Genomic DNA, 115343 nt, shown 5'->3' on the forward strand with positions numbered 1-115343 from the left:
TTCCCGGCGCAAAAAGCCGATTTTTCCCATACTTCTATCGTTAATTTTATTACTTTTCGCTCCATGCCTTTATTGAGCTTGGATGTGAGCTCAACTCCTTTAACCAGTTTAGAAAGTTTTTCCAACAACTCAATCCGAGAACTATATATAGCTAACACCAAGATACGTGATCTAAGCTCGCTAAGAAGCAGTACATTACAGGTCTTAGATATACGTGGTTTAAAGCTTTTGAATTCTCGGGATTTATTGCACATGAGCTATCTAAAAACTCTCATCACCTCACCGGGTCAATTAGATCCCGATGTAAAAAAGCTCTTATCTACACGCCTTAAACTGATAGAGAAAAACTAGTGACAATCGAGTTCTTTATTTAGACGTGTTATCTCTTTAATTAATGCATTGCGAGCACGCTTCTTGTAAACACGAACTGAACTGGAGGCAATGCCAATGCGCTGCTCTATTTCTTGGTCGGGAATATCTTGCATCGAAAGCTCAAAAACCGACCGTACTTTTTCAGATAAATCAGCTTTAATATTTTCATAGGCTTTTTCAGCGATAAAAACCTTCCATTCTTTTTCAGCTAACTTTTCAATCTCTGGTTCACTAACACGGCTCATACTCTCCAGAGCTTCTTCATATTGGACTTCTTTCTTAGCGTTATTACTCGCTTTAGATCTAAGATAGTCCTTAACTATGTTACAAGTCACCAAGCTCAACCAGGTACGAAAACGGCATTGATTGGGTCTATATTCAAATTTGGGTAAATCTTTCCAAAGCTTTAATAAGACATTCTGAAGTAAATCTTCATTTAATTCTTGTTTTAAATTAAAATTACGAATGATTACGAAAATATAATTTTTATATGTTTCAACGAAATCTTCCCAAGTCTGCTCATCGTCACGATCAACTTGGAGGCGTTGAATCAATGTTAATCTTGTTGAGTAGTCTTTCTTCAATTCTAATCACTCCTTATAAAAATCTAAAAGTTCTATACTATAGGAAAATGCGCCTGCTAATACAATTCGCCTGAGACAGCTTTCACTCATTAAAAGTAATGATAAATATTTATTTCATCAGTCTTGCTACTTTTATCACTTGCGACAATCCCTGTAAATAAGCACATCATAAGAATGTACTGAATCAAGAGCTTCGCGGAGATTTTGAGTTTTATCAAAAAATAAATCTTGCAAAACAATGAGTTTTCATTATTCTAATGATAACAATGGAGGACATATAATGAAAGACTTTTTTAAAATCTTTGCAATAATCACGACAATATTCTTTATCATGGCAGGAGCTTGCGCTTTTGGTATCTATAAATCACACAAAAACTTCCCTGAATACGCAAAAAAAGATGTTCTGTATACAAAATATAAGGATTATCTAAGCGAAATTGATCATGAATTACAGGAAAGCAGTTCCGCTCTAGATTTTGCAGCTCGACTTGAGAAATTAAACCACCCCGACGAAGTCATTTATTTATGTATTGAGAAGGAACGCGATATTCATGATCACAGTAATAAGAGTGATGAAATTGAAATTATAAAAAAATTCGAATCTGGTTCCAAGAGTACATACACGAGTAATGGAACTGGCTATGGAAGCATCAATGATCAGGACATTGTTATTATTCGCCACGACATTAGTTCGATCAAAGGATTAGATAAGTGTGTGATCTATTTTAATCATGAAGCTGACGCTAAGCCAGATAAATAAGTTCAGAATTCATGGGCAAAAAACTTAAGTGAATGTAAGCTAATTACATGAAAGTTAAGGTCCCAGTTCACGCGCATTGCTCCCAGTGTTTCAAAGAAGATTCACAAGAATTTACCTATGAACAAATGGGCCCCAACATTGCTGGCTTAGTGATTATTACTCTTGCCTTATTCATGTATGGCTTTTTTGGTTTATTCAGTATCCTACTTCTCTGCTTCGGAACCTTACTTTTTCGGAGAAGGCACTTAATTCTCATTTGCCATAGTTGCAAAAAAGCCCAGAGCTTAGACATTCACGACAAGACCTTACTCAATCAATTCATCATCCAAAACCAGCACCGCTTCCTCAGCCTCGACTTAGATCATGAACTCAAAAAACTGCGACTTCATTGCTTAGAGTTTGATGAAATTATTGCAGAGCAATGGAATTGTACTTATTGCGAAGAAGAGAACCCAGGACATTTCCATGTATGTTGGAATTGCAGTAATCGGCGCATCCCACCGGGAATAGAAATGAAAGAAGATCTCTATGGCCCCGTGCCACAAAATATGCTCTCTAATCCACTGAGCTCCAATGAAATCAGGTTTGATAAAAACCACATAGAATGAGGATTCATGATGAAAATTGCCCTTTTTAGTTCAAAACCCTATGATGAAAAATACTTTCAACGAGAAAATAAATTCAATCATGAAATCACCTACTTCAGTGCCCACCTAAATGAACAAACCCTAAGTCTTGCCAAGGGCTACTCGGCTATTTGTGTCTTTGTCAACGACCAAATCAATCGTGAAATGATTGCGACTCTCGCAAAAAACGGCACTCAGTTTATTGCTCTTCGCTGTGCAGGATTTAACAATGTCGATATCAAAGCTTGCGAAGAGTTCAAGGTTAAAGTCTGTCGAGTTCCTGCCTACTCCCCCTATGCAGTCGCGGAACATACTGTCGCCTTAATGCTGACGCTCAATAGAAGAATCTATCGCGCCTATAACCGCGTCAAGGAAGGGAACTTTGCTCTTGATGGCTTATTGGGCTTTGATGTACATGGAAAAACTGTTGGTATTATCGGCACAGGTAAAATTGGCGAGTGTTATGCCAATATTATGAATGGCTTTGGAGCTCGCCTGTTGTTTTTTGACCCTTTTGAAAACCCCAAATGTCAAAAAATGGGCGAGTACACTGATTTAGACACGCTATTTAAAAAGTCGGATATCATAAGTCTTCATTGCCCACTAAAAGCCGAGACTCATCATTTAATTAATGACGAAAGCATTGCTAAGATGAAGAATAAGGTGATGATTTTAAATACTAGCCGTGGAGCTTTAATAGATACCAAGGCATTAATCAAGGGACTCAAAAGCTCTAGCATTGGATCCGTAGGACTCGACGTCTACGAAGAAGAAGCTGACCTCTTCTTTGAGGACTGTTCCGACACCATCATTCAAGATGATGACTTCATGCGCCTTACCACCTTTCCAAACGTTATCATTACCGGTCATCAAGCTTTCTTTACTTCAACAGCCTTATCCAACATCGCCGAAACGACTTTGCAGAACCTCGATGACCTCCAACACGAGAGGCTCTGCCAAAACCTAGTTGAATAACTAAGCCAAAATTTGATCGATTGCCTTTAACTCTTTTTCTGTAAAGTCGAGTTTTGCTAAACTCGCTACGGCATCTTCAACATGAGAAATGCGACTCGCTCCTAAAATTACTGAAGTCATAGCCGGTTGACGTAATACCCAGGCAATTGCCATTTGTGAAAGCTTTTGCCCTCTCGCCTCAGCCAATTCATTCAAAGCCGTAATTTTTTGGATTGTGACTTCATCAATTTGATTGGCATCCAAAGCCCCTGTACTCTTGGCTGCACGCGAATCCTCTGGAATACCATTGAGGTATTTAGCTGTCAGCAGGCCTTGAGCTAATGAAGAAAAGCTAATACAACCCATACCTTCGTCTTGGACTGTTTCTAATAAATCATCTTCCACCCAACGATTGAGCATGCTGTAGGAAGGCTGATGAATAAGACAAGGCGTTCCCAAGTCTTTCAAAATAGCAGCAGCTTTCCTGGTATTTTCGGCATCATAAGATGAGATAGCTACGTAAAGTGCTTTGCCGGCTCGAACTATTGAATCAAGTGCTCCCATAGTTTCTTCTAAAGGAGTCTCTGGATCAAAGCGGTGCGAATAAAAAATATCCACGTAATCCAAACCCATGCGCTTTAGGCTTTGATCACAACTAGCTATGAGGTATTTACGTGAACCCCATTCACCATAAGGGCCTGGCCACATGTCGTAGCCCGCTTTTGATGAAATGATTAATTCATCTCGATAAAGACCTAAGCCTTCAATTAAAATCTTACCAAAATTACTTTCTGCGCTTCCAGCAGGAGGACCATAGTTATTAGCTAAATCAAAATGAGTGATTCCCAAATCAAAAGCTCGATGAGTCATTGCCTTGGCGTTCTCATAAGTATCCACCCCACCCCAGTTATGCCACAAGCCTAGTGACACCGCAGGCAACTTGAGCCCGCTCTTTCCACAGCGTTTATAAATCATATGATCATATCTATTTTCATCCGCTAAGTACATAAACTCTCCTAAACTCATTAATTGTAATAAGATCATGATGACATGAGAATTTCATTTGATCAAATCTTATGACGCTATACAAAAAAAGGCCCCTCGAAAAAATTCCGAGGGGCCCTTAAAAATCTAGCTAAAGATTTAGTCGTGAACAATACCGACTTCTTCTTCTTTATTGTGTGCAATGATACCATAGATTGCTACGAGAATGAAACTCGCGAATGGCATGAGGTAACAGAGGTTGATACCCATTTTATCACTTAATAAACCTTGAGTTGGAACGAGTACAGCTCCACCAACGATTGCCATGATGATACCAGAACCACCGAGTTTTCTATCATTGTCATCAAGTCCAGTAAGACCGAGACCGTAAATAGTTGGGAAACAAAGTGACATACAAGCAGAGATTGCTACGAGTGCATAACCGCCCGTTGCTCCACCACCCCAAATAACTACAGCACAAAGGATCGCTGCAATTGATGTGATGATTGTTAGTAGACGAGCTGGATCAATGAACTTCATTAGGAAAGTACAAATAAAACGCGAAGCAGTGAAGAGAAAGAGACCGATAATCATATAATTAGAGGCTTCTTTAGGCTCTGAAATTGTAGGGTTATTTGCAATTACATAGTCAATTGTGTAAGTCCACACACCAATTTGACAGCCAACATAGAAAAATTGAGCAATAACTGACATTACGTAGTTTTTGTTTTTAAAGAGACGACCAACTGTAGGGCCAAATGCGTGCTCTGGCTTGTGATCATCTTCCTCTTCTCCACCCTTAGGGAATTTCTTGATTAAGATAATGATACCGAGAATTAAACTCACCACACCAATAATAGCATATGCAACAACGACATTCGAAAGTTCTTTACCTTGAATTTCAGCGAGTTTTTCTGGAGCTTCTGTAGCCATAGCTACACGCTCGTCTTCAGTGATTTTTGCGAGTCCGCCAAGAATAAGTTCTTTACCTAAAAATAAACCCGCAAGTGAACCGATGGGGTTAAAAGACTGCGCAAGGTTAATACGACGGGTTGCTGACTCATCTGGTCCCATTGAAATAACATAAGGAGCCACACATGTTTCTAAAATCGCACAACCACCGGCGAAAACATAGAAAGCAATTAAAAAGAATGTAAAACTAGACACTTGACTCGCAGGGAAACATAAAAATGCTCCTATTGCGTAAACGAAAAGACCTGAAACTACACCCGTTTTGTAAGAGAATTTTTTAATAATAAAAGCTGCAGGTAAAGCCATACAGAAATATGCACCATAAAATGCCATTTGAATCATCGATGAATGTAATTGAGTCATACTCATTACACGCTTAAAAGCAGGCACCAACATGTCAGTCATGTTATTAGCTGCACCCCAAAGAGCAAATGGAATTGTGAGAAGGATAAAACAAATTCCCATTCCCTTAAATACTAAAGCGTTGCCGCCTGTATTACTTGTGTTTTCTGACATAAACCCGTCCTATATATATTTAAATCTACATTTTATTTTCATGTACTTTTCATCAAAAAATTTAACTCAAGCACATTTATGACAGCCTCAGCTTATCGTTGTCGTACTTAAAGTTCAATAGACAAAGCTGTGTTTTTTATATATTTTGAGGATTTTTATCATCAGATTTTATAAATTTAACACATATTGAATTTTTACTGTTAACTTACTATCACTTGATATGTAGGTGTAAACTCTATACAAAGCACTTAGATCATAAATCATTCACAATACCTTAGACTTTTAGGATGGTGAATAATCACTAAGACTCACAAAGGTAAAGCATGCAGAATACATACCGATTCAATTCACTTATAATTCGTCTTGATTAATCTTGTAAAAACAAGCTTGTCGCTTAAATTTTGCCCATAGTGTCAATTTGGGGATAAAAAATGTTTCTGCTACTATCTGTTGCCTTGATATTCATGGCTGCTTTTGCGACTCCCGCAATTGCAAGATTCATACCACATAAGCAACGATTTCTTTTTGCTCTCGTACCGGCTACATCTTTCGCCCTCATTTGCAGTAAAGCTTCTGATATTGCACAAGGACTCGCTATTAGCGAGGATTACACATGGATCCCTGCCTTTGACATCAACTTAAACTTTCGTTTAGATGGTTTAAGTTTCCTCATGGCCTTGCTCATAACTGGCATAGGCGCGCTCATCCTCACTTATGCTTCAGGCTACCTAAAGGGCTACGAAGCCAATACGCGCTTCTACACAATCATTCAAATTTTCATGGCTGCTATGCTGGGGCTTGTCTTGTCAGACAATCTTATTGCTATGTTTATTTTCTGGGAGCTTACTACTGTGAGTTCATTTTTACTCGTAGGCTTCAATCACGAAAACCCCGATGCAAGGAAGAAAGCATTGCAAGCCCTAATTGTGACGGCCGGCGGCGGCCTAGCGATGTTCGCAGGCATATTATTGCTAGGTAATGTCGCAGGTACGTATCAAGTCTCTGAATTGATCACTCATGCGGAGATGATCAAAAACCACAAACTTTACGAAGCCATTGTCATTCTAATCTGCTTGGGTGCTTTTACCAAATCGGCACAATTCCCTTTCCACTTTTGGTTACCCAACGCCATGGCTGCACCCACTCCAGTCAGTGCCTATCTGCACTCGGCTACAATGGTTAAAGCCGGGGTATTCCTTTTAGCTCGGCTCACTCCTGTTTTAGGCGGCACAAGCTTCTGGCTTCATTTACTTGTTTATGTGGGCGGATTTACTATGATTCTCGCAGCGAGCTTAGGTTTAATTTACCGCGACCTAAAAAAGATCCTCGCTTATTCAACTTTAAGTGTTTTAGGGATCATCACCCTGCTCATTGGCATGGGCACTGAATTTAGTTTCAAAGCAGCCATCATGATGCTCTTTGCTCATGCACTATACAAGGCCACTTTGTTTATGGTTGCTGGTTCCATTGATCATGAAACGGGAACACGGGATATCACCCGACTTCGCGGACTCCGCAAAGTTATGCCTTGGACTTTTGCAGCAGCAGGCTTAGCCGCCCTCTCCCAAGCGGGCTTCCCTCCCTTCACTGGTTTCTTGGCTAAAGAATACTTTTACGGTAGTGCATTAGATCACAATATGAAGATCTTGCTTATTAGTTCAGCTTTCATATCAAGCATGTTCCTCTTTGTCTTGGCCTTTAAAATTGGCTTTCACCCATTTCTAGGGAGAGAAAACAAGAAAATCCACGCTCATGAAGCACCTCCAACTATGCTGATTGGCCCGGTAACTTTAGGCTTATTAAGTTTATTATTCGGCTTATTTCCTGGCCCTATTGCTAAATACATTTTAAGTCCTGCCCTTGCAAGCTTCAACACCACTTTCCACCCTGTAAAACTCAAACTTTGGCATGGTGTCAACACCGCTTTAATCCTTAGTTTAATCACTCTTACTTGTGGCTTTGGCCTCTATAAACTACGTAAAAAAATCCGTCAAAATGCTACCGGCGTGGACGACAAACTCAATATTCAATTCGATCAATCTTTTGCCAATGGCCTAGAAAGTTTTATCAAATTTGCCAAATGGTCCACCAAGCTCATCCAAAGTGGCTCTCTACGTTCCTATATGATTATCACCATCTCGGCTTTTGCTGGATTACTCCTCTACATCCTCCTCTATGTAGGTGGGATGCCTGAATTCTATAAATTCTCTCACGTCAAACCCATCACATTGGCATTTCTTGTTGCTTTAGCTATCGTCACAATCGTGGCTTGTACAACACTTTCCCGAATGACGGCCTTGCTTTCCTTGGGCGTTATTGGTTTTGGTATCACTCTGATCTACATGATGTATGGAGCTCCTGACCTTGCCTTTACACAAATTTTAGTTGAAACCCTCACTGTTGTGATGTTTATGGTTGTGATCCACAAGCTCCCTCGATTTAAAGATTTTAGCACACGACGTAAAAAAGCCTTTGACGCCATCTTTGCCTCCATTGTTGGTATGACTGTCACTTTTTTAGTCATTAAAGCCCAGAATTTGAGTTCAAAAAACCCCGTCTCACAAATCTACGCAGAAACTAGTTACCTAGAGGCCCATGGACGCAATGTTGTGAATGTTATTCTTGTTGATTTCAGAGCCTTTGATACTTTTGGTGAAATTGTTGTCTTAAGTATTGCCGGCCTCGGTGTTTCACTTCTCATGCGCAACAACAAAAAGGAGGACACTGAATAATGCATTCTGTCATCATCATTCTCTCTGCTCGCCTTCTTTGCCCTATTCTCATGGCGATGGCTATTGCCTTTCTCTATCGTGGACACAACGACCCTGGGGGAGGCTTCATTGGCGGACTACTATTTACTGCCGCACTCATTTTAAAAATTCTCGCTATTGGAGCTGAAGAGTTCGAAAAACATCTATGGATGCAACCGAAGAATTTCCTAAGTTCAGGCTTAATCATGGCCGCTAGCGCTGGGATAATGCCGCTATTTGTCGGAAAAGCTTTCTTAGAGAGCCTTTGGTTCCCGACTTTTACACTGCCCATCCTCGGAAAAGTTCATATCGGAAGTCCTCTGCTCTTTGACCTCGGAGTTTTTATGGTGGTGATTGGCTTTGTACTTACTGTTGTTATTGATTTTGAGGAAGCCGCATAATGGAAACCCTTATTGCTATCCTCATTGGAATACTTTTTGCTGGCGGTGTGTATTGCCTTTTACAAAGAAGCCTCGTCCGTCTAGTTATTGGCATCATGCTAATAGGCCAAGGTGCGAACCTACTCACCTTTGCCGCTTCGGGTTTAACTCGAAAACACACTGCGATCATCAAGAGTGGTGAAACTATTTTACAGGCACCTCACGCTGACCCGCTTCCCCAAGCCCTTGTTCTCACTGCCATAGTCATTGGCTTTGGTTTCACTGCCTTCTGCCTTGCACTACTGCACAGAACCTACAAAACTTTGGGCCATGACGACTTGGAAAAATTTAACACCACGGACACTGATAAATGAGTCCTTTACTACTTCCACTTCTCGTCCCCTTTATCGCGGCCTTATGCTGCACACTCTTTTCTAAAAGTTTAAAAGTTCAGCGAAGCATAAGCCTTATTGCAGCAGTATTTCATTTAGCTGCATCCTTTAATCTCCTGCAAAACGTTCGCAGCGAAGGCATACAAGTTTATCTCAATGGTGGCTGGGCTGCAAATATTGGAATTGCTCTAGTAGCCGATTTATTTAGCTCAATCATGCTTGTTATCACCGGTTTAATCTCTTTAGTGGTGCTCATTTATTCTCTCAAAGAAATGAGCGATAAACTACAATCTCGAGCTTACTTCCCCTTATTCAACTTCTTGATGATGGGAGTCAATGGTTCTTTCGTTACTGGCGACATCTTCAACCTCTACGTCTGGTTTGAAGTCATGTTACTATCTTCATTCATCCTCTTGGCCATGGGCAAAAAACCTGATCAATTAGAGGGTGCCATAAAATATGTTACCATCAATCTTTTCTCATCGATCCTCTTCCTCTCAGGAGCCGCCATTATCTATGCGAAGACAGGTTCACTCAACATGGCCGACATTGCCATGAGAATTGCTGAGAGCAGTGATGAAAAGCTCCTCAACTCAACGGCCATCTTATTCCTTAGTTCCTTTGGTATTAAGTCAGCCCTCTTCCCCATGTTCCTATGGCTACCCGCCTCCTACCACACACCGCCAGTTTCAATCTCTTCACTTTTCGCAGGCTTACTCACTAAGGTGGGAATCTATGCCATGATCCGTACATTCACACTCATCTTCCCTTTAAATAATGGTTTGCTGCAAGAGTTCTTCTATGTCATTGCCATCCTCACCATGGTGGTGGGCGTCTTGTGTGCTGCTTCACAATTTGAGATTCGAAAAATCCTTTCCGTACATATCGTGAGTCAAATCGGGTACATGATACTCGGCCTAGCCCTGTTTACTCCACTGGGTATTGCTGGCGCCATTTTCTACCTGCTTCACAACATCATTGTCAAAACAAACCTCTTCCTCTTTAGTGGCGTTATATTACGCAAAAAAGGCAGCTGTGATTTAAAGAAAATTGGCGGATTATATAAAGTCAACCCAGGTTTTGCAACACTTTTTGCGCTCTCCGCATTTGCTTTAGCAGGCGTCCCTCCTCTCTCTGGTTTCTGGGCAAAATTTGTCGTCCTAAAAGCTGCTGCTGATGCTCACGAATACTTGCTGCTTGGTTCAGGCCTTGCGGTTGGTGTTGTGACTCTATTTTCAATGACAAAAATCTGGGCTGAGGCCTTCTGGAAAAAACAACCAGAAGAATACCCTGGCGTTGGCGAAGACACGGGCAATCAACCCTGGCAAATCATGCTCCCAATAGTTTTTCTAACAATCTGTACCTTTGCCTTAGGTATATGGGGCGAGCTCATCTTCAACATTTGTGTTGAAGCAGCGGAACAGCTCCTCAACCCCACTGAATACATCAATGCCGTCATGGGAGAAGCTAAATGAAAATCATAAAACTCATTGCTTTTGTTCTTTTTTATATCAAAGAAGTTGTGATCACAAATGTGCAAGTTGCTTATGATGTATTAACCAAAAAACATCACATGACCCCTGGTTTCGTCGCCATACCAGTAGAAGGCTTAAGTGATCGCCAGCTCTTAGTACTCTCCAACTTGCTTACGATGACACCCGGCTCAATAACTATTGATTTATCGCAGGATAAGCAAACGCTCTTTATTCACGCCATGTACATAGAAACTGTCGATGAAGTACGCGAAGAAATCATCAGTAAGTACGTCAACAGAGTTAGGGAGGTTTTTTAATGGGCGAACTACAAATTTTCCCCTGGGCGATAATGAGTGCCTACGCCTTGCTCATTTCCGCTCTTGGCATTGCCACTTGGCGACTCATTTACGGCCCCAGCCTTTTTGACCGCGTTGTGGCCATGGACCTCATTTCTGCAGTCGTCATGTGTATTGCGGCTGTATTCGCTTTGGAAACTCAGAACCCTGTTTTTCTTGAAATTTCTGTAGCCATTGCCGTCGTAACTTTCTTAGGCACCATTGCCTTTGCACGCTATCTTGAAGATGAGGAGGAAGAATGAACTTACTCGTCTCAATTATCCTAATAATTGGTGCGGCTTTCACAACTATAGCCGCCATTGGACTCATACGTTTCCCCGACTTTTTTACACGCATGCACGCTGCAACAAAAGCCGGTGCTTTTGGAGGCATCATCATTCTCTTGCTTTGTGCCTTCTGTTTTGCTAGCTTAAAGATCACCTTGATTGTCTTAGTTAATATTATTTTCTTCTACTTCACTGCACCCGTTGCTGCGCATATGATTGCGCGCTCCGCATACATTAATCGTGTCAAACAGTGGGAAGGAAGCAAAGCCGACGAGCTTAAAGGGAAGATTGCCCTCAAGCAGCATCACAAAGATTAAGCACTGATTCTTTACCCGTTAAAATCCCCCTTCATGATCAAAAAGCCTCTTTTTTTAAATCAAAAACAAAAAATACCAGTTTTTGACCTTACAAGATAAAGAAGTCGCATATAATTTAAGATCTTAAGAAAATAATTGGGAGATTATATGAAAAACTGGATTGTCGCGAGCCTAGGTTTAGCTCTATCGCTAAGTGCGAATGATAAATTCCAAGGCTGGAAAGAAATGAGGGTGGTAAAAAGTGAACGCAGTGAAATATACGTAGATGACTTTTTACATAATGGTCAAGACACACTTATGCTCATCAATCATACTCAAGGTCGATTAGATTTCTATCACTACCTGCAAAAAGACGAAAGAGAGCAAGCGCAAGTAGACGACTCTCCTAACGCACTTCCGACTGCAAGTGAATTCAAACTTACTGAGCTTCCCGTAACCCGCCCAATTGAGGCGGTAAAGAACATTAATTTTGGCGATAAAAAAGGTTTGCTAATTCAAACCCTATACCCCGACGAATTAACTTATTACCAAAAGACAAAAACTGGTTGGGAAGAAGGGCAAAAATGGAAACTCATTGCCGATGAGTTCCAAGGTCTCCCGATGATCATTGATGGCAACACGGTTTATTTATCTGCAAAGAAAGGGATTCAAAAAGTCACGCTTGAAAAAGACAGTCGCGTTTCTCATCTCGAGCCAAGAGATAATAATGTCAATCGCGTTTGGTGGTGGCACACTGATGTTGATGGAGATGGCAAAAAAGATATTGTCGAATGGGCTTCCAGTAAACTCAAGTACTTAAAGAAATCATCTGACAAAACCTTTCTCCCATCCATTGAACTTCACGATGAAAGTTTTTCTCATGCTGAAATTGGCCCTGCTAAAGGTGGCGCAAACTTCTTCTTGATCTCTAATCAACAAGACAATCTATTGGGACGTTATGTTTTAAAAGATGACAAAGAAGTTAAAGAATTTGGAAAAACAACTAGCCTACCAATGGATAAAGCAAGTTTAAAATTAAACACCAGCTTAATGATTGATGGTCAAAAAACTTTAGTACAAGCCGACAATAGTAATGCTCTTTTCAAGCTCTTTGTCAACGAAGACGAATCATGGCATGCCGCAAACACTTTCCCAGGCGTTCGCAATATTGAATCCATTGCAGCCCCCCTGGCCAAAGAAGGTAAAATATTGATTCATGTTAAAGATTCTCCCAAACTCTTTTGTTCGGAATGGAAAAACAATCGCTTAAGTTACCCCAGCCCTTGGCCCGCGAAAGAAAAAACACCTAAGGATCAAAGTGTTTTAAAACTCGCTCGTACAGCAGGCGTCACTTGGTGGGTCACTCGCCATGGCAAAGATTTAGAATTATACACTTGGCCAAAAGATCAAGATAAAGCAAGTTCATCAATCTTTAAAGGAATTGGCGACAAAGTAGAAGATGTCAATTGGCTCGGCGGAACCAAGATAATCTACCGCAAAAAATATAAACAAGAATTACTCTTCTCTCAACTCCACGAAGAACATGTGGTGACCGAAGAATTGAGCAAATTGAAAAAAGCTAGCTTAAATGAATTCAGTTTCATCATCAATTCAAAAGGAGAAAGCCAAGCACTGCGTTTAGTTGGTGGCATTATCACTTGGTTCAATGACAAACTTGATCCCGTCGACCAAATCAACCTCCCAAACAGTAGCAAGATCCGTTCCTATGTACAAATAGATGACGAGCGGGCTTACGCACTTGATCAAACAGGTCGCAATATTCATTTACTTAAAAAAGATAAGAGCGGTATTTACCGTAGTAAAAGCGAACATGAAGTCATTGGAAGTAACATCATTTTCAAGGATCCCATTTTCAATTTTGTTTCCTTAAGCAGTCGCGCGCTCACCATTCTAGAGAAAGGCACTTCAAAAAAGCTTATCTTGCAGTCTTCAATTGATAAACGCTTACTCGACATCCAAGGAGTCAAAAAAACACATATAAGCGACTACCGTCTAATGGATGTCACAGGCAACAAACGCAATGATCTCTTGGTAATGGATTACCCCAACCGTAGACTCAGCTTACTGGAAATTGACGACGAATACCAAGCCACAAAAACTTTATCTTGGACTGTATTTGACGACAAGAAGTACCCCTATGGTGGTGGCCGTAAATCAAAAGATGACAACTCTCAGCCTCAAGAAGTGATTAGTGCTGACTTTGACCAAGATGGCAAACAGGACTTGGTAATGATGTGTCACGATAGAATTATATTTTATCTCGGAGATAAGGAGGACTCGAAATGAAATTTTTTATAACACTACTTTTATGCTCATGCCTAGCATTGGCAGATTCTGCGAAAAAAGAACGTGTCACTTTAAAAAATGGCTCGGTAATTTCCACTAAAATCTTAAAGGAATACGATTCGAACATAATCATTGACGTCGGTAGTGACCTGGTGAAAATCGACAAAAAAGATATCCATAGCCGTGAACTTATTAAAGACAAAAACGAAGAAGTTGTCGAGGCTGACGAAATCAATGATATCTATACGATAGGTAGACGAGCAGTTGCTCCTGTTAAAGAGTTAGTTGATCGCGTTAACGAAAGTGTAGTCATGGTCAAAACACCCCGCGGCTTAGGTAGTGGCGTGATCATCTCTGATAGCGGCTACCTATTGACTAACTATCACGTCGTTGAACGTGAAACTCAAATCACAGTTACACTTTACAAAAAAACGCAGACTGCTTTTGAGAAAATAGAACTTAAAAAAGTCAAAATCATTGCCCTGCATCCCTATCGGGATATTGCCCTACTTAAACTGGACCTAGAAGAAGAAAAAGGACTTAGTTTAAAGGCCGCGTCTTTTTCCCCTGACTTTAAAATTGATCCAGGAAATATGATTTTTGCCATTGGTAGCCCCCTCGGCCTAGAGCGTACCGTCACACAAGGGATCGTGAGCTCAAACATGAGGAATTTAGGTCAATTGCGATTCATCCAAACTGACACAGCCATCAACCCCGGAAATAGCGGTGGTCCCATGTTTAACGCCAATGGAGAAGTTGTCGGTTTAGTCTGTGCGGGTTCCGCACAATTCCAAGGACTAGGCTTTGCCATCCCCATGACTGATATCATCAATTTTTTAACACATCGATCCGCTTATCTCTATGATGAGTCTCAGCCTCAAAACGGTATTCATTACCATCAACCTCCCTACATTGAAAAAAAGGAATCTAAATGAAATTTCTTAAACCAACCTCTTGTGCTGCAATTATTCTTAGTAGCCTATCTGTAAGTGCTGCACCAGACATTTTCCAATCTCTTCCAAACGACACCATCACTGCGGCCCGACTTAATCTCAGTAAAAATAATCTGAATGCGATTAAGCAAGAGACACAATTGGGCAAACTTTTTAGCGACCCCAAACGCATTGAGAAACTCAAAAGTATTTTTGAAGATATGCTCAAACAAGAAGGTGAGTACGAAGACTTTAAAAAGAACATGCATGAATTCGGCCTCGAAGATGGTGACCTTCATAATCTTCTCAATAGTCGTTTTGGTTTTTCTTTTGCTACAACAGATGAAATTAAAAACAAAAACATCGGCCTCATTTTTATTTGGGTAAAAAACGACGCTGATTTAATCAACAGATTCTATCAAGGTTTTGCCGATAATTATAAACTCGAGAAAACAGAAAAACGCTTAGATCAAGACTTATCTGACACTAAGGTCATCACCTTACTAGATCAGACCAACTCCGAAGCTAGCCACATGATTAACTTGGAAGATGGCCATTTGATTCTAGCCATCGCCACGGATTTAGGTGCTAAATCCATGACTAGTGATTTTGATAGCGATGATTTTGGCGACTCTGATATTAGCGATGATTTTGAACCACAAGCTTTCAATAAAGTCCTTAATCAAATTATATCTGAAATCAAATTCCAGGCACAGTTTTTCCAAGATGGCTTTGCAGATGACAGCTTTGAAGGCGATGACGCTCCCGAAAATCAAATGACTGATGAAGCTTTTGCTCAACTCAAAGAAATAAGTGAAAGTTATGCGAGCCAACTTATTGCTGCTCAAAAAGGTTCTGGAACTGATTTTTATGCTAAAACACTCCAAAAAGAAGGCATGCGTCAAAACACTCCTGAAGGTGATTTAATCATGGAGGTCGTAGCCGACTTAGAAAATATAAAAATGAATGCGAATACAAAAAATATTTTTGCGAAGTTTGGCCAGCTCTCAGCCATGGGAACTTGGTTGACTTACAAAAATAACTTAATGTTTTCCAATTTATTTGTGAGTCTTCCAGAGAATAAACGCGGATACCTAGAACTACTTAATCAACCTCACGTAGATGGTAAACCTGAAGCTTGGGTTCCAAAAGACTTACAAACTTATTCACAAGTGGCCATGAATCTGCCCTTTACTTGGAACAAAGTGAAAGAAATCATGGTCCAGGAAAACGTACCCAATGCTGCGCAAATTGAGAACCAAGTCAATACTCAATTACAGATGAGCTTCCAATCTGACCTCAATACTTTACTAAACAGCTTTGGTAAAAAAGTCGAAATCATTGAATTCAAGAGCAACAACCCATTCCAGTCAATGACTTATAATGGTAGTGCCGCCATTGTATTAGATTTCAATAATCCTGAGCTCATGAACAAAATTTTAATGACTCTAAAAGGCCTCGCAGGAATGTCCGCTCCTGGAACTCTAATTGACAGTCCATTACTAGGTTTCAATGGCTTTAAAGTTGACCCCAGCAAGAGTAACGGCGTCGCTTTTTCTGTACACTACGGAAAAAACAAACTCATTATTAGCCTTGGTGAAAAAACCGACGAAAGAGTCGTCAACCTAATCAGTACCCCACCTGCTTTTGCCGATAGCTTAGTGAATTCAGCTGAATACAACGACTTCCAAAGTAAATATTCCCCTGACAAAGTTTTACTAAGTAGCTTTAATGATGCGGGTAAAACAATGAGTCAGTTGGTTTCTGGGTTTAATTCTAGCGACATGCTCGATAAAATGTCCCTACTCGGTGGTGATGATGAAATGATTCAGTACTTCAACAAGTTCAAAGAGCTCATACCATCAGAAGGTGAAATAATCAATTTGTTCAAATTAGCTTGTTCAAGCGCTCATTTCTCAGAACATGGGCTCGTAATTAAAAGTACTTCTCAACTACCAAAAGCTAAATAACTTAGCTTAGATCAATACTAGTAGCCTCATATAGAAACATTTTATAAAAAGATGTTTTCATTTGAGGCTATTAGATTATATTGCGCAAATTAAATTACTCGAAGGTCGTGAATGTACGCTGAAATCGCTCAAGTTTTGAATTCTATTGGTCAACCAAAAATCCTCATAGTCGGGGACCTCATGCTCGACGAATTCCTCAGCGGTTCAGTCAACCGGATTTCCCCCGAAGCTCCTACTCCAGTCATTGCCTACCAAGATAGCAATTGTCAATTGGGTGGCGCTGGCTTCACTTCAAATGTTCTTGCTCAACTTAATGCTAACGTTGAAATCTGTGCAGTCACTGGCGAAGACGAAACTCGCCATAAAGTCATCGAACTATTAGATTCGCTAAATGTAGCCCACCGCTGCTTGATTAGCGATCCTAGCCGACCCACGACTCGAAAACAGCGAGTTATGGCTCAGGACAATGATATCTCATCAGGTCAACAGCAAATCCTCCGAATTGACTACGAGTCTAAGGAAGCGATATCCAGCCAAATTGAACAGTCTATTATCACTTTCCTTGACAAAACGAAAAATGAATTTGATGCCATTATTATTTCAGATTACCAAAAAGGTGTATTGACTGAGAAGGTACTAGCACGTCTCTGTGCTGCCGCTGAATACACCACAGTTATTGCGGACCCCGCAAAAGGTGCTCCCATCGAACGCTACAAAGGCATCACAGCAATGAAGCCTAATCGTCACGAATGTGAAGCGGCGGTTGGCTTCTCCATCAACAAGAAAGAAGATGTTATTCGAGCCGGAAAGCTCCTTTTAGAAAAAGCTGAGCTCGATTATGCCTTAATAAGCTTAGATACCGATGGGATTTTTTATATCAACTGCCAAGACGAATACCTTTTCGTCCCAACTCAGCCCTTACAGGTTTATGATGTTGCAGGAGCTGGCGACAGTGTAATTTCTATCATGGCACTCCTATCCAAAGCAGATATTGTTCCACGTTACCTACTAGAAACTGCTAATGCTGCCGCAGGCATCATGATTTCTCAACAAAGCCCAAAACATATCAGTCGCGAGGACCTCGTACACCGCATGGTTGTTGACAAAGATGACTTCAACAAAAAAATTAAAAGCATCGACGAATTAGAAATCATCTTAAAATCATCGAGCACCAAAAATAAAGAAGTCTTTTTTACGAACGGCTACTACGACAACGTATCTCGCGAACGCATCCTTTACCTCGAAAAACTCAATGAATTTGAGGGTATTCGCATCGTCGCAATTAATAGTGATATCTCAATAAAAAACCAAGGCCACGAACCTCAATTACGAGAAAATGATCGACTACGACTTTTACAAATGTTCGATTGTATCGACTATATTTTAATTTTCGATGACACCGATTGCCGACAAATTTTAGAACGCTTAAAACCCGATTATTTCCTTAAAGGCAAAAACTTTGAAGGCAAAAAAATTGAAGAAGCAGAGATTCTCGAAAAAATTAATTGTCAAATAAAATTTATCGACATCTATTCTTAGCTACTTTAAACTTAGCTTCTAGGGGCTAAGTTGCAGATCAAACTTAAAACAAGAGATTATGTACTGGTATTATAAATATATTTTAGTTGCTGTAGCACTTATCGGCATAGGCTTAGGAGTCTATAAACTCCTACCCGATGATATATTTGACTCTACTTCTTCTACTGAAGAGATCGATGAGCAAGGTAAGCAAACGACTCTGCCCGTAGAAAGCTCGCCTGAGTTATCAAAGCCACTAAATACAAACAAGCCTCAAACATCTGTAAAAAATCATACTCCAGCTACGGTTATGCCTAATGCCAAGCCAATTAGCTCACCACAATTCGAAGAAAAACTAAAACAGGGTGTTGAGCTAAAAAACAAGGGAATGCTTGACTCAGCATATAATATCCTTGTTGAAGCTCTCGAATATTGCGAAACTTATTCTGCTCAATGGATTCAAACCGCTACCCTAATTAGCGAAATCAACACTTACATCTACGAAAACGCCGTCCCCTCCAAACGCAAACAAAGCCACAAAGTCAAAAACGGCCAATCCCTCTGGGATTTTGCCGCAGAAAATACGACGATTCGGGCCATTCAGATTAGTAACAAGATCCCTATTGACTCTTCGGTCATTCACGTAAACCAAGTACTCACCTTTTTTGGTGGTGATTGGGAAATCAAAGCGTCAAAATCACATTTTGCACTACAATTACTTCTCGATGGAAAATTATTTCATTACTATAAAATTGGCATCGGCAAAGACAATCGTACTCCAGTTGGCGAATTCATTATCAAAGGGAAAAAGCGTGAACCCACTTGGAAAGGCTACCCATTCGGCCACCCAGAAAATGTTTTGGGCACACGCTGGATGCGACTCACTAAAATAAGCGATGGCTCAAATGAAGGCTACGGCATTCATGGCACCAGCGCACCAGAATCTATCGGAACCGCTTCAAGCCTTGGATGCATCCGCATGAAGAATGAAGACGTGGAAGAACTTTTTAATTTTATCCCTGACAACAAAATCAAAGTGACAATTGAGGACTAAACTATGGAAAACTTTGTACTAGAATTTGAGAAACCAATCCTTGAACTTAAAGAAAAATTAAGTGAAATCCAAGAATTTGGCGAAACTAATAATATCGACATGGCAAAGCAAGTTGCAGAACTTGAAGCTCAAATACAAAATAAAAGCTCTGAAATCTTTGGATCTTTAAGCCCTTGGCAACGCGTCCAAGTGGCTCGCCACCCTCAACGCCCCTACGCTCTTGATTACTTAAATATTTTTGCATCCGATTTTGTTGAGCTCAAAGGCGACCGTAGATTTGGAAATGACGAAGCCATCATTGGCGGTTTTGCAAAACTTCGCGATGGACGCAAAGTCATGGTGATTGCTCAACAAAAAGGACGTGACCTAAAAGAAAGAAGCTTACGAAACTTTGGCATGGCTCACCCAGAAGGCTACCGCAAAGCTTTGCGTTTAATGCAATTAGCTGATAAAGTCGGCTGCCCTATCATCACTATCATTGACACCCCTGGCGCTTATCCAGGTATTGCATCTGAAGAACGCCATGTAGGTGAAGCAATTGCCGTCAACCTCTTGGAAATGTTCAAATTGCGCGTGCCCATCATCTCAGTTGTGATTGGTGAAGGTGGTTCAGGTGGAGCACTTGGCATTGGTGTTGCAAACAAAGTCCTCATAATGGAAAATGCTTACTACTCAGTAATCAGCCCCGAAGGCTGCGCAGGTATCATCTGGAAAGATGGAGCCAAAGCACCCGAAGCTGCTGCCGCAATGAAAATCTCTGCAAATGAACTCTTAAAACTCGATGTAGTCGACAACATTGTAAAAGAACCCCTGGGTGGTGCGCACAAAGATCACGAAGCCGCTGCTAACTCTTTGTATGATACAATCACTGCCGAACTGAACGCCCTTTCTGAACTAAGTGAAAAAGAAATCCTCGATCAGCGTTATGATCGCTTTAGGAAAATCGGTTCTTTTCTTGAAGATTAGAAAATAAAAAATTTGGATTCATTATCTAAGTCCACATATTATTAAGCGATCATTTATGATCGCTTTTTTTATGTATCTATATAGGAATCAAAAAATGAAAAAACTTCTTTACTTATTAGCATTTGGTTTAACTACAACGCTTTTTGCGGCCCCCGCACCTTCATTTGAACTAATTGACACTGAAGGTAAAACTCACAAAAGCTCTGATTACAAAGATAAAATTATTGTTTTAGAATTCATTAACTACGCTTGCCCTTTCGTCAAAAAACACTATAACGCTTCTGATAACATACCTAACTTACAAAAGACCTACAAAGACAAAGGCGTTATATGGCTTTCCGTCTGCTCCTCAGCAAAAGGCAAGCAAGGTAGTTACCCTCTTAGCGAACTCAAGAAGATCCAAACTAAAAATGGTGCCAGTCCAAGCGCTTACCTCCTTGATGAAGATGGATCAGTTGGCAAAGCTTATGGCGCAAGAGTAACACCACATATTTTCATTATTGATAAATCTGGAAATCTGGTTTACCAAGGTGGTATTGACAGTAAAAAAAGCACCAAAGCAAGTGACATCGAAAGCGCTGAACCTTACGTCAAAAATGCCCTAGATGAATTAATCCAAGGAAAACCAGTAAGCAAGACAAAAACCAAAGCCTATGGTTGCGGAGTAAAATACGCGAAATAATATGCGACTCCTTATTCTTGTAACCTTACTTTTTTTATCTAGCTTTTCTGCAATAGCAGAAAAGCTAGTTGATGCGGAATTAATCCTACCCCGTAACTATGCACATCCGGGCCAAATCCGACAGATCATTATCAAGGTGAACGTCAAAAAGGATTGGCATATCTATTGGAAAAACCCTGGGGAAAGCGGACTTGCACCCGATTTTACTTGGCATGGGGACCAATATGAAATCAAAAAAATCCATTGGCCAACACCAAGTTATTATGAAAATGCAGGAATCATCAATAACATCTATAAAGGTGAAGTTTTATTCATTGCCGATTTATATATTAAGCCTGGCACTAAAGATGGCAAAATAGATATAAAGGCCGACATAGATTTCCTATCGTGTAGGGAGGCCTGTATCATGCAATCCGTAAAAATATCAGAATCTATTATGGTCGACTCTAATAATCGAATAGAAACAATGCAAATCCACCCATTGCTATCAAAAGCTATGGATTTGTTACCGCGCGACACCTCAAACATAAGTAAAAAGCAAGTAGAGAATAAATTTACTTTGGATTTACCGAAAAATTTATACAATAAAAGTCTTTACTTTGCGTTTGATGAAGATGGCATCGTGATGAAAAAAAGTTCTCAAAGCGTGACAAAGTTTATTTTTGAAAGCAATGAAAAGAGCGAATTCACAGGCCTAATCATTTCAGAGGGTCAATCGTGGCGAATTAGCGATTAAAGTATTTTTTCTAAATCAACTCTGATTTCGTCTACACTGCAGGATAACGGAGCCATAACCGCCTGCCCACTCTTTAAAGTTTTGTAGTTTTTTAAGCTAGCTGACAAATACTGCTTAGCTTTGATTGCTGCATCCAATTCATTAAGGTCATTGGCAAGCCCCGCAGCCAAGGCCGCACTAAGCCGACATCCCGTACCATGACTTGCCTTCACGAGAAGCTGTTCTGTAGTCAAAGTCCACAACCCATCTGAATTGATAAAATAATCTACCGAAGGGGCCTGTGGATTATGCCCCCCTTTCAAATAAACGGGAACACCTAACTCTTCAAAAAACTTTTGAATTATAACCTCCCCACTCTCGATACCTTGAGAATTGAGCAGGTAATGTAACTCAGGAAAATTAGGGGTCACAATGCTAGCCTGGGGAATTAAAACATCCTTCATTAAGGCCCAAGCATCTCGGTTTAATAAATCAGTTCCGGAAGTAGACACCATCAAAGGATCTACAACTAAATCGATTGTGCCTGGTTTTTTCTCTAAAAAACATTCAATAAATCTTTTCCCTACGAGCATCCCCGTCTTCATAGACTTGAATTCAAAATCACTAAAGATCACTTCCAACTGATCAGAAAAAGATTCTAAGCTCACTTCGTTCGTCGACAGGACCCGCGAGCGACTTTGAGCAGTTGTGGCCGTTAAAACTGATAAAGCGTGGCAATTAAAGTAATTAAAAACCTGTAAATCTGCCTGGATTCCAGCTTCGCCTCCACTATCGCTTCCTGCAACCGTTAGGCATGTATTCACCCTTTTTTGCACTTAAGTCATCTCGTTTAGTATTTTATTTCTTTGCCTTAACTCTACATGAATTCATACAACAAACTCACATTTCTTCAAATTTCTTTCAATTTTATTAGCTTTAATTGTCAATTTAAAGTGGCGAACGGTGATTTTTAAGTGAATACAGTTAATTTATTAGCCAGTATTGAAATAGAATTGGGAATTCATCTATGATAGAAATGCATGACTTATTGCAATTAGTTATCGACGAAGGCGCGAGTGATCTTCACATAACTGTCGGCGTACCGCCAATGTTGCGAATAAACGGATCATTGAACGGACTAGAAACCGCACCTTTAAGCGCAGATGATACAGAAAGGCTCATGAAGTCTATCACTTCAGATAAAAACCGTGTAGCGGTCAGTGAAAATGGTGGTGCTGACTTTGGTTTTGCATTTGGCGACCAAGCACGTTTCCGTGTCTCTGTTTTTAAACAAAAAAACACCTACGCAATGGTTCTCCGTACTATTTCAAATGCACTTCTGACACTTGAGCAAATCGGCCTCCCACCCGCCATCAAAGACTTACTCTACACTCCACGAGGACTTATTCTTGTAACCGGCCCAACTGGCTCTGGTAAATCAACAACACTTGCCTCCATGGTCAACGTCATTAACCAAGAGCGTGACTGCCATATCTTAACAGTTGAAGATCCAATCGAATTTTACCACCCACACAAAACGTCTATCGTCAACCAACGTGAGATCGGACCTGATGTTCCCTCTTTTGGTGAAGCTCTAAGACGTGCTCTACGCCAAGACCCTGACGTAATCCTAGTAGGTGAAATGCGAGACCTTGAAACAATTTCAGCTGCCGTAACTGCCGCAGAAACTGGTCACTTAGTTTTCGGAACCCTGCACACCACTGGCGCAGCTGAAACTGTAGATAGAATTATTGACGTATTCCCAACTGATCAACAAGAACAAGTACGCTCACAATTAGCATCTGGCCTCGTTGCCGTTATTTCTCAAGCACTCATGCCCAAAGTTGGTGGTGGTCGAGTCGCTGCTTTTGAAATCATGATATCTACCGACTCCATCAAAGCATTAATCCGCGACAACAAGACTTTCCAAATCGTATCCGAAATTCAAACCGGGCAAAAATACGGCATGAACACCCTTGATGCTCACCTCATGCAACTTTATGAAGAAGAAAAAATCACTTATGCTGACATGATTACAAAATGTAAAGATGTCAAAGCAATCAACAGCAACCTCAACGTCTAAGGAGTAAACATGGCTAAATTTAAATATGTAGCAATGGATGCTACTGGTAAAGAACATAAAGGTTTAATAGAAGCAGAAAGTGAAGCAGATGCTAGTGCTCAACTAAAACAACAGAGCATGATTCCCACTTCTATTACTCAAGAAGCTTCTGCTAAAAAGAAAAAGAAAAAAGGTGCCGGAGGAGGCATGGGAGCCATCACTCTTGGCACCCCTAAATTAGCATCAAAACAACTCACCGTGTTCACGCGACAACTAGCCACTTTACTCGGAGCTGGTCTACCAATGGTCCGAGCTATACGAACCTTGGCCAAACAAGCTAAAAAAGATGTTGTTGTAAGACAAATCCTTACACAAATTGCGGATTCAATTGAAGGGGGAAATGGCTTCTCAGATGCCTTAGCTTCACAACCAAAGTCTTTTAACAAACTCTATGTAAACATGATTAGAGCTGGTGAGGCCTCGGGTGCTATGGAAGCCGTACTCAACCGCCTTGCAGAATTCATGGAAAAATCAGAAAAATTAAAACGTAAAGTTAAAGGCGCTCTCATGTACCCTTGCTCGGTACTCTTTATCGCCGTGTGTATTACCTGGGGTTTAATGACTTTTATTGTCCCAAAATTCAAAGAGATATTTGATGACCTACTGGCTGGCGAACCACTACCAGGCCTTACCGAATTCGTTGTACAGCTATCCACCTTTATTAACACAATGTGGTACATCCCCATTGGAGGAATTGCTCTTTTCGTGTTTTCATTTAAAGCTTTTAAATCTACCAAAGGCGGCGCTTATGCAATCGACATGGTCCTCTTAAAAATGCCCCCTCTCGGCGGCATGGTGACAAAAGTTAACACCGCTCAATTCTGCCGTGTATTATCAACCTTACTGGGCTCTGGCGTAGCCATCCTCAACGCCTTAGAAATTGTAAAAAACACTACTGCAAACAACGTTGTTGCGAAAGCCGTTCAAAGCGTAGCAGACTCTGTAAAAGAAGGTGAAAGTGTCAGTAAACCTCTAGATCAATCCGGGATATTCCCACTAATGATGATTTCCATGGTAGAAGTAGGTGAAGAAACAGGCGCAATGCCAGAAATGATGCTCCGTGTGGCCGACATCTATGAAGAAGAAGTAGATGTTGCTGTTGATGGCTTAACTTCTTTAATTGAACCTATCATGATTGTTTTCCTTGCAGTTGTAGTAGGTGGCATTGTTATCGCAATGTTCATGCCTATGATCAAACTCATGCAGACTATGTAATTACCAAATCAATTTAAATAAACACCAAAAATACATGAAAAAGATTTTATATACCGGACTCTCATCCACTGCCGCCATTACTGCAATGGGCCCCAACCTCCACGCTGAAGTTCAAACTGAGTTAGATGCAGACATGAAGCTTATTAAAGCTTATATTGATAACTCAGATAAATTTGACTTTACAAAGGAATTAAATTTCCAAATTAAACTTGCTAAATCGAATTACAAAAGCCAAAAAGATGCGCTGGCAAAAATCGACATTATGCTAGCTTTTTCAAGAAAAAGAAACTCAACGGCAAGAAAAGTCCTTACTGACTTTGGCATGAAACAAGCCAAATCCGAAGACTTACTCTATTTTTTCATCGAAAAAGCCCAAGAAGCAGAAGACAGAAAAAGTGTAGCCTTAGCAGGTAAATTATTCTTTGAATCAACATTCAAAGAAACCTTAAGTAAAGAGCATCCCTACTTTGAGACTCTTTCATCGGCAGCCTACGCATATAATTTAGATCTCACAAAAAACGATAAAAATAAAGCTAAGCAATTTGAAGCTTGGTGGAAAGGCAAAGGCTTCCCGCCAATCGCACCTCCTGGCCAATCCCCTTCCGAAGCATTATTTACTCAAACCGTCACAATTCTTGATGAAGCTTTAGAAATTTTCACTAAAAGAAAGCCTGGCACCATCAATACTGCGGAAATAAAGGGACAAATCAAACTTATTAAAGATCTAGAGTTCCAACAATCTAATGACCAAATCGACCCCTGGTTCCTTTTATGTGTTAGTGAAGCGGCTCGCGGCATGGCTTTATTAGGCGATGATCAAGAAGCATTGAGCTGGCTAGCCCACTACTTCCCTAGATTTGATGATATTGATAAAGCCGTCAAAGCCTCTGCTAAAAAAGAAAATAAACCTGAGCTCGTTAGCACGTCTATAATGTCTAACTTCCTTTACGCTAAGGCATGTATTTATTGGGCTAATGCTCAGAGAGCAGCTAAAGCAGGTGATAACGCAAAAGCTCAAACTTCTTTAGTAGATAAAGGCACTAAAAACGCAGCCGTTAACATGTACCTACTGGTTATGCGTTATCCGCAATCACGCGGAGCTATCAAAACTCTTTTTGAATACGACGATGTTTGGAAACTCTACGCAAAAGTTGGTGGAACAAAAACGAAAAAAGCTTTACCTACAGACAAAAAGCTTATTTTCATGGCGCATTACTCTAAAAAGAACTACGATAAAGCCCTAGGTATTGCCGACGATTATATTAAAAGCGAAAAAAACATGAACAACAAAGGCGAAGTCCTTTGGTTAAGTTTTTATGCTGCCACACAAATTGACGACTTCAAAAAGGCTGAAGAGTATTACAAAATACTCAAGAATGACTTTTCAAGTAACGCCGCCTTAAGAGCTGCTTATTTAGATAAAGCTACTGGCTGGAGAAAAAGCTTCTACAAAGACCGCGTTAAAGAAATCGCTAATGACCCAAGTAAAAAAGCGGCTTATGATATTTTATCCAACATAAAACTATCTGACCCCAACAATCCAAATGATGCACTATTTGAACTTGTGGACGAAGTTAAATTTGCTTTCAGTACTTTTAACAAAGACCGCAAAGCGGGCAAAGTAAAAGCCAAAGAGGTATTGGGCTCTATTGATGCTTACATCAAAAAATTCCCTAATATTTCACAACTCACTTTAGCGTATTCGCTAAGAGGTCAAATTGCCGAGATTGCTCAAGAATATCAAATTGCACTCGACTCTTACAAAGAGTTCTTAAAACGTGAAAGTGGCATTGATACTAAAGGTAAATATAAAAGAGCTGAAGCCTACTATCACGTAGCTTACAACTTGCTAAAACTCGACAAAATCGAAGGTGCTGACGGCATGCTAAGTGCAGTTGACACTTACAAAGCTTACGTTGCCAAAAACGACATGAGTGATGCTAGTGAATCACAACTCAAAAACCTCAAGGACTTCAACGCAGGCCTGGATATCTGGAAAATTGATATCAATTACAATAAAATCAAAGAAGTAAAAACGGCTTTTAACGAAACAGACAAAAAGCTCAAAGCTTCCCCCGAGGATCCTGCGCTCCAGAAGACACATAAGCAAGAACTGGAAATACTACAAAAAATGTCTACCAAAGTCGCTGATAGCTACCTAGACTGGACTAAGAAAAATAAAACAAACTCCAAAATACCAACCATCTTGGCTAAAGTGGGTGGAATTTATCAAGATGCTAAAATGGATCGCGAATCTCAGAAAATCTTTACGCAAATTACAGAAGATTACCCTGACAGCCCCGTTCTCGAGCAAATCCAAATGCGCCTTGTTATTTCATATATCAATAACAAGCAAATCGGTAGCGCAGCAATAGAAGCCGCAAAACTCGATTACAACAAAATGTCAACAGGCACACTTCAGTATCTCGTTTCGAAGTTCTTATACCCATCTAAGCCAGATAAAAGAAAACTTCCTGAAGCTGATTTCACCAAAGCAACTGAAATTGTCATCAAAGCTTCTACAGAGATCATTAAGAAAGCTGAAAAAGATAGCATAAAACATCGCTATGCATTCTATGCTGGTCGTGCACACTTCCTAATCGGAGAAAAACTTGAAGCGGGCAAACTCTTTGATCTAATCAAAAAAGAAGCTCCTAATTCACCTTATAGCCTCGAAATCTCTTTCCTAGATGTCGAGATTATGATTGAAAAAGGTAAATTCACTGAAGCTGACAAAATCATTGCTGATCTTGAAAACTTAGTTAAGTCATACGGAACCCAACTTCAACATGCAAAAGTTCGTACTCTTAGTGGTAAAGTTGGATTTGGTGCCAAGCAAAGAAACTTTGTGATGAAAGGTAAAACTCAATGTTACCTCGTTTACATAAGTCAATTCCCCGCGGATGTTGAACAAACAGAAGCTGAAGAAGTCATGGAAAATGCAACTTTCTATTTCATCATGTGTAAAGCTTTGCTCGGAGAGGACATTGATCAATTAAGAACAGAGTTTTTACAAAAGTATCCCGCATCATCATATCGTAATTTAGTTTTGACACCTCCTGGTGCGATCAAATAAGGATTTATTCAAATGAAAAATATAATTTACATACTCCTACTTCTAACTGGCTTCAGCTCATTGGCACAAGTGACCATCGGTCTCAAAGATGGCAAAGTCGTCGAAGGCCAAGAAATTGGTGAAAACACTGGTAGAATCACCCTTACAATGGCTGGCGGCGCCAAGAGAACTCTAGATAAAGGTGATATTGCCTATATCGATTCGCCTCAGCCAAAATACATCTCATCCTTAATCAAGTATACCAACGCAGGTAAATTTGACGCTGTACTCAAAACAGAAAAAAACCTCAAAGAAGTAACTCTCTTTGGTTGGGGCCAAATTGGTCACCTCTATTACAGTCGCGCACTACTTGGAAAGGGCAAGGCTGAAGAAGCTCGCAAAATGCTAAGACGTGCTCGTTTCTCTGCCGTTAGTACAAGTAACAAAATTCTTGACAACACCATCATCATGGCAGCTCTCATTGACATTGAAGTCCATGACAAAAAACTTACTGCCGCAGAAGACTACATCAAAAAAGTGTCGGAAAAATCTTTCGATTCATCGGGTCAAAAATACTACTTTATGGCCAAAGGAAACTACTACAGAGCTAAAGGCGATGCCAACCAAGCACTCGCAGCTTATTTTAAAGTAATTTTACTAGAATCGCCAAAAGACTTCGAAAGACAACGCGCTTTAGAGAAAGTTAGGGAGATTTATACAGAATTTAACGATCCCCGCCTAGCAGAACTCAACAAACTTTAATATACTAAACGATTATTTTATTAAGATAGATAACAGGAGCCAATAAATGTTAAACAACAAACTAAAGTACACACTCGCATCACTTTTCATTTCTCTGAGCACTTTTGCTCAAGAAGCTGCAGAGGGCGCAGAAGCTGCACCTGCAAATACAACTGCCGGTTTTAAAGAAATCATTTTTGGTGGTGGTGCCGTCGGTATTTTCATCTGGGTACTTATCCTACTCTGTTCACTAGGTATGCTCGCTTTCATAATTGACTCAGTTCTAATTCTCAATCGTGAAAAAATCCTTCCTGCACACCTTCAAGATGCTGTAGAAGACTCCCTCAACGACGGCGACTTAGAATCTGCCATCGCTGCTTGTGAAGAAACTCCTAGTCCCTTATCAAACATCCTTTTAGCTGCCTTTGCGAACATCGCCGAAGGCTATGATGTTATTCAAGATTCTGTATCTTCTGCAGCTGATCTCGAAAACGAAAAAATCCTCCAACGTATTAACTACCTTAACGTATTCGGCCAAATGGGTCCAATGTTAGGTCTACTTGGTACTGTATCTGGTATGGTAGGCGCTTTCGCGGGTCTGGCAAATAAAACAGGTGCCGCTAAAGCAACATTCCTTGCGAACCAAATTTCAATTGCCCTATGGACAACGGTTGCGGGTCTCTTAATCTCTATCCCTGCACTCCTCGGTTATACACTTGCACGAAATGCCGCTATTAAAATCACTATTGAAACTCAGTCAACAGTACTTGACCTCATCAAAAAGCTTAAAGATGCTGAAGTTGATGACGAGGAATACGAAGACGAAGAATACGAATAGTAAGGTTATATAATGGCCAATAGTAAAGACGAAAAGGCAGAAGGAGCACCGATCTCCTCCCTGATCGACGTGGTATTCCTACTAATTATGTTTTTTGTAGCGACTGCCCAAATGGATCAGGAAGGCTTCGATCAAAACGTGCAACTCGCCATTGCCTACGACATGGAGAAAATCAAGAACCGCGCCAACGGTCAATTCCCCATTAGTGTCCTCAAGGAAGGCCGCGTATCAACTGGCCCCGGAAGCACTGGTGACATTGCTGGACTTAAAAGAGAACTTATGCAACACGTCGCTAACTATGGCGACGAGGTAACTGTTATCATTCGCCCAGACAAGGAAGTAGAACTTTCTGTCATTGAAGAAGTCATGAGTGCAGTTGGTGAATGCGGCGTAGCTAAAATTAATATTTCCGCTAAACTGGAGGAATAATATGGCTAAGAAACGTAAGAAAAAACGCATAGAAGAAGAAGCTGAAGTACCACTCTCAGCAATGATTGACGTGACTTTCCTTCTTCTAACTTACTTTATTATGACTCAAACAGAAGTCATTGAAGAAGCTTACATTGCAATGAATATGGTTGCTCCAAACCCTGGCCCACCGCCAGAAGTTAAACCGACTATTTTTGATATCAAAGTATTTGAAAATGACTATGTGGTACAAGGTCGAGCTTTCAAAGAGATCGACTCTCTTGGTGCTTATTTAGCTAATTTTGCTCGTGAGACACAAGGAGCAGAAATCACTATTGACCTTAAACTCCAAGGTCGAGCTAAAACTAAGAGATTAGTTGACCTACTCGACATCCTTGCAAAAGAGGGACTTGAGAAGAAAATAAATATTGCTTTCCTCCAATAAATATATTTGCTTTTCATAGGGCGTAGCCCTTACCTTAAACGACAGAACCGAAAGTTCTGTCGTTTTTTTTTATTTCCTAAACTAAGGTGGTGCACTATGGCTAAGAAAAAATCAAAGTTTGTAATTGGAGAGACAGAAGTCCCACTCTCAGCAATGATCGATGTTACTTTTTTACTACTCGCGTATTTTTTAATTACTAGCAGCCCCGTCATAGAGGAGGCTCACATTGCCATTAACACGCCTTCAACTCAATCAACACCTATTACTGAAATCAACAATTCTAGTTTTGATATATTAGTCTACCAAGACAAATATCACATTCCTGAATTAGGTCGTAGTTTCAAAAATACGAAGGACATGGAAATTTTTATTGCGAACTTAGCTAACAACACAAATAACGATACTAACAAAGTCAATTTAAAGCTTCATGGCAAAGCAAAAACACAAAGACTTATTGATCTTGTTGATCTCCTCGCACAAGAAGGCCTTGAAGATAAAATTGCCTTAGCTTTTCTTAATTAGTAAATTCGCCATTAATAGTCAAAACAAGCGAACGTCCCGATGCATAATTGCGATGTTCGCATAAATAAATACCCTGCCACGTTCCGAGTTCAAGGCGCCCATTACTGATGGGTATACTAAGACTTGAACCTAAAATAGAAGACTTTAAATGAGCAGGCATATCATCTGAGCCTTCATACGTATGCAGGTAATATGGTGCATTTTCTGGAACCATCTTATTGAAATGACTCTCAAAATCGGTCCTCACAGTAGGATCAGCATTTTCATTAATCGTCAAAGAGGCTGAACTATGCTGAATAAAGATATGTAATATCCCCACACGACAATCTGCTAAGTCATTGAGCTCATTTTCTATTTCTTCTGTAATTAAATGAAAGCCACGCGCTCGCGGCTTTAAATAAATCTTATCTTGTTTCCACATATTTAAATAACTTAAATTAAGAATTAATCATAGGTAGGTATTATACACCTTAATGATATATTGGAAAAATCTATCATAAACAATGACCTATAATGACACTTATAAAAAACAAAAAGCCCATTATCAAAATAAGCGATAACTTCGCCCAATACCTAGAGTCACATAGCCGCCACTTCCAACTACCTTTGGATTATGAAGACCTCCTGCGATTCCAAGACTCCTTACCCGTCTATGACCACGATGATGAACCTACCCTATGGGAAACTGTTATTTATCCCACTCAGGATCAGAGCTCTTTAGAAAAAGCATTGATTGAAATTTACGTTACGCTTTTAGCCGGTGGAGATAAATCTATCATTGAACATTTACGTGTGGATCGCATCGATTATTGCGCCTTTGCCAATTCTCGCCCCTTTCGTATACGAGTCATTAATCAATTTAATGATAACCGAGACCACTTTTATGTCAAAAAAGCCGATGCTTCGCGAATTTACGGCCTCGAATTTGAAGGTCTTCTCTCTCCCAATCGCGTCAATTATATGGTCGACCAAAACACCTTAATTGAAGAACATATTATTGGCATCCCTGGGGACCACTTCATCGAACACAATCTTTCACAAAAAACTGTCAACTCAGTGCGTTTATGTAAAGAATTTGTCAAATTCAATGAACGTTGCTTCACTTCTTTAATTGGTGACATGCGCTCATACAACTATGTAGTTAACGTCACACCTGATGTTGAAGAAGATCAATACCGTGTTCGACCTATTGATTTTGATCAATTTTGCCACGAAGGTAATGTGCAAGTTTATCTGCCGCAATTCTTTCCCGAGAATCAAAAAATCGTTCAATTATGCATGGACCTATTGAACCCAGAAACTGTACGCCAATACCAACGCGAAGAGCGCAACATTATCAATCGTCGCTTCCTATACTCTAAACAACAGGTCAAAAGCTTAGTTCGATGCATGTGTAAGGATGAACTTGCTACTGCGGCAAACATTCAACAACTTCGAGAAGAGCTTGCGGAATTCCACAAAAACAAAGACTTTATCAAATGTAAGAATATGGGTGATATTATTAAACAAAATATCATCAGCTTACTCAATCTATAAAGAAGGCCTCCAACTGGAGGCCTTTTAAAGTTGACTAAAAAGTCACAACTGAACGAATTGCTTTACCTTCATGCATCAAATCAAAGGCTTTGTTGATTTCTTCTATCGGCATCGAATAGGTAATCATTTTATCAATTTCTATTTTGCCCGCTAAATAATCTTCCACCATGCCTGGTAGCTCCGTACGTCCTTTGACACCACCAAAAGCTGTACCCATCCACTGACGGCCAGTAACTAATTGGAAAGGTCGCGTACTAATTTCTTGACCAGCACCCGCAACTCCAATAATCACAGATTTACCCCAACCTTTGTGGCAACATTCTAAGGCAGAACGCATAACCTGGGTATTACCGATACACTCGAAAGAATAATCAACTCCACCATCAGTTAAATCAACTAAAACATCTTGAATCGGCCCATCATAGTTTTTGGGATTAATGCAATCTGTTGCACCAAGCTGTTTTGCCATTTCAAATTTGTCTTCATTTATATCTACACAAATGATACGACTCGCACCAGCCATCACAGCTCCTTGAACACAAGAAAGTCCAATTCCGCCCATACCAAAAACCGCCACTGAAGAACCAGGCTCAACTTTTGCCGTATTTAACACCGCACCTATACCTGTTGTAATACCACAACCAAGTAGACATACTTTTTCAAGAGGTGCTGATTTATTAATCTTTGCTAATGAAATCTCTGCTACAACTGAATATTCAGAGAAGGTAGATGTCCCCATATAATGAAGTAACTTTTTACCATTATATGAAAAACGACTCGTCCCATCTGGCATAACTCCCTTACCCTGTGTCGCACGAACTGCCTGACATAAGTTTGTCTTACCCGATAGACAGAATTTACATACACCGCACTCGGGTATATAAAGTGGAATTACATGATCGCCAGGAACCACACTCGTAACCCCTGGGCCCACTGCTTCTACGACGGCTCCACCTTCATGACCTAAAACAACTGGAAACATACCTTCAGGATCATCTCCCGATAAAGTAAAAGCATCCGTATGACAAACACCTGAAGCAACGTTGCGGATTAAAACTTCCCCTGCTTTGGGTCCCTCTACATCAATTTCTACTATCTCTAATGGTTTACCTGCCGCGAAGGCAACTGCTGCTTTTGATTTCATTTTTATCCTTTTGGCTATTTATTTAAAAATTTGTCATGTTAATTTTACTGATAAATAATAAAAATCAATAGGTAAATTCAATGATTGAAAAAAAGTCTACAAATCTAATTTTTAATGGTGAACAACATTTTTATTCTCACCAATCTTCTTCACTTAATTGTGAGATGACTTTTTCAGCTTATATACCACCACAGGCAAAAGCTCAGAAATGTCCTGTTCTCTATTGGCTTTCTGGCTTAACTTGTACTGCCGATAACTTTACAACTAAGTCTGGCTTTCAAAGATACGCTAGTGAACATGGCATTATAGTCATTGCCCCAGACACAAGTCCTCGCGGTGATCAAGTCAAAGACATAAAAGATGAATGGGACATCGCATGTGGTGCAGGCTTCTATTTAAATGCCACTATGGAAGGGTGGAAAGATCATTACCAGATGTACACTTATGTGACTGATGAATTACCTAAACTCGTTAAAGAGAACTTTAACTGTAATGATAAGGCCTCTATCTCAGGGCATAGTATGGGCGGACATGGCGCCCTCATATGTGCTCTAAAGAACCCTGATATGTACCAATCCACATCAGCATTTTCTCCCATAGTCAATCCCATAAACTGTCCTTGGGGTACTAAAGCTTTCACCACTTACCTAGGAGAAGACACCCAAAATTGGGTTCAATGGGATAGCGTTGAGCTTATCAAGCAAGGCAATAGCATCAGCAATCTTTTAGTTGAGCAGGGGCTTGCGGATAACTTTTTAGAAAACCAACTCAAAACTGAGTCATTAAAAATCGCGTGTGAAAATAACGGCATTGACCTAAATCTAAATTACCACGAAGGATATGATCATTCTTATTACTTCATATCCACATTTATTGGCGAGCACATTAAATGGCATGCTCAATTTTTAAATTAACTTAAGTCTTCCCACTCAGGTCCTTCTTCGCTAATGCCTTTAAGGACCTTAACTTTTTTCTCTACTTCAGCTAATTTACCCGCACAGACTTTAGCTAATTCACTACCCTTTTCAAATTTCTTAAAGCTATCCTCAAGACTCAGTTCACCCTGCTCCATCTCTTGGACAATCTTTTCCAATTCTCCTAAAGCTTCTTCAAATTTTTTCTCTTTCATTCATCTTCCTTTGTTTCAACTTTTACCACTAATGATCCTTTTGCCAGATGAACCTCAAGTCTATCTGATTCATTCACTTCTTCGCTAGAATGCAATATCTTTCCTTGACTTCGAACAATACTATAACCTCGATCCAATGTACTCTGAGGGTTCAGAAGTTGTAGATTTTTATAAATACCATGGAATTTATTTTCTTGCGTTCGAATAAAGTTCTCATAAGCAACATTTAACCTTTTCTGTAAATTTAATAAGTTTTCTTTCGGCTTAAGCAGATCGGGCACACAATTTTTTAGACGACTCTCTAAATCACAACTCATATGCGTCAAATCCTGGATCCGGCTATCTAAAGCTTGCTCTAATCTTAATTTAAGAAAATCGAGATTTTGAAATTGAACTTCTAATTTCTTCTCCGGATTATTAATCATCAAACGATGCTTAAACTCTCTAAAGTTCTGCGTGAGTGAATAAACTTTTAGCTGTAAATTTTTCTCTAAAGCTCTCTTATTATTCTCTAATTGCTGCACAAATTCGCGACGGCTTTTCACGACTAATTCTGCTGCTGCCGAAGGTGTTGGTGCTCGCATGTCAGCTACAAAATCGGAGATCGTAAAATCGACTTCATGGCCAATCGCTGAAATTATCGGTATGTGTGATTCAGCAATTGCATAAGCCAAACCCTCTTGATTAAACTCCCACAAATCCTCTATACTACCTCCACCCCTAGTCAAAACAATTACATCTGCTGCTTCTAATAAGTTGCATCGATGTATCGCCCCTGCGATTTTTTTGTATGCACCTTCACCTTGAACGGGTACCGGAAAAAGGTAAACTTCCTTACCCGAAAACCTTCGATTAAGCACTTGTAAAAAATCATGCAAGGCCGCCCCATCCGCTGAACTAATGACCGCAATTTTTTCTGGGAAGCTCGGGATTGCACGTTTTCTATCAGAAGAAAACAAGCCTGCGTCATTTAGTTTTTTCTTCAATTGCTCAAATTCTAACTGTAGCTTACCCACTCCTCCTGGCCTTAAATCTCGGACAATAATTTGCGTCCGCCCTGAGGGTGCAAAGTAAGTTAAGCTTCCAAAAATCTCGATCTCCATGCCATCTTGCATACTAAAAGAGCGCGCCTGTTCTGCACCATTAAAATAAGTACATGAGACTTGAGATTTTGCATCTTTAATAGAAAAATAAACATGCCCAGAGCTGTGAATCGTTAGGTTCGACACCTCTCCTTTTACCCAAAAAGGTTTCACTCCCTGCTCAAGAACCTGGCGCACTGCCATGGCCACTTGACTAACAGACCAGATGTTTTGATTTTGACTCATACTTATTTAAGAGCCTTTAAATTTCTTTTCTGCCGCTGCTCATTCACGAAGCGCCACACAATTTGTGATTTATGCAAAACTTTGATTAATGCCGAAGTACTTAAACTCAACTTTTTAGATAGATCTGAAACCTGATAATTACACTCTTCAAGACCATCTATCAAAGTGGCCACCAAAACCGCGTATAAATCATTTTTCTCATTCATATTCCACTCACCTTTCCAAGGCGAGAAATCTTCCCTAATCTGCAAAGCCAACTCCAACCTAAGGCGACGTAGAGCCCTTTTCTTATTCACGGATTGCTGGCGATCTTCTGACGCAGAAGCTTGAATACCACTCTCTTTATGAATTAGGCGTACTGCAGAGGAAGTCTTATTTTTTTTCTGGCCACCAGGGCCCGAAGCTTTAAAGAAGTCTTGTGAACAAAGATTTAATAAATCTTCATCTCCTAAAAGCAATAATTCTTGGCGACCCATTAACCTGGAGGCCAGTTGAGGCTTCTTCCGCCGATTATATGTAAATGCAAATGAAATACGCTCTGCTGAGCGCCAGCACCATTATTAGTGACCACGCGATAATCCTTAAAACCCTGGGACTCCGCAATCTCTGTTGTTTTAAGCATCATATGCCCTAATAAGCTTTGATCACTTTCCTGTGCATCAGACAAGTTAATCAATTCTTTTTTAGGGATCAATAAAATATGCATTGGAGCGGTCGGATTAATATCCTTGAATGCCAAGCACAAATCATCTTCATAAACGATGTCAGCTGGAATTTCTTTGGCAATGATTTTAGAAAAAATTGTACTCATGTAAAAACCTCAATGAAATTTACTTACTCAGGTAATCTAAACGAATTATCAATCTCTCCAAGTCGCTAGCTTTTCGTGATTGAGTTTTTTTGCCAAAGATCTCCAGATCTTCTCATCTTCTTCTGAACGTACCAAAGGGGTAAAACCAAAATTCAGGTAGAGTTTAATCGCTTTTTCCCGCATGGTATAAGTTCGCAAATAAGCTTTTTCGTGACCACATTCTTTTAAACGTTTAATCACTTCGCTCAATAAACATTTAGCCAAGCCTCTACCTTGAAAATCCGGATGAACAGCAAGCCAGTGCACCCTCCCCCAACTTTCTCCCAAAAAATTTGGATCATCCCAAGCTGTTGCGGTGGCAACTGCCAAGCCTTCCTCGTTGCATATATAGATCTGGCGCTGCTCTAACTTCTTTATTTCTGCGCCAAAATATTCCCTAAAAGTCGTAGAATAGACCTTATTATAATTATCTGATGCTTTATAGATTCGGAACCAATTTTCCTCATCCTGAAACTGATAATTTCGGTAGGAATAAGCTAGAGGCAAAGAAAAATCCGGCAGATCATCAAAGTGCTCTCTAGTTAAAAAAATTTCTGAATATTTCTTTTCATTCATAATAAAAAAGGGCGGGATAAACCCGCCCATTATAAGTATTGTTAGAGAATATTACTTCTCTTCTTCTTCCTCTTCTTCACCATCGAGATCATCTTCCTCTTCATCATCAAATTCAGATAATTCATCTTCGCCTATGAATTCTTCCTCTGTTGCTTCAGTAGTTGTCTCCGTAGTTGTCTTGGGAGATACACCAATGACATTCATCAATCTTTCATCGAGACCTTCTTCATCAAGAACCTCTTCATCTGGATCAATGATTTCATCGTAAGCATCTTCTTCGTTTTCTTCATCATCATCATCGTCTTCTTCAAGTGATGCAATCAATTCTTCGCGACTGAAGCTGACTGTATCCATAATTGATGGACGAACTGGATCTGCTTTCTCTGCACTCTTTTTCAAATAAGGGGATTTACCGCCATACATATAGAGGTGATCGTGAATCTCTTGGTCATCACTATCCATCCACTCATCCCAGTAACCATCAATACATTCTTCCAAGCCAGAGTTCGACTCATCTAGTACTTTAGTTTTACGCACGTACTTGAGTGCTTGTGCTAAAGAATCAAAACCTGTATACTCGGGATCACCATCATACCATACTCGATATTTACTCACGATTTATTTCCTTAAACTTTAACTTTTGAAATTTAATTTTGAGAAATGAATAATCCCTCTCAGAAATAATGTCAAGTAGTAGAATCAAAAAATTATAGAGAACCTTTCGTAGAGTAGAGATTTGAAGTACCATCTTTAGATGCAGCAATCGCAAATGCTTTAGCAAAACATTTAAAAATCGCTTCAGAAATATGATGCTTATTATCACCATAATGTACTAGAATATGAATATTCATACGACTAAAAATTGATAGCGCCCTAAAGAACTCTTTAACCAACTCGCAATCAAAAGTCCCCATTTGTCCCGTAAAAACTTCTGGAACGCGGTATTCAAAGTGAGGCGATTTACGTATATCCACAGCAACAGTACAGAGCACCTCTTCCATTGGCAGGGTAAAACTACCATAGCGAGCGACACCCGTCATATCTTCAGTGGCTTTATCAAAAGCCTGACCTAGCACGATTGCAACGTCTTCTACTGTGTGGTGAAAATCTACTTCAATATCACCCACTGCCTTTAAAGTCATGTCCATTTGTCCATGCTTGGCAATATGAGTCAACATATGGTCAAAAAAGGGGATTCCCGTATCAATTGTGTACCCCGTACCCGTAAAAGGGCGAAGGTCTAAATCTATTTCTGTTTCGTAGGTTTTTCTATTTAACTTTACTTGTTCCATATTTTTTGATCACTTAAACTAATTTAATAAACATATTGAACTTAAATCTCCTTTTATTTAGATCAAGTCCATGTTGTAAGAGAGTTGTTTGATGTGTATAATATGCGGTCAATAGAAATGTTGGAAATTTAAAGAAGTTTTATCTATGGAAATTACACTTACACCTGACTACTGCTGTGGCGGCGGACATTGCGGCCCCATGCCTGGCTATTTTTATGAATGCCCACACTGCGACACCGAAACCCAAGCTCGAACCGGCTTTGAACTTGAAGAAGGCGATGAACTCAAATGTTGCCTTTGCAAAGAATCAATCAAAGCAATTAAGAAAAAAACTAATTTTAAATTTGAATTTAGCTTGGACTAAAGATTATACTAAAGCATGAGTACTCACACCCCAGACGGCACACCTCCTCAACGCGGACTAAAAATCAAATCACCTGGCCAGAAATCCCAAGGCTTAAAGATTGTTGCGCCTGGATCAGAATCACATCAACTGAAGATGATCAAGCCATCTAGTGACAATTCTCATCAATTAAAGATCAAAACCCCCTCTTCAATCCACCCTGATAATGCCTCTGAGCAACTTGAAGAGATCGAATCTTTCGATCCACTTGCCACTTATGTGCAACATCAAGAAACTCTCTATGACATGGAAGAACGAAAGCGCACCGAAATCATCGAGCAAGAAGAAAAACTTCGCAAACTCGAAGAGATGCAGGAACAACGCTTACGTGAACTAGAAGAACGCCTCGAACTCGAACGCAAAAAACTTCAAGAAGAAAAAATGAAGTTTGAACATGCCAAGAGAGAGGAGGAAGTTCGCCATCAAGAGGAAGAAGAGTTCATCAAAAAACATGAACGCGAAGATGAAAAGCGCTGGATTGAATACGAAGAAAAAATCAAACAAGAAGAAGAACTCAAGAAAAAACTTGAGGAACTCGAAAAAAACAAAGAAGAACTCAATCAGCCTGTAGATAAAGATCCTGCTGAAACTACTAAAGACGAAACACTAGAAGAAGAAGTCGACCCCACGGATGATGCTCCCATCACCTTAGAGAAAAAAAGACACACCGACACTAGCACCTGCAAGGCCATTAACCCTCTCAATTCAGAAGCAAGCTCTCAATCCGCCCAAGAAGAACTTTTAAAACATACCGTTGACGTAGATCGTGAAGAACTCTTAAAAACCGACAAAGAAGAGGAGCAAACACTACCCTCTTCCGAATCAGGAATAAAAGAAGAAGAGAATACACCTGATCACGATCCTCAAAAAACACTAGTTCAACTCGACCCATACGCCATTAACCCAGATGAGCTTGATACGGACACCGACTATATCGAAGAGGAAAACACCCACGAAGCGATCCCACTCAATGAGCAACTCGCTAGGACAACAGGTGGCTTCACTCCGTGCTTTTATGTGATCGATGAAAAAGGCATCCGCATGACGCCCATTGAAGAGGACGATGTCATTTTCAATTTTGGTCGAGGGAAAGATAACGAATGTATCATTAATGATAAATCCATCTCCGAAACCCAAATGCGCGCCATCCACTTTAAAGGTCGTTGGACTTTCATGGACACTGGAGTTAGAGACACGCTATCTTTCAACGGCATAAAATCCCGTCAACTCACCACCACATCAGAATCGCGAACAGCAATTAAATGTGGCAATAGCTGGATTATCCATGTCGGCTTAGATAGCTCAAAATCCGAAGGGACAGACACTCAAATATTAAAGCGCTCTATACTCAACAACATTCCAGAGCCCTATGTTGATGATGCCTGTGTGACACTTAGCTACAGAAACAAAGCTAGATCAAGCACCATGGCACCGATCTTAGCTGGATCTCATGCAAGTTGCGACTTCCGCATGGAAATACTCAAACCTTTTCACTTCATTATCTACTGGAGCCAAGTTGGCCTCTACATGGAAGACCTCACAAAAGGTCACCCAGGTGTATTTTTAGGCGACCGTAGGATATCAGGTAATACAGGTATCTCACATACCATAAGTATCACTGCAGGCAAGACACGTTTCGATGTTGTCGTAACTGGAACTCAAGATACTCACCGTCAAGCTCTTGCTGATGCTCACAATAACAAACAGCGCCTAAAACTAATGCCAGTCAGCAGCCAATTATCTCCGATCATCTTAACTCCAGGACTACGTAACTTGGTTATTGGCAGAAATGAAGAGTCTGACTTAATGATTAAAGACATCTCAGTTTCCCGTCGCCACGCCAAAATTAGTATTCGCGATAAATCTGTCATGCTCGAAGACTTAAAGAGCATCAACGGAACCAAAGTAAACTTAGAAAAAGTTAAACGAAGCATTGTTGTCCCTGGCGATGTCGTCACCATTGGCAACGTTTCATTCTTACTTTGCTACGAAGAGTTATCTCGCACCGCACAATGAAGCTAATACTATTTGCTTTACTAAGCCTGTTCTATATCCAAAATAGCTACGGACAGAGCGACACCCTTTACCTAGACCTAAACGACGACCTTAAATTTGACATCAATGAACAAAATTCATGGATCAAAGCTGCTCTTATAGAGTTTGAGAAATACAGCGTTCGCGGTTCATCGCGAACTCAGCAAAAACTCGAATTGATCTTTAGCTCAGACATTGATAAAAATAATGAAATTGACAAAAAAGAGCTTCGCATCATTCGGGCTCGACTGGCATCTATCTGTGCTTATTATGAGCAATACTTCAAAACAGAATTTGGCGAAAATGGCCAAATATCATCGAGTCAAATAAAGAAAATTAAATCCAAATATTCTTCAATGATTCCTGGGTACGATTTAGTTGACCCCTTCAAAGAAAGTAATGTGAATATCGAAGAAAGCTTAACGCCGATTTACTTCTGACTTGTAAAAACCTTGGCATCCACTTCACTGGAAAAGATATCGCCGTACTCAACTCGATCATCCTTTTTATTATAAGGTAAAAAGCAATCGTAAGAGCTCCCATCTTTATATTCAACATGAGCTTCAATTGCACTACAGTATTCACCGTATTCAGGGTGCTTTACTTTAACCTGACAGACTAAGCCCACTGCGAAAATATCTTCTTCTAAAGCTCGCTTTTGCAAACGAATATATAAATCTGCAATTAGCTCTTCAGGATCACTCTCGTAAACGTCTTGGTCAAAATCTTCACTAAACTGAACATAAGCATTTTTATCCATAACTAATACATAAGGATAAACATTTTCATTCTTTTCTAATTTTTCACATGCTTTGGTCAATGCCGAATCAAGCATGAGGTCAAGGTGCTCAGTTTTCATCTTTTCTTATTCCTTTATTCATCATTTAGCGCAAGCTAAATGAGAAGCCCTTTTTTTCAAAGTCTAAAAGAATATTAAACTTCCCTATTTTTTATCTGGAAAGTGCTGATCCATAAAATAAATACTAGTATTCATATCTTGAATTCGTCCACTCTCTAAACGCAATGATTTCCTGTATTCACGAGGGCTCATCCCCAACTCTTTCTTAAAAGTTTGAGAGAAGTATTGCGAACTAGAGAAACCAACTTTATAAGCAATCTCAGTAATCGAAAAACTACCCTCTCGAATCAAGCGCTGAGCGGTATCAACTCTAAATTGACGGACAAAATCAACTGGCGAAGTCTTAAAAATTTTCTTGAATAAAAAGCGGAAGTGACTTTCAGAATAATTAAAGTGCTCGGCAATTTCCTGCACTTTAATATCCGTTCTCGCAACATTCGTTTCTAGATAAGACAACAAACTTTTTTTGAATAAATTATATTCATTTAAATAAGTTTTTGCTTCCCATCCTTCCGAACGGCGAACGACCATCGTCAAAATCTCATGCAACCAACCCCTACAAAGTCCTTCTGAAAAGACATCCTGCCTTTCGTGCTCACTGATCAACTTAGCAAATAAAATACTCCTATCAGTAGGCAAAGATATCTTACGTCCTTCAACGGCATAGAGTTTACGCTTGAACAATTCACGCTCTTCCAAGCTCATAAAGCCTTCTTTATCAAAATCAATTTGCATAAAGTAAGCATCACTCACCATGAAATGCCCACCAAGCAAAGCCAGCTTATCTTCAGGGAAAGTAACTAAAATATCGTTTTGACGCGTCACAATAAGCTCATCATTGATAAGCCATTCTAATGTACCCGAAACCACATAAGTAATCTCGAAGCGTTTATTCATATGTGGCAACATGGCATTCCTACTAACTTCAGTTACCTGCCTATGCCCCAAGACGGCAATCTCTTCTAACAGAGACGGGCGATCTTGTGGACGACCAAATCGAATGAGCTTATTAGCCATATTTTCACCTTTATAAACTTATATAAAACAACATACTAAGAATATATAACTACTATAAAAAACAATTCAAGCGTAAAAAATGTTCAAATTTATAATATTCAATGATGTTAGCATGAAAGTATATTCCAAACTCGCCCCGTAGTATTAAACATCATTTTTTATAAATAGTTACAAAACACAAAAGGAAATTGAATAATGAAAATCAAAAATGCTGCTGATTGTAAATACGACATCTTATCACTAGGCGAAGTTATGCTCCGTTTAGATCCGGGCGAAGGTCGCGTTAGAAACACTCGTAAATTTAATGTATGGGAAGGTGGAGGAGAATATAACGTTGCTCGCGGCCTCAAGCGTTGCTTTGGACAAAGAGCTGCCATTGTAACAGCTCTCGCTGATAATGACATCGGTTACTTAGTTGAAGACCTCATGTACCAAGGTGGCGTTAACCAAGAATACGTTAAGTGGGTTCCTTATGATGGTTGTGGTCGTACAGTTCGCAATGGTCTTAATTTCACAGAACGCGGTTATGGCCTTCGTTCAGCACTAGGCATTTCAGACCGCGGTAACACTGCTGTTTCTCAACTCAAGAAAGGCGATATTGATTGGGAAAAAATCTTTGGTCAAGACGGTGTTCGCTGGTTCCATACAGGTGGGATTTTTGCTGCCCTCTCAGAAACAACTCCAGACGTTGTTCTAGAAGCTGTACAAGTAGCGAAAAAACATGGCACTATTGTTTCGTATGACCTCAACTTCAGACCTTCATTATGGAATGCTATAGGCGGTGAAGCTACGGCTCAAAAAGTTAATCGTGAAATTGCCAAGTATGTTGATGTAATGATTGGCAACGAAGAAGACTTCACTGCTTGCCTTGGCCTAGAAATCGAAGGCGTAGACCACAACCTCACAAAACTCGAAGCGTCAGCTTTCCACAACATGATCAAAACAGCTTCTGAAGAATTCCCTAATTTCCAAGCCATCGCCACCACCATGCGCGGCGTAAAAACAGCTACTATTAATGACTGGAGCGCTGTTGCTTGGTCTAGAGAAGACGGCTTTGTTGAATCAGTCAAACGTGATGAAACCGAGATTCTTGACCGCGTTGGCGGCGGTGACAGCTTTGCTTCAGGCCTCATTTACGGCGTTATGATTAAAGGCAGCATTCAAGAAGGTGTAGAATACGGCGCTGCTCACGGTGCTTTAGCTATGACAACTGCAGGCGACACCACAACCGCAAGGCTCAATGAAGTTGAAAGACTCGTTGGCGGTGCAGGAGCTCGTGTTATTCGATGAAAAATAAAATCCTCCAATTTGGTTCGGGCGTTTTCCTCCGTGGTTTTTGGGGATGGATGGTCCATGAACTCAATAAAAACGAGCAGTTTGATGCTTCTATCACCATGGTTAAACTCACTCCACGGGGTGATTTAAGCCAATTCATAAATTCTTCTGGTACTTACTCACTAAGTACAAAAGGGCTTTTAAATGGTGAAGTGATAGATCAAACTGAATCAATTAATGTTTATCGAAGATTCATTCACCCCTATCCAGAATGGATTGAATTCCTAGCAACAGCCGAAGAGGAAGATTTACAGTTTATCGTTTCAAACTCTACGGAGGCAGGCATTGTCTATAAACAGTGTCTCTTCCCTAATGAGTGTCCTGAGACCTACCCCGCAAAATTATGCGCCTGGCTTTATAAACGATTCATTCACTTTGATCACAGTGCTGATAAAGCTCCCATGATCTTACCTATGGAACTCATAGAACACAATGGTGATAAACTACAAGAAATCATTATCAAGCATGCTAATGATTGGGGGCTAGATCACAGCTTCATAACTTGGGTTAAACAAGATTGCGACTTCCGCAACACACTTGTGGATCGCATTGTCACTAAAGGCGAAAATAATGATGCCTGTGTAGAACCCTATCACCTATTTGCTATCGAAGGAGAAGAAGCCGAAGCATTGTTACCTCTCAAAAAAGCTGGAATCAATGTTTTTTGGACTAAGAATCTAGCTGCTTTCAGAGAAACAAAGGTACGCATGCTCAATGGCGGACACACCTCCATGATTTATGCCGCCATCCAAAGTGGTGAAACTATTGTTGCAGATTCTTTAAACAAGCCAGAAATCGACCAATTCTTACGCTCCATACTTCTAGATGAAATACTCCCAACACTAGAAGCTAAAGGTGGAAATACTAAAGAGCTCACGGATTATGCCGAAGCGGTGATAGAGAGATTTAAAAACCCCTTCCTCAATCACGAGATGATTAACATAGCCTTAAATTCCTCATCAAAGCTCCTAGTTCGCCTAATGCCATCATTCAATGACTACACCAAGCTCCAGAAACGCTTCCCACAAAAGCTTTCTCAAGCCATCGCAGCATTCTTCTGGTTTTATCGTGGAACGGTTGACGGAGATGTATTCAAAGGACAATCTGAGGGCCTAAGCTATGAGTTCTCGGATGATCTCAAATCAATGAATGCGATTGCCAAGTGCGACACCACTTCTGCTGCTGAGTTCGCAAAATCCATCCTTGCATGCTCCACCTGGAAAGGCGCCTTTAACACTCACCCCGATTTCTTAAAAACCTTAACAGAAATCTTAGAAGATTTCGAGAAAAAAGGCCTCAAAGCTAGCCTTTTTCCCAATACTTAATCAAGGAAATAATTATGTCTATCGAACAACAAATTGCCGATTTAAAACTTGTACCCGTTATAAAAATCACTGACCCTGCCCATGCCGCTCCCTTGGCTGAAGCCTTGATTGCAGCCGGCCTCCCTGTAGCGGAAGTGACTTTTAGAACTGAATGCGCTGCAGAAGCCATCAAAATTATGTCGGCCTATAAAGACCTGCTCTTGGGTGCTGGCACGGTAATCAATGCAGCTCAAGTTGAGCAAGCAAAAAATGCCGGCGCTACCTTCATCATCTCTCCTGGTTTCTCTCCTGAAGTTTCTAAAGCTTGTCAAGAAGCTGGTTTAATTTATTTCCCAGGCATTGCTTCACCACGCGATATTCAAGATGCATTAGCCGATGGTTGGAAAACATTAAAATTTTTCCCTGCCGAAGCACTTGGCGGAGTAAAAACACTAAAAGCCTTTGCTGCTCCCTACCCAGGAGTTAAATTTGTTCCAACAGGCGGAATCAATGCAGACAACGTTGGTCAATACCTCAAGCTTCCTCAAGTACAAGCTTGTGGTGGTAGCTGGATGGTTCCCAATAAACTCATGGACGAAGGTAATTTCGCTGGGATTACTGAAATTGCCAAAGAAGCTTTAAATAAAGTAAAATAAAAAGAGGACAGAAATATGAAAACAGTCGTTTGTCAAGAGCCCTACAAATTCACTATGGAAGAGACCGCTAAAACTTCCGCCAAAGAAGGTGAAGTCCTCGTTAAAATCCGCCGCATCGGCATTTGCGGTACCGATCTCCATGCCTACCAAGGCAACCAAGCTTTTTTTGAATACCCACGTGTATTAGGCCACGAGCTCTCTGGTGAAGTCAGTGAATTCGGCCATAATGCTGACCAAAGTAAACTCGCTATTGGTGATAAGGTCCTTATCGTACCTTACCTACACTGCGGAACATGTGTTGCTTGTCGCCGTGGCAACACAAACTGTTGTGCTAATATGCAAGTCATTGGCGTACACCAAGATGGCGGCATGTGTGAATACATCAGCGTCCCTGCAAGCCACGTCCTTAAAGTTGATGATCTAAGCCTTGACGCAATGGCCCTCGTTGAATGTCTCGCCATTGGTGCACACGCTGTACGTCGCGCCGATATCCAAAAAGGTGATAAGGCCTTAGTTATTGGTGCTGGCCCTATCGGTTTAGCCACCATGCAATTTGCCAAAGCCGCAGGTGCCAATGTCATTGCTCTAGACCTCAACCAAGAACGCTTAGACTTCTGCCAAGCTGATATTGGCGTAGCCGCCACCGTCAATCCTAAATCGGAAAATGCGATTGAGAAAATCAAGCAATTGACCAATGGTGACTTTGCTACTGCAGTTATAGATGCTACTGGCCACGCCGGATCAATGATGGGCGCCGTCGAGTATTGCTCTCATAGCGCTAACTTAGTCTATGTAGGCTTAAGTAAAGATAAACTTTCTTACGATCACCCCAACATCCACAAACGTGAACTCACAATCATGTGTAGTCGAAATGCAACTCTTGAAGACTTCCAGCACGTTGCAGACTGCCTAAATGATGGTCGTGCCAAGAGTACATGTATGATCACTCATACATGTAAATTCGAAGACATGATTGAAGAATTCCCTGCATGGACCAAGCCTGAAACAGGCGTCATCAAAGCCATGGTTGAACTAAACGATTAATAATCTATGAGTTCGCCAGGGGTAGTATTATCCTTAGTCGCAGCCCTTGGCGGACTCACTTTTAAGGCATACACGAATGAAAAAAGAACTTCCAAAAATAATCTTTGGCACTTCCTCTTTGGGGAATTTATATTCAGAACCCCCTTTTGAAACCAAACTCAACATTGTCAAAGAAATTGTTGACGCCAACCCTCAACTCGCCGTTTTTGATAGCGCGGGTAAATACGGTGCTGGTTTAGCTCTAGAGAGTTTGGCTGCATGCCTAAGTCAACTCAAAGTTCCAAAAGACAAAGTTCTCATCAGCAATAAACTTGCATGGAAAAGAGTCCCACTAGAAACTGAGGAGCCCACCTTTGAACCAGGTGCATGGGTCAACCTAAAGAACGATGCCATACAAGATATTTCTTATCAAGGAATTATCGATTGCTATGAACAAGGCAACGGACTCCTCGGTGAATATGATGCTCAACTCGTATCAGTCCATGACCCCGACGAATACCTATCCTGCGCCAAAGACGAAGACGACTTAAGACAAAGAAAATCCAATCTTCTCGAGGCTTTTAGAGCATTAGATGAACTTAAAAAAGCTGGCAAGGTTCAATCTATTGGCGTTGGCGCCAAAGACATTACCGTCATCGACTTCATCTCCGATCACATCCAACTTGATTGGGCTATGTTTGCCTGCTCCATCACCCCCTACACTCACAGTGACTTTGCCAAAAACCTTCTCATCAAACTCGGTAAACAAGGCGTCGACGTCATCAACTCCGCTGTTTTCAACGCTGGTTTCCTTATTGGTGGAAGTCATTTTGATTATCAAGTTATTACTGAAGAATCCCATCCAGAAGTTTTTGCATGGAGAAAGAAATTTTTTGCCATTTGTGACGAATTTGATATCAAGCCGGCTGCTGCCTGTGTTCAATTCTCTTTTCTATTCCCGCAAATCAAGGCCATTGCATTAAACACTAGTAAAGCTGAACGCGTTAAATCCAACATGGATTTAGCTCACGCTCAAATCCCCCAAGCTTTCTGGGATAAAATGCGCAGCGAAAAACTCATCAATATTTAAGGATATCATTATGCCTGAAATTAAATGTAAACGTTATTGCAAAACACTCACAGTCAAAGATGACCCTGCACTTATCAAAGAATATACTGAAGCTCATTCCATGGGCAAGGCTTGGCCAGAGATCACTCAGGGCATGAAAGATGTCGGTATTATCGATATGGAAATATATATTTTTAGCAATCGTCTCTTTATGGTGATGGAAACCCTAGCAGACTTTGATCACGATAGTGCTTTTGCGAAGCTCGCAACAATGCCTCGTCAAAGTGAATGGGAAGCCTCCATGGCTAAATTCCAAAACACTTCAGCCGATGCTTCTGCTGAAGACAAGTGGCAACTCATGGAGCGCATTTATAAAATGGACCAAAAAGAAGAGCGACGTGCCATTGAAGGGCAATTCGTTTTCTCCTAATTCCAAGCAAGTCTAATCGGCTAATTTCTTCTGACTCAATAAGTCTTGACTTAGCTGATTAGAGAGTTTGAAAGCCGGCGTGTTTCGTTTAAACTATGAAAATTATTTTATAAAATTTTCAAGGATCTAAGCCATGTCAAATAACGAAGCTGAATCACGCTACGCCAAACGCGGTGTTTCTTATTCCAAAAAAGAAGTTCACGACGCTATTAAAAACGTCGACAAAGGTCTCTACCCTCAAGCTTTTTGTAAGATCATTCCCGATTTCTTAGGTGGAAGCGATGATCACGTCAATATTGTCCATGCTGATGGTGCCGGAACTAAATCATCTCTAGCCTACATGTACTGGAAAGAAACTGGTGACCTCAGTGTATGGGAAGGCATCGCTCAAGATTCCATCGTCATGAATGTTGACGATATGATTTGCGTCGGCGTTACAGAAGGCATGCTCATGTCATCTACAATTGGCCGTAATGCAAGCAATATCCCTGGCGAAGTCATTTCTGCGATTATCGCAGGAAATGAAAAACTCATCCAATTCTTTAATGACAATGGCATCCCAATGGTTAACACTGGTGGAGAAACCGCTGACGTTGGCGACCTCGTTCGTACTGTTATTGTCGACACAACGGTAAGTGCACGCATCAAAAAATCTCAAGTCATTGACGCAGCACGTATGAAGCCCGGACAAGTCATTGTCGGACTTGCTTCTCATGGTCAAGCCACTTACGAAGATGAATATAATGCTGGCATGGGCTCCAATGGCTTAACTTCTGCACGCCACGATGTTTTTGCCAAAGAATACATGAGTCGTTTCCCTGAAGCTTTTGATCCAAACACTCCAGCGGACCTCGTATTTAGCGGTAAATATAAGCTCACAGACAAAGTCGATGACATGCCCCTCGATATGGGTAAAGCCGTTCTTTCTCCAACTCGTACTTATGCTCCTGTGGTTAAGACTATTTTCGACGAACTCGGTCGCGACCGCATTGGCGGCATCATTCACTGTAGTGGTGGTGCTCAAAGTAAGTGCCGTAACTTTGGTAGCAACTTACATTTTATCAAAGATAACTTATTCGATATCCCACCACTCTTTAAATACATTCACGAATGTTCAAATACTCCATGGCATGAAATGTATGCAGTATTCAACATGGGCCACCGCCTTGAGCTAATGGTTGACGAAGCTATTGCAGATAATATTATTAAAATCTCAGAATCCTTTGGTATCCCAGCCCAAGTTATTGGTCGTCTAGAAGACAATGCCCAAGGCAACAAGGTCACAGTTACATCACCCTATGGTGAGTTTAACTACTAGTTACATCGGTTTTTTAAGTTCAATTCAGATAATGAATTGAACTTAAATTCCTTAAGCTTTGTATTTCCTAGCTCCTAGCTTAGCTTAGGGCTAATTTTGATTCTTCCTAGGAGGCACTCACATGTCTAATCAACAAATATGGTTTGAGCACATTTCAACTCTTCTCAAAGAAGAGGATGATAAGCAAATCAAAGAAGAGCTTCTCGCTCTTGAGCCTGCCGATATTGAAGAAGTCATTTCACAATTTAATGACTTTAAAGATCAAAGAAAAATTTTTCGCTTAACTGAAGACACAGAAAAGCGCGCCGAGCTCCTCTCCCTACTCGAAGATGATTTAAAGCTTAAGCTCACAGAGAAAGCTGACCCCCAAGAGATTACTCGACTCATCGAAGAAATGGCTTCTGATGACGCGGCCGACTTCCTCGCCGATCTAGAGAACGAAACCCTCGTTAAGGAAATCCTCACTCACCTAGAAACCGACGTCCGCCAAGACATCACCAAGCTTCTGTCTTTTGACGAGGAATCTGGTGGCGGTATCATGACTTCGGAACTCTGTGCTTTCCCGAATAACTTAACTGTCAAAGATGTCCTCAATTCTCTGCAACCCGAAACGCTGAAAGACCCCGTCATGTACATTTATGTTATTGACTCTGTCTCCAAACACTTTCAGGGCGCTATCTCACTCATTGACCTCATCAATGCCAACCCTAGTGAAAAAGTCGGAGAGATTGCCGAACCAAGTTCAATCTGGGCCAGCCTCGATGAAGACCGAGAAAAAATCGCGGCCAAATTCCGTAAGTACAACCTCTGGGTTATGCCCGTACTCGATCACCGCAATCAAATTGTGGGTCGCATTACTGTCGATGATATCCTCGATATTTCAATTGATGAAGCGGACGAAGATATTGCCATCATGACTGGTACTAGCGAAGTCGTTTCCCACGACGCCAACCTCATGGAAGCCATCCGCCTCCGCCTCCCGTGGTTGGTTGTCACCCTACTCTTGGCTTTGACCAATGCCTTTGTCATTGGCCATTTCCTCAAATCCCTCGACAAATTCATTGTCCTTGCCGCCTTCCCCACTGTCATTGCTGCCATGGGTGGCAATACTGGTATGCAGGCCGCCACCGTATTTATCCGTGAACTAGCTCTTGAAAAGATTATGCCTGAAGAATTTAATTCTTTAGTTTTACGTGAAACCCTCTCCGGCCTTCTCATGGGTATCGTCTGTGGCCTCATCGCTGGGATCATTGCCTACATCGGCATCCCCCTACTCTATAGTGATGGCAATAGCCTAAACCCATTTATCCTCGCAAAGATCATCTTCTTCTCGGTTTGTTTTGGCATGACTACAGCCAGTTTAATTGGTACGCTAATCCCCATCGCTCTACGCAAAGGCGGTTTAGACCCCGCGGTCGCAGCAGGACCTTTTGTCACCACAATGAACGATATTTTATCCTCATTTATCTACTTCCTCATTGCCACCACACTCCTAAGAGTCTTCCTCTAAAACCACCTTCGACAAGAACAAATAATGTATAATGAAAAAAACACCAAGCCCCTTGCATTAATCGTCTTATTGACGGTGTTTTTCTCTTACATTTCTCTAGAAAATTACTCTTACGAACTCACCAATCGCGAAAGTACTCTTAGTCACATAACGCGCCATATTAGTGAACAAGGTTTTTTTGAGAACTCAATGTTAGGTGAGCAAACCCAGCGATCGCCCTTTTTCGCATGGCTCAGTTTGTTTTTCAGTGGGGGGCAAATTAATCATTTTAGCCTGCGCTTAGTTTCAGTCATCTCACTCATTGGCATTGGCCTCATCTCTTTCTTCTCTGCCAAGCGCTTTGGTGGCATTAAATCATCTTGGCCTGCACTTGTTTTCAGCATGACTTCAGTCGCTGCCGTCAACATGTCCACACGTGCTGAAGAAGGCTTATTGACGGCATTCTTTATGTCCTGTGCTTGGCTCTCTTGGTATAGCATTAGTCGTAAGAGTAAGCGCTGGTTCAAAGCTTGGTTCTGGGGTGTTTTCTTTACCTCGCTAGCCGCATCAGTCAACGGCCCTCACATGTACCTCTTCTTTTATCTCCCTACCCTATTCATGAACCGCCCCACTGACGTACGCAAGCGCCTAGTCATGCTCCCGCACCTCAGCGCAGTCAGTTTTAACGTTCTCATTATTATTGCTGTGCAGTATATCTTCACTAACTTTGCCTCGAGTCGCGACTTAGCTTTCACTTATTTCAGTACTGATGTAACGCCTCCTCAACGCCCCGATTTTCCTTTTGATGAAGGCTACTTCAAAGCCTCTATTAAATTTGCTTTCAACTCACTAAGTTATTATTTACCCTGGACTTTTATTGCTTGGACAGGTTTCTGCGAAGCTTATCGTCTCATTGAAAAAACTTCCGAAGCGGGACCAGAGATTTTTCGCTTTATGCGTCGAATTACTTGCGTCATCTTTTTTACCTTTATGTTTTACCCCGAAACAAATGCTTATTCATTGCTACCACTCATCTATCCACTCTCAGTCATGGCCGCTCTTCACTACCCCATTTATGCCCGCCGCTACGGAAAATTCATTAATAAAGTCGTACAGGTGCTCATAATATTTAATTTCATTAGCCTTGCTGTCATCGCTACCATGATCTATCCACTGCTCAATCAAGAAAATACTAATTATCAGAGCCTTCATTTAAACACAGCCTTAATCCTCATCATCTCGGGTATCGTCATCTCTATCTTAACCTTCTTTAAAATGTTTAAACGTCAGGCACTTTGGTATAAAATTGCTTTTGCCCTTATCCTCATCTACTTCAGTGTGGATTCTGCTCGCCACATGCGACTCGAAGAATTTGAGTATAGCCAAAAACATACCGCCCGCCTTATCGAACAAAGTATTAAAGATCAGTCTCAAAAAGTTTATAACTTCTCTGGTCTTGAACTTCGTCCTGAGCTCTTTTATTTGAAAAATAATACTCAGCAAGTCATCGACCCGCTCGAGCCCTCTGAACTCGAAGACAGCATTTATGTCATCGGTTCGGAATCTAAACCCGTTCGTATTTGTACTGATTCTGTACGCTATAAATGGGGTGCTATTAGTGAACCGATCCACATCAAAAACAAGGTGATTAAAGTCTATAAAGGCGATGTCGTTTTAATAAAAAATGGCGAAACCAAACAATCGAATTCACTGCCTTAAGCAATCTTTAAAAAGAAGCTGTATTTCCACGACCTAGTACTGCATGTATTAATAACTCTACAGCTTAATTCAAAAGCATTTCCTGCGCTCATCCCCATCTTTTTTTTAAAGCTGAATTCCCTTTACTTAATCCTGTATTAGATTAGCGGACTTTTTATTATTCACTTTAGGAAACAATTCATATGAGACTCTCAAAACTCGTCGGAAAACGCGTTAAAGAAGCACCCAAAGATGCTCAAAGCGCCAGTCATATCTTCCTCATGCGCGGTGGCTATATACGCCCCGTTTCTACTGGAATCTACACCCTTCTCCCACTTGCCAAGCGCATGACCACAAAAATTGAAAACATCATCCGTGAAGAAATGGATGCGGTTGAATCTCAAGAAATCATGATGCCCGTTGTCAATCCAGCCGAAATCTGGCAAGAATCCGGTCGTTATGATAGCGTAGATCAAAGCCTCCTTCGCTTCAAAGACCGCAATCAAAAAGACATGGTCTTGGCCATGACTCACGAAGAAGCTGTTTGTCACATGGCGAGAACCGAAATAACTTCCTATAAACAATTACCGGCTTCAGTCTACCAAATTCAAACTAAATACCGTGACGAAGCACGTGCACGTGCTGGTCTAATTCGCGTTCGTGAATTCACTATGAAGGATGCCTATTCTTTCCACGAGAGCGAGCAATGCCTTTCCGATTATTACAATCGAGTTCACAAAGCCTACGAACGTATTTTCCAACGCGTTGGCTTAACTGATTGCGTTTCAATCGAATCTGATGCAGGTATGATTGGGGGTTCACTTTCACATGAATTCATGGCTGTCTCCGAAATTGGTGAAGATACTCTCTTCCTCTCACCCGATCGCCAATACAAAGCCAACCGTGAAATTGCGACTTCAAAACTTGCCTACAAAAACGAAGCCGCTCAAGAACTCGAAAAAGTACATACGCCTACACAAAAGACAATTGAAGAAGTCTCACAATTCCTCGGTGTAGAAGAAAGCGATACCGCCAAAGCGGTTTTTTATTCTTCCGCTTCCATCGAAGATAAAGTCATCCTCTGTGTGATTCGTGGCGATTTAGAAGTTAACGAAACCAAACTCGGCAACCACCTTTCCTGCAATGATTTAATCCCCGCTAACGATGAGCAAATCCTTGCGGCTGGTTCTGTTCCTGGTTTTGCTGCCCCCATGGGACTTAATAAAGACAAAGTCATTATTATTGCCGATCCCTCTGCCGTAGAAAGTTCCAACTTAGTCGTTGGTGCTAACGAAGCTGAGTACCACTACAAAAACTTCAACTGGCAACGTGATTTTGATGGTGAGGCTGAGATTATTGATATCGCCACTGTACGCGAAGGCGACCCTTGTCCCATCACTGGAGAACCACTCGAAATGCTCAAAGGCATTGAAGTGGGCAACATCTTCCAACTTGGCACTAAATACTCTGACTCCATGGGTGTGCGTTACCTCGATCAAAATGGTAAAGCCCAAATCCCAACAATGGGTTGCTATGGTATTGGCGTTGGCCGTGCCCTCGCATCTGTTTGCGAACAACGCAATGATAAATGGGGCCCCGTATGGCCCATATCTATCGCACCCTACCAAGTTCATGTCATTGCCCTCACTGGCGGACAAGAAGCCATTAAGGAAGAAGCTGAAGAACTCTACAAAAAATTACAGCAAGCAGGTATTGAAGTCATCTTTGATGATCGCGACCCCAAGCCGGGCTTTGCCTTCAATGATGCCGACCTCATTGGCGTCCCCTTGCGCTTGATCATTTCCAAGAAATCAATGGCCGAAGATTGCTATGAATTCAAAACACGCGATGGTAGCGAAAAAGAACTCATCCCCAAAGGTCATGCTTTTGATTTCATCGTAAATCGCGTCAAAACAGAACTCAATAAGTTCAACTAAGCAAATCAAAATTTTAAAGGGCTTAAATCCACCGGGTTTAAGCCCTTTTTTCTTGCCCCCATAGATTCTCTAGACTAAACTAGTGGAAAGCACATATAGGAAAGGGAAGCCATGTCACAGATAAAAAAGTTATTTCAAGAAAAACCATTCATTCGCCACACATCATATTTCATACTCGCCGCAATGAGTTTTCACCTCTCCTATTTAGGTGCAACATTTTTCTTCCCAATTTACTTCTTTGCCCTTCTCCAAATCACCAAAATGAAGTCCGTCCCAAAAGCTTTCCTCACTGGCATGCTTTTATCATTCAGTTTATATATCTATCACTTACAATTTTTTATTAGCATCTTCAACCAATTTGCCTATAGCCTCTTTTGCATTTTAGGTTTTTGGCTTGCCATCTTTATTGCCATTTCATCTTGGCTACGAAAAGTCTACTCCGAAAAAGCTCTCATCATCTTAATTCCACTACTCTATTTCTCACTAGAATTCATCCGTTGTGAACTCTACGCCCTAAAATTCTCTTGGTTAATTCCCGGCCTTGCCTTTGCCGATGCCAGTTACTTCTCCGGCTTGGGTATTTGGGGAGTCTTTGGCATTTCTTTCCTTTGTCTCGTTTTCATATCTATCAGTGAAAGCCTCATACGCAACAAACAAAAATTGTCACTCACCATTTTATCTTTCGCTGTGCTCTGCCAAATCCCTAACTTCATCCCTCTAAAAAATGAAGAATTATTATCTGAGCCAAGAATCACCGGTATTCAATGGGAAATGGGCTCCCGTCAAGAAATGCTCAATTCGCTCGACCAAGCTAAGGCCACTTATCCCGACACAAAACTCTATTTTTTCAGTGAATACACCTTTAGTGATGGCATCCCTCAAATGTTCAAAGATTGGTGTAAAAAGAACAAGACTTACCTCTTAGCCGGAACGACCGAAACCATAGAGAATGCGCCTGAACTCCAATCCAACAAACAAAGTCTTCACAAAAAGCTCAAACATAAACCCTTCTATAACATGGCCGTCGTTATTGGGCCTAAAGGAGAAGTCGTTTTCAAACAGGCAAAAGTCATGCCCATTCAGTTTTTTAATGATGGCGTCCCCGCACCAAGTCAAAAACTTTGGAATTCACCATGGGGAAAAATCGGCATCTGCATTTGCTATGATTTAAGTTACACAAAAATCACCGACGAGCTCGTTCGCCAAGGAGCTCAAGCCCTGCTCATCCCCACCATGGATGTTGAACACTGGGGGGAACGACAACACAAACTACATGGCCGCATTGCACCAACGCGTGCCAGCGAATACGGCATCCCCGTTTTTCGAGTTTGTAGCTCAGGTATTTCCCAATTTGTGAATCAAGGAGGTCTTGTCTTACAAGAAGGATCTTTCCCCGGCCAAGGCGATAGCCTCTCAGCACAAATATCATTAGAAAAAGCGGGCTCCAGGCCCCTAGACCGCTTCCTCATCTACCCCGCCCTCCTTATCTCCGCACTCGCCTTCCTTTATTCCTTCATCTTATTTTTCAGAAAAAGAAAAACCACCTTAGGGTAATATGACGAACACTGTCAGAATACAGGAATCTTAGAACTGCTTCATCCCATTCTTTTCAATAAATTTCACTCCATCCGCCCATCGATGACTGGCAAACCTCGCTGGGAAGGGGGCAGAGTCCCCAAATTATTGACCTTCCCTTAAGCACTCTTCTCCGATTCATAAACTCATCCTAGTTCTTTAATCATTCAAAATTAAGAATATAAAATTAAGAATTAATCATTCAAAATCCACTTCTCACCCACCGCCCATCGATGACTGGCAAACCTCGCTGGGAAGGGGGCAGAGTCCCCAAACTGCCGACATAAATTTCACTCTCCCCCGCCTTCTACCGCCTGGTCGAGGAATGGCAATTCCTCGCGGGGTGTATGAGGGGCAGCGCTCCCTCGTCTCATAATCTATAAATCCATCTGCTCATTCCATACGCGGCGTCAGCCGCAATCCGCTCTTAAGCCAAACTCATTCTCTCTTGGCGTCTTGGCGTCTTGGCGAGAAACATGGACATTTTCATCCTGCTTTGAGAACACACCTGGCAGAGTAAAAAACCTTTTATAGCCACTCAGACCCTAATCATTCAAAATTTAAAATTAAGAATTTAAAATTGCTCTTAAGCCCTCTTAAAAACTCCTTAAATCCTTTCACTTTTCCATACTTCCTATCTCATCGAAGGTAATTAATAGACATGTCCATTAATTACCCAAATCTGTTAGGAAACAGTGATTTCAGCTTACAATTAGCATTTTTACACTTGTAAATAACACAGCAAAATACTATCCTTAAAAATACTGAAACTGGAGAGGAGTTTTTATATACATACTGACCATAGCCCCTTTTTACATTGGTGCCCTCAGCACTTTTGATGCGGAGCCTGTCTCGCCCAGACAACAATAACAATCCAAATACAAAGCCCACCACAAAACTCAAAAACAAGAAAATAGCCGTGTCCAGAAATTACCCAAATTCCGAAAAAATCACCAAATCAGCCCAAACTCCCCAAAAAAGAGTAATTTCCGGACATGTCCACTAATAACAATGTTAGTTTGAAATAAAATTAAAACACAAATTGTAGAAATGAGAATCCAAATAAATCGCAGATGCACGAAGTTAGAATTATCTGAATCATGATGATTTTAGAACAAAATCAGATCTGAATTATTTATCTCAAATGATAGAATTTTATAAATATAGAAACAAGAAATAGAAAACAAAAACTAACCATGAGCTGCAGAGGAATTTCTTCGCTTCGCTCGAAATCCCTAATCTCGGTCGTTAGAGTAGAATGAAAAAACTTGGAATAATAATCAGTATTATCGGCATATTATTGCACATGAATACATGTTTTATTCAAAGTGAAACAAAGTTTGGTTTTAACATTCTTTTATTAGTATTTTCTAGTATCCCCTATATTTCATCATTACTCATTTTAAGAAATAAAAAATCAGAAGTAATCGGAGCATTAGCGCCATTGCTTCCTATCATTACTGATTCTATTGCATATTATTCAGTATTTATTTCTCCAACTTCCTCAACTGCTCCATTAGCATTGATATTTATTCCTCTATGGAATCTAATTGTTTTTATGCCTGTAGGAATTATTACAGGATTAATTATCCAAAACTCAAAAAGAAAAAAAACTCTAACAAGAAGCCGGAAGGAAGATTTTCGCTAAGGCTCAATCTCCCTCAGCTTAGACGTTAGAATGGAAATTGGAATAGTAAATCTAGAACGAATTGTTACTGACAAAGCAAATCACTTTATTCTTGGAATCACAGAATTAAGCTGACTAAATGCAGAGTCAACAATTCACCAAACTTAAACGCAAATCATCACTCAAAACACAATACGTAAATGCGGAATCAGCAATTGATCGAATCATCTGTTTTATCCCTGATTTGGCTACTTATCAACAATCAAAATGGACAAATTCTAACCAAAAAATCGAACTGATATTTTCGTTTTGAATCAAATTTTAAATAGAAAATACAGCTCATTTAGGTCGTTAGAATGAAAATTGGAATAATAAATCTAGAACGAATTGTTACTGACAAAGCACATCACTTTATTCTTGGAATCACAGAATTAAGCTGACTAAATGCAGAGTCAACAATTCACCAAACTTAAACGCAAATCATCACTCAAAACACAATACGTAAATGCGAACTCAGCAATTGGTCGAATCATGTATTCTATCCCTGATTTGGCTACTTATCAACAATCAAAATGGACAAATTCTAACCAAAAAATCGAACTGATATTTTCGTTTTGAATCAAATTTCAAATAGAAAATACAGCTCATTTAAATCGTTAGAGTAGAATAAAAAAAATGAAAAAACTTGGAATAACAATCAGTATTATCGGCATATTATTGCACATGAATACATGTTTTATTCAAAGTGAAACAAAGTTTGGTTTTAACATTCTTTTATTAGTATTTTCTAGTATCCCCTATATTTCATCATTACTCATTTTAAGAAATAAAAAATCAGAAGTAATCGGAGCATTAGCGCCATTGCTTCCTATCATTACTGATTCTATTGCATATTATTCAGTATTTATTTCTCCAACTTCCTCAACAGCTCCATTAGCATTGATATTTATTCCTCTATGGAATCTAATTGTTTTTATGCCTGTAGGAATTATTACAGGATTAATTATCCAAAACTCAAAAAGAAAAAAAACTCTAACCAAAAGCCGGAAGGAAGATTTTCGCTAAGGCTCAATCTCCCTCAGCTTAAACGTTAGAGTAGAATGATTTGATTTATACCATTTTTATACCTATATTACTCAATGATATTTGAATACGATAAAAATAAAAGTTTGATTAATAAACAAAAACACAATATTGATTTTGTTGAAGCTCAAGAATTGTGGAATGATCCAGACAGACTGGAAATTCCAGCAATAACAAGTGATGAAGAAAGATTCTTAATCATTGGAAAAATAAAACAAAAAGTCTGGTCTGCTGTTATAACTTATAGAAAAGAAAATATAAGGATTATTTCAGTAAGAAGATCTAGAGATAAAGAGGTAGAATTATATGAAAGCTAAAGATTTTGACAAAAAATTTGATGACGATCATGATGACATTCTTGCACATGTAGATCTTTCTAAAGCTAGAAGACCTGATGAAGAGCAGAAAAGAGTAAATGTTGATTTTCCTGTATGGATGATTCATTTACTAGACAAAGAAGCTAGAAGATTAGGCACTACTAGACAAGCTGTTATCAAATTTTGGATTGCAGATAAACTATCCAGTTAAACAGCAATGAACTCTAACATGGCACTGAAGTAGAGATTCTCGCTAAGGCTCGAATCCTACTTAGTTTGGTCGTTAGAATGAAAATTGGAATAGTAAATCTAGAACGAATTGTTACTGACAAAGCAAATCACTTTATTCTTGGAATCACAGAATTAAGCTGACTAAATGCAGAGTCAATAATTCACCAAACTTAAACGCAAATCATCACTCAAAACACAATAAGTAAATGCGGAATCAGCAATTGATCGAATCATCAGTTTTATCCCTGATTTGGCTGCTTATCAACAATCAAAATGGACAAATTCTAACCAAAAAATCGAACTGATATTTTCGTTTTGAATCAAATTTTAAATAGAAAATACAGCTCATTTAAATCGTTAGTATAGAATAAATTTAAATGTCAGAAACGATTATCCCATGAATCGCAGATGCACACATTCACAATGATCAGAACTTAGATAATTTTAGAACAAAATTGAACCAGAAATAATTATCTCAAATGATCAGATTCTGTAAATTAAAAAACAAAAAAAAGACGAAATACTAACCAAAAAATCGAACTGATATTTTCGTTTTGAATCAAATTTCAAATAGAAAATACAGCTCATTTAAATCGTTAGATCATACAAAAAATGACTGAATCAACTACAGAAATAAATGACAACTCATCAGATAACCTCATGCTTATTCTGATGATAATTTTTATAGTCATTGCTCAACTCAATTTTGCAAAAGAAGCCATTGAAGCTCTACCAAGCTATATTGCTCAACAAGATCTTGAAATAAAAGATAGATGGGAAGCTCAAGCAAAATTCAGTCTTAATTCTGTTTATTATGGAATATTATCAATCATCGGAATGATTGTTTGGCGAGTAGCACATAAAGAAAAAATTAAATTTATTTTTCCAATTCTCCTGTTAAATATAACTGGAATCATCCTTGCTATTTTTGTACTAATTAAATGAATAGAAACAAAGATCTAACCAAAAGCCGGAAGGAAGATTTTCGCTAAGGCTCAATCTCCCTCAGCTTAGATGTTCTACATAAATAAAAACAACTTGATTTTTATATATAATGTATTTACATTGTAAATATGAATAAATTAAAATTTGAATGGGATGAAAATAAAGCCCAGAGCAACTTAGAAAAACACGGAGTTTCCTTTGAGGAAGCAATGACTGTTTTCTATGATGAGAGAGCATTAGAATTTTTTGATAAAAACAACTCTGAATGGGAAGACAGATTTTTAATGTTGGGTCTTACTACTGAGTTCAAATTATTACTTATTTGCCATTGTTATCGAGATGATGATAATATAATTAGAATTATTTCAGCTCGAAAAGCAACAAAAAATGAAGCTAAAAACTATAAGAGGTGATGAAGATGAAAGAAGAATACGATTTATCAAAAATGGAGTCACGCAAAAACCCTTATGCAAAGGCTCTCAAGAAACAAGTTACTATTAGAGTTAGACCTGATGTCATTAATTACTTTAAAGACATGTCGGAAGAATCTGGAATTCCTTACCAGTCTTTAATTAATCTATACCTACAGGACTGTGTATCTGAACACAGAAAACTTAAAATGGATTGGTCTGCATAATAGAAAAGTAGAACCAAAAAATCGAACTGATATTTTCGTTTTGAATCAAATTTTAAATAGAAAATACAGCTCATTTAGATCGTTCGATATAAATAAAAAATGAGAAAATACATAACATTATTAATTACCTTCAGCTTATTAATTTTCAGCTGTAATAATGAACAATCATATATAGAGGATCTATACACTCAAAATGACAACATTATAATTTTGTACATAGACAATGACAAAGTCATTTCTCATCAAATTTTACAAGGTTTTCATCAAATGCAGGATGCAGATCCCATTCTAGTTGAAAATTATAATAAACTCATCCATAAAGCAACTAAGCCTGAAGGGCTACTTATGGTCTATGATACCAACGACATCAATCCTCATGGGTATATAATTGACCAAGCTATTGTTGAAATAGAAAAAACAAAAATAGAAATCAATTCAATTATTAATTAGGGCTCACTTATTAAGTCATATATTACTTATAGTCAATGAGATAAGTGGTAATTATGCTATATTACATGCAAACAAAACCCCTCAAAACAATCATTAGGTTTGCATAAGATGTATAAAAATACGGGCACAGAGCCCAAAATGGCCAATCTACCTTATTTTCTAGACGGAACACTCAATATCAATAATCGCTGGGTCAAGCTAGCGGCAACAATACCATGGAAAGATGTAGAAGAAATTTATGCACTAAATTTCACCAGCCATACTGGGCCCAAAGCTCTACCTGCAAGAACTGCATTTGGTTCCCTGATCATTCAAGTAAAGCTGAGTTTAACTGATGAAGAAACTGTAGAAATGATTTCTGAAAACCCCTACCTTCAATATTTCTTGGGGTTTGAAAGATATAAGCAGGAATCACCTTTTGATCCGAGTATGATGACTCATTTTCGAAAGCGTTTTGGAGCTCAGGATATTAAAGATATTGATGATTTATTACATAAAACAACACGTCCAAAAGAAGAAGACTCCGATAAGGATTCAGACAATGATCCTCCGTCAAATAAGGGTGCTTTAATTGTTGACGCTAGTTGTGTCCCTGCTGATATTCACTATCCAACAGATCTTGGTTTACTAAACAAAGCCCGCGAAAAAACTGAAGAAATCATCGATATTCTTTGGCGTCATCGCTTTAATACCGAAGATAAGGTCAAGCCTCGGACTTATCGTGAAGACGGCAGAAAAATCTTTTTAAGTGTTGTCCTAAAAAAACGTGTATCGAAAAAGAAAAGGCGTGAAGTGATTAATAGACAACTTCATTGTGTAAGGAGGAACCTCGCTAGTATAAATGAACTCAAAAAGCATGCCGATCTGGGGCTATTGAAACCTAGTTTATACCGCGAACTACTGGTGATCGGGACACTTTATCAACAACAGCAATACATGTATGATAATAAAGTAACAAGTGTTGATGATCGCATTGTAAGTATTCACCAACCACATATTCGTCCCATTGTTCGCGGGAAAGCTGGAGCTCATACAGAGTTCGGAGCTAAAATATCTATCAGTGTCGTCGATGGCTGGACCTTTGTCGATACGATTAGTTTTGATTCTTATAATGAAGGAACCGAACTAATTTCACAAGTTGAAAAATATAAAGAGCGTTTCGGTTATTATCCCGAATCAGCACATGCTGATAAAATCTACCGAACTAAAGAAAATCGAGCGTATTGTAAAAAACACGGAATAAGGATAAGTGGACCCAGTCTTGGAAGACCTCCCAAAGATGCGATTTTACGTGAAGAACAAAAGGAAATACAACGCCAGGATGAAGCTATAAGAAATGAAGTAGAGGGCTGTTTTGGTGTAGCCAAAAGACGCTATAAACTCGATCGAATCTTTACGAAAACTAGGACTTCATCCGAAACACTTATTGCTTTAGTATTCATGGTGATGAACTTGGATAAGGCTTTAGCCTTTTTGTCACTTTTCGGCCAGTATTATAAGCAGCTATTCGCGCACGTTTATTGTTTTATAAGTCTCATTAACGAGAATGAGCATTTCAAAAGGCGAGTAATTCAGTAAGCCCTAATTACAAAAAATAGAAAATCGAACAAAGAGTCGCACCTGAAATTCTCGTTCCTCGAATTCAGGTAAACTCAGACGTTAGCGAAGAAAAAGAAACAATTTGAACAAAAGTACAAACGAACATATATTAAATGTATTATGGATACTGCAATTATAGAACAAATGGATGATACTGAAAAGTTGCACACAATGGAGCAACTTTGGGAAGTATTGTGTAGAAAAAACACACAAGGTTTAACTCCTGTATGGCATCAAGATGTTTTAAATCACAGAGTTAAACTTCATGAATCAGGTGAAGCTGAATACTTAACATTAGAAGAAGTAAGAAACAGTTTAACTTAAATGATTCACAGAGAAGTTGTCGTTCTTAAAGAAGCTAGAAATGACATAAAACAAGGTAAAGACTTCTACAATTCTATAGAAGATGGTGTTGGAGCATATTTTGTAAATTCTATTTTATCCGATATTGAATCATTACAATTTTATTCTGGAATTCACACAAAAAATTTTGGCTTATATCAATCAAGATGCAAAAGATTTCCCTTTTCAATCTATTATGAAATAACAAACGACATTGTTTACGTACTAGCTATTTTGGATATGAGACAAAACCCTAATTCAATTACAGAAAGGTTAAATCGCTAACAAGTAGTCGCACCTGAAATTCTCGTTCCTCGAAAACAGGTGATTTAGGTCGTTAGATAATAAAAATTGAAAAAACACTAAGTGCGATATATTGTATGCATAGATAAAATAAACAATGCATAGGAATATAGAATGAGAACTACATTAGATTTGCCCGAGAACTTAATCAAAGAAGCAATGAATTTAACTCATGCTAAAACAAAAACAGCTTTAATTATTAGAGCAATTGAAGACTTAGTAAGAAAACAAAAAATTGAAGGTTTGAAAGACTTTAAAGGAAAAGTTGATTTAGATATTGATATCAACTCTTTAAGAAAACGCTAATGAGAGTTTTAGTAGATTCTTCAATTTGGATTTCATATTTCAGAAATAGTCATAGAGAAGATGTTTTAGATTTATTAATCGAAGAGAACTTAATTGTAATCAACGATATTATTTTAGCTGAGTTGGTTCCGTTTCTTAAAATACAAAACAAACTAAAATTAATCAGGCACTTAGAATCAATTGAAAAACTACCATTATTAATTGATTGGGACGATATAATCAAAACACAAACCAAATGCCTTAAAACGGGTGTTAGCGGAATTGGCATTCCTGATTTAATCATAGCTCAAAATGCTATACAAAATAAAGTTTGTGTGTTCTCAGAAGATAAACACTTTATCAGACTTAACGAAGTAACAAAACTTGAGATATACAACTGATATCTAACAAACGGATCAATCTAATAACATCCATTCGCTTCGCTCATTCCAGCTATAGGATATAAGATAAAACACAGTTAATAGCATGCAGAGATTAAAATCTCTGCTGTAAAAACATCAGCTCTCTTACTTTTCAAGCCTTTAATTCTTTCGAATTAAAGGCTTTTCTTTTTGTCTACTATCACATAATTTGTATTTCTAATTAAGAGTATAAAGGAGATCCTATGAGTTCAAGAATTGAAGCCGAGGGACAGTGTCTTTGCGGTGCCGTCAAAGCCAAAGTGAAGGCTATGAGTAAAGAAGTTGGCGTATGTCATTGTGATATGTGTCGTAAATGGGCAGGTGCTCCTTTCATTGGGGTTGATTGTCAGAATGACATTCTCTTTGAAGGTCAGGAGTACATCAAGATTTATCATTCCTCGGATTGGGCAGAACGCGGCTTTTGCTCAAAATGTGGCACGCATTTATTTTATCATCTCAAAGCTCAAGATCAGTATATCGTTCCAGTTGGTTTATTCTGTTACGCTTCAGTTGAAATAGGACACATCACTTTTTTTCTTAGTTGAGTTACTTTAAAATTGTAACCCTCCGAAAAGGAAATGAATTATGTCTAAAAAACGCCGTTATTTTAGTGCCGACCAGAAAGTTGTCGCCATTCGTAAACACCTACTTGAGCGAACTCCTGTATCTGATATTTGTGATGAACTCAATATTACAACGACGCTATTTTATCGTTGGCAAAAAGAGTTCTTTGAAAATGGTTCTCGAGCCTTCACCAAGGATAACGATAGTAATTTAAAGAAGGTAGAAAAAGAAAATACACTACTCCAAGCGACTACTTCACAGAAAAATGATGTTATCGCTGAACTCGTGGCGGAGAATATAAGCTTAAAAAAGAAACGTGGCCTGATCTAAATGGAAACTGGGTTAGTAAAAACATCCGAGATCAGGTCGTTCAATACCTGTATAGTTGGCATGAGCGTACGCAAATCAGTCTTCGTAGTATGCTCAAAACCTTAGCCCTTCATCCTAGTAAATTTTATCAATGGAAAATACGAGAAGGCAAGGATAATCAACATAATGGTAAACAACCCAAGGATTTTTGGATTACTGAAGATGAAAAACGAACTGTCATTGAGTATTACCAGTCTCATCATCAAGAAGGCTACCGAGCTGTGACGTATATGATGATTGATGAAGATATTGCGTATATGAGTTGCTCCTCTGTTTATCGTATTTTATCAGATGTAGGGCTTATGCGTACTAAAACCACAAAGAAATCCAGTAAAGGAAATGGATTTGAGCAACCACTACAAGCTCATGAACACTGGCATACTGATATATCTTACGTGAAGATCAATAAAAGGTTTTACTTCTTTATAGGCGTCTTAGATGGTTATAGTCGTTGTTTACTTCATTGGGAAATTCGAGAATCAATGGATGAGCAGGATGCCGAAATAGTGGTTAAAAGATCTTTGGAGAAGTTTCCAGAAGCAAGACCTAGGATTATTACTGATAATGGTTCTCAGTATACAGGGCAGGAATTCAAAAAATTCATTGCCATCCATGGTCTCACTCATGTTAGAACTTCTCCATATTATCCACAGAGCAATGGAAAGTTAGAACGTTTTCATTACACTTTGAAAGAGGGCTCAATCCGGCCAAAAGTTCCCTTGAGTGTAGAGGATGCGAGAAGAGTTGTCACGCAGTACGTGGAGTACTATAACAACACCCGTCTTCATAGTTCTATTGGCTTCATTACTCCAAGCGATAAACTTATTGGTAAAGATGTGAGTATTATTCAAGAAAGAAAAAGAAAACTCGCTGAGGCAAAAATTCGTAGGTTAGAGTTCTTTGCAGAAGCTTCATAAGCCAGTAATGTAACAAATCTCAGCTAAGAAAAAATGCCTAACTGTCTAATTTCCGCTGAAGCAGCACAATTCAATGAAATAGAAGAATTTGAACTTGATCACCAGATCTTCATTGACTCTAAACCAAAGTTTTATGATTTTGCCAATGAAACTCATAACATGACCGGCGAAGAGGTTTTTGCGATATTTATGAAAAATGATTAAGTCCTAATTCTTTTCATATGATGTAGCTAGACATCTATACAAGTGCACAAATTCTCCATAGACTTGTAAAATATCTCATTCCGAAAAGGTACTAAAGTAATAAAACTCTGTAAATATTTAAAAGCCCTGAGTAAAGTTTAGCTTTTCGATCATCAGAAGATTATATTTTCAAATCTCAATCTGATTAATCATAACGAAGGCTATATATATGTTTAAAACCCTTAGTGTTTTACTGCTTTTTTCATTTTACCTCTGCGCGGATTCTGATGCAACAAAGCTGTTAAAAGAGCGTAACCAGCACCTCAAGCCTCAAATCACTCAGGTGAGTCCTTCAGTTTATTGTGCCTCTGGTTTTAGTCCTGCTAATATCTCTATGATTGTTGGTGAAGATGGGCTCATTATTATTGATACAGGAATGTTTGCCGATCATGCCGAAGCCGTCCTTCGCGAATTCCGCAAAATCAGTACTTTACCCATCAAGGGAATTATTCTTACGCACGGCCATGGTGATCATACTGGAGGCACCCCCACTTTCACAGAAAAAGGAACTAAGATTTTCACCCGCGCTCCCTTTAATTCTGAAGGACATCACTTCACTGAAGGTGGGATAAAGATCAACAAACTCCGAGGAGCTCGACAGGGAGGTTTCTTGTTGCCCCCAGAAAAACGCATCAACAATGGCATTGCACCAGCCGTTTACCCTCCCAAAACTGATAATCCCTTTATGGGAAAACATCTAGAGCCCACCGACACCTTTGTCGATGGACGTTTCAAACTTTCCCTTGCTGGCATTGAACTTGAACTCGTGGCGGCTCCAGGCGAAACTGATGATCAGCTCTATGTTTGGTTTCCAAAAGAACGCGTTGTATTCACAGGTGATAATTTTTATCAATCCTGGCCCAATCTCTATGCCATCCGCGGTCATGCCTACCGCAATGTACAGCACTGGATTACGAGTCTTGATATGATGCTTAAGGAAAAGCCTGCCCACGCCATTCCCGGGCATACTCAGCCCATCATCGGGGAAGTTAAAACCACCGAAGTCCTCACAAACTACCGTGATGCAATAAAGTATGTCTTTGACGAAACCATTAAGGGGATTAACCAAGGTCTCACTCCCGATGAACTCGTCTGTAAAATCAACTTGCCTAAGCACTTGCGTAACAAAGATTATTTACGTGAATATTACGGCAATATCCAATGGGGAATTCGCTCGATTTATTCCGGTTACTTAGGCTGGTTTGACGGCAATCCGACAAAGTTATTTTCCCTCCCTCCAAAAGAAAAAGCTCAAGGCATGGTCAAACTCGCTGGCGGCAAAGAAGCCTTAGTGAAACATGCTCAGCAAGCCTTAGTCGATGGTGATGCGCAATGGTGTGCCGAACTCTGTGATCATTTACTCGCTCTTGAGCCGAATAATCAAAGGTATCGCGACCTCAAAGCAGATGTTTTAGAAGATCTCGCCGAAAAACTTCTCACAGCTACCGGCCGCAACTATTACCTCACAGTTGCACAGGAACTTAGAAAAAAGAAGTGAGAGTTAATGGCTGCAACTATCCTTATGTTGATGGCTTGAATCGCCTTCTGTAGAACAAGCTTGGCGATCTTCGCAAGATTTGCGGCCTCCGCAACCCTTGTCGGTATACATACCAGAGGCTACCCCCTGCTCCATTTCTTCTGCACTCGCATGACGAAGCGATAAGACCACAACATCCCAGGTAAGCGTTAAGCCCGCATAGGGATGATTTGAGTCTATGGTAATTTCATTGCCTTCAACTTTCACAACTCGAATAAGTTGAGGCCCATGCTCAGTCATATTCTCAAAGCTTAGTCCTGCTTTAATCTCAAGGCCTTCTTCAAACATTTCAGGCCCTACAACACGGACTAAATCTTCATTGTGCTCCCCAAAGCATTGTACCGGCGGGAGACTTAAAGAAACATTTGTCCCCTGATCTTTGCCTTCCAAAGCGCGTTCTAGAGCTATTGGCAAGTGGCCGTATCCATGGATATAAGTTAATAAACCCTCAGCAGAACTTTCGAGAGTGTTGCCCTCTTCATCCTTAATAAAGTAATCGAGGCTTACGACCTGATTTTTCGTAATCATAATTCATCCTAAAGTTTTTCGGTAAAGTACTTAAAGAGTCAATTTTTACCACAATGACAGAACGAAAAAAATTGATTCACCTATAGGAAGTAGACAAGGACAGAATCTTCAAAGCCTTTGCCAGCTCTTTTCGTTCTTAGCATAGAATTATTTTTTGAGCGTTTACACGGGACTATGAGTCTCATTAAATTTTAAAAGATATAGAATTCTTGTAACAAAAACCAAGATCTGATGTTTAGTTAATCATCGAGCCTTCATGATAATTTAAGCAACAGGAAAATATGAATTCATTCAAACTATTAACCGTCCTTCTCCTTTGCGCTAGTAGCGCTTTAGCCAAGTCAAAAGAACTGCCTAATGTTGTCATGATACTCAGTGACGATCAAGGTTATGCAGATTACAGCTTTATGGGCCATGAATTGATTCAAACACCACGCATCGATAAGCTTGCATCGGAAAGCATAGTTTTTAAACGTGGTTATGTACCCACCGCAGTTTGCGGACCTTCGCTCACCACCATGATCACGGGGCTTTACTCTCATCAAAATGGCCAAACGGGGAATGATCCAATTCGTGGTGTCAGTCGCAAGCCTTGGATTGACAAATTCAAAGAATGCCCGCAGATCCCTGCTCTTCTTGTAAGCAAAGGCTACCTCTCACTACAAACGGGTAAGTACTGGCATGCTGATCCAAAAAACTCTGGCTTCACAGATGATATGGGGCTGACTCAACGTCATGGTTCTGATTATTCTTTGAGCATTGGTAGAAAAACCATGCAACCCATTTATGACTTCATCGAAAAAGCTCAATCAGAAGAAAAGCCTTTCTTTATTTGGTATGCTCCCTTTATGCCCCACACACCTCATAATCCACCTAAACGTTTGGAAGATAAATACATCAAACTCGGTGCCAAGGGACAATCGAAATACTACGCCATGTGCGAATGGTTTGATGAGACTTGCGGTCAACTTCTTGATCACCTCGATGAAAAAGGCCTTACAGAAAACACCATTGTTATTTATATCTGCGACAATGGTTGGGGCAGCATGGGCAAAGGCTCCGTCAAAGCATCTCCACATGAACAAGGCGTACGTACACCTATCATGATTAAATGGCCCGGTAGAGTTCAAGCTAACATGGATGATCAGAACTTAGCTAGTAACATTGACCTCATGCCCACAATCCTCGCTGCCTGTGGCGTAGAAAAACCCACAATCTTACCTGGTATTAACTTACTAGATAAAGCTGCACTCGAATCGCGTAAGAATCTCTTTCTCGAATGCTTTACACATGATATGCTCGATGTCAATCGCCCAGAAACCTCCCTACGTGCGCGTTCTTATGTGAGTAAGAAATGGAAACTTACCGTATGGCACACGCCTCACGAAAAACTTGATTTGAAAGGTTGGCAAAAACCCACTCCTGAAGACAAAATTCAGCTTTTTGATCTAGAGAATGACCCCATGCAAAAGCATAACTTGGCGAATCAGAATCCCGAAAAAGTCAGTCGACTCATGAAAGAAATTAATGCCTGGTGGAATCCAAGTGTTTTTTAATCAAGCAGCTTGAAGCGAATGAAGTCGCGGGGGCCGAATTGTGCGAGGCAATCAATATCGCTAGAGATGACGTTAAAGATGCGTGGGTAGCCACCAATAGTTTGACGATGACGAAGTAAAATAAAGGGACCTTTGGGAGTCATTTGCATGGTGCCATCTGCGACTGCAGAGGAAATCATTTGCTTCGTATCATTCAATTGCAATTGATCACCCCATTTTGTCAACGCCATACCCATGGTACTCAGCTGACTTCCCACCTGCCAGCCCTGCTCTAAAATGAGATCGGGATTTGCGAGCTTCGCAAATTCTGGCCCCTTCTTTAAACGAATATAGCCTTGAGGGTGAGCCTCTGGGTAACGTTGAGCATAAGATCGCTCATCACTAGCACATTCGGCAATTTTATTCATGTAAGTTAGGTAAGTTCGAAAGCCTCGGAGTTTTTGCGAAAAGCGCAAAATTTGACCTTCACGAACATGATAGACTTTGTGAAAAGCTAAGATTTCATCATCAAGTCGTACATTCCCATATGGTGCTCCTGTGAGAACTATACTTCCCGCCTCGGAAAATTGGATTTCGGGTGCTAATACAAACTCAACGCAAGGCGAGTGTTGGCCCAAGAGTTGACATGCCTCCGCATAAGCTCCTTGATCCATTAGTCCACGGGGGCTAAGGCCGCGAAATTGTTGTCCATAACTTGGCAAACAATCTTCGACTTCGTAGATGCTACTCAAGCCCTTTTTAATAAATTTAAGCAAGACGACTCCTAAGTTCTTTAGCTAATTCCAAAGCAATTTTTGCATCAGAATGAATACAGATACTCTCTCCATGAATTTCACGAAGAACTTTTCTTCCATCTTCTTCTTGAGTGAGAACTCTACCTAATAGTAAATCTTCACTCTGAGCTAGTGCCTCCTCTAAATCTTTTAATACTGCGCCACTCTGCTGACGTGGCATTAAGGCAAATTGATCTGCTTCTTGATCATAAATATACGCACGCTCAGCAAAGAGCTCTGCTAATACCTGTATTTGTTCATGCTGATGACAGAGCTCCGCAATGGCAGATTTTTGCGGACATAGCAAAACTTCAATCTCATTAGCCTCTAACCAAGTATAAACAAGTTTGGCTAAGGACTTATTTGCATTGAGGTCATTGTAAAGCGCGCCATGAAATTTGACCCATTTCACATCCTTAACTAAGCTATGTTGTTGATCGAGTGCATCTAAAAGTTCATCTCTGTCTAGCTTCATGCTCAAACGTCCAAAATTTACTCGATCTGGGTAGGAAAGGTGCGCACTAACTTGGACATCATTTTTTTCAGCTAAATCTCGAAAAAATTGTACTGACTCACTATCACCTGCATGACCACCACAAGCTAAGTTGGCAATATCTATGAGGGTCATGAGCTCCTGATCAATTACATTATTGATCCCACGCTCACCAATATCACAATTGATCTTCATGTTTCACCTCTATAAACTCGACTTTGTCGCCTGGTTCTAAGTTTTTTAATTTTTCTGGGTTCATACGCCCAATCAAATTCCACCCCCCAGGTGAAGCACTGGGATAAATCCCCGTTTGCTCTCCCGCAATAGACACTGATCCCGCAGGAACTTTTGTGCGCGGGCTTTCTAAACGTGGGACTTGTAGGGTGGGATCTAAACCAATCAAATAAGGGAAGTACGGTAAAAAACCAATCATGGCGACCCTGTATTGAACCATGCTATGACGTCGAACAATTTCCTTCTCGTCTAAGTTTGTCAATTCACTGACTCGTTGAAGGTCTGCTCCATCATAGAGAACTGCTAGACGGTGAACTTTTTCGAGAAAATCTTGCTTCACTTCTAGCTTACTTAAATGTTGGTCCACTATGATACGGACTTCCTGCTCTGTGTGGAGCAATGGATTGAAATGGATGGCGATGTCACAATAAGCAGGTACTAAATCTAAAAAGTCTTTTTCACTACTTAATGAGCGAAAAAGACTTAAAATAAACTGTGTGTTTTCAGTTGAAATATGATCAAAAAAGAGAAAAATTAAGCAGGAGTCACCAAGTACTTGACATTGATACTCAGGCTTACTCTTCATTTAAAACTCTAATTTTTTGTACTTAGCGGGAACTTTCCATTTTGGATGGACGGGGTTCATCTGAAAGTTTAAAGTAAAGCCAATCTCGGGCTTCAATTTAAAAGGGCTTAAAATCGGCTTGAGTGCCGCTCGTAAATTATACTCAAAGATTTCGTCAATGTGATCTTGAGTTTTGATAAAGAGACCAGGCTTTTTACCCGTTTTACCACCTATCATACTAATTGTGAGTGAACCATAGGTTTTAATTTCTTCTTCATCTGCAATGTGCATAAAGCCACAAGCTTCGCGGTAATCGCGGCTACACATGTAAATCAAGAGATCTTCGATCTCATGTATTTTTGCTTCCAAAAACTCTGGTGCGATGAATTTCCTCATCAACACTGGTTCGGGAATTAATGTAAAATCATTGAGTTTTACAGGACTTTTGTCATGAACTTTGAATTTGTCCATAGTGAAGTCCAACCACTCCTGCCCCAATGGCATTGGCCTAAACGTTAAAAAATGGCTAAGATTTGTCCAAAAGCCCATAAATAACCTGCTTAAATCTATATTGAAAAATTGGGAAATAACTTAACTGATGATATAGATAATGCCATTCAGAGTTCGCACATGATCCACAAAAGATTAGGGAGTTTAACAAATGGACCGCACTTTACTGACTTTACTCAATTTATTACCCAAAAACCTACTGAGTCGATTCATAGGCTTTCTAGCTAATTTAAGCATTAGCAAAGCCTTTGTACCATGGTTTGCCAAACGCTATAAAATCAATCTTGATGAAGCTGAGAAAGATATCTCTGATTACCCAACTCTCAATCAATTTTTCACTCGTCACCTCAAAGCGGGTGTGCGTCCCATTCACAAATTAGATGACCCGTCGAATGTCGTCAGCCCTGTTGATGGCAAAATTGCTCAAATGGGAGATATCGTCAATGGTTCTATGATCCAGGCCAAAGGCCTCGACTATCAACTCAATCATCTCATTGGTTCCACTTTAGAGGCAGAAGCCTACCAAGATGGTTACTACATGACCATTTACCTCGCACCAACTGATTATCACCGCATGCATCATTACGCGACTGGCTTGATCCAAAAAATGCGCGTGATTCCAGGACGCCTTTTCCCCGTTAATGTTTTTGCGGTTAATAATGTGCGCAACCTTTTCCCAATCAATGAACGAATCACTACTTATATTGAGAATAAATTCGGTCAAAAATCAGCTATTGTAAAAGTTGGGGCGACGGTTGTCGGCAAGATTAAACTTGCCTACCACAAAGCCGAATCTAACAAGGGCCTAGCGATGGCAAAAACTTTTGAAAGCCCTATAGAAGTTACTAAAGGTGATGAACTCGGCTACTTTGCCATGGGCTCAACGGTTGTGATGCTCTTTGAAAAAGGCTCGTTTAAGGTTAACGAAAAGCTCCAAGCAGGTGATGCCGTGCGCATGGGTGAAGATCTAGGAACTTTCCTTGATCCCAATATAAAAAGTAATAAACCTAGTAATTAGAACACATCATTAAAATCTATCATTGATTTATTTCCTCTTCGCTTTTATCTTTCAAGAAACCAATTAATCCCCAGGACTAAGCATGAAACGCCTACTTACTTTACTTCTCTTTTCTTCATTTTTTTTCACCCTCAATGCGGCAGACTCTTACACATCTACTCTATCAGAGTTTCTTGAAGCCTCTGGCGTTACTGCAACGCACAAAAAATTAGCGGGTGACTTAGCCACTAAATTTGGTGTATCCACAACAGACTCGAAATACACCAAGGTACTGGGAGAGCAAATTGCTAAGCTCAATCAAGACCTCACTCCCATCTACAAAGAATATGTGACTGAGAATGATTTAAAGTCGATGATTAAATTCTTCAAAAGTCCCATTGGTAAAGGTTTTGTTGAATCACAACCGGAGATCTTAGAAAAATCAGTTGCGGTGATTTCGGATTGGAAGTCTGGTCTTAAAGACACTTTAATGAAAAGTGGTAGTGATGCTCTGAAAAAATCACTACCTGGTTTTTCATTCTAAGCTAAATTATAGTTTATTGCCCAATTCAGTTTTTCTGAAACCGCTAAGTCCTGAATCAAAAATGGTTCGGGACTTATTGTTTTCTCGTTGTACCAAAGCGGGAACTGCGCTACTGAAAAGTGGCAATCAATGGAAAAATCATCCAACAATTTATGCTTCACAGGCACATGTAAATTCTCTTCATTTTGAATCGCTTGCCCCATGACAAAAGTTTGATCTCTGACTTCATCAAAATTTTGAGGGATTCTTATTGTGATTTCATTCCGTTCATTGCGGAAATACAAAGGATTACTATTCTGTTCTACAGGAAGGTCGCCAAAAACTAAATCATCTCTATGAAAGAAAAAGGGGTGGGCGAACCACGACACGGGCAATTCATGCTCACCCGTATTCAGCAAGTTAAATTTTTGCTCAATAGAATTCTCTTTAAGTTCTAGTATTTTTTCTAGATGATAGGCAAAGCCTTGATAGGAATCATCGCATTTGAAAGTCAGTTTTTGCCCTTCTTGAGTCACCTTCCACTGAACTGCTTTAGCAACTTCTCGATTATCACAAGCAAAAAAAGTTTCAATAGCCTTGTTATACTTAACGCGCCCTACCCCAATAACAAAAATCTCATCACCTAATTGAGCATTGCTAAAATTAGGGTACGAATTAAAAGCGTCGGGAAGTCCCTGAGAATCAAAAGCATTATAGGCTTCTGGGTAAGTGGGTCCAGAAAATAAATCTCGTCCTTCGCGATCTTTAACTTGAAAAATTTGCCCTCCGCGGCAATAACGAGCACCTAAAAGCTCATGGTCTGAAGAGGGATCTAAAATTTCTACCGTGAAATTTTGATTGGCTAAAGTGATCATTTTAAGCTTTTAAATTACGGTTAAACAAATCAACTGCCATACCATAACATTGACGTGCTAACTGTGGATTATAACGCTCGCCCTCATCACGCATAAATGCGTGTACGGCATTAAATTCATGCCAAGTAAAGCTCACCGATTCATCACACATTTTATTGTATATAAGTTGACGACCTTCTTTAGGAACATGTGGATCCTGACGTCCCCAAACCATCATTGCTTCACAGCCTAAATTACCAATACGATCAAAAGTATCGCAGTTTTTACCTGTACCAAGTGTACCTGTATGAATGTCAGTCCCATAGAAAATAGCACAAGCATCAACTTCTTTTTCGAGCGCGGCTCTAAAAGCTAAGTGGCCGCCTAAGCAAAAGCCCATTGTTCCAATTTTTCCCGTGCAGTAATTTTGAGCCTGTAAAAATTTTATAAGTGCCTGGGCGCCCCTATCAAAACTCTCTATTGGTGTATCCCACTTTAGGTCATTACCTACTTCTTTGCCTGCATCATCGTACGCTAAAACAGTACCTGCCTCTAAATTATCGTAGTACACCTCTGGGCATGCCACCACAAAACCGTGTCCAGCCATCATTTGTGCTGATCGCAAAATTGGACCTGTTAACTGAAAAATCTCTGAATACAAAATAATCGCTGGGTAATCGCCATCTTCTTGTGGGCGATAAACTACCGTGCGCATTGGAACTGTGGCCGTAGGCACAAGTACTACTTCTTCTTTGATTGTCATATTAAACCTTTGTTTTTAAATTCTCCCTACTATAAAAAGTCTTTTTTCGAACTCAATACATCTCATGAAATGAGCAAGGAAAAATAAATCTCAACAAAAAAAATTTGAAAAGTATTAATTATTATGATTTTTGCTGTTAATCATTAGTAGTTCTTGGACGTAATCATTCTAAAGACGATATCGTTACAACTTAAAAGGATCTAATATTTTGCGGATAAAAAACTTCACCCTTTCACTCACTTTACTAAGTTCTTTGGGGCTCTTTGCGAAGCCCATCGACTTCTCTAGTCAAATCAAACCCATCTTAGAAAAGAGCTGTGTCAGCTGCCATGGCCCTGAAAAAAACAAGGGTAAACTCAGACTACATAAGCATAAGTTTATGATGGAAGGTGATGTAGTCGAAGCTGGCAAAGTAGAAGACAGTTATTTAATTGACCTTATTAGCCTCGATCACGACGACGATGATCTCATGCCTCCTCCCGGTAAAGGTGAGCCCTTGAGTAAGGACGAAGTCGAGCTCATGAAAAAATGGATAAGTGAAGGTGCAAAATGGCCCAAGGGGCTTGAACTAGAAGATAAGAGTGAGACTCGTGCGGATATCGCAAAAATGGAAGCTAAAACCGAACCATTTAAACATTTAGTCCCGATTATCAATAAGTATTGTATTGAATGTCACAATGAAGATAAGCAAAAAGGCGACTTCCGTATAGATGATATGGACCAAGACCTCGTCTATGGTATTCATGCTCAAAGATGGTATGAAGTACTCGACATTATCAACCTAGGTGAAATGCCTCCCAAAAAATCTGACCAGCTCAATGATGATGAGCGCAAAACTTTAATTGAGACTCTTACTGCCGAACTCCAAAAAGCTAAAGAAGTTCGCAAGGGGCAAATCAGTACTGTCATGCGCCGTCTTAACAATGATCAATATAATAATACCCTCAAGGATCTATTGGGAGTCGACTTCAATTTTGCTCGTGATCTTCCTGAGGATGCCTTCTCACCTGAAGGCTTTAAAAATAATGGCGAGACTCTAGACGTATCAACTCTCCAAATGGAATACTATCTAGACATTTCTCGCAATGCGCTCAGTAAAGTCATCCCAAATGAAGACAAACCCGAAATCATGAAATTTAAAATTGATTTTGGAAGTGAAAGTAATCCTTCGCATCGTGAAAAATTAACTATGGGTCCCGGTGGTCAACTATTACCGACTCATCAATATAAAGTTAGTGAACCCTCTCCAAGTCACAAGTACCCATTTAAACATAGAAAAATTAAAGATGATTATGTATTTAATGAAGGTTACAAAGGAAATAGTACCGTAAAAGGCGATGTTGAATTCAAGGGCTTACACCATGCTGTTTATCCTGAAATGCGTGGTCATAATGGCAAAGTCATCAAACAAGGTTTAACCTTGAATCCTCGTGGAGATTTACAGTTCGGTAAAGCTGGTGGTAGAGGGCCCAGTGGTCACATGAAACTCGTCCTACGTGATTTTCCACGTTCCGGTCCAATTACACTTCGAGTCACGGCTTCCATGGGTCCCAATTCAACTTTCTTGAAAGACACTAACTTGAAGCCGATCTCGAGTTTCGATGACAAGAAAAAACAGCTTAAAAATACCACGAAGATTTTACCTAATTTAAACTGTGTCCCTTCTTACCCTCCAAATACAAATTTGGAGAAACCGCAATTTATTCTTGAATCTAAAATCAATATTGAAACTGCAGGCACCTATCAATTAGATGCTCAATTATTGAGAGAAGTTGAAGGCCCTATTAATTTGCGTATAGGAAAAACCTTGTTACAAAATATAAAAGTTCAGAAAGGCGCACAAAAGCTCATTGTCCCCTTGGCTATCGCTAAACTCGATAAGGGTGAAGTAAGTCTACAAATCACCTCAAAAAAGAAAGCTGCCTTTGGTCACTTTATTTTAACTGCTTTGAAAGCAAATGACAATAAAGTTAAAGACCTTAAGAAAGCCACAAAGAAATCAAAAGAAATTGCCATGGCGTTTAAGAAAACTCCCTTAGCCAAATTCAATGATAAATCAGGTAAGTTCTCTAATGGTTCCCTAGCTTTTGCTAGCCCCAAAGCGCGCCCCATCAAAGATAGTGAATATCAAGCTCCTAAGCCCATGCATCACACTATGAATAAAAGCTTCACTTTAGATCAAGAGGGTATCTATCAATTGGAACTTAAACTTAGTGAAAAACCAAAAAGCGGTCTTAGTATTCACATAGACAGTGCGGCAATTAAAAATGTTAACTTCAATTATAAGCCCGAACAAAACATCTACACATCTGGCTTAATCAAACTAAGTAAAGGTCACCACCACCTACACATAGCTTCTAAAGAAGATATACCCGTATCTGATGCCATTCTCAATAAACTTAGCGATACAAAGCTTATCCAAGCTTTTAATAACTACCATGACTCACAGTACGCCTACTTGCGCCCCTTCATTGGCAACCGTCGTGATGATGGCCAAGAATTCCGTCCTGTTAATCAAATTCAAAAGGTAAATGCATCACTTGATGCTCCACAAGTCTACGAATTCACAACATACATGGAAGACTATCCCCTTCCCGCTTATGATCCTAGCAATAAAAACTACCTCGCGAATTTACTCCATATTGGTTTTTGGAATACACCTTGGAACCAAGGTAGAAATACTGACTTGGTGATTCACTCCATTGAGTTTGAAAGCCAAGCTTACCAGACCTGGCCCAGTCGTGAGTATAAAAACATTTTTATTGAATCAAAAAATAGTCAAAATGAAAGTGTCTATGCACGTGAAATCCTTGCGAACTTCCTCCCAAAAGTTTATCGTCGTGCCATCAGTGATGAGGAACTCAAGCGTCATCATCAATTCTGGACTGTGATTCATCAGTATAAAAAGAATCTTCAAGAAAGTATTAAAGAAACTTTGGCCATTGCTCTTAGTTCTCCACAGTTCCTCTATATAAACGAACCTGAAGGAACTCGAAATAAAAAGCTGACTGAGTATGAGCTCGCCTCTCGCCTATCTTATTTCCTGTGGAATACCATGCCCGATGAAGAGCTTTTTGCAGCTGCCACAAAGGGAACTTTACACAGAGATATTAAAGTTCATATCAAACGCATGATCAATGATCCAAAAAGTTTTGATTTTTCTAAAAACTTCTCGAGTCAATGGTTAGATGTTGAACGCCTAGAGCGAGTCGTTGTAGATACAAATCATTCTAATGGCTACAACCAAGACATTAAGAATAGTTTCAAAAAAGAAACCTATTCTTTTTTCCATCACGTCTTAAAAGAAAATTACAGCATCATGAAACTCATTGATTCCGATTTTGCTGTCGTCGATTGGCGTTTAGCCCAGTTTTATAATTTACCGCCTGTTAATAGCTTGGGCTTTACCGCCACTCCGGTACAAACTCAAGATCATAGAGGAGGCATCCTAACTAATGGTGGCTTACTCACAGCACTCTCTACGGGTACTCACTCTAGCCCTATTAAACGTGGCGTATGGTTGGCGAAGAAAATTGTGGATTCTCCTCCCCCCAAACCGCCACCCAATGTACCTGAGCTAGACGAAGAAGATCCCGAGTTAGCTAAACTCACTATCAAAGAGCAATTACAGCTCCACCGTGATAAAGCTGCCTGCCGCGATTGTCATATGAAAATCGACCCTTGGGGACTGCCTTTCGAACACTACGACACCACAGGTCGCTGGAAAGCTCCTTCAAAAGTCGTATCTGCCGACACAACCTTCCCTGATGGCACCGAAGTCAACGGTCTCGAAGAGCTCAAAAAATACTTAATAAATGATAAAAGTGAACTCGTAACTCGTTCTTTAGTTCGCTACTTGAGTTCATACGCTATTGGCCGTTCACTCTCATTTGCCGATGATGATGAAATCAAAACCATCATGAAAGATGCGCAATCATCAGACTACAAAATACACGCTATAATTGAATCAATTGTGAACAGTGATCTGTTCCTAAAGTTTTAAGGAGTCATTATGAAAAACTCAACTTGGAAGTTACCCCGCAGAACTTTTCTCAAAGGCTTAGGTGCCTCGCTCGCACTTCCCTGCCTCGAAGCTATGGGCGAAGAAGCTTTAAAGGAACAAAATAATATTCGTCGCTCCTGCCACATGTACTTTGGTAATGGCGTCAGCCTTCCCCCCGAGAGTAACCCCATTCACAAAGATTGGCATTGGTTCCCACATAAGACGGGCTCAGACTACGTCATGACTGAACCTCTAAAGCCACTTGCTCCTTACCGCAAAAAAATGTCGATTGTCGGTGGTTTACACCATCCCAATGCTGCTTTGGCCGACATCCATGTTTGCAGTGACATCTGGATGACGGGTGCGAATTTAGGTGGATCAGAATATAAAAATACGATTTCTGCCGACCAAGTGGCCGCCGCAGAATTCCGTTCCAAAACGCGTTTCCCCTACCTCAACATCTCATGTGATGGGGGCGTTGGCTTTAAATCTCGTATTGGCACCATTGCTTTTGACCGCAATGGTCGTCCCATAACCTCAGAGAACGATCCAAAAAGAGTCTTTGAACGTCTTTTCAAGCAAGGTACCGGCTCAATTGAATCTCAACGCCAAGAACTTGATTACGAAGCAAAAGTCGTAGATATGGTTCTTGATAATGCGCGTGAGCTAAATAAAAAATTAGGTAAGAACGATCGTGAAAAACTCGATCAATACCTGACTTCTGTTAGTGAGATAGAGGATAATGTAAAGCGTAGTTCGAAATGGTTGGACACACCAATTAAAGATGTGGATAGTAGTCACCTCAATCTCGATGTGGATATGAATATTCAGCCAGACAAATACTTCGAAACTATGTTTGATCTAATTAGGGCTTACTGAATTACTCGCCTTTTGAAATGCTCATTCTCGTTAATGAGACTTATAAAACAATAAACGTGCGCGAATAGCTGCTTATAATACTGGCCGAAAAGTGACAAAAAGGCTAAAGCCTTATCCAAGTTCATCACCATGAATACTAAAGCAATAAGTGTTTCGGATGAAGTCCTAGTTTTCGTAAAGATTCGATCGAGTTTATAGCGTCTTTTGGCTACACCAAAACAGCCCTCTACTTCATTTCTTATAGCTTCATCCTGGCGTTGTATTTCCTTTTGTTCTTCACGTAAAATCGCATCTTTGGGAGGTCTTCCAAGACTGGGTCCACTTATCCTTATTCCGTGTTTTTTACAATACGCTCGATTTTCTTTAGTTCGGTAGATTTTATCAGCATGTGCTGATTCGGGATAATAACCGAAACGCTCTTTATATTTTTCAACTTGTGAAATTAGTTCGGTTCCTTCATTATAAGAATCAAAACTAATCGTATCGACAAAGGTCCAGCCATCGACGACACTGATAGATATTTTAGCTCCGAACTCTGTATGAGCTCCAGCTTTCCCGCGAACAATGGGACGAATATGTGGTTGGTGAATACTTACAATGCGATCATCAACACTTGTTACTTTATTATCATACATGTATTGCTGTTGTTGATAAAGTGTCCCGATCACCAGTAGTTCGCGGTATAAACTAGGTTTCAATAGCCCCAGATCGGCATGCTTTTTGAGTTCATTTATACTAGCGAGGTTCCTCCTTACACAATGAAGTTGTCTATTAATCACTTCACGCCTTTTCTTTTTCGATACACGTTTTTTTAGGACAACACTTAAAAAGATTTTTCTGCCGTCTTCACGATAAGTCCGAGGCTTGACCTTATCTTCGGTATTAAAGCGATGACGCCAAAGAATATCGATGATTTCTTCAGTTTTTTCGCGGGCTTTGTTTAGTAAACCAAGATCTGTTGGATAGTGAATATCAGCAGGGACACAACTAGCGTCAACAATTAAAGCACCCTTATTTGACGGAGGATCATTGTCTGAATCCTTATCGGAGTCTTCTTCTTTTGGACGTGTTGTTTTATGTAATAAATCATCAATATCTTTAATATCCTGAGCTCCAAAACGCTTTCGAAAATGAGTCATCATACTCGGATCAAAAGGTGATTCCTGCTTATATCTTTCAAACCCCAAGAAATATTGAAGGTAGGGGTTTTCAGAAATCATTTCTACAGTTTCTTCATCAGTTAAACTCAGCTTTACTTGAATGATCAGGGAACCAAATGCAGTTCTTGCAGGTAGAGCTTTGGGCCCAGTATGGCTGGTGAAATTTAGTGCATAAATTTCTTCTACATCTTTCCATGGTATTGTTGCCGCTAGCTTGACCCAGCGATTATTGATATTGAGTGTTCCGTCTAGAAAATAAGGTAGATTGGCCATTTTGGGCTCTGTGCCCGTATTTTTATACATCTTATGCAAACCTAATGATTGTTTTGAGGGGTTTTGTTTGCATGTAATATAGCATAATTACCACTTATCTCATTGACTATAAGTAATATATGACTTAATAAGTGAGCCCTAATTAGTCTTGCTTTTGAGGCCGACCTGACGCGTACGGCGACCTTTATGATGACTAGAGAAGACGGCATGGGAATTGCTGACACCTTCCCTTCTATCCTCTTTGAAATGGGCGGTCATCATGGCCTATCCCATAGTGGTAATAGCGAAGGTGGATATTTGAACTGGTCACGCTATGACCAATTTCTCAATTCTCGTCTCGCCTACTTCATGAATCGCCTAGAGAACATTCAAGAAGGCAATGGTACTGCACTCGACAACACCATCCTACTTTACGGTAGTGGCTGTAGTTCGACCCATAACTTCAAGAATCTCCCACTCATTTTAGCTGGTGGTAAAAACATGGGCCTTAAACACGGTTCTTACATCAACTATGAAGATAAGCTTCCCATGAATAATATGCATTACTCCATTCTGAAAGCTCTTGGCATTAAGGTCGATTCCTTTGGCGACAGCAATGGTACGCTAACAGAAATCTTTGGCTAAACTTAAAAACTATTGACTAAAAAAGGGCTAATATACTTAGCCCTTTTTTGTTGTCATTGATGATTTATAATGACTTACCAGGTATCATAACGAATGATATCATCCAAATCTAAGCGTTTGTTCCAGCCTTTACTTTCAAGCTCGGGCTGATTTTTAAATTCATCCACATAACCTAGACAAAAATAGCCAATGAGCTTGCGTGATTCTGGAAGTTTAAGTACTTCACGTATATGGCTTTCTTCTAAAATGCTCACCCAGCCCATGCCGATGCCTTCGACTCGTGCCGCCAACCACATATTTTGTATGGCACAAACAGTACTATACACATCCATTTGATTTTGTTCAGAACGACCTAATTGATTGCTTTCATCTCTTTTTAAATCGCAAGTCACACAGAGATTTATCGGAGCTTCTAGGATTCCTTCCAGCTTTAATTGCTCATAGAGTTTTTTCATCTCTCCAGTGAAAAACTGAGCTTCACGCTCTTTGACTGCCAAAAAGTTACTTTTAATTTTTTGCTTAATCTCATCAGAACGAATAATGAGAAAATCCCAAGGCTGTAAAAAACCAACTGAAGGGGCGTGATGAGCCGCACTCAAAATTCGTTTCAGGATCTTTTCTGGAATTTCTTTATCCAAAAATCCACTCCGGACATCACGTCTAGCTTCCAGTAAGCGATAGAATGATTCTTTTTCGACCTCTCTAAAACTCATATTTCGACTCACTCATAGGGGGCACATAGAGCTTTAAGCTCAAAACTCTATGCCTCTCTGTGCTTGAATGCCATTATCAAAAGCATGCTTAATTGGTTTCATTTCAGTCACTGTATCGGCTATGGCTATCAACTCTTCTGGCGCACCTCTACCCGTTACCATGATATTGAGTTTCTCCGGCTTATTTTTAAGAACTTCCACTACTTTATCTACTGCTAAATAACCATAGGAAAGCGCAATATTAAGCTCATCTAAAACGATTAAATGATATTTAGAACTTTCGCGACATTCTTCAATTAATTCACAGACTTTCTTCCAGCCACTTTCTGCGCTCTCGATATCCTTGCTTTTATCTTGTGTATCCCAAGTAAAACCATCACCCGACACAATGTGAGTGATTTCATCAAAGTGTTCAAAAATCTTTTGCTCACCCGTTGACCAGTTTCCTTTAATAAATTGCACGACGGCAACTTTGTAACCATGACCCACGGCTCTCACAGCAGTACCAAAAGCTGCGGTAGATTTCCCCTTTCCATCCCCCGTGTTGACAACAAGAATGCCACGATCAATGTATTTAGCTTTAACTTTTTCTCTTTGCTCTTTTTGGAGCTTTTTCATTTCTTCTTTATGGTTTGAATCACTCATAGATATCCACACTTTTGCTTAAGTTAATTATTATCTAAATTATCTATACCATTTAACACTGCATACAAATAATTTCGCAATGCAAAAGAATGAGTCTTTGCTTTTTCTTAATTGTTTTGGGGAGAAATGAAACGAGCCGCTGACCTTGGAATGAAATACGGCTGTGGAACCGGGTCAGCAGCCCATACATAAACATACGTGAGTCCCCACTAGAAAGCAAAATTTATGAAGACTATTTCACACTTATCTCACAAGATAAATAAACTTCATCAATCACAAGTAATTTGCTGCAAGAGTAAATTGCTTTGCATATTATCCGCACACCATTCCAAAAGCTCTTGAGCCCGTGGGTCTTGTGATTTTCGTAAAATAGCTATTGCATTGCGTCGAAGCTTCTGGACTCCCGCATATTCAACTGCACTTCCCTTTATCAATCGGCGAATTTCACCAGCACTAGATTTCATTAACCACTCTAAATCGACGGCAATGCGATTATCTTCTTTTTCTTTGGGTGGGCAAACGACTGAACACCAATCACAACCAAAGAGCCAGTCTTCCATCAAGTCACGTTGCTCACTATTGAGCAAGCCCTTCTTTTCGATGGTTAAATAAGAAATACACAAACGTGAATCAAACTCTTGCCCTTCTTTTATGGCACCCGTTGGGCAGCCACGTTTTTCACACGCTCTACAAAAATGGCAGGGGAAAGCAAATTCCGGTTTAAGTCGCAGTTCGATAATTTTTTCGGTACAAAATAAGGTTCCTATAAATACTCTTACATCACGTTCTGGTGTGCGTAGTAAATCATTGGGTCCAATAATCCCCAAGCCCGCGTAAGCTGCGAGAAAACGCTCAAAAACTGGCTTTGTATCAACTGCTGCAAAGGCCTCGAATTCACCTAATTGAGCTTGTAAACCATTATGAATCGATGTCAAAACTCCATGCCCCGTACGGTGGTAATCCTGCTCCTTGGCATAGCCCGATATGTAGCCTACTAAAGCATCTTCTGCGACTGCAGGAAAAGGATGCTCTGCTTCTGGCATCCCCCATTTGTTTGTGAAGGTGATCACTACTGCCGATTTTGCTCCTGGAAAAGTTTCTTGTAAATCAACTTTGTCTTTTAACATTCTTTGCAAATAATCCATGTCAGCACCAAAACCCTGCGCTAACCAATTTGCTTGTTCTTCTCCATGCTGTTCGAGTGCTTTAATAAAGTCTGGATCACTCAAATCTATACAAGCCACCGAGAGTGCACCACTTTCAATTGCAATTTTCTTCAGGTCAAATTCGTTCATAGCCAATTCTCATTTGTGCATGACCTTCTGCAAGTCTAGCGAATTCTGCTCGACGAATCCCCGGCAAATAAATAATTTCCTCTCCTGCACAAAGCACGGGAAAACTACAGCGTTCTTGTTGGCTTAATTTTGCATCGGAAAAAAGCTTACTCAATAATACTTTTTTATTTTTTCCAAAGGGCTGAATTTTATCGCCTTGTTGCGGCATTCGCAAAAGTAATTCAGAAGGCATTTGCTCAAGAGCAAAACTTTCATCAGAATTCGATGCGCCTATAAAAAAACGGTACCCGGCAAATTCAATAGAGTCATGTTCTTGCCACTTCCAAAGCAACTCTAATTTCTGGGGAGGTAGAGAAATTTCACCATCATTCCACATTCTTAGTTCTTGTCCTTCCCCCATGGGAATATCTTTATAAGACTCGGGTAAATTCAAACATTCTTTAGCCAAGCGTTTCAAACTCGCTTGGGTTGGTACATATGGGATTCCACTCTCTTCAAAAAACAAGCGAACAACTCTTGGCTTTAAAGCTTTATGACAACGAGTATAATTCTCCACTGTAAATCCTTTCGATAACTCGTGTTTTGCAGATTCTTGAAGGTAATCATTCTCCTCTGCAAGGTGATCTAAAGTATGGCTTAAGCCTTTTCCTAAGATCGATAATTTCGGCATCAGTTCATGACGAATAAAATTACGGTCACAATAATCTGCATCATGATTACTCGAATCTTCACGCCAAGATAAGTTGTTCTCTTTTAAATATTGACGCAATTGCTCACGTGAATAATCTAACAAAGGTCTTATAAGTTTAAGCTCGCCTACTTGACGCTCTGGGCGAAGTGCGCAAAGACCACTACTATTAGCTCCCCTCATCGCCCGCATGAAAAAGCTTTCCTGGACATCATCCTGATGATGTGCTAAATAAATATTCCATGACGCGTAATTTTTTTCAAGATAAGCCAAGCGTAATCGCCGAGCTAATTGCTCATCACCTTCATTGGCTTGACGCGCCGATTCTAAATCTAAATGAACGACTTCTAAAGGAAGCTTATTGAGCTCACAATATTCTCGGCAAAACTGTTCATCTTTGTCTGATTCTTCAGCTCGTAAATGATGATTAAAATGAAGTACCAAATCCACTTGATTAATCGATTGCATACAGTGAAGCAAAGCCATACTATCTGCGCCTCCACTAAACAGAATCAAACGCTTGCCGTCTTTTGTGAATTCATTTTTAATCATTAATCATTTTCCTTTTGTGAAAACTGGCGCAATTTTCATCTTGGTCAAGTTCGTAGTCGAGATAGATGTAATATTGTGAAGCTGTATACTTTATTCAAATAAACATTTAACTTGCTTGGCACTTTATCTGTAAAAGGACTGGAAAAAAACCATAAGAGCGATTTTTTAAATTTCCGTTAAGTGTCACTTATTTCTTGGCTATGTGAAAGATAGAGAACTTAGCTTAAGATTTAGTAAATAAAGTACAAACGAATGCCCTATAAACACCTCATCATCTCTTGCCTCTTAGTTGCCTGTCAAAGTATTGAACGGGAGGCTAAACATCGGCCCGAAATAGATAGCCCAAAAACATTCTCTACAGAGATTAACTCTCCCTCCCTAGAGAACTCCGCCAAATGGTGGTCTCAACTTGGCGATGATGAGCTCAATACATTTATGGACAAAGTCTTCACGGACAACTTGAGCCTCGCTCAAAGCTGGGCTCGTTTAAGACAAGCAGAAGCACGCTTGGGCATAAGCCGATCAGCCAAAAAATTAAAACTCAACGCGACTGCCGATGCTGAAGGCAACAAACGAAAAGTCGACACCGGCCCCAATGATGATAAACAAACTTTTGGTAGGGAAAACTATAGCCTTGGCCTAAAAGCGAATTACGAAGTTGATCTATGGGATCGTATCAGTGATGAAAATGCGGCTTCCGCAATGGATTATGAAGCGCAGAAAGCTCAAGTTCAGGGAACCGCCCTACTTCTTTCAGCTGAAGTTGCTGAGAGTTGGATGACCCTCAAGGCCATTTCAGAACAGTTAGATCTACTTAATGAACAAATAGAAACAAACACTCAAACGTTAGACATTATTAGTCATCGCCAAAAACGTGGCTTAGCCAACATTGTTGACCTCTTTCAACAACGTCAACAACTCGCAAGAGTGAAAAGTCTAATTCCCGACTTAGAAGAACGAAAGGATAACTTACGATTAAAACTGATTCTGTTAGCTGGTGAAAGTTTTGATGAAAAAATAGATTTTGGGAAGCTCAAACTTCCACAACTCAAAGAATTGCCCAACACAGGCATTCCTTCTGACATCCTTAGTCAAAGACCCGACGTCAATCAGTCATGGTTATTACTGCAATCCAGCGAATTCCGTATTAGTAGTGCCACAAAAGCTAAACTTCCTCGCTTAACTCTCAGCGCCCAAGCCAACTTCAATAATCAGAAGTTTAGTCGTCTTTTTGACAACTGGTTTAGCAATATCATGGCTGGGCTCACCGCTCCGATACTTGATGGTCAACTTTTAGAAAATGAAGAATTACTCGCCAAAGCGAGAAGTGATGAGGATTATTTAAACTACAAGGAAACAGCGCTCACTGCACTCAATGAAGTTGAGCAAGCCTTGAATGCTGAAAAATGGCGCAAAGAACAAATTGATACTGTTAAAACAGAAGTCGAATATTCCAAAAATACTTTAGACGAGACTATGCGTCGTTATCGCCGTGGCTTAAGTGATTACTTACCCGTATTAACTGCTTTAGCCACTCATCAACAAGCACAGAGAAACTTAACAGAAGTTCGTGCTAAACTGATTGTCAATCGAATTGAAATCCACCGTAGCTTAGGTGGATCTTGGGAAATCGAAGAAAACACTCAACTTCTTCCTCAGGCCACTAAAAGGGAACAGTAATAATGAAATTAAAATCAATCATCGGCTCAGTTGTTCAAGTCATCATTGTCAGCGCTATTATTTTTGCTGCCTGGACATACTACTCTCACCTCATGGACACTAGCCCCAAGAACAAAATCAAACCTCGAGTCGAACGTGCCACACCTGTAAAATGTGAAGCCTTAAAGCAAAGTACTGAACAAATCTATATTTACACGAGTGGCAAAGTCATTCCTGAAAGACAGCTCAGCATAAAGCCTCGTATAACAGGTGAAATCACAAAAATCCATACCATGCTTCACCCTGGTGGACACATCAATAAAGGGGAAGTCATTGCTGAAATAGACCCGACCGATTACGAAATTGCTCTCACACAAGCTCAAAGTAAAGTTAAAGAAGCTGAGTTCCAGTATCAACTGGAATTAGGCGAACAAGATGTGGCTAAATACGAATGGAATTTTTTAGAAGACAAAGACAAAATCAGTGAACTTGAAAAACAGCTCATTTTGCGAATTCCGCACCTCGAAAAAGCAAAATCTGATATCGCTGCCGCCAAAGCCCAACTTAAACAGGCTGAGATTAACCTTTCAAGAACCAAGATTTTAGCCCCCTTTAATGTACAAGTAATTGAGCGCAATGTAACTGAAGGGTCGCAAGTCAATTTACAGAGTTCCATTGCCGAACTCATTGATTCAGACAACTTCTGGGTCGAAGCATCGATCCGCTACGAACGCTTACCATGGATACAGTCTCGCAATATAAACTCTCCTGGTGCCGAAGCTGAAATCATTCCCAGCAGTATTGTTTCTAAAGGTTTTGTTTGGAAAGGCAACGTTCTACGAATGCTCCCCAACATCTCAGAAAATGCTCGTAGGGCTCGCTTGCTAATTGAAGTCAAATCACCCCTAAACCAACAAGAAACTCCTCTCCTCCTCAATACTTACGTCCGAATAAAAATCGCCGGCCCTGAAGTTCAAAATATATTTAAAATCCCTGCAAATGTTATTCACGAAGGTAATAAAATCTATATTTATGGTCAGGATGAACGTCTTGAAATTAGAGAACTCGACATCCTTTGGTCGGACAATTCATATGCCTATATTAAAGATGGCCTTAATGAAGGCGAGCTTTTAATAAGTACCACTTTGGATTCTGCCGTGCCTGGCCTGAAATTAACGCGTATCCTGAGTGACAAATGAAGCCATTCTTTCTGAGACCACCAAAAAGAAGAGTAAGAAAATCAGTCGAGAAAAATTCACAACAATGGGATCCCAACTCTGAAAAAGGCCCCATTGCATGGATGGTTCTTAACCCTGTAGCATCCAACCTCATTATGATTGCACTTTTAGTTGGTGGTTTTTTCACTGCTAACAAAATCAAGCAAGAAGTTTTTCCCGCATTTGCTTTAGGTGCCGTTTCCATTTCAATTGCTTACCCAGGTGCGAGTCCCGAAGAAGTTGAAAAGAGTATTATTCGTGCGATTGAAGAAAATATCCAAGGTATTGAGGGAATTAAAGAAGTTAACTCAACAGCCTCAGAAGGACGTGCCTCCGTAACTGTTGAGCTTCTCGAAGGTCACGAGCGTATGCAAGTCTATCAAGACATTCAACAAGAAGTTGATCGTATCCGAACTTTCCCTGAAGAAATTGAACGTCCAGAAGTTAAGTTACAAAGCCTTAAACGCGACGTTTTTGATATCGCAGTTTACGGTGATGTTGGTGAAAGGCGTTTAGCAGAACAAGCCGAATTTTTACGCAATCGCTTATTAAATAGCGATGAAATCAGCCAGGTCGAGATAACCGACATGCGCAATCACCAAATCACCATTTCAATAAGTAGAGACACCCTTGATCGCTATAAGCTCACTCTTGATCAAGTGGCAAAAATAATTCGTCAGCAGAGCGTCGAAATTCCGGGTGGCGGTATTCGTACAGAAAACGGTGAACTACTCTTAAGGATGAAGGAACGTCGCGATTATGGTGAGCAGTTCGCAAAAATTCCGATTCTCAGTTTAGCTAACGGCGATGTAGTTTTATTAGAAGATTTAGGCTCCATTAAAGATGGCTTCAACGAAGATCAAGATAAAGTCACTTTTTGGAATAACCTGCCAGCACTCAACATAAGTATCTACCGAGTAGGCGAAGAAACGCCCCTCTCTATTTCAACTGATGTTTACAAGATCGTAGACGAATTTAATTCACAAAATAAATCCGTGCAGGCAGTCATTCGCATGGATAAATCTGAAATGTACATGCAACGCGTCGATTTACTTAGTCGAAATGGCATAATCGGTTTGTGCTTAGTCTTGCTTTCTCTCGGCTTGTTTTTAGAATCGCGACTCGCCTTTTGGGTGATGATGGGCATCCCTATTTCCTTCTTGGGGGGATTTATTTTATTGCCATTATTTGGCATCTCGATCAACATGGTTTCTATGTTTGCCTTCTTGATGGCCTTGGGGATTGTGGTGGATGATGCAATTGTCGTAGGAGAGAATGTCTATGAACACCGAGAACGTGGAGAAAATTTTGTTCAAGCGGCAATCAACGGAGCTAAAGATGTGGCCGTCCCCGTCACTTTCAGTATTATCACTAATGTCGTCACCTTTATGCCTCTTATGTTCATGCCTGGGACCATTGGCAAAATTTGGTATACTATTCCTATTGTGGTCATCACAGTTTTTATCATTTCTTTATTTGAAAGTCTGTTTATACTGCCTTCTCATCTGGCCCATTCAGAAAAAAGAAAACGTCTTTTTATTGGTCAACTAATCCATAATTTTCAACAAAAATTTTCGCAACTTTTCATGCGTGCGGTTAACAAAATTTATGGCCCTATTTTAAAAGTCGCTCTCAAAAATCGTTACATTGTTCTTGCTATTGCCTGTGCCTTTATGTTTGCCATCATTGGTTTTGTTCAGAGTAAGCGCATTGGCGTCGTCCCTATGATGTCAATTGAATCGGATTATGCTTCGGTAACCGCTTCTTTACCTTACGGTGCTCCTAAAGAAAAAAGTTTAGCCATTCAAGAATTACTTCTAGATTCTGCTAAAAAAGTTGTAGAAGAAAATGGTGGCGACAAGCTTTTAGTTGGATATTACTCAAAAATTGGTGGTGGCGGACGCACTAGCCAATCTGGCCCCCATGTCTGCGAAGTCCTCGTCTACCTACAAGACCCCGAAATACGTCCCATTAGCACAGAAAAATTCACCCAATTATGGCGAGAAAAAAGTCGCGGGATACTAGGCTTAGAATCACTTGTTTTTGAATCTGATCGTGGAGGTCCAGGATCTGGCTCTTCATTGAGTATAGGACTCACTCATCCCGATAACGAAATACTTGAACAAGCATCTCTTGAACTATCAGAAGCTTTAGCTGCTTACCCTATAGTGAAAGATATTGATCCAGGATTTTCACAAGGTAAGCGACAATTTGACTTCACTATGCGTCCTGCAGGATTAGCACTAGGCTTAAGTTCTGCGGATGTCGCAAAACAAATCCGTCAAGCTTTTTATGGTGCAGAAGCCCTTCGACAACAAAGAGGTCGCAATGAAGTTAAAGTCCTCATACGCTACCCGAAAGAAGAACGGAGTACGGAACACGACTTATATTCTATGCTCATCCAAACCCCCTCGGGTCAAAGCGTACCCATTCAAGAAATTGTTGAGTTTAAAAGCGGGCGAGCTTACACAAAAATTAATCGCTTAAATGGTAGTCGAACTATCCAGATAAAGGCAAATGTAACTCCCAAGAGTAAAAGTGAATTTATTTTGAGTGAAGTTCTAGAAAAGGACTTCCCTAAACTTCAGGAAAAATATCCTGGCCTTGAACAAGTCTTTCGTGGTAAACAAAAAGATTTACGCGAAGGGGTTAACTCTTTAAAAGTCAGCTTCATAATTGCCATGTTCGGTATCTATACACTACTTGCTATTCCGTTTCGAAGCTATGTACAACCTCTAATCATTATGCTTTGCATACCCTTTGGGATTGGTGGTGCCATTTTAGCTCACTCAATCATGGGCTTCCCGCTTAGCCTCATTAGCTTCATGGGAATTATTGCCTTGTCCGGTGTGGTGATCAATGACTCATTAGTTCTCATTGATTATGCCAACAAACAAGTTTTAAAGGGTAAAAGTGCCGAAGAAGCTATTCTCCTATCAGGTATCAGACGCTTCCGTCCTATATTACTTACCACAATCACAACCTTCTGTGGTTTAGGACCAATGATACTCGAAACTTCGCGACAAGCCCGTTTCTTAGTACCTATGGCCATTTCCCTAGGACTAGGAATTGTTTTTGCCACTGCAGTCATGTTATTATTGGCCCCATCAGTTTATTTGATAGTCAACGACTTAAAATTCCATAAAAAAAACTAGTAATTAAAGCAAATAATTAAAATTAATTGAAGTATTCATTTGAATAGCTTATTTTATATGTTAAGATTTGGTTAACATTAGATGAATAAGGAAGTTTTTATGGATACATATATCTATGCTAGACAAAATACTAAAACGCGAATCTTAATAGCTGCCTCGCGAGTATTCGCAGAAAAAGGTTACGAAAATACTACAGTACAAGATATTTGCACTGCATGCGATGCCAATATCGCTGCTGTGAACTACCACTACAAAAGTAAAGAAAACCTTTACAGAACAGCTTGGACTCATTTGTATAAATATAATGAAGAAGCTAACAAAGAACTTTTCAGAGATGACTTAGACCCCGAGCTTCAGCTCCATCATTTTGTTAGGAATCGCATTAAATCAAGCCTAGATGACGGCGAATTAGGCTACCTCTCAAAACTGATCTCATACGAACTTAATAGCCCTAGTTCTAGTTATGATTTTTTATATGAAACATACATAGAAGAACGCTGTAATTGGATCATTAATTTAGTGAATCGCCTTTCAGGAAAACAGCTATCTGAAACTAGTCTTTCCCAGATTTTCTTTTTCATTAACAGCCCTATCATTCGTCTTAATGACCAATTGAATGATAAGAAGCAAACAAAATCACCGAGTGATTTCTGCAATGATGAGATGATTGAAAATATGTATAATTATATCTTGGGTGGTATCAAACAAATTTGTACTAAAAAAGTAAGCTAATTACTTTTTAATTTCATCCAAATGACGCGACAGTTTTTTTAGAGCTTTATGCTGAATCTGTCTAACACGCTCTCGTGTTCGTCCAATTAATTCGCTAATTTCATCAAGTGTGTGTTGCTCTCCACCATCTAAACCATAGCGCATATTAATAATGAGCCTTTCTCGCTCAGTTAAATACTTTTCTACACATTCTTCGAGAAGGTTTTTCACATCTCGATCGTTCATTTCTCCACCAGGTAACACTGCCATCAAATCTGGAAGCATATCTTCTAGCACTCCACCCTCGCCATCTTTTAAACTTGTACTCAAAGAAATTGTTGGTGAGGTAGCTGCCACAGTTAAATTGTGAACAGATCGTTGTGACATGTCTGCGGCTTCAGCTATTTCTTTCTCACTAGGAACACGACCTAATTCTTCCGCTAAACTCATGGCAACACGCTGAATCTTATACATTTTGACTGCCGACTGAACAGGAATGCGAATCACGCGGCTCTGCTCGGCAACACAACGGCGGATTGCTTGTTTTATCCACCATGCTCCATAAGAAGAAAATTTCGCTCCCATCCCAGGTTTAAATTTCTCTACCGCTTTCATTAAGCCTATATTGCCCTCAGAAATTAAGTCCGCTAAAGGAACCCCTAAAGATTTAAAGTCATGGGCAATTTTCACTACCAAACGCAAGTTACCAACTATCAATTGTTCGCGAGCAGTTTCGGAACCATTGTTAATTAATTCTGCTAATTCAATTTCATCATCACGACTGATTAAAGGTAATTCTGCTATATTTTTCATATAGCTTCGCACACTCTCGTCAATAAAATACATAATTAGCCTTATTTTAGTTGTTGTAGAAGCATCTCCATTTCTTGCTTTGGCATTAGCTCGCCTTTTTCATGTGCAATCGCTATACCTTTAACTAGAATATCTTGAGCTTCTTGCTGTCTCTCCAATAGTATATATGCTCGAGCAAGCAAAGTACAGCAAACTGAATAATCTCTTTTAATCTGAAGGCATTTTTCTAAAAATTTAATGGCAGTTTCTGCTTGCTTGAGTTCTAAAGCAATTTTCCCAAGTCCAAAATTTGCAGCTAAATCATCTGCATCAATTTCCAAGACTTCATAGAACATTTTTTGGCGCCTTTCACGCTCTACTTGAGCAGCTTTTTCAATATCAGCATCATTAATCCTCTGCTTTCTTTTGGCCGCTGCTAAACGGAAAGTTGCTAAAGTACCCTCTTGTTTTTCCGCTTCGGCTTCTTCTATCATGCCCTTTTTCATATAAAAAACAGAAAGGTTGGTGTAAGCCATCACAGTGTCTGGGCTAAGTTCTTTTAAGCGCTTCATCAATTCTATTGCTTCATCAAAGCGTTCATGACGTGACAACAAAACGCCTAGAGCTTCATAAGCATCTTGATTCGTAGGATCTAAATATAGAGCACGCTTTAGCAGAGGTTCTGCGGCAATATCTTGAACTTCATCGGATTGAGCAAATAATTCTAAGGCTTTATGGTAGCAGTCTTTCGATAATTCAATCGTATTCAATTCTTGCACTGGAGGCAAAGAGCGAACTTCTGCTGAGTACTCATTACATTCATTATCAATAAATTTTATTACACTTCCAGGCTGTCTAAATTTTTTATTAAGATAGACATAAAAAATATGTTTGTTGAGGGCTGGCGACCAGGTTTGACTTTTGTACTTACCAATTTTATTACCTTCGATAGTAGACAGTATATCATCAACATTCAGTCCAATAGGAACTTCGCTTAAAACTAAAGCAGAAAGATAACGATTCACATTGCCCCTATACTTAACACGAGCCACAATTTCTTGCCCCGTGAAACAGCCTTTTGTATAGGATACACAATTCAATTGTAAACCTGTTTCCGGCAGTAAAGTACTTTGGTCATAATCTTTATTCATCAATGGAAAACCCGACTCCATACGCAAAGCCGTAAATGTTTCATCAAGCATATTCAAATTTAGCTGACCGCTCATTTCTTCAGTACTTATCAGAATGGAGCTATCTATACCGAGCATACCTGTACTCGCAAGTAAATGCTGATCCGCTTCGTATATCTTATCTGCCTCGTATTGAATAATCTTCATATTTAAAAGCAACTCTGACTCAGGACCAAAATTCAACAAGTGATATATTTTATGATCTGAGCATATTGTCAATTGAGCATCTTCCATGATGATATGCTTATCTAAATGCTCTTTAACATCATGAACAACCGAACTGGAACAAATTAGATAAAATAAATTCATTCCTCTCTTCAATAAAATATGATGCGAAATCACTTTTCCTTGTGGACTTAGCAAAGAAGATAATTGCACACTTTCATCATTTAACTGCTTAACATCGCTAGTACTTTGTCCCTGAAGAACTGCTTGAGCATCTTCGCCAGAAACCTGTAATAGTGAGAATTCTTTTAATTCGTAGTATGATTGCTCATCTTTAGATCTTTTATAATTATCAAGCCAAGTCATTATTCATTTTATCTAGGTTAAATTTATGTTCCGTTTCACGACTATACATGCTTATCTCAATCTCACTCTCCAATTTTAAAAAACAGTAATTAGAATGAGATATAATCTTACACCTATGATCGGAAGTCATGAAGTTAGGGTCATCGGAATGAGTATTATAAAAAGAGAAGCCCGAGCGTGCTAGTAGAGTTAATGGTGGCTTATTCTTCAATGGACTCACCACTAATTGAAGAATTTTTACATGAGCTAAATCGACTCGTCTTATAAATGAGTAATGAACATCTCCTGATATAATGAGAATGCGATTGGCACCACATCTTGATAAGCACTCTTCTAAAGTATTTAATGAGATAAGTTCCTCACTGTTCAATTCCGCTGCATGCCAACCTTCGCGATCAATCAAAGGCACTGAAGAAGGCAAGAAAGCTAGGTTCGATTGGAGTTTCTCAATATGTTCATAACCATAGATTGGTGATGGACTAATGATGACCAAATCTTCACCTAGATCTTCTCTAAACATACTCTTAAGCTTGTCTACTCTCATCATCCCTGCAGGAAGTTTTGAATCACGTCCCCCTAATCGAAAATTTCTTGTATCAAAAAAAAGAAAACTTTTCTTAGCAATCTTTAACTTATTTGACCAATCTGCTTCTGAGACAACACGGCTCATCAAATCAAAATCGTCTGCGCTATTACTTGAAATATATTTCAATACCAAGTCTTCATAGTCACTGGACTCAAGGTAATTACCCATCAATTGAAATAGATAGCCTGCAGCACAAGCATTAGCAAGAATTTCAACCGCACCATTATCTAGCTTAGCGGACCAATACTCATTAATTTTGAAGTCATCACTTATGTCGTGATCATCCATTTGCATATACACTGGGACATTGGCAAAAACTTTGGCAATGTTCTGCATATCTTCTTTATCAACTATTTGATCTCCATCTTCCCATAATTCATAACTCCAAGAAAGCAGGTACAAAATTATAAGCTCACCAAAGCTGAGTAAGTGATTCTTTGATTTTGCACTTGTTAAACCCAGGGATTGACAGAGCTTCTTTCTATCTTTTATGTTGAACTTTTCTGGTAAAGTTAGTGCGTACTTATCGCTTAAAGACTTAATCTTCAATAATAAGTCTTCACTTAAATCATCCGCATAGATTTGATCTCCTGTCAGAATCAACATTTGTGGCCTCATTTCTGGCCGATCAAATTGATCTATCATTTTCGCTAGATAATCATCTTCACAAGATGATAAATTACGACACGAGCCAGTCAAAATTCTTTCAGCACCGAATTCGAAGGATGGCAACTGTACACTTTCACCAAGTCCTAAACCTAAGTCTTTTATTATACTATTCTGTTTATATGACACATCGTAATGATACAAGCACTTAGATTCCATACTTAACTTGGCTCTAATTAAGTAAAAATATATCTTCTCTGCTATTTTGATTTTACGAATATCGCAAACTAGATCCAAAGTCTTCTCTTCTCTATATACAGTTAACTCTAGATCTCTATCTTCCTCTAGAATAATTTGTACTGCAATACCACTCTCTTCAACTCGCCGTAAATGCGGCCCTGACAAAACTCGACACATATAATATCACCCTATAAAATCCTCATAAAAGGTAATAAAGTCTGTTAATAAATCAATATGAAAGGGGGGGGGGATACAAAAAAGAAGACTGCTACTTACACTTGGGGGAGGATAGGAGGTATGGAGGATAGGAGGTAAGCATAAGTAACAGTCTGTATAAAGACTATGATCCTTAACTTAATTTTAACAAGTTGTTTTAAGAACTTTTGTTAATATTTTATTAAGTTCTATACAATCCAGTATAGCTATGAGCGCAAAAAAAAGATCGTTGCCTATGTAAATGGAGGGGAGGTATGGAGGAAAGGAGGATACATAGACAACGACCTAATACTAAATTAACTACAGGCGATCTATTTACAAGAGTCTTGAATAAAAAAAATTAAGGTTTTATTAAAATGGCTATTTAAATCTGAACTCGAACACCACTCTCATCGAGTAATCGCAAAGCCCAAAATTCGAACTCTAACCATTTCTGCTGAGACAAAGAAGGTAAGGACTGACGTGACTCTGCAGACTGTTCAAGTCTACGAAGGAACTCCTGTTGTACCGCAGAAAAGTTGGATAAATCAGGCAATGCGCCAAAGTCTTGAAGGAAATTAATAAAAAGACAGACTCTCCAGGCCAAGTATTCACCCTCGTTTAAAAAGTCTTCCATTGCTTGTAGACACGTTTTAAACGATAAAGGACATGCATGATTTTGATTTGTAATCTGCAGTACAGTTTGCGCCAGATCACAAGCTTTTTGAAAATTTTCATAAGACTCGGATAGCTGATCATAACTATGAAGGATTTCTATCACTTCACCTTTATACAAGCTATTCTCATCGAGCTGTAAAGTAGTTTTATTCAACTGTTTTTCTAAACGCACTCTCATGACCCGAAAGAGCCCAGGCTCATAAAAGTCTTTACTGCGTTTAAATACGAACACTAATCTTCCCATATCAGGAGAGAGTGCCCAAACTAGGTAGTCCCTACCCTTTCCGGCCTCTACCTTTAGAATGATAATAATTGTTTCCATAAACAAAAAAACCGCTGGGTCAGACCCAGCGGTTAAAAGCTTATACTAAAAGGAGCTTACGCTTCTTTTGTATCTTCTGAAGTTTCTTCAGCAGGTGCATCTTCTGCAACTACTTCTTCCGCTTCTTCAGCTGCTTCAAAGTTGGGTTCAAAACCAACGAGCTCAACTAATGCTAGTTCAGCATTATCACCGCGACGCTTACCGATACGGAGTACACGAGTGTAACCACCATTACGGTCTTTGAATGTTGGGGCAATGTTATCGAAAAGCTCTCTAACAGCATCCAAATCACGGATAGCTGAAATAGCTTGACGACGTTGGTGAAGATCACCAGCTTTAGCTAATGTAATCATTTTAGAAGCTTGACGGCTTAATTCTTTAGCTTTAACTACGGTAGTTTTGATACGACCGTGAGTAAAAAGGCTAGAGAGCATATTTGCCATCATGCATTTACGGTGACTATTAGTACGACCAATCTTGAAAACTTTCTTTCTATGACGCATCGGACTTCATCTCCTCTTTTTCGAGTTTCTTGTTGAAAGCCACACGAACTTCATCTTTAAGTTTCATGTTGAGGGTAATTCCCATCTCGAGCATTTTGTCTTTAATTTCATCGAGTGACTTTTTACCAAAGTTCCTGTATTTAAGCATTTCTGATTCACTTTTCTGAATCAATTCGCCGAGGTACTTAATTTCTGCATTTCTTAAGCAGTTCTGAGCACGTACGCTGAGTTCTACTGAAGTTACAGGGATGAGCATTTTACTAAGAATAGCTTCGTCTTCTGGAGTTTGGATAAGGTTAGCTGTGCTATCTTCTGGATTATCGTCTGTGAATACACAGAGGTGATCGCGAAGGATAATAGCAGACTTTCTAAGTGCATCTTCTGGTGAGATACGACCATCTGTCCAAATTTCCAATTCGAGTTTATCATAGTCAGTCATTTGACCAACGCGTGTGTCTGAAACATCATAACTTACACGCTCAATAGGACTGAATAATGAGTCAACAGGAATGAGACCAATTGGTGCTTCTGAAGGCTTATTATCATCAGCAGACTTCCAGCCACGGCCAGAAGCTACTTCGAATTCTATTCTAAGCGGGGTATCTTTGTCCAAAGTGCAAATATACTGTTCAGGGTTAACTACTTGAGTTACACCGTCAGTAACAATATCTGCAGCAGTAACTGGGCCCTTCGTATTAGCACGAAGTTCAAGTTTGCGAGGAAGGTCACCCTCTGCAGTAAAACGGACATTTTTGAAGTTTAGTACAATTTCAGTAACATCTTCCACAACATCTGCTGCTTGAGCATATTCGTGAAGAACGCCGTCAATCTTGATCCAAGTAACTGCTACGCCTTCTAAAGAGTGCAAGAGTACACGTCTAAGGCCGTTGCCTAAAGTGTGTCCGAAGCCTTTCTCGAATGGTTCTGCGATAAATTTACCGTACTTTTCAGTAGCTGTAGCTTCGTCTAAAACCATGTTTTGAGGCATAGCAAATTGTGCTTGTGTAGAGCCCATAAAGATCTCCAATTAATAATATTATTTTGAGTAAAGTTCTACGACCATCAATTCGTCTGCAACAGAAGGAATTTCTTCGCGTTCTGGAAGACGTACGATTTCGCCTTTAAGTTCGTCTTTGATAAGACTAACCCATTCAGGAGTCTCGCCACGAGCACCATCAAGGTGTCTTTGTACAAGAGCTTTTGAACGTGATGAATCTTTAAGAGTTACAACATCACCAGGGCGAACACTGTATGAAGGAATATTGCAACGACGACCATTGATACGAATATGACCATGACCAACGAGTTGACGAGCAGCTGAACGAGTAGGTGCGAAACCTAAACGGTAAACAACATTGTCAAGACGTGCTTCAAGAAGAACCATTAAGTTGTTACCAGTAACACCACTGAGCTTTGCAGCACGGTCGAAAGTGATACGGAACTGTTTTTCTCTGAGGCCGTAAGTGATTTTAAGCTTCTGCTTTTCAACGAGCTGCTTACCGTATTCAGAAAGTTTCTTTCTTGCAGCGTTAGCACCGTGAACACCAGGAGGATTTGGGCGCTTTGCTAAAACTTTGTCATACTTCATGTTGCCGAAGAGGTTAACACCAAAGCGACGGCAGATTTTACCTTTATTTCCGGAATATTTACCCATGTGGATTAAACCCTTCTTCTCTTAGGTGGACGACAACCATTATGAGGAATGGGAGTTACGTCTTTAATTAAACTAATGTCAAGACCAGCTGCACTAACACCACGAACCGCAGATTCGCGACCAGCACCTGGGCCTTTAACTCTAACTTCAACTTCACGCATACCGTAAGTCATTGCACGCTTAGAAGCTTCTGTAGCTACTAGTTGAGCAGCGTAAGCTGTGCTCTTTCTAGAACCTTTGAAACCCATTTTACCTGCTGATGACCAAGCAAGAACATTGCCGTGTACATCTGAAATTGATACTTTAGTATTGTTGAATGTTGCAACAACGTGGACAATGCCATTTGTTACGTTTACTGGAGTGCGGCCTTTCGCACCCTTCTTTCTTGTGACCTGCTTAAGCTGAATTGCATTCGGGTCATCTTCTAAAAAATCTGCCATAATATATTTTCCTAAAGGAGATTATTTCATTTGGTTACGTGCTGATTTGTCACGTACCGCACCGATAGTCTTCTTCTTACCCTTTCTAGTACGAGCATTTGTCTTAGTTCTCTGACCACGACAAGGAAGACTTTGTTTGTGACGGCGACCGCGATAGCAGTTAACCGCTTGAAGACGACGAACAGAAAGAGCTAACTGTCTTCTGAGATCACCTTCAACTTCATAAGTTGAATCTAACAATTTAGTGATTGCAGAAATGTCAGCATCGTTTAGCTCTGATGCACGCTTATCTGGATCAATTTTTGCTTTATCTAAGATCTCGAGGGCAGTAGCTGCACCGATTCCGTAGATATACGTAAGAGAGATCTTAATTTTTTTGTTTGTCGGTAGATCGACACCCATAATTCTTGGCATAATAATTACCCTTGTCTCTGTTTGTGTCTAGGGTTCTTGCTGCAGATCACTCTGACAATACCCTCACGTTTGATAACGCGGCAATGCTCACACATTTTTTTTACTGAAGCTCTAACTTTCATTTTAAAATCCTAAAAATTTTACTCTGTGTTGGATTTGTTTACACAAGTCCTAAATTAATATACATAAAACCTAAATAATGAGCGCATATAATAGCCGAAGCTATGCACTTGTCAAAACAAGCTGAGGAAAAAAGTTAGATACTCTTTTTTTCTTAACTCTAAAGACATTTATCATGGCTTTATCTATGTCTAGATCTTGCGGGGAATGGAATGGGTGCAACATTAGGCGAACTAATTAATTAAACAAGCCATTCAAAATATTTTTTATGCAAAATTTTACTTTCCTCAATAATCAGCTTATTTCTACGCTCACCGATGAGTATCACACCCCCTTCTACGTCTACTCTCAAAAAGAGATTGAAAAACAGTGTCAAGCTATCTTAGCCATCCCAGCTCCCTTTGGTTTAACTGCGCGCTATGCCATCAAAGCCAACCCTAACACAGCCATATTAAAGATAATTGAAAATACCGGCTTTCACTTTGACGCCTCTAGTGAATACGAGGTCATACGCTGTTTAAAAGCTGGCATTGCCGCTGATAAAATTCAGCTCACTTCTCAAGAGATGAGCTCTGAGCATTTAGAACTCATTATCAAAGAAGGTGTACGCTTCAACGCTTGCTCTCTCGAACAACTGCGTCGCTATGCCGCTCTAGCTCCTCGCAATAGCGAGATCTCGATTCGCATCAACCCAGGCCTAGGATCAGGATCTAGCCGCAAAACAAATGTTGGCGGCCCCTCTTCCTCTTTTGGTATATGGTATGAACAAGTCGAAGAAGTAAAAGCTCTTGCCGAAGAATGCGGACTACGCATAACTCGCCTCCACTCACATGTTGGCTCTGGTGCCGACCCCGCTGTTTGGGAACGCGCTGCCAGCCTAACCCTAGCTGTCGCTCGCCAACTTCCCGAAGTGAAGACACTTAACCTTGGCGGAGGCTTCAAAGTGGCCCGTCATGCTGGAGAAGTTTCCACTTCCATAGAAGCCGTTGGCCAAACTGTTGCCGACGTACTCAAAAAAGAAGCTGAAGAAACTGGCCGTAACTACCATCTCGAACTTGAACCCGGCACCTTCCTAGTCGCCAATGCCGGGTCACTGGTCTGCTCAATTGATGACATCACCCACACAGGCGACGACGGCTATACTTTCCTCAAAATTAACGCCGGGATGGATATGCTTACGCGACCCGCTCTCTACGCTGCTCACCACCCATGTATTCCTGTTAGTGACTCTGACGAACAAGTTGAATATGTTATCACTGGCCACTGCTGTGAAAGTGGTGACTTGTTCTCGGTTTCTGCTGACGACACTCTTGAGCCCCGCCTCCTACCCAAGAGCAACATTGGCGACACCGTCATAATCGAAGGAGCAGGAGCCTATTGTGCATCCATGTCTTTAAAGAACTATAACTCTTTCCCTCAGGTCGCCGAGTTAATTCTAGACCACGAAGATAAGGCTCACATCATCAAAAAGCGTGAGACAATGGAACAGATATTAGTCAACGAAGTTCTACCCTCATACCTTTAGTTCACAAATGTTTCTCGTGAACGCTTCTACTTAAAAAATAGGGAGCCCATACACAACAGGCAAATAAACCTCGAAAGAGCTCTTTGCCTGTTTACATCAATCATCTGCACAGCTTCTCAAAGTAATTAATAATGTTTAAAACCACAGAAGCTTTTCAATGGAGTTCACATGAAAATACTTATTCTGCTTTTTTGCTTACCACTAATCTGTCTCGGGAACCCCTCCTCTGACTCTTTTCCTAATGCTTTATTCAAAATCAAAACCCCACCAGCTCCATCAAAGTCTTTTGAAAAATTTGACCTAAGCCAACACAATGAAGAATTTCTTGCGAATACCGCAAGCCGCCACGCCGACAAAGGCAGGTTCGAACTTGCAATTCAGTTTCAATACTGGGCCACACAAGCCAAGCCCGAAGACGGCCTCTATGAACTCGCTTGCTACTACTCCTTAAATAACGACACAGATGCTGCAGTCTATTATTTACAAAAAGCGGCTATTAGTGAAGGAGTTTATTACAGCTTTGCCCTAGAGGACCGACAACTCATCCCCGTCATGAATTCAAAATACTGGGACAAACTCAGGCCTTGGCTAAAATCTTGCTCAGATGTTTGGACAAAAAGTTCACACTGTCGCATTTTAAGCATTGTACCTAATGAGGGACGCTCAAAGGCGATACTTATTGGTTTTCATGGCTATGGATCTAAACCCGAAGATTTCGCCAGCTCCGACGATCAAGATTTTGCGAATAAACATCAAGTTACTTTCATTGGAATCAGCGCCTCTATTCCGTTTGAAAGGGATTCATTCATGTGGTCCGAGAATATAGCCAAGGACTATACTCACATCAAAAGATTATTAAAAACAAAAGGGCTTGACTTAAACAAAGAGAAACGCCCAGTGATCCTCATAGGGTTTTCACAGGGCGCACAGTTATCTACTGAGCTTTTAGCAAGGCACCCAAAACTCTTTCATGGAATCATCACTCTATGCCCTGGCTCAAAAAACGGCTCTCAGTTAAATCAAATTAAAACAACACCAAAGCTTAAAGGCAAAAAAGCCATCATCATTTGCGGTGCCGATGAGCACGCAGGCAACCTCGCCCTTAGCAAAGCTAACTACACATGGCTACGTAATCAGGGTGCTCAAGTACGCTACAGCAAAATTAACGGCATGGGTCATAGTTTTCCACCAAATTACTACCAAGAACTTGAGAACTATTTAGAATTCATTCTTGAATAAAACATATAAATTGATCAATAATTTTATCACAAAACCTCACTATCTTGTCACCTAAATTCATACTCGGTGTATAAAACGTATAACCTTCCACACAAAAAGGATCTAATACATGTACAAAACAATCTTATTGCTATTCCTTGCTCTTGGACTTAATGCTCAGGACAAACCTAACATCCTCTGGCTCACCAGTGAAGATAATAATATCAACTGGATTGGGGCCTACGGCAATCCACATGCAGATACACCTCACATTGACCAACTTGCAAAAGAAGGTTTTTTATATACTCAAACCTATGCAAACGCTCCTGTCTGTGCCCCTTCAAGATCCACATGGATTACCGGTGTACTTGCCCTATCTATGGGGACTCACCCCATGAGAAGCCGATATGAAATACCACATGATCGAATTAAATACTACCCTGACCTTCTCAAACAAGCAGGCTACTATTGTTCCAATGTCACTAAGACAGATTATAACATTGGTGGACGCAACGATAAGGATTGTTGGGATTCGAATAAACTCAACTGGAAAACGCTCAAAGAAAAACAACCCTTTTTCCAAGTTCTTAATAGTACTAAGTCACATGAATCTAAAGCTTTTGGTGACGTCACAAAATCCACTCGTGACCCAAAAAATGTCTCTTTAGCCAAATACCACCCCGACATTTTAACCATCCGACAAAACTACAACCATTATCACGATGCCGTAAAAAAAATGGATGCTGATATTGGCAAAGCTCTAAAAGAATTAAAGGATAACGGCCTAGCTGATAATACGATTGTTATATATAATTCAGACCATGGCGGAGTTCTTCCACGTAGTAAACGTTTTCTATTTAATAGTGGTACTCATTGCCCCCTCATCATCCGTATTCCCGATAAATATAAACACCTATGGCCTGCGACAAGCACCAATTCAAAAGTCGATCAACTCGTTAGTTTTGTTGACATGACCAAGACTTGGTTAAGTCTTTCTGGAGCCCCGACACCCGATTATTTACAAGGCAGAGTTTTTCTTGGAGAAAATAAAGAAACTGAACGACCTTATCATTTCAGTTTCCGAACTCGTATGGATGAACGCTGCGATAATGTTCGCGCCATTCGCAATAAACAATTCCTCTACATCCGCAATTACATGCCTTATGCTCCATGGGGACAAAAACTAACTTACCTTTGGAAAATGAAAGCCACACAAGCATGGGATAGCTACAACAAAGAAAACAAAACCACCGATATAACTGGGCGCTTTTTCCAAACGAAACCCATGGAAGAGCTCTACGATACGAGTAGAGATCCAGACAACATTAATAACCTTATTAATCAACCCGAATATAAAGAAGTGATTCAAGAGCTCCGTACGGCGATGACGAATCAGCAAAAAGCCATCTATGATGCTGGAATGTTACCAGAAAGTGAACTTGTAGAAAAAGCCGCAAAAGAGAACATCACTATTTATGATTATGTGCGCGATCCGAAGCTTTATAATCTCCATGCTTATTTAAAAACATCTGAACTCGCACTAAAAAATGACCCTCTCAATTTAGATGCTCTTACACAGAAACTAAAAGACAGCGATTCAGGAGTACGTTACTGGGCCACAGTTGGTCTTTTCAACCTACAGGAGCAAATCGCGGTTGACGCAAAAATCATTCAGCCCCTACTCCTGGATGAATCACATCACGTTCGCATTATGGCCGCATGGATGTTCTATAAAAATGGTGATAAAACCACTGCTCGCAAGACATGGAAGCAATTACTAAGAGAGAGCTCTTATGCCTCACTTAAAATATTCAATATCATTGATTGGATCAAAGACGACCCAAGCCTTTATCTTGAATCTATGAAGGCCTGTGAATATAGTCACGGTAATTACGTCAATCGCATGAAAGAACAATTTGGTATCAAGACCAAGAACAAAGGTAAGACACTCTAAACAAGTCTTTTCTTATAAGCGTAAATATACGCTACAACCAACATAAAAGGCCGAGTACTCCCCTGGATCTTGATACCACAGGGAGTAACCTGCTTGTGTTTTAAAAAACACATCTGTTTGTAAACCCATTAAAAACTGCGCGCTGACATCCCCTCCAGGTTCAAAACTATTCATGTCTTCATCTCGATGTATACCTAAAGCAAGGTTTGCATTCACTTGCTTTGTCTCATCAATTTCATACTGACCCCATAACATCATGGTGTAACGTTGATAAAAACCGGGGTCATAATAGCCATGATCTTCCTCGTCATTATCAAAACCATAAAACAATGCCATTGGTCCAATATCTAGGTCATATTTTAGACGCCTCAACAAAGGCTGACTATGACTCGCCACTAAACGATAGCGCCCATTCCCATCTGACAAATCATCATACCCCATACTGAAACGTACAAAATGTTCGAGTTTATATTGACTCGTAAAGCCCGTTTCATAGCTATTGTTACGAATATTTAAGGATACACTTCTAGGTGAAATATCAAAATATCGGCGACGATAACTTATATAGCTAGATAATTGATCATTAATCCGTAGATACCCTCGTAAATCAGCAATCATCAAATGATCCTCTTCATGATAACTATAACCACCGCCCGCAGTAAGTTTAAAATCTCTTTCTACTTGGTAAGTCCCACTTAAAATATATCGATAAATATCAATACTCTTTTCACCATCTTCACGTGTGAATTCAGTTTTACGTGAAGCTTGTAGATAAGTATGCTCATGATCTAGTTTTAAAGTCAACTCGGGAGACACAACCGTCCTCCATCCTACTCGATCATCAAAACGGATCAACTCATCACTATCTCGAGTATACTGAGCATCAAATTCTGGACCGGATTGACCATCTAATTTTTCTGCATTTTTCAAGTATTTAAGTTCTACTTCATGCTCTGGAAGATTGATTCCCTGTAAGGTCAAACTCGCGTCGGATTTATACCCCGCTTGACGGTAGGCAACTGCTTTTGAATACATGGCTTGAAATTTATCCTGCTCTTCAGAGCCTAACTTTTCTAATTCCTTAAGGGAATGATCTGAGTACGATGCCCAAGCGTAAGTTCTAGCTTTCTCTAAGATCAACTCCACTTCATTTTCTTGCTCTTGGGGCGCCGCATTCAAGGTCTTGAGCGACTCATAATAGGCCCCTACCCAGCGCAAATAACGTGAATACTCTAAACGGTATTCAAGGTTATGGGGGGTTCTCTCTACTAGATCCCCCATAGAACGAATCGCTTCATCCAGGCGTCCTTCATTACTTAAATGCTTATAAAGCTTAAATTTAACCTCGTTATTATCCGGGTTTTTCTCAAGCAATTTCAAATAGCCCTCCCTTGCTTTATCCATGTGACCTGCCCACGCAGCTAACACGCAGTAATCTGTCATCAGCACTTCATTCTCGGAATCTAGATTCAAAGCTTGTTCACAAATTCGGAATGCATTATCGGGCTCATTTAATGCCGAATAAGTTTGATATAACTTTTTGAGAAGCTCGGGGTTATCTTGCTCAAGATCTTTGGCTTTTAACAAAAGCTCCAATGCTTTATCAAAATCTTTTTGAACATTATAAATATCAGATAAACGCAAATGAATACTCACATCATCTGGCTTCATTCCTAAATACTTCTTATAATGATCAATGGCTAGATTGAACTTTTTATCAAACTCTGCATTCAAAGCTTTCTGTAAATGTTCATCTGCGCTTAATTTAGCTTCGTTTTTATTTTCACTAGGAAATTTAAAATCGGCTAAAGGGCTACCAGCCTTCACTTTGACTTGAGCATTTAATAAACTTGTAAAAAACAATAGTAAAACTGTTATTTTATAAGTCATTTTCGCCAATGCCTTTCTTTACCTATCCATATATCCTTGGCGAAGCGAAACATAACGACAATGTCAAAAAGCATTACCAAATAACGAATTGGTGTGATTAACAAAGCTTCAAAAAACATTTTAAGCCGTTTTCTTTTTATACAAAAAACTAAAATAGTTGTACTAATCAGCGCTTCCCCTAGCATAGTCAGTACCAAGGGCTCCCACATCTGGCCAAATATCAACACCAAAAAAACTATGGGGAAAGCCAATTTCTCACATAAACCAGTAAAAATAATAACACCTATATCACGACCATAGAGGTGTGTATACTCATGGCCTTCATCACCATGAGCTGTATCATCTAACTTAGGTTCTCTTTTCCCTTTCAAAGGATGACGTTTGGCAAATTTAAAAATTGAGTAAAGAAGGTTATCGAAATAATAACAACTTTGGAGAAAAGAAGACGACCACATCATTACTTGTTTGGGAACATCTTGTAACTCAGGTTCTAGTGTTCTTGCTTCCACATCAGACACATGAACATTCCTATAGCCCTCTTCAGCTAAAGCAAAGCCCAAAAATATATCTTCCGAGTCCGTTAAATCATCTCCGAGTATTGGCTCGTATTCGTTAAAGATCTCTTTTAAATATTTGCGTTTATAAGCAACTGCACAGCCAATGGGGTTCACGATTGAACCACAGTAATTCATTTCTGCCTGATAAATAAAACGTTGTAGAAACAGGCACATTACCTTGCGATAGCAATTGCTAATAAAACGACTGGCATGATGTATAACTCCTACAGACATCTCACCTTGAACATGATGATCAAGGCTGTACTTAGCCACATGTTCTTCCGATAAGTATTTCTTGCGCTTTCGAAAACTTTCTGGCAAGACCACACCACAGGAACTTGCCACATCATCATACTTATATAACTCTTGGATGACTCGTTCCAAATAAAACTTGGAACTTAATACTGTATCGCCATCTAATACAAACTCGACATCCGCATCACTGACACGGGCCTCATATTTCACTGCTGGAGTTTTTCCGACATGAGTCTCTCGAACCATCACCTCCAATTCCATCCCTACATCACGAGAAAAGCCTTTAGCGATCTCCACTGTTCGGTCATCACTATGATCATCAATTAAAAGCACCTTACGGAATTTGAAATTTTGTTCGTGAAGTGACTCAAGACAGAGTAAAATATTTCTTTCTTCATTATATGCCGGGATCAACACATCTACGACCGCCGTCTTATACCTCTCTGAAGTTACGCTTTGAGTATACTTTGCATTTCTTATATACCCGGCAATACAAATGAGTGTCGTTGGTGTCACTGTAAACCAAGGCATAAAAGCCATAAGAAAACCCTCTTTTTACTTAAAGATTACTTCTTCTGTATCAGTAAGATATAAGAGCGAATTATGAAAAGCAATTTTAAAAACTAGACTCATCACTTAAGCTTCATTATTCATTGATTCTTAATGTTTTTGTACATAAATCATTATTCAACAGGAACTAATATTGAGATAAAAAAAGCTAGGCACAAAAAAAGCCGGCGGTGAAGCCGGCTTTTTTAATCAGTGACTTAGAGTTCTACTGATTATAATGACGCTCTAATTCGCGATACACTGTATTCACTGAATCTTCAGCACCTACAACTAAGTAACGTCTTGCCGACACAGTATACTTTGAACTACGATTGGTCATCGGCTCAAACTTAATACTTACAGGTGTTTCAAAGAACTGAACATCCAATGTTAAAGTAGCGCTATCATCTGCTACGACTTTTCCACCGAACAATTGTATTGCCTGTGACCATGCTTCCTCAGCAGAATATGGTGCGTAATTATATTTAGACGCCTTCACAGAAGAGTACTCTCCTGGGTCACTTTGACATGACTGTGTTGCAAAGGCAAGGAATGACATAACGATGAGTAATTTGATTAATTTCATTTTTTCTCCTAAAGCTTTTTAAAATCTATGGCCTAGTTGATGGACTTCAACTACTTATTACGCCAAGACTTGACAGTATCTACAACAAATTTGACATTTTCAACAGGAGTCTTTGGCATGATGCCATGACCAAGATTGAAAATATGTCCTTTTAATCCTTTGGCTTGCTCTCTAATCAACTCAAGCTTTTCGGCTAAGATCTCTTTATTTGAGAAGAGCGATGCTGGATCCAAGTTACCTTGAAGAACACGTGAATTATTACAGAGATCTTTTGCAACATTAAGCGGAAGCGTCCAGTCTGTGCCTAATACGTCTGCCTGTGAATCAGCAACTGAATCAAAATAAGCGTTAGCACCTTTTACAAAATGGATAACCGGCTTTCCACCCGTTTCCTTTTTCAAGAAATCAATAATCTTCACTGTATAAGGATGAGAGTATTTTAAATAATCTTCACGACTTAGAACACCACCCCATGAATCAAAAATCTGCACAATCTGCGCACCAGCTTTAAACTGCTCTAACAAATAGTAACAGGTCATTTCTGCAATTTTATTCATCAATTCATCATAAGCTTTGGGCTGTGTATACATGAAGGTTTTGATTTTTAGGTAATTCTTTGAACTACCACCCTCAATTGCGTAAGATGCCACTGTAAAAGGAGCACCAGAAAAACCAATTAAATCTTTTTCTGGGGAAAGCTTTTTACGAATTGCTGAAAGCGCATCATAAACATAATCTGAACCTTTAGTTACATCAGGAACAATCACGCGAGACACATCTTCAGCATTTTCTATAGGATTATGAATGACTGGTCCTCTACCTTCATAGAAATTCAAGTCAAAACCCATGGGTATGAGCGGTGTGAGAATATCCGAAAACAAAATTGCCGCATCAACATCAAGAATATCGATAGGTTGCATGGTGACTTCTACAGCATTCTCGTACTGCATGCACATTTCTAAAAATGAAAATTTCTCGCGAACTGCGCGATACTCGGGCATATAACGCCCTGCTTGTCTCATTAGCCAAATAGGTGTTCTTTCACATTTTTTCCCTAAGGCGGTATCTAGTAATAAACCCATTATTGATCTTCCTTTAAAAATTGTTCTAATGTGGATACGTAATGATCCAAATCCTGTTCTGTATGAGCACTCGACAAGAAGTTCGCCTCATATTGCGAAGGTGGCAATAAAATTTTATGCTTTAAACAGAACTGAAAAAAGCGTCCAAATCTATCAAAGTCACACTCTCCGACTTCGGCCATGTTTTTAGGTAAAGTTTCTTTAAAAAAGAGCGTGAACATTGAGCCTAACTGAGTAAAACACACATCATCACGACCTTTAATAAGTTCCTGAACTTTAGCATTCAGACTCTCACCCAAGTCATTGGTTTTTTCCCAAATTTTATCGCGGAGGAAAACTTCTAAATTTTTAATCCCCGCAGCCATAGCTAAAGGATTTCCAGAAAGAGTTCCTGCTTGGTACACTGGGCCTAGTGGCGCAAGTTTCTCCATCACATCTTTTCTTCCACCAAAGGCACCGACAGGTAAACCACCACCAATCACTTTACCGAAGCAGAATAAATCTGGCACGACACCATAAAGTTCTGCGGCCGTTGTTTCATGGACACGAAATGCACACATAACTTCATCAAAAATAAGCAAAGCTCCATACTGATCACAAAGCTTGCGTAAACCCAAAATAAAATCTTTATCTCCAGGAACTAAACCCATGTTACCCGCAACAGGCTCTAAAATGATCGCAGACGTTTTTCCATCACGTAAAATACTTTCTACGGAATCTAAGTCATTATAAACTGCCGTTCTTGTCGTGGCTGTGTAGCCCTCCGGCACACCTGCTGAACTAGCAGTCCCAAAAGTAGATACTCCTGAACCAGCTTTTACGAGTAAACCATCTGAGTGACCGTGATAACAGCCCTCAAACTTAATAAATTCATCTTTACCAGTAAACCCACGCGCCAACCGTATTGCACTCATAGTGGCTTCGGTTCCAGAGCTCACAAAGCGCACCATCTCTAAACCATTTACTGTATCAGACATCAATTTGGCAAGATCATATTCTAAGGGACAACTCATACCAAAACTAAAAGCTGATTCCGCTTGTGCCTTAACTGCATCGACAACTTCTGATGGTGCATGTCCTAGAACTGCAGGCCCCCATGACATAACAAAGTCGAGGTATTCATCTCCCTCAACACTAGTTAAATAAGCTCCCTGAGCTTTTTCAAAAAAAAGTGGCTCTCCACCAACGGCTCCAAAAGCACGTACAGGCGAATCAACTCCACCTGGAATTAATTCTTTTGCTTTGGAATAAAAATCATTAGATAAAGACATCTAGGCCCCTTTCATCATTTGTATAATATTACCTGCTGCGCGAAACTTTAGGCTACTGCTTTGCTCTGCCCAAATGCGATACAAGTTGTTCATAATTCTTATTAAAATTTCAATTTCCCCAACGGGGTCAAGCATTTCTGGTCTTAACTCATAGCCGTAGCGATTTGTCAGGACTCGCAATTCATTTTTTGATAATTCTTTAAAGCCCTTATTCGAAGGGTCGTAATAAGCTAAGCTACCATCTTCAAACTCTTGTGCGAGGATAAAATAACCCGGTAAATTAACACCAAAAAATTTGAGGTTTTTGCGCTTAGCTAAAAGCACCACTAAAGCACAAATGATTACCGGCATACCTTTCTTGAATGATAAAACACTATAGAGCGAGCAGTTTTGAGCTTGCTGATAATCGATATTCTGTGCGCTAAATTGCTCAAAGACATTTTTAAACTGCTCAAAACTAGGTTCGTCACCTAACTGAGCATCAAGTTGATCAACATGAGCTTTAATCTGCTCTTGATTATTTTTATTACATATAAGAGTGTCAATCAAAATCAAAATATCTTCAAAGGAATTCTTTTGAGCCTTCTCAAAAGTCCCTTGTATCTTTTTACTAATTTCATTGACGCGACGAGAATGGAGCAACTTACTCAGAATCCCTTTTGCAGGTAATTCGAGCTCCTCCATCTTCATCGTCATTATTTGTAATTCAGCAATGTCACTTTTCAGCAAAGCATCGCACAAAGCATCAAAATCCTCATCTCGACGACAAAGAAGCTCTGACAATGCATTTACTTTTCCAGTTAAGTGAGCCGCCATTTCAAATACCCTAGGTGGGATTTCCCCCACGAGCCATTAACATCTGTCCACTACGAACCATCTCGACAATTTCATAATTCCCTAGCAGGGCAATCATTGCATCCAATTTGGATGAAGCACCAGAGCACTCAATAACCAAAGAATTGTCAGTGAAGTCAACTGTTTTACCACCAAAATGTTTGGTGATTTGCAAAATTTCTCCACGCTTGGTCGCGTCTGCTGCTACTTTAACAAGAACCATCTCACGTACAATGGCTTCAGTATCTGTATGCTCAATACAATGAACTACATCAACTAGCTTTTCCAATTGAAGGTTAATTTGCTTGAGACTATCACTTGCGCCTTTAGCAGAGATTGAAACACGTGAGAAGCGCCCATCCATCGCAGGAGAAACGACGAGAGAGTCAATATTGTATCCACGTCGTGAGAAGATTTGACACATGCGCATCAAAGCCCCTGGGTTATTGCGGATATAAACACTTATTGTATGAGTTTGAAAATCTTTCATCATCAAATCCTTAAGTTGAACCAGTTGGTTTATCTAATTTTTCACTTGGAGCTTCAAGTAACATCTTATCATAATTAGCTCCTGCAGGAATCATCGGATAAACATTATCTGTTTTATTACAAACAGCTTCAATTAAGCAAGGACCATCATTATAGGCTAGAGCCTCTTCCCACACTTTCGCCACATCATCACTGCTGGACATACGGAAAGCTTTTACGCCATATGACTCTGCTAATTTTACAAAGTCAGGATTACCCACCATATCAACACCAGAAAGACGCTCATCAAAGAAGAGTTCTTGCCACTGACGAACCATGCCTAAGTAACTGTTATTTAAAACTAAAATCTTTACAGGTAATTTGTGGATTGCAGCCGTCGACAATTCAAACAAAGTCATTTGGAAGCCACCATCACCCGAAACAGATACAACTAAATCATCGGGACG

General features: G+C 39.9%; 120 protein-coding genes and 1 pseudogene (2 of these 121 running past the window's edge). 76 read left to right on the top strand and 45 right to left on the bottom strand.

Going from position 1 to position 115343, the window contains the following annotated elements:
* A protein-coding gene (locus tag PQO01_RS17215; protein ID WP_274315389.1) for a protein kinase domain-containing protein crosses the window boundary here: on the top strand, nt 1–351 show its final stretch. It extends 1707 nt beyond the left edge of the window; the window shows 351 of its 2058 coding nt (coding positions 1708–2058); its start codon lies off the left edge, out of view; its stop codon occupies nt 349–351.
* Here the strand turns inward: PQO01_RS17215 and PQO01_RS17220 are convergent.
* Nucleotides 348–956 (bottom strand): RNA polymerase sigma factor, encoded by a 609-nt coding sequence (locus tag PQO01_RS17220; RefSeq protein WP_274315392.1) that lies wholly within the window; start codon nt 954–956, stop codon nt 348–350. The two genes, PQO01_RS17215 and PQO01_RS17220, sit on opposite strands and share 4 nt — an antisense overlap.
* A 280-nt stretch (nt 957–1236) precedes the next feature.
* Between PQO01_RS17220 and PQO01_RS17225 the strand changes: the two genes are divergently transcribed.
* From PQO01_RS17225 to PQO01_RS17235, 3 genes are read left to right on the top strand one after another with little or no spacing between them, the layout of a single operon-like run.
* Nucleotides 1237–1716: a hypothetical protein gene (locus PQO01_RS17225; protein ID WP_274315394.1), complete on the top strand. Its 480-nt coding sequence runs from the start codon at nt 1237–1239 to the stop codon at nt 1714–1716.
* Nucleotides 1717–1763: 47 nt separating this feature from the next.
* Nucleotides 1764–2324: a hypothetical protein gene (locus tag PQO01_RS17230; protein WP_274315396.1), complete on the top strand. Its 561-nt coding sequence runs from the start codon at nt 1764–1766 to the stop codon at nt 2322–2324.
* A 9-nt stretch (nt 2325–2333) separates the two neighbouring features.
* A complete protein-coding gene (locus tag PQO01_RS17235) occupies nt 2334–3317 on the top strand; it encodes a 2-hydroxyacid dehydrogenase (protein WP_274315398.1) in 984 nt (327 codons plus the stop codon).
* On the opposite strand, the gene mgrA is transcribed toward PQO01_RS17235, so the two are convergent.
* Together mgrA and fucP are read right to left on the bottom strand one after the other, a co-directional pair.
* A complete protein-coding gene (gene mgrA / locus PQO01_RS17240) occupies nt 3318–4304 on the bottom strand; it encodes an L-glyceraldehyde 3-phosphate reductase (protein ID WP_274315400.1) in 987 nt (328 codons plus the stop codon).
* Nucleotides 4305–4439: 135 nt separating this feature from the next.
* On the bottom strand, nt 4440–5768 hold the full coding sequence (gene fucP, locus PQO01_RS17245; protein ID WP_274315402.1) for an L-fucose:H+ symporter permease: 1329 nt from the start codon (nt 5766–5768) through the stop codon (nt 4440–4442).
* Between the two features lie 431 nt (nt 5769–6199).
* On the opposite strand from fucP, the gene PQO01_RS17250 reads away from it, so the two are divergent.
* From PQO01_RS17250 to PQO01_RS17320, 15 genes are all read left to right on the top strand, one after another.
* Nucleotides 6200–8500, top strand: coding sequence for a putative monovalent cation/H+ antiporter subunit A (locus tag PQO01_RS17250; protein ID WP_274315404.1), 2301 nt, complete (start codon nt 6200–6202; stop codon nt 8498–8500).
* Nucleotides 8500–8919, top strand: coding sequence for an MnhB domain-containing protein (locus PQO01_RS17255; RefSeq protein WP_274315405.1), 420 nt, complete (start codon nt 8500–8502; stop codon nt 8917–8919). Before PQO01_RS17250 ends, PQO01_RS17255 begins: the two co-directional genes overlap by 1 nt.
* A complete protein-coding gene (locus tag PQO01_RS17260) occupies nt 8919–9272 on the top strand; it encodes an NADH-quinone oxidoreductase subunit K (protein WP_274315406.1) in 354 nt (117 codons plus the stop codon). Before PQO01_RS17255 ends, PQO01_RS17260 begins: the two co-directional genes overlap by 1 nt.
* Entirely contained in the window at nt 9269–10765 is a 1497-nt protein-coding gene (locus tag PQO01_RS17265) for a proton-conducting transporter transmembrane domain-containing protein (RefSeq protein ID WP_274315407.1), read from the top strand. Before PQO01_RS17260 ends, PQO01_RS17265 begins: the two co-directional genes overlap by 4 nt.
* Nucleotides 10762–11082 carry a Na+/H+ antiporter subunit E gene (locus PQO01_RS17270; RefSeq protein WP_274315410.1) on the top strand — a complete coding sequence of 107 codons (321 nt, stop codon included), beginning with the start codon at nt 10762–10764 and terminating at the stop codon, nt 11080–11082. Before PQO01_RS17265 ends, PQO01_RS17270 begins: the two co-directional genes overlap by 4 nt.
* Complete coding sequence (locus PQO01_RS17275) at nt 11082–11363, top strand: MrpF/PhaF family protein (RefSeq protein ID WP_274315412.1); 282 nt, start codon at nt 11082–11084, stop codon at nt 11361–11363. The genes PQO01_RS17270 and PQO01_RS17275 overlap by 1 nt, the downstream gene beginning before the upstream one ends.
* Nucleotides 11360–11704, top strand: a complete 345-nt coding sequence (gene mnhG, locus PQO01_RS17280; RefSeq protein WP_274315413.1) for a monovalent cation/H(+) antiporter subunit G — start codon at nt 11360–11362, stop codon at nt 11702–11704. The genes PQO01_RS17275 and mnhG overlap by 4 nt, the downstream gene beginning before the upstream one ends.
* 147 nt (nt 11705–11851) lie before the next feature.
* Nucleotides 11852–13990 carry a hypothetical protein gene (locus PQO01_RS17285; RefSeq protein ID WP_274315414.1) on the top strand — a complete coding sequence of 713 codons (2139 nt, stop codon included), beginning with the start codon at nt 11852–11854 and terminating at the stop codon, nt 13988–13990.
* Complete coding sequence (locus PQO01_RS17290; RefSeq protein ID WP_274315415.1) at nt 13987–14925, top strand: S1C family serine protease; 939 nt, start codon at nt 13987–13989, stop codon at nt 14923–14925. Before PQO01_RS17285 ends, PQO01_RS17290 begins: the two co-directional genes overlap by 4 nt.
* Nucleotides 14922–16892 (top strand): hypothetical protein, encoded by a 1971-nt coding sequence (locus tag PQO01_RS17295; RefSeq protein WP_274315416.1) that lies wholly within the window; start codon nt 14922–14924, stop codon nt 16890–16892. The genes PQO01_RS17290 and PQO01_RS17295 overlap by 4 nt, the downstream gene beginning before the upstream one ends.
* A 111-nt stretch (nt 16893–17003) precedes the next feature.
* Entirely contained in the window at nt 17004–18431 is a 1428-nt protein-coding gene (locus tag PQO01_RS17300) for a PfkB family carbohydrate kinase (protein ID WP_274315417.1), read from the top strand.
* A 58-nt stretch (nt 18432–18489) separates the two neighbouring features.
* Nucleotides 18490–19464 (top strand): L,D-transpeptidase family protein, encoded by a 975-nt coding sequence (locus tag PQO01_RS17305; RefSeq protein ID WP_274315418.1) that lies wholly within the window; start codon nt 18490–18492, stop codon nt 19462–19464.
* Between the two features lie 3 nt (nt 19465–19467).
* Nucleotides 19468–20430 (top strand): acetyl-CoA carboxylase carboxyltransferase subunit alpha, encoded by a 963-nt coding sequence (locus PQO01_RS17310; RefSeq protein WP_274315419.1) that lies wholly within the window; start codon nt 19468–19470, stop codon nt 20428–20430.
* Between the two features lie 94 nt (nt 20431–20524).
* Nucleotides 20525–21112 (top strand): thioredoxin family protein, encoded by a 588-nt coding sequence (locus PQO01_RS17315; protein ID WP_274315420.1) that lies wholly within the window; start codon nt 20525–20527, stop codon nt 21110–21112.
* Between the two features lies 1 nt (nt 21113).
* The gene (locus PQO01_RS17320) at nt 21114–21848 is read left to right on the top strand and encodes a protein-disulfide reductase DsbD domain-containing protein (RefSeq protein WP_274315422.1); all 735 of its coding nucleotides are present in this window, start codon (nt 21114–21116) and stop codon (nt 21846–21848) included.
* Here the strand turns inward: PQO01_RS17320 and thiD are convergent.
* The gene (gene thiD, locus PQO01_RS17325; protein ID WP_274315424.1) at nt 21845–22651 is read right to left on the bottom strand and encodes a bifunctional hydroxymethylpyrimidine kinase/phosphomethylpyrimidine kinase; all 807 of its coding nucleotides are present in this window, start codon (nt 22649–22651) and stop codon (nt 21845–21847) included. The genes PQO01_RS17320 and thiD overlap by 4 nt on opposite strands.
* A 203-nt stretch (nt 22652–22854) precedes the next feature.
* Between thiD and PQO01_RS17330 the strand changes: the two genes are divergently transcribed.
* From PQO01_RS17330 to PQO01_RS17365, 8 genes are all read left to right on the top strand, one after another.
* A complete protein-coding gene (locus PQO01_RS17330) occupies nt 22855–23910 on the top strand; it encodes a type IV pilus twitching motility protein PilT (RefSeq protein ID WP_274315425.1) in 1056 nt (351 codons plus the stop codon).
* A gap of 9 nt (nt 23911–23919) precedes the next feature.
* A complete protein-coding gene (locus PQO01_RS17335) occupies nt 23920–25164 on the top strand; it encodes a type II secretion system F family protein (RefSeq protein ID WP_274315427.1) in 1245 nt (414 codons plus the stop codon).
* Between the two features lie 34 nt (nt 25165–25198).
* A complete protein-coding gene (locus tag PQO01_RS17340) occupies nt 25199–28240 on the top strand; it encodes a hypothetical protein (protein WP_274315428.1) in 3042 nt (1013 codons plus the stop codon).
* A 12-nt stretch (nt 28241–28252) separates the two neighbouring features.
* Complete coding sequence (locus tag PQO01_RS17345) at nt 28253–28981, top strand: hypothetical protein (RefSeq protein ID WP_274315429.1); 729 nt, start codon at nt 28253–28255, stop codon at nt 28979–28981.
* Nucleotides 28982–29027: 46 nt separating this feature from the next.
* Nucleotides 29028–29798, top strand: a complete 771-nt coding sequence (locus PQO01_RS17350; protein WP_274315430.1) for a MotA/TolQ/ExbB proton channel family protein — start codon at nt 29028–29030, stop codon at nt 29796–29798.
* 12 nt (nt 29799–29810) lie between these two features.
* A complete protein-coding gene (locus PQO01_RS17355; protein ID WP_274315432.1) occupies nt 29811–30227 on the top strand; it encodes an ExbD/TolR family protein in 417 nt (138 codons plus the stop codon).
* A gap of 1 nt (nt 30228) precedes the next feature.
* Nucleotides 30229–30651, top strand: coding sequence for an ExbD/TolR family protein (locus PQO01_RS17360; protein WP_274315434.1), 423 nt, complete (start codon nt 30229–30231; stop codon nt 30649–30651).
* Between the two features lie 96 nt (nt 30652–30747).
* Nucleotides 30748–31173, top strand: coding sequence for an ExbD/TolR family protein (locus PQO01_RS17365; protein WP_274315436.1), 426 nt, complete (start codon nt 30748–30750; stop codon nt 31171–31173).
* Here the strand turns inward: PQO01_RS17365 and PQO01_RS17370 are convergent.
* Nucleotides 31166–31594, bottom strand: coding sequence for a secondary thiamine-phosphate synthase enzyme YjbQ (locus PQO01_RS17370; RefSeq protein ID WP_274315437.1), 429 nt, complete (start codon nt 31592–31594; stop codon nt 31166–31168). The two genes, PQO01_RS17365 and PQO01_RS17370, sit on opposite strands and share 8 nt — an antisense overlap.
* A gap of 92 nt (nt 31595–31686) precedes the next feature.
* Here PQO01_RS17370 and PQO01_RS17375 point away from each other — a divergent pair, with 92 nt between their 5' ends.
* Nucleotides 31687–32709: a hypothetical protein gene (locus PQO01_RS17375; protein WP_274315438.1), complete on the top strand. Its 1023-nt coding sequence runs from the start codon at nt 31687–31689 to the stop codon at nt 32707–32709.
* Between the two features lie 34 nt (nt 32710–32743).
* On the opposite strand, the gene PQO01_RS17380 is transcribed toward PQO01_RS17375, so the two are convergent.
* Nucleotides 32744–33853 (bottom strand): S-(hydroxymethyl)glutathione dehydrogenase/class III alcohol dehydrogenase, encoded by a 1110-nt coding sequence (locus tag PQO01_RS17380; RefSeq protein WP_274315439.1) that lies wholly within the window; start codon nt 33851–33853, stop codon nt 32744–32746.
* An 80-nt stretch (nt 33854–33933) separates the two neighbouring features.
* On the opposite strand from PQO01_RS17380, the gene fghA reads away from it, so the two are divergent.
* Entirely contained in the window at nt 33934–34767 is an 834-nt protein-coding gene (gene fghA, locus PQO01_RS17385) for an S-formylglutathione hydrolase (RefSeq protein WP_274315440.1), read from the top strand.
* On the opposite strand, the gene PQO01_RS17390 is transcribed toward fghA, so the two are convergent.
* From PQO01_RS17390 to hisB, 7 genes are all read right to left on the bottom strand, one after another.
* On the bottom strand, nt 34764–34982 hold the full coding sequence (locus PQO01_RS17390) for an exodeoxyribonuclease VII small subunit (RefSeq protein WP_274315441.1): 219 nt from the start codon (nt 34980–34982) through the stop codon (nt 34764–34766). The two genes, fghA and PQO01_RS17390, sit on opposite strands and share 4 nt — an antisense overlap.
* On the bottom strand, nt 34979–36310 hold the full coding sequence (gene xseA / locus PQO01_RS17395; protein WP_274315442.1) for an exodeoxyribonuclease VII large subunit: 1332 nt from the start codon (nt 36308–36310) through the stop codon (nt 34979–34981). Before xseA ends, PQO01_RS17390 begins: the two co-directional genes overlap by 4 nt.
* 2 nt (nt 36311–36312) lie before the next feature.
* Nucleotides 36313–36786 carry a peptide chain release factor family protein gene (locus PQO01_RS17400; protein ID WP_274315443.1) on the bottom strand — a complete coding sequence of 158 codons (474 nt, stop codon included), beginning with the start codon at nt 36784–36786 and terminating at the stop codon, nt 36313–36315.
* On the bottom strand, nt 36786–37121 hold the full coding sequence (locus tag PQO01_RS17405) for a histidine triad nucleotide-binding protein (protein WP_274315444.1): 336 nt from the start codon (nt 37119–37121) through the stop codon (nt 36786–36788). Before PQO01_RS17405 ends, PQO01_RS17400 begins: the two co-directional genes overlap by 1 nt.
* A gap of 48 nt (nt 37122–37169) precedes the next feature.
* Complete coding sequence (locus PQO01_RS17410; protein WP_274315445.1) at nt 37170–37736, bottom strand: GNAT family N-acetyltransferase; 567 nt, start codon at nt 37734–37736, stop codon at nt 37170–37172.
* A 51-nt stretch (nt 37737–37787) separates the two neighbouring features.
* Nucleotides 37788–38351, bottom strand: a complete 564-nt coding sequence (locus tag PQO01_RS17415; RefSeq protein ID WP_274315446.1) for a hypothetical protein — start codon at nt 38349–38351, stop codon at nt 37788–37790.
* Nucleotides 38352–38443: 92 nt separating this feature from the next.
* Nucleotides 38444–39028, bottom strand: a complete 585-nt coding sequence (hisB, locus tag PQO01_RS17420; protein WP_274315447.1) for an imidazoleglycerol-phosphate dehydratase HisB — start codon at nt 39026–39028, stop codon at nt 38444–38446.
* A 145-nt stretch (nt 39029–39173) separates the two neighbouring features.
* Between hisB and PQO01_RS17425 the strand changes: the two genes are divergently transcribed.
* From PQO01_RS17425 to PQO01_RS17435, 3 genes are read left to right on the top strand one after another with little or no spacing between them, the layout of a single operon-like run.
* Nucleotides 39174–39392 (top strand): hypothetical protein, encoded by a 219-nt coding sequence (locus PQO01_RS17425; protein ID WP_274315448.1) that lies wholly within the window; start codon nt 39174–39176, stop codon nt 39390–39392.
* A gap of 15 nt (nt 39393–39407) precedes the next feature.
* The gene (locus PQO01_RS17430; RefSeq protein ID WP_274315449.1) at nt 39408–41447 is read left to right on the top strand and encodes an FHA domain-containing protein; all 2040 of its coding nucleotides are present in this window, start codon (nt 39408–39410) and stop codon (nt 41445–41447) included.
* Nucleotides 41444–41905, top strand: coding sequence for a hypothetical protein (locus tag PQO01_RS17435; protein ID WP_274315450.1), 462 nt, complete (start codon nt 41444–41446; stop codon nt 41903–41905). The genes PQO01_RS17430 and PQO01_RS17435 overlap by 4 nt, the downstream gene beginning before the upstream one ends.
* On the opposite strand, the gene PQO01_RS17440 is transcribed toward PQO01_RS17435, so the two are convergent.
* Nucleotides 41896–42324, bottom strand: coding sequence for a hypothetical protein (locus tag PQO01_RS17440; RefSeq protein WP_274315451.1), 429 nt, complete (start codon nt 42322–42324; stop codon nt 41896–41898). The genes PQO01_RS17435 and PQO01_RS17440 overlap by 10 nt on opposite strands.
* Nucleotides 42325–42408: 84 nt before the next feature.
* Nucleotides 42409–43341: a helix-turn-helix transcriptional regulator gene (locus tag PQO01_RS17445; RefSeq protein ID WP_274315452.1), complete on the bottom strand. Its 933-nt coding sequence runs from the start codon at nt 43339–43341 to the stop codon at nt 42409–42411.
* 195 nt (nt 43342–43536) lie between these two features.
* Between PQO01_RS17445 and PQO01_RS17450 the strand changes: the two genes are divergently transcribed.
* The 31 genes and pseudogenes from PQO01_RS17450 (at nt 43537) to PQO01_RS17600 (ending at nt 69007) form a co-directional block, all read left to right on the top strand.
* A complete protein-coding gene (locus PQO01_RS17450; protein ID WP_274315453.1) occupies nt 43537–44631 on the top strand; it encodes a sugar kinase in 1095 nt (364 codons plus the stop codon).
* Nucleotides 44628–46001, top strand: a complete 1374-nt coding sequence (locus PQO01_RS17455) for a tagaturonate reductase (protein ID WP_274315454.1) — start codon at nt 44628–44630, stop codon at nt 45999–46001. The genes PQO01_RS17450 and PQO01_RS17455 overlap by 4 nt, the downstream gene beginning before the upstream one ends.
* Nucleotides 46002–46015: 14 nt before the next feature.
* Nucleotides 46016–46636: a bifunctional 4-hydroxy-2-oxoglutarate aldolase/2-dehydro-3-deoxy-phosphogluconate aldolase gene (gene eda, locus PQO01_RS17460; RefSeq protein WP_274315455.1), complete on the top strand. Its 621-nt coding sequence runs from the start codon at nt 46016–46018 to the stop codon at nt 46634–46636.
* Nucleotides 46637–46651: 15 nt separating this feature from the next.
* Nucleotides 46652–47680 (top strand): zinc-binding alcohol dehydrogenase family protein, encoded by a 1029-nt coding sequence (locus PQO01_RS17465; RefSeq protein ID WP_274315456.1) that lies wholly within the window; start codon nt 46652–46654, stop codon nt 47678–47680.
* A gap of 76 nt (nt 47681–47756) precedes the next feature.
* Nucleotides 47757–48749 carry an aldo/keto reductase gene (locus PQO01_RS17470; RefSeq protein WP_274315457.1) on the top strand — a complete coding sequence of 331 codons (993 nt, stop codon included), beginning with the start codon at nt 47757–47759 and terminating at the stop codon, nt 48747–48749.
* 10 nt (nt 48750–48759) lie between these two features.
* Entirely contained in the window at nt 48760–49158 is a 399-nt protein-coding gene (locus tag PQO01_RS17475) for an L-rhamnose mutarotase (protein ID WP_274315458.1), read from the top strand.
* 133 nt (nt 49159–49291) lie between these two features.
* The gene (locus tag PQO01_RS17480) at nt 49292–50476 is read left to right on the top strand and encodes an AIR synthase related protein (protein ID WP_274315459.1); all 1185 of its coding nucleotides are present in this window, start codon (nt 49292–49294) and stop codon (nt 50474–50476) included.
* A gap of 121 nt (nt 50477–50597) precedes the next feature.
* A complete protein-coding gene (gene mgtE, locus PQO01_RS17485; RefSeq protein ID WP_274315460.1) occupies nt 50598–51986 on the top strand; it encodes a magnesium transporter in 1389 nt (462 codons plus the stop codon).
* Nucleotides 51987–52010: 24 nt separating this feature from the next.
* A complete protein-coding gene (locus tag PQO01_RS17490) occupies nt 52011–53684 on the top strand; it encodes an ArnT family glycosyltransferase (RefSeq protein ID WP_274315461.1) in 1674 nt (557 codons plus the stop codon).
* 182 nt (nt 53685–53866) lie between these two features.
* Entirely contained in the window at nt 53867–55600 is a 1734-nt protein-coding gene (locus PQO01_RS17495; protein ID WP_274315462.1) for a proline--tRNA ligase, read from the top strand.
* 111 nt (nt 55601–55711) lie between these two features.
* On the top strand, nt 55712–57154 hold the full coding sequence (locus PQO01_RS17500; RefSeq protein WP_274315463.1) for a carbon-nitrogen hydrolase family protein: 1443 nt from the start codon (nt 55712–55714) through the stop codon (nt 57152–57154).
* Between the two features lie 1279 nt (nt 57155–58433).
* The gene (locus PQO01_RS17505; RefSeq protein WP_274315464.1) at nt 58434–58823 is read left to right on the top strand and encodes a hypothetical protein; all 390 of its coding nucleotides are present in this window, start codon (nt 58434–58436) and stop codon (nt 58821–58823) included.
* A gap of 118 nt (nt 58824–58941) precedes the next feature.
* Nucleotides 58942–59115: a hypothetical protein gene (locus PQO01_RS17510; RefSeq protein ID WP_274315466.1), complete on the top strand. Its 174-nt coding sequence runs from the start codon at nt 58942–58944 to the stop codon at nt 59113–59115.
* 131 nt (nt 59116–59246) lie between these two features.
* Entirely contained in the window at nt 59247–59420 is a 174-nt protein-coding gene (locus PQO01_RS17515; protein WP_274315467.1) for a hypothetical protein, read from the top strand.
* A 57-nt stretch (nt 59421–59477) separates the two neighbouring features.
* Nucleotides 59478–59867 carry a hypothetical protein gene (locus PQO01_RS17520; protein ID WP_274315468.1) on the top strand — a complete coding sequence of 130 codons (390 nt, stop codon included), beginning with the start codon at nt 59478–59480 and terminating at the stop codon, nt 59865–59867.
* 74 nt (nt 59868–59941) lie between these two features.
* On the top strand, nt 59942–60202 hold the full coding sequence (locus tag PQO01_RS17525) for a BrnT family toxin (RefSeq protein ID WP_274315469.1): 261 nt from the start codon (nt 59942–59944) through the stop codon (nt 60200–60202).
* On the top strand, nt 60192–60413 hold the full coding sequence (gene brnA, locus PQO01_RS17530) for a type II toxin-antitoxin system BrnA family antitoxin (protein WP_274315470.1): 222 nt from the start codon (nt 60192–60194) through the stop codon (nt 60411–60413). Before PQO01_RS17525 ends, brnA begins: the two co-directional genes overlap by 11 nt.
* Nucleotides 60414–61045: 632 nt before the next feature.
* A complete protein-coding gene (locus PQO01_RS17535; protein WP_274315471.1) occupies nt 61046–61378 on the top strand; it encodes a hypothetical protein in 333 nt (110 codons plus the stop codon).
* Nucleotides 61379–61506: 128 nt separating this feature from the next.
* Nucleotides 61507–61791, top strand: coding sequence for a BrnT family toxin (locus tag PQO01_RS17540; protein WP_274315472.1), 285 nt, complete (start codon nt 61507–61509; stop codon nt 61789–61791).
* A 5-nt stretch (nt 61792–61796) separates the two neighbouring features.
* Nucleotides 61797–62015 (top strand): BrnA antitoxin family protein, encoded by a 219-nt coding sequence (locus PQO01_RS17545; RefSeq protein ID WP_274315473.1) that lies wholly within the window; start codon nt 61797–61799, stop codon nt 62013–62015.
* Nucleotides 62016–62282: 267 nt separating this feature from the next.
* Nucleotides 62283–62465, top strand: coding sequence for a hypothetical protein (locus PQO01_RS17550; RefSeq protein WP_274315474.1), 183 nt, complete (start codon nt 62283–62285; stop codon nt 62463–62465).
* A 108-nt stretch (nt 62466–62573) separates the two neighbouring features.
* Nucleotides 62574–64043 (top strand): IS5 family transposase, encoded by a 1470-nt coding sequence (locus PQO01_RS17555; protein ID WP_274312788.1) that lies wholly within the window; start codon nt 62574–62576, stop codon nt 64041–64043.
* A 141-nt stretch (nt 64044–64184) separates the two neighbouring features.
* On the top strand, nt 64185–64388 hold the full coding sequence (locus tag PQO01_RS17560) for an addiction module protein (RefSeq protein ID WP_274315475.1): 204 nt from the start codon (nt 64185–64187) through the stop codon (nt 64386–64388).
* Entirely contained in the window at nt 64389–64691 is a 303-nt protein-coding gene (locus PQO01_RS17565; protein ID WP_274315476.1) for a type II toxin-antitoxin system RelE/ParE family toxin, read from the top strand.
* 132 nt (nt 64692–64823) lie between these two features.
* Nucleotides 64824–65015, top strand: coding sequence for a type II toxin-antitoxin system VapB family antitoxin (locus PQO01_RS17570; protein ID WP_274315477.1), 192 nt, complete (start codon nt 64824–64826; stop codon nt 65013–65015).
* A complete protein-coding gene (locus tag PQO01_RS17575) occupies nt 65015–65395 on the top strand; it encodes a PIN domain-containing protein (protein ID WP_274315478.1) in 381 nt (126 codons plus the stop codon). The genes PQO01_RS17570 and PQO01_RS17575 overlap by 1 nt, the downstream gene beginning before the upstream one ends.
* Nucleotides 65396–65619: 224 nt before the next feature.
* The gene (locus tag PQO01_RS17580) at nt 65620–65961 is read left to right on the top strand and encodes a GFA family protein (protein WP_274315479.1); all 342 of its coding nucleotides are present in this window, start codon (nt 65620–65622) and stop codon (nt 65959–65961) included.
* Between the two features lie 40 nt (nt 65962–66001).
* A complete protein-coding gene (locus tag PQO01_RS17585; protein WP_274312221.1) occupies nt 66002–66310 on the top strand; it encodes a transposase in 309 nt (102 codons plus the stop codon).
* 47 nt (nt 66311–66357) lie between these two features.
* Complete coding sequence (locus PQO01_RS17590) at nt 66358–67266, top strand: IS3 family transposase (RefSeq protein WP_274314052.1); 909 nt, start codon at nt 66358–66360, stop codon at nt 67264–67266.
* Between the two features lie 81 nt (nt 67267–67347).
* Nucleotides 67348–67470, top strand: a pseudogene (locus PQO01_RS17595) (GFA family protein); the annotation flags it as partial.
* 208 nt (nt 67471–67678) lie between these two features.
* Nucleotides 67679–69007 carry an alkyl/aryl-sulfatase gene (locus PQO01_RS17600; RefSeq protein WP_274315481.1) on the top strand — a complete coding sequence of 443 codons (1329 nt, stop codon included), beginning with the start codon at nt 67679–67681 and terminating at the stop codon, nt 69005–69007.
* 3 nt (nt 69008–69010) lie between these two features.
* On the opposite strand, the gene PQO01_RS17605 is transcribed toward PQO01_RS17600, so the two are convergent.
* Nucleotides 69011–69574, bottom strand: a complete 564-nt coding sequence (locus PQO01_RS17605) for an FKBP-type peptidyl-prolyl cis-trans isomerase (RefSeq protein WP_274315482.1) — start codon at nt 69572–69574, stop codon at nt 69011–69013.
* Nucleotides 69575–69855: 281 nt separating this feature from the next.
* Here PQO01_RS17605 and PQO01_RS17610 point away from each other — a divergent pair, with 281 nt between their 5' ends.
* Nucleotides 69856–71130 (top strand): sulfatase family protein, encoded by a 1275-nt coding sequence (locus tag PQO01_RS17610; protein WP_274315483.1) that lies wholly within the window; start codon nt 69856–69858, stop codon nt 71128–71130.
* Here the strand turns inward: PQO01_RS17610 and PQO01_RS17615 are convergent.
* Genes PQO01_RS17615 through PQO01_RS17630 form a run of 4 tightly spaced genes read right to left on the bottom strand, consistent with a single transcriptional unit; the run spans nt 71127 to nt 73666 of the window.
* Nucleotides 71127–71885 carry a 5-oxoprolinase subunit C family protein gene (locus PQO01_RS17615; protein WP_274315484.1) on the bottom strand — a complete coding sequence of 253 codons (759 nt, stop codon included), beginning with the start codon at nt 71883–71885 and terminating at the stop codon, nt 71127–71129. The two genes, PQO01_RS17610 and PQO01_RS17615, sit on opposite strands and share 4 nt — an antisense overlap.
* On the bottom strand, nt 71878–72591 hold the full coding sequence (locus tag PQO01_RS17620) for a LamB/YcsF family protein (protein ID WP_274315485.1): 714 nt from the start codon (nt 72589–72591) through the stop codon (nt 71878–71880). The genes PQO01_RS17615 and PQO01_RS17620 overlap by 8 nt, the downstream gene beginning before the upstream one ends.
* Nucleotides 72575–73216 carry a 5-oxoprolinase subunit B family protein gene (locus tag PQO01_RS17625; RefSeq protein ID WP_274315486.1) on the bottom strand — a complete coding sequence of 214 codons (642 nt, stop codon included), beginning with the start codon at nt 73214–73216 and terminating at the stop codon, nt 72575–72577. Before PQO01_RS17625 ends, PQO01_RS17620 begins: the two co-directional genes overlap by 17 nt.
* Nucleotides 73217–73666, bottom strand: coding sequence for a hypothetical protein (locus PQO01_RS17630; protein ID WP_274315487.1), 450 nt, complete (start codon nt 73664–73666; stop codon nt 73217–73219).
* Between the two features lie 190 nt (nt 73667–73856).
* Between PQO01_RS17630 and asd the strand changes: the two genes are divergently transcribed.
* Together asd and PQO01_RS17640 are read left to right on the top strand one after the other, a co-directional pair.
* A complete protein-coding gene (asd, locus tag PQO01_RS17635) occupies nt 73857–74723 on the top strand; it encodes an archaetidylserine decarboxylase (RefSeq protein WP_274315488.1) in 867 nt (288 codons plus the stop codon).
* 82 nt (nt 74724–74805) lie between these two features.
* A complete protein-coding gene (locus PQO01_RS17640) occupies nt 74806–75246 on the top strand; it encodes a DUF2059 domain-containing protein (RefSeq protein ID WP_274315489.1) in 441 nt (146 codons plus the stop codon).
* Here PQO01_RS17640 and PQO01_RS17645 read toward each other — a convergent pair.
* Nucleotides 75243–76100, bottom strand: a complete 858-nt coding sequence (locus tag PQO01_RS17645) for a hypothetical protein (protein ID WP_274315490.1) — start codon at nt 76098–76100, stop codon at nt 75243–75245. The two genes, PQO01_RS17640 and PQO01_RS17645, sit on opposite strands and share 4 nt — an antisense overlap.
* Before the next feature lies 1 nt (nt 76101).
* On the bottom strand, nt 76102–76842 hold the full coding sequence (locus PQO01_RS17650; protein WP_274315491.1) for a dienelactone hydrolase family protein: 741 nt from the start codon (nt 76840–76842) through the stop codon (nt 76102–76104).
* Between the two features lie 208 nt (nt 76843–77050).
* Here PQO01_RS17650 and PQO01_RS17655 point away from each other — a divergent pair, with 208 nt between their 5' ends.
* Nucleotides 77051–80845, top strand: coding sequence for a DUF1592 domain-containing protein (locus PQO01_RS17655; RefSeq protein ID WP_274315492.1), 3795 nt, complete (start codon nt 77051–77053; stop codon nt 80843–80845).
* 9 nt (nt 80846–80854) lie between these two features.
* On the top strand, nt 80855–81724 hold the full coding sequence (locus PQO01_RS17660) for a DUF1552 domain-containing protein (RefSeq protein ID WP_274315493.1): 870 nt from the start codon (nt 80855–80857) through the stop codon (nt 81722–81724).
* On the opposite strand, the gene PQO01_RS17665 is transcribed toward PQO01_RS17660, so the two are convergent.
* Nucleotides 81718–83187 carry an IS5 family transposase gene (locus PQO01_RS17665; protein WP_274312788.1) on the bottom strand — a complete coding sequence of 490 codons (1470 nt, stop codon included), beginning with the start codon at nt 83185–83187 and terminating at the stop codon, nt 81718–81720. The two genes, PQO01_RS17660 and PQO01_RS17665, sit on opposite strands and share 7 nt — an antisense overlap.
* Nucleotides 83188–83298: 111 nt before the next feature.
* On the opposite strand from PQO01_RS17665, the gene PQO01_RS17670 reads away from it, so the two are divergent.
* Nucleotides 83299–83781 (top strand): DUF1552 domain-containing protein, encoded by a 483-nt coding sequence (locus PQO01_RS17670; RefSeq protein WP_274316151.1) that lies wholly within the window; start codon nt 83299–83301, stop codon nt 83779–83781.
* 74 nt (nt 83782–83855) lie between these two features.
* Here PQO01_RS17670 and bluB read toward each other — a convergent pair whose 3' ends face one another.
* The 4 genes from bluB to tilS form a co-directional block, all read right to left on the bottom strand.
* Entirely contained in the window at nt 83856–84494 is a 639-nt protein-coding gene (gene bluB, locus PQO01_RS17675; protein ID WP_274315494.1) for a 5,6-dimethylbenzimidazole synthase, read from the bottom strand.
* 39 nt (nt 84495–84533) lie between these two features.
* Entirely contained in the window at nt 84534–85139 is a 606-nt protein-coding gene (gene cobO, locus PQO01_RS17680) for a cob(I)yrinic acid a,c-diamide adenosyltransferase (protein ID WP_274315495.1), read from the bottom strand.
* Nucleotides 85140–85408: 269 nt separating this feature from the next.
* Nucleotides 85409–86434 (bottom strand): epoxyqueuosine reductase, encoded by a 1026-nt coding sequence (locus PQO01_RS17685; protein ID WP_274315496.1) that lies wholly within the window; start codon nt 86432–86434, stop codon nt 85409–85411.
* The gene (gene tilS / locus PQO01_RS17690; RefSeq protein ID WP_274315497.1) at nt 86421–87674 is read right to left on the bottom strand and encodes a tRNA lysidine(34) synthetase TilS; all 1254 of its coding nucleotides are present in this window, start codon (nt 87672–87674) and stop codon (nt 86421–86423) included. The genes PQO01_RS17685 and tilS overlap by 14 nt, the downstream gene beginning before the upstream one ends.
* Nucleotides 87675–87926: 252 nt before the next feature.
* Between tilS and PQO01_RS17695 the strand changes: the two genes are divergently transcribed.
* From PQO01_RS17695 to PQO01_RS17710, 4 genes are all read left to right on the top strand, one after another.
* Nucleotides 87927–89354, top strand: coding sequence for an efflux transporter outer membrane subunit (locus tag PQO01_RS17695; protein ID WP_274315498.1), 1428 nt, complete (start codon nt 87927–87929; stop codon nt 89352–89354).
* Between the two features lie 2 nt (nt 89355–89356).
* Entirely contained in the window at nt 89357–90532 is a 1176-nt protein-coding gene (locus PQO01_RS17700) for an efflux RND transporter periplasmic adaptor subunit (RefSeq protein ID WP_274315499.1), read from the top strand.
* Nucleotides 90529–93705, top strand: coding sequence for an efflux RND transporter permease subunit (locus tag PQO01_RS17705; RefSeq protein WP_274315500.1), 3177 nt, complete (start codon nt 90529–90531; stop codon nt 93703–93705). The genes PQO01_RS17700 and PQO01_RS17705 overlap by 4 nt, the downstream gene beginning before the upstream one ends.
* 99 nt (nt 93706–93804) lie before the next feature.
* On the top strand, nt 93805–94437 hold the full coding sequence (locus PQO01_RS17710) for a TetR/AcrR family transcriptional regulator (RefSeq protein ID WP_274315501.1): 633 nt from the start codon (nt 93805–93807) through the stop codon (nt 94435–94437).
* On the opposite strand, the gene PQO01_RS17715 is transcribed toward PQO01_RS17710, so the two are convergent.
* The 10 genes from PQO01_RS17715 to rpmJ form a co-directional block, all read right to left on the bottom strand.
* Complete coding sequence (locus PQO01_RS17715) at nt 94438–95262, bottom strand: sigma-70 family RNA polymerase sigma factor (RefSeq protein ID WP_274315502.1); 825 nt, start codon at nt 95260–95262, stop codon at nt 94438–94440.
* Nucleotides 95263–95270: 8 nt separating this feature from the next.
* Nucleotides 95271–96929 carry a CAF17-like 4Fe-4S cluster assembly/insertion protein YgfZ gene (gene ygfZ / locus PQO01_RS17720; RefSeq protein WP_274315503.1) on the bottom strand — a complete coding sequence of 553 codons (1659 nt, stop codon included), beginning with the start codon at nt 96927–96929 and terminating at the stop codon, nt 95271–95273.
* Nucleotides 96916–98538, bottom strand: coding sequence for a metallophosphoesterase family protein (locus PQO01_RS17725; RefSeq protein WP_274315504.1), 1623 nt, complete (start codon nt 98536–98538; stop codon nt 96916–96918). Before PQO01_RS17725 ends, ygfZ begins: the two co-directional genes overlap by 14 nt.
* Nucleotides 98539–98941: 403 nt before the next feature.
* Nucleotides 98942–99556, bottom strand: coding sequence for a hypothetical protein (locus PQO01_RS17730; protein WP_274315505.1), 615 nt, complete (start codon nt 99554–99556; stop codon nt 98942–98944).
* Nucleotides 99557–99612: 56 nt separating this feature from the next.
* On the bottom strand, nt 99613–100059 hold the full coding sequence (gene rplQ / locus PQO01_RS17735) for a 50S ribosomal protein L17 (RefSeq protein WP_274315506.1): 447 nt from the start codon (nt 100057–100059) through the stop codon (nt 99613–99615).
* Entirely contained in the window at nt 100049–101074 is a 1026-nt protein-coding gene (locus PQO01_RS17740) for a DNA-directed RNA polymerase subunit alpha (RefSeq protein ID WP_274315507.1), read from the bottom strand. Before PQO01_RS17740 ends, rplQ begins: the two co-directional genes overlap by 11 nt.
* Before the next feature lie 21 nt (nt 101075–101095).
* Nucleotides 101096–101713, bottom strand: a complete 618-nt coding sequence (gene rpsD, locus PQO01_RS17745) for a 30S ribosomal protein S4 (RefSeq protein WP_274315508.1) — start codon at nt 101711–101713, stop codon at nt 101096–101098.
* Between the two features lie 5 nt (nt 101714–101718).
* Complete coding sequence (gene rpsK / locus PQO01_RS17750) at nt 101719–102153, bottom strand: 30S ribosomal protein S11 (RefSeq protein WP_274315509.1); 435 nt, start codon at nt 102151–102153, stop codon at nt 101719–101721.
* Nucleotides 102154–102174: 21 nt separating this feature from the next.
* A complete protein-coding gene (gene rpsM / locus PQO01_RS17755; RefSeq protein ID WP_274315510.1) occupies nt 102175–102567 on the bottom strand; it encodes a 30S ribosomal protein S13 in 393 nt (130 codons plus the stop codon).
* Between the two features lie 5 nt (nt 102568–102572).
* The gene (gene rpmJ, locus PQO01_RS17760) at nt 102573–102689 is read right to left on the bottom strand and encodes a 50S ribosomal protein L36 (RefSeq protein ID WP_083800018.1); all 117 of its coding nucleotides are present in this window, start codon (nt 102687–102689) and stop codon (nt 102573–102575) included.
* 266 nt (nt 102690–102955) lie between these two features.
* On the opposite strand from rpmJ, the gene PQO01_RS17765 reads away from it, so the two are divergent.
* From PQO01_RS17765 to PQO01_RS17775, 3 genes are all read left to right on the top strand, one after another.
* Nucleotides 102956–104212, top strand: a complete 1257-nt coding sequence (locus PQO01_RS17765; protein ID WP_274315511.1) for a diaminopimelate decarboxylase — start codon at nt 102956–102958, stop codon at nt 104210–104212.
* A 168-nt stretch (nt 104213–104380) separates the two neighbouring features.
* Nucleotides 104381–105451 (top strand): alpha/beta hydrolase, encoded by a 1071-nt coding sequence (locus tag PQO01_RS17770; protein ID WP_274315512.1) that lies wholly within the window; start codon nt 104381–104383, stop codon nt 105449–105451.
* 109 nt (nt 105452–105560) lie between these two features.
* A complete protein-coding gene (locus PQO01_RS17775) occupies nt 105561–107384 on the top strand; it encodes a sulfatase-like hydrolase/transferase (RefSeq protein ID WP_274315513.1) in 1824 nt (607 codons plus the stop codon).
* Between the two features lie 12 nt (nt 107385–107396).
* Here PQO01_RS17775 and PQO01_RS17780 read toward each other — a convergent pair whose 3' ends face one another.
* The 8 genes from PQO01_RS17780 to ilvB all read right to left on the bottom strand — a co-directional run.
* Nucleotides 107397–109274: a tetratricopeptide repeat protein gene (locus tag PQO01_RS17780; RefSeq protein WP_274315514.1), complete on the bottom strand. Its 1878-nt coding sequence runs from the start codon at nt 109272–109274 to the stop codon at nt 107397–107399.
* The gene (locus tag PQO01_RS17785) at nt 109271–110626 is read right to left on the bottom strand and encodes a glycosyltransferase family 2 protein (protein ID WP_274315515.1); all 1356 of its coding nucleotides are present in this window, start codon (nt 110624–110626) and stop codon (nt 109271–109273) included. The genes PQO01_RS17780 and PQO01_RS17785 overlap by 4 nt, the downstream gene beginning before the upstream one ends.
* 235 nt (nt 110627–110861) lie before the next feature.
* Entirely contained in the window at nt 110862–111221 is a 360-nt protein-coding gene (locus tag PQO01_RS17790) for a hypothetical protein (RefSeq protein ID WP_274315516.1), read from the bottom strand.
* A 50-nt stretch (nt 111222–111271) separates the two neighbouring features.
* On the bottom strand, nt 111272–112303 hold the full coding sequence (gene hemE, locus PQO01_RS17795; protein ID WP_274315517.1) for a uroporphyrinogen decarboxylase: 1032 nt from the start codon (nt 112301–112303) through the stop codon (nt 111272–111274).
* Nucleotides 112303–113574 carry a glutamate-1-semialdehyde 2,1-aminomutase gene (hemL, locus tag PQO01_RS17800; RefSeq protein WP_274315518.1) on the bottom strand — a complete coding sequence of 424 codons (1272 nt, stop codon included), beginning with the start codon at nt 113572–113574 and terminating at the stop codon, nt 112303–112305. Before hemL ends, hemE begins: the two co-directional genes overlap by 1 nt.
* On the bottom strand, nt 113575–114390 hold the full coding sequence (locus PQO01_RS17805) for a transglutaminase family protein (RefSeq protein ID WP_274315519.1): 816 nt from the start codon (nt 114388–114390) through the stop codon (nt 113575–113577).
* 10 nt (nt 114391–114400) lie between these two features.
* A complete protein-coding gene (gene ilvN / locus PQO01_RS17810) occupies nt 114401–114898 on the bottom strand; it encodes an acetolactate synthase small subunit (RefSeq protein WP_274315520.1) in 498 nt (165 codons plus the stop codon).
* A 10-nt stretch (nt 114899–114908) separates the two neighbouring features.
* Nucleotides 114909–115343: the end of a biosynthetic-type acetolactate synthase large subunit gene (gene ilvB / locus PQO01_RS17815; RefSeq protein WP_274315521.1), read on the bottom strand. 1275 nt of this gene lie beyond the right edge of the window; the window shows 435 of its 1710 coding nt (coding positions 1276–1710); its start codon lies off the right edge, out of view — the gene reads right to left on this strand; it ends in the stop codon at nt 114909–114911.

It is taken from the genome of Lentisphaera marina (genome assembly GCF_028745505.1).
Lineage (GTDB): Bacteria > Verrucomicrobiota > Lentisphaeria > Lentisphaerales > Lentisphaeraceae > Lentisphaera > Lentisphaera marina.

Bases quoted from the DNA above. Each gene is read 5' to 3' on its own strand.
- PQO01_RS17300 (WP_274315417.1), top strand. From the start codon at position 17,004: ATGTACGCTGAAATCGCTCAAGTTTTGAATTCTATTGGTCAACCAAAA.
- PQO01_RS17565 (WP_274315476.1), top strand. From the start codon at position 64,389: ATGATTCACAGAGAAGTTGTCGTTCTTAAAGAAGCTAGAAATGACATA.
- PQO01_RS17780 (WP_274315514.1), bottom strand. From the start codon at position 109,274: ATGACTTATAAAATAACAGTTTTACTATTGTTTTTTACAAGTTTATTA.
- PQO01_RS17660 (WP_274315493.1), top strand. From the start codon at position 80,855: ATGAAAAACTCAACTTGGAAGTTACCCCGCAGAACTTTTCTCAAAGGC.
- PQO01_RS17520 (WP_274315468.1), top strand. From the start codon at position 59,478: ATGAAAAAACTTGGAATAACAATCAGTATTATCGGCATATTATTGCAC.
- PQO01_RS17225 (WP_274315394.1), top strand. From the start codon at position 1,237: ATGAAAGACTTTTTTAAAATCTTTGCAATAATCACGACAATATTCTTT.
- PQO01_RS17630 (WP_274315487.1), bottom strand. From the start codon at position 73,666: ATGGACAAATTCAAAGTTCATGACAAAAGTCCTGTAAAACTCAATGAT.
- PQO01_RS17375 (WP_274315438.1), top strand. From the start codon at position 31,687: ATGACACTTATAAAAAACAAAAAGCCCATTATCAAAATAAGCGATAAC.
- PQO01_RS17710 (WP_274315501.1), top strand. From the start codon at position 93,805: ATGGATACATATATCTATGCTAGACAAAATACTAAAACGCGAATCTTA.
- hemE (WP_274315517.1), bottom strand. From the start codon at position 112,303: ATGGGTTTATTACTAGATACCGCCTTAGGGAAAAAATGTGAAAGAACA.
- hisB (WP_274315447.1), bottom strand. From the start codon at position 39,028: ATGGAACAAGTAAAGTTAAATAGAAAAACCTACGAAACAGAAATAGAT.
- PQO01_RS17235 (WP_274315398.1), top strand. From the start codon at position 2,334: ATGAAAATTGCCCTTTTTAGTTCAAAACCCTATGATGAAAAATACTTT.
- PQO01_RS17775 (WP_274315513.1), top strand. From the start codon at position 105,561: ATGTACAAAACAATCTTATTGCTATTCCTTGCTCTTGGACTTAATGCT.
- PQO01_RS17315 (WP_274315420.1), top strand. From the start codon at position 20,525: ATGAAAAAACTTCTTTACTTATTAGCATTTGGTTTAACTACAACGCTT.
- PQO01_RS17585 (WP_274312221.1), top strand. From the start codon at position 66,002: ATGTCTAAAAAACGCCGTTATTTTAGTGCCGACCAGAAAGTTGTCGCC.
- PQO01_RS17505 (WP_274315464.1), top strand. From the start codon at position 58,434: ATGAAAAAACTTGGAATAATAATCAGTATTATCGGCATATTATTGCAC.
- ilvN (WP_274315520.1), bottom strand. From the start codon at position 114,898: ATGAAAGATTTTCAAACTCATACAATAAGTGTTTATATCCGCAATAAC.
- PQO01_RS17785 (WP_274315515.1), bottom strand. From the start codon at position 110,626: ATGGCTTTTATGCCTTGGTTTACAGTGACACCAACGACACTCATTTGT.
- PQO01_RS17495 (WP_274315462.1), top strand. From the start codon at position 53,867: ATGAGACTCTCAAAACTCGTCGGAAAACGCGTTAAAGAAGCACCCAAA.
- PQO01_RS17790 (WP_274315516.1), bottom strand. From the start codon at position 111,221: ATGAAATTAATCAAATTACTCATCGTTATGTCATTCCTTGCCTTTGCA.
- PQO01_RS17425 (WP_274315448.1), top strand. From the start codon at position 39,174: ATGGAAATTACACTTACACCTGACTACTGCTGTGGCGGCGGACATTGC.
- PQO01_RS17275 (WP_274315412.1), top strand. From the start codon at position 11,082: ATGGGCGAACTACAAATTTTCCCCTGGGCGATAATGAGTGCCTACGCC.
- PQO01_RS17335 (WP_274315427.1), top strand. From the start codon at position 23,920: ATGGCTAAATTTAAATATGTAGCAATGGATGCTACTGGTAAAGAACAT.
- PQO01_RS17620 (WP_274315485.1), bottom strand. From the start codon at position 72,591: ATGAAGATCAATTGTGATATTGGTGAGCGTGGGATCAATAATGTAATT.
- mnhG (WP_274315413.1), top strand. From the start codon at position 11,360: ATGAACTTACTCGTCTCAATTATCCTAATAATTGGTGCGGCTTTCACA.
- PQO01_RS17260 (WP_274315406.1), top strand. From the start codon at position 8,919: ATGGAAACCCTTATTGCTATCCTCATTGGAATACTTTTTGCTGGCGGT.
- PQO01_RS17305 (WP_274315418.1), top strand. From the start codon at position 18,490: ATGTACTGGTATTATAAATATATTTTAGTTGCTGTAGCACTTATCGGC.
- PQO01_RS17665 (WP_274312788.1), bottom strand. From the start codon at position 83,187: ATGTATAAAAATACGGGCACAGAGCCCAAAATGGCCAATCTACCTTAT.
- PQO01_RS17400 (WP_274315443.1), bottom strand. From the start codon at position 36,786: ATGGGTCGCCAAGAATTATTGCTTTTAGGAGATGAAGATTTATTAAAT.
- PQO01_RS17295 (WP_274315416.1), top strand. From the start codon at position 14,922: ATGAAATTTCTTAAACCAACCTCTTGTGCTGCAATTATTCTTAGTAGC.
- PQO01_RS17405 (WP_274315444.1), bottom strand. From the start codon at position 37,121: ATGAGTACAATTTTTTCTAAAATCATTGCCAAAGAAATTCCAGCTGAC.
- eda (WP_274315455.1), top strand. From the start codon at position 46,016: ATGTCTATCGAACAACAAATTGCCGATTTAAAACTTGTACCCGTTATA.
- PQO01_RS17270 (WP_274315410.1), top strand. From the start codon at position 10,762: ATGAAAATCATAAAACTCATTGCTTTTGTTCTTTTTTATATCAAAGAA.
- PQO01_RS17330 (WP_274315425.1), top strand. From the start codon at position 22,855: ATGATAGAAATGCATGACTTATTGCAATTAGTTATCGACGAAGGCGCG.
- PQO01_RS17490 (WP_274315461.1), top strand. From the start codon at position 52,011: ATGTATAATGAAAAAAACACCAAGCCCCTTGCATTAATCGTCTTATTG.
- PQO01_RS17290 (WP_274315415.1), top strand. From the start codon at position 13,987: ATGAAATTTTTTATAACACTACTTTTATGCTCATGCCTAGCATTGGCA.
- PQO01_RS17340 (WP_274315428.1), top strand. From the start codon at position 25,199: ATGAAAAAGATTTTATATACCGGACTCTCATCCACTGCCGCCATTACT.
- PQO01_RS17580 (WP_274315479.1), top strand. From the start codon at position 65,620: ATGAGTTCAAGAATTGAAGCCGAGGGACAGTGTCTTTGCGGTGCCGTC.
- PQO01_RS17500 (WP_274315463.1), top strand. From the start codon at position 55,712: ATGTCACAGATAAAAAAGTTATTTCAAGAAAAACCATTCATTCGCCAC.
- xseA (WP_274315442.1), bottom strand. From the start codon at position 36,310: ATGAGTCAAAATCAAAACATCTGGTCTGTTAGTCAAGTGGCCATGGCA.
- PQO01_RS17310 (WP_274315419.1), top strand. From the start codon at position 19,468: ATGGAAAACTTTGTACTAGAATTTGAGAAACCAATCCTTGAACTTAAA.
- PQO01_RS17575 (WP_274315478.1), top strand. From the start codon at position 65,015: ATGAGAGTTTTAGTAGATTCTTCAATTTGGATTTCATATTTCAGAAAT.
- PQO01_RS17380 (WP_274315439.1), bottom strand. From the start codon at position 33,853: ATGAAATCAAAAGCAGCAGTTGCCTTCGCGGCAGGTAAACCATTAGAG.
- rpsD (WP_274315508.1), bottom strand. From the start codon at position 101,713: ATGGGTAAATATTCCGGAAATAAAGGTAAAATCTGCCGTCGCTTTGGT.
- ygfZ (WP_274315503.1), bottom strand. From the start codon at position 96,929: ATGACTTGGCTTGATAATTATAAAAGATCTAAAGATGAGCAATCATAC.
- PQO01_RS17730 (WP_274315505.1), bottom strand. From the start codon at position 99,556: ATGGAAACAATTATTATCATTCTAAAGGTAGAGGCCGGAAAGGGTAGG.
- bluB (WP_274315494.1), bottom strand. From the start codon at position 84,494: ATGAGTTTTAGAGAGGTCGAAAAAGAATCATTCTATCGCTTACTGGAA.
- PQO01_RS17345 (WP_274315429.1), top strand. From the start codon at position 28,253: ATGAAAAATATAATTTACATACTCCTACTTCTAACTGGCTTCAGCTCA.
- rplQ (WP_274315506.1), bottom strand. From the start codon at position 100,059: ATGCGTCATAGAAAGAAAGTTTTCAAGATTGGTCGTACTAATAGTCAC.
- PQO01_RS17430 (WP_274315449.1), top strand. From the start codon at position 39,408: ATGAGTACTCACACCCCAGACGGCACACCTCCTCAACGCGGACTAAAA.
- PQO01_RS17695 (WP_274315498.1), top strand. From the start codon at position 87,927: ATGCCCTATAAACACCTCATCATCTCTTGCCTCTTAGTTGCCTGTCAA.
- PQO01_RS17535 (WP_274315471.1), top strand. From the start codon at position 61,046: ATGACTGAATCAACTACAGAAATAAATGACAACTCATCAGATAACCTC.
- tilS (WP_274315497.1), bottom strand. From the start codon at position 87,674: ATGATTAAAAATGAATTCACAAAAGACGGCAAGCGTTTGATTCTGTTT.
- PQO01_RS17600 (WP_274315481.1), top strand. From the start codon at position 67,679: ATGTTTAAAACCCTTAGTGTTTTACTGCTTTTTTCATTTTACCTCTGC.
- PQO01_RS17515 (WP_274315467.1), top strand. From the start codon at position 59,247: ATGCAGAGTCAACAATTCACCAAACTTAAACGCAAATCATCACTCAAA.
- PQO01_RS17390 (WP_274315441.1), bottom strand. From the start codon at position 34,982: ATGAAAGAGAAAAAATTTGAAGAAGCTTTAGGAGAATTGGAAAAGATT.
- PQO01_RS17250 (WP_274315404.1), top strand. From the start codon at position 6,200: ATGTTTCTGCTACTATCTGTTGCCTTGATATTCATGGCTGCTTTTGCG.
- PQO01_RS17285 (WP_274315414.1), top strand. From the start codon at position 11,852: ATGAAAAACTGGATTGTCGCGAGCCTAGGTTTAGCTCTATCGCTAAGT.
- PQO01_RS17640 (WP_274315489.1), top strand. From the start codon at position 74,806: ATGAAACGCCTACTTACTTTACTTCTCTTTTCTTCATTTTTTTTCACC.
- PQO01_RS17365 (WP_274315436.1), top strand. From the start codon at position 30,748: ATGGCTAAGAAAAAATCAAAGTTTGTAATTGGAGAGACAGAAGTCCCA.
- PQO01_RS17370 (WP_274315437.1), bottom strand. From the start codon at position 31,594: ATGTGGAAACAAGATAAGATTTATTTAAAGCCGCGAGCGCGTGGCTTT.
- PQO01_RS17465 (WP_274315456.1), top strand. From the start codon at position 46,652: ATGAAAACAGTCGTTTGTCAAGAGCCCTACAAATTCACTATGGAAGAG.
- cobO (WP_274315495.1), bottom strand. From the start codon at position 85,139: ATGAGTGATTCAAACCATAAAGAAGAAATGAAAAAGCTCCAAAAAGAG.
- PQO01_RS17265 (WP_274315407.1), top strand. From the start codon at position 9,269: ATGAGTCCTTTACTACTTCCACTTCTCGTCCCCTTTATCGCGGCCTTA.
- PQO01_RS17560 (WP_274315475.1), top strand. From the start codon at position 64,185: ATGGATACTGCAATTATAGAACAAATGGATGATACTGAAAAGTTGCAC.
- brnA (WP_274315470.1), top strand. From the start codon at position 60,192: ATGAAAGCTAAAGATTTTGACAAAAAATTTGATGACGATCATGATGAC.
- PQO01_RS17435 (WP_274315450.1), top strand. From the start codon at position 41,444: ATGAAGCTAATACTATTTGCTTTACTAAGCCTGTTCTATATCCAAAAT.
- PQO01_RS17610 (WP_274315483.1), top strand. From the start codon at position 69,856: ATGAATTCATTCAAACTATTAACCGTCCTTCTCCTTTGCGCTAGTAGC.
- fucP (WP_274315402.1), bottom strand. From the start codon at position 5,768: ATGTCAGAAAACACAAGTAATACAGGCGGCAACGCTTTAGTATTTAAG.
- PQO01_RS17455 (WP_274315454.1), top strand. From the start codon at position 44,628: ATGAAAAATAAAATCCTCCAATTTGGTTCGGGCGTTTTCCTCCGTGGT.
- PQO01_RS17320 (WP_274315422.1), top strand. From the start codon at position 21,114: ATGCGACTCCTTATTCTTGTAACCTTACTTTTTTTATCTAGCTTTTCT.
- PQO01_RS17540 (WP_274315472.1), top strand. From the start codon at position 61,507: ATGAATAAATTAAAATTTGAATGGGATGAAAATAAAGCCCAGAGCAAC.
- PQO01_RS17480 (WP_274315459.1), top strand. From the start codon at position 49,292: ATGTCAAATAACGAAGCTGAATCACGCTACGCCAAACGCGGTGTTTCT.
- PQO01_RS17645 (WP_274315490.1), bottom strand. From the start codon at position 76,100: ATGATCACTTTAGCCAATCAAAATTTCACGGTAGAAATTTTAGATCCC.
- PQO01_RS17360 (WP_274315434.1), top strand. From the start codon at position 30,229: ATGGCTAAGAAACGTAAGAAAAAACGCATAGAAGAAGAAGCTGAAGTA.
- PQO01_RS17805 (WP_274315519.1), bottom strand. From the start codon at position 114,390: ATGGCGGCTCACTTAACTGGAAAAGTAAATGCATTGTCAGAGCTTCTT.
- rpmJ (WP_083800018.1), bottom strand. From the start codon at position 102,689: ATGAAAGTTAGAGCTTCAGTAAAAAAAATGTGTGAGCATTGCCGCGTT.
- PQO01_RS17650 (WP_274315491.1), bottom strand. From the start codon at position 76,842: ATGACAATCAAAGAAGAAGTAGTACTTGTGCCTACGGCCACAGTTCCA.
- PQO01_RS17255 (WP_274315405.1), top strand. From the start codon at position 8,500: ATGCATTCTGTCATCATCATTCTCTCTGCTCGCCTTCTTTGCCCTATT.
- hemL (WP_274315518.1), bottom strand. From the start codon at position 113,574: ATGTCTTTATCTAATGATTTTTATTCCAAAGCAAAAGAATTAATTCCA.
- PQO01_RS17685 (WP_274315496.1), bottom strand. From the start codon at position 86,434: ATGAACGAATTTGACCTGAAGAAAATTGCAATTGAAAGTGGTGCACTC.
- PQO01_RS17545 (WP_274315473.1), top strand. From the start codon at position 61,797: ATGAAAGAAGAATACGATTTATCAAAAATGGAGTCACGCAAAAACCCT.
- PQO01_RS17230 (WP_274315396.1), top strand. From the start codon at position 1,764: ATGAAAGTTAAGGTCCCAGTTCACGCGCATTGCTCCCAGTGTTTCAAA.
- PQO01_RS17570 (WP_274315477.1), top strand. From the start codon at position 64,824: ATGAGAACTACATTAGATTTGCCCGAGAACTTAATCAAAGAAGCAATG.
- PQO01_RS17355 (WP_274315432.1), top strand. From the start codon at position 29,811: ATGGCCAATAGTAAAGACGAAAAGGCAGAAGGAGCACCGATCTCCTCC.
- PQO01_RS17605 (WP_274315482.1), bottom strand. From the start codon at position 69,574: ATGATTACGAAAAATCAGGTCGTAAGCCTCGATTACTTTATTAAGGAT.
- PQO01_RS17765 (WP_274315511.1), top strand. From the start codon at position 102,956: ATGCAAAATTTTACTTTCCTCAATAATCAGCTTATTTCTACGCTCACC.
- fghA (WP_274315440.1), top strand. From the start codon at position 33,934: ATGATTGAAAAAAAGTCTACAAATCTAATTTTTAATGGTGAACAACAT.
- PQO01_RS17350 (WP_274315430.1), top strand. From the start codon at position 29,028: ATGTTAAACAACAAACTAAAGTACACACTCGCATCACTTTTCATTTCT.
- PQO01_RS17705 (WP_274315500.1), top strand. From the start codon at position 90,529: ATGAAGCCATTCTTTCTGAGACCACCAAAAAGAAGAGTAAGAAAATCA.
- PQO01_RS17440 (WP_274315451.1), bottom strand. From the start codon at position 42,324: ATGAAAACTGAGCACCTTGACCTCATGCTTGATTCGGCATTGACCAAA.
- rpsK (WP_274315509.1), bottom strand. From the start codon at position 102,153: ATGGCAGATTTTTTAGAAGATGACCCGAATGCAATTCAGCTTAAGCAG.
- PQO01_RS17510 (WP_274315466.1), top strand. From the start codon at position 58,942: ATGCAGAGTCAACAATTCACCAAACTTAAACGCAAATCATCACTCAAA.
- PQO01_RS17555 (WP_274312788.1), top strand. From the start codon at position 62,574: ATGTATAAAAATACGGGCACAGAGCCCAAAATGGCCAATCTACCTTAT.
- PQO01_RS17475 (WP_274315458.1), top strand. From the start codon at position 48,760: ATGCCTGAAATTAAATGTAAACGTTATTGCAAAACACTCACAGTCAAA.
- PQO01_RS17525 (WP_274315469.1), top strand. From the start codon at position 59,942: ATGATATTTGAATACGATAAAAATAAAAGTTTGATTAATAAACAAAAA.
- rpsM (WP_274315510.1), bottom strand. From the start codon at position 102,567: ATGCCAAGAATTATGGGTGTCGATCTACCGACAAACAAAAAAATTAAG.
- mgrA (WP_274315400.1), bottom strand. From the start codon at position 4,304: ATGTACTTAGCGGATGAAAATAGATATGATCATATGATTTATAAACGC.
- mgtE (WP_274315460.1), top strand. From the start codon at position 50,598: ATGTCTAATCAACAAATATGGTTTGAGCACATTTCAACTCTTCTCAAA.
- PQO01_RS17700 (WP_274315499.1), top strand. From the start codon at position 89,357: ATGAAATTAAAATCAATCATCGGCTCAGTTGTTCAAGTCATCATTGTC.
- PQO01_RS17470 (WP_274315457.1), top strand. From the start codon at position 47,757: ATGAAAAAAGAACTTCCAAAAATAATCTTTGGCACTTCCTCTTTGGGG.
- PQO01_RS17450 (WP_274315453.1), top strand. From the start codon at position 43,537: ATGAAAATCAAAAATGCTGCTGATTGTAAATACGACATCTTATCACTA.
- PQO01_RS17770 (WP_274315512.1), top strand. From the start codon at position 104,381: ATGAAAATACTTATTCTGCTTTTTTGCTTACCACTAATCTGTCTCGGG.
- PQO01_RS17550 (WP_274315474.1), top strand. From the start codon at position 62,283: ATGCAGGATGCAGATCCCATTCTAGTTGAAAATTATAATAAACTCATC.
- PQO01_RS17725 (WP_274315504.1), bottom strand. From the start codon at position 98,538: ATGTGTCGAGTTTTGTCAGGGCCGCATTTACGGCGAGTTGAAGAGAGT.
- PQO01_RS17410 (WP_274315445.1), bottom strand. From the start codon at position 37,736: ATGAATGAAAAGAAATATTCAGAAATTTTTTTAACTAGAGAGCACTTT.
- PQO01_RS17715 (WP_274315502.1), bottom strand. From the start codon at position 95,262: ATGTATTTTATTGACGAGAGTGTGCGAAGCTATATGAAAAATATAGCA.
- asd (WP_274315488.1), top strand. From the start codon at position 73,857: ATGGACCGCACTTTACTGACTTTACTCAATTTATTACCCAAAAACCTA.
- PQO01_RS17740 (WP_274315507.1), bottom strand. From the start codon at position 101,074: ATGGGCTCTACACAAGCACAATTTGCTATGCCTCAAAACATGGTTTTA.
- PQO01_RS17625 (WP_274315486.1), bottom strand. From the start codon at position 73,216: ATGAAGAGTAAGCCTGAGTATCAATGTCAAGTACTTGGTGACTCCTGC.
- PQO01_RS17445 (WP_274315452.1), bottom strand. From the start codon at position 43,341: ATGGCTAATAAGCTCATTCGATTTGGTCGTCCACAAGATCGCCCGTCT.